The sequence below is a fragment of the Burkholderia catarinensis genome, from assembly GCF_001883705.2.
Taxonomy (GTDB): Bacteria; Pseudomonadota; Gammaproteobacteria; order Burkholderiales; family Burkholderiaceae; genus Burkholderia; species Burkholderia catarinensis.
The window spans coordinates 1-112,213 of the sequence record NZ_MDEQ02000011.1; the positions used below are offsets into that span (position 1 = coordinate 1).

Genomic DNA, 112,213 nt, shown 5'->3' on the forward strand with positions numbered 1-112,213 from the left:
GTTGAACCACTTGCCCGACATGTTCACGGGCGAGCCGTGCGTCAGGTGGCCGCCGTGCGCGAGGCTCATGCCCATGATCGTGTCGCCCGGCTTGAGCATCGCGAAGAACACGCCCTGGTTCGCCTGCGAACCCGAGTTCGGCTGCACGTTCGCGGCTTCCGCGCCGAACAGCTGCTTCACGCGGTCGATCGCCAGCTGCTCGACCACGTCCACATACTCGCAACCGCCGTAGTAGCGCTTGCCCGGATATCCTTCCGCGTACTTGTTCGTGAGCTGCGAACCCTGTGCGGCCATCACGGCCGGGCTCGTGTAGTTTTCCGACGCGATCAGCTCGATGTGATCTTCCTGGCGGCGGTTTTCCTGCTCGATCGCTGCAAAGATTTCGGGATCGACGTTCGCGATGGTGCTTTGGGCTCTGTCAAACATACGGTTTCCGTTAAGTGTGTACAGGTTGACCGGAGCGGCCGAGTACGGTGCGCTGCTGGCGGGACCAGCTCGACGTGGCGGAAGAATCCGTATGACGCGAGGCAGGACAGCCACCGGCGATGCACGCGACGGCGCACAACGGCTGCCCAGGCGAACGGCAAAAACGGCGCCCCGCGCTTCACGGTGGGATGCTCCACCTTGAACCCGAAGGGTTCTATCGCCAGTCACGCAGGGGTGATGAGCGCGTTAGTGTATTGGATGCGTCATGAATAGGCAACCGAACGGCCGTGTGCCGGAAGCAATTGGGGCCAGACTCTACGCGCCCGTGCGGAAACGCTTTGCCGCCTTGCCGCGGTGCGGCAATCTCAGTAGGCTTGCGGGATACCACCCGCTATTTTGTCATCGACCAGGAGCAGCAATGATCGTGTTCGTCACAGGCGCGTCCGCCGGCTTCGGCGCCGCCATCGCCCGAACCTTCGTCAACGGGGGCCACCGCGTCGTCGCGACCGCGCGCCGCAAGGATCGTCTCGACGCGCTCGCCGCCGAACTCGGCGACGCCCTTCTGCCGTTCGAGCTCGACGTACGCGACCGCGCGGCCGTCGAGGCCGTGCCGGCCGCCCTTCCCGCCGAGTTCGCTGCGCTCGACGTGCTCGTCAACAACGCCGGCCTCGCGCTCGGCGTCGAGCCGGCCCACAAGGCCAGCCTCGACGAATGGCGGACGATGATCGACACGAACTGCGCAGGCCTCGTCACGGTCACGCATGCGCTGCTGCCCGGCATGGTCGAGCGCGGTCGCGGCCATATCTTCAATCTCGGCTCGGTCGCGGGTTCGTACCCTTATGCAGGCGGAAACGTCTACGGCGCGACCAAGGCCTTTGTCAGACAATTCAGCCTGAACCTGCGTGCCGACCTGCTCGGTACGCCGCTACGCGTCACCGACATCGAGCCGGGCCTGTGCGGCGGCACCGAGTTCTCGAACGTCCGCTATCGCGGCGACGATGCGAAAGCGGCGAACGTCTACACCAATGTCCAGCCGCTGATGCCCGAAGATATCGCCGACACGATCTACTGGATCGCGACGCGCCCGGCGTATGTCAACGTCAACACGATCGAGCTGATGCCGATCGCGCAAGCGCCCGGCGGCCCGACCGTCCACCGCGGCTGAAGCCCCGCGGGCACGGCCCCCGGCCGGCCCGCGGTGTACTACGACGTACTACATTCCGTTACGAATCGGTTACGAATCCGGCCTCTGCCTTCCGGTAGAATGCGCGCCATGACCCAGCCTACCCGCTCCCCGGAAGCGCTGTCCGGCTTTACCTGGCCGGTGCGCGTGTACTACGAGGATACCGATGCAGGCGGCATCGTCTTCTATGCCAACTACCTGAAGTTCTTCGAACGCGCCCGCACCGAGTGGCTGCGCGCATGCGGCGTCGACCAGCGTCGGCTCGCCGACGATACGGGCGCGATCTTCATCGTCCGCAGCACGTCGCTCGACTACCGCGCGCCGGCGCGACTCGACGACACGCTGGCGATCACGAGTCGGCCCGGGCGCATCGGCCGCGCATCGGTGGAATTCACGCAGGAAGTCTGGTGCGGAGACACGCTGCTCGTGGCCGGACACATCCGCCTCGGCTGCGTCGACCGTACCGGCATCCGGCCCGCGGCCATCCCGCCAGCGGTGCTCGACGCGCTGCACCGCGGGCCCGTCATCGACGCCGGGCAGACTGTATTGTCAACGAAGCTCGCATGAGCGCCGTTTAGACAAAGCCTATGAACTTGCCGTTCTGATTCGATACTAAGCAAGGTTCGGCGTCGGGCATGGCCGGCGCGCCGCGCCACACGCACACCGGACGCCTTCGTCGGGCACCCCCGAAGGGACGTTACTCAAACCTCTATGAACACTTCTCAAGACCTGTCGATCATTTCCCTCGTCCTCAACGCGAGCGTGCTGGCCCAGGCCGTGATGGGACTGCTGCTGCTGCTGTCGCTGATGTCGTGGACCTTCATCTTCCGCAAGTGGTTCGCGATCCGCCGCGCGCGCGCGCAGACCGAACGCTTCGAGAAGGATTTCTGGTCGGGCGGCGACCTGCAGGCGCTGTACCAGAGCGCGGCCAACAACCGCCACACGATCGGCGCGCTCGAGCGGATCTTCGAATCGGGGATGCGCGAATTCCTGAAGGCGAAGGAAAAGCGCCTCAGCGATCCGGGCCTCGTGCTCGACGGTGCGCGCCGCGCGATGCGTGCGTCGTTCCAGCGTGAAATGGACGTGCTCGAAGCGAACCTCGCGTTCCTCGCATCGGTCGGCTCGGTCAGCCCGTACATCGGCCTGTTCGGCACGGTCTGGGGGATCATGAACTCGTTCCGCGGCCTCGCGAACGTGCAGCAGGCCACGCTCGCGAACGTCGCACCGGGCATCGCCGAGGCGCTCGTCGCCACCGCGATCGGCCTGTTCGCCGCGATTCCGGCGGTGGTCGCGTACAACCGCTACGCGCACGACATCGACCGCCTCGCGATCCGTTTCGAGACCTTCATCGAAGAGTTCTCGAACATCCTGCAGCGTCAGGCCCAGTAAGGAGCGCGCCATGGCAGGAAGCCCCATCCGATCCAGCATGCGCGGCGGCCGCTCGCGCCGTGCAATGGCCGACATCAACGTCGTGCCGTACATCGACGTGATGCTGGTGCTGCTCGTGATCTTCATGGTCACCGCACCGCTCGTCGCCCCGTCGATCATCAACCTGCCGACCGTCGGCAATGCCGCGCCGCAGGAGCAGACACCGCCCGTCGTCGTCAACATCAAGGCCGACCGCACGATGAGCGTCAAGTACAAGGGCGACTCGGGCGCGACCCGGGAAGACACGATGACGAAGGCCGAGCTCGACGGCTTCATCTCGGGCCGGCAGGCCGATCATCCGGATCAGCCGGTCGTGATCGCAGCCGACAAGACCGTGCAGTACGATGCTGTGATGACCGTGATGTCCGATCTGAAGGCGCGCGGCGTCAAGCGCGTCGGCCTCCTCGTCAAATCGCAATGACCCGGCAGCAATCCACGCGCAGCAACGCCTACCCGCCTCGGCCGCCCCGCGAGCGCGGCACCTGGCGCGCATTCGCGCTCGCCGCGCTGATGCACGTGCTGCTCGCGCTGTTCCTCTATCACGGCGTGCAGTGGCAGAACAGCACGCCGGCCGGCGCCGAAGCCGAGCTGTGGACCGAAGTGCCCGATGTCGCCGCGCCGCGGCCCGTCGTGACGCCGCCCGCGAAGGTCGCGCCGCCCCCTCCCCCGGTGCGCGACGAGCAGGCCGACATCGCGCTGCAGCAGAAGAAGCGGCAGCAGGAAGCGGCCGCCCGTGAAGCGCTGCTCGAGCAGCAGCGCCGCGCGCAGCAACTGAAGACCCAGCAGGAAGAGGACGCCCGGCGCGCGGCGCAGCAGTCTGCCGCGCTTGCCGCGCAGAAGGCCGCCGAACGCGACAGGCAGAAGCAGGCCGACAAGCTCAAGCAACAGCAGCTCGCCGAGCAGCAGAAGCTCGAACAGCAGAAACTCCAGCAACAGAAGCAGGCGCAGCTCGAAGCGCAGCAGGCGGCGAAGGCGAAGTCCGACGCGGCCGCGAAGGCAAAGGCGGAAGCCCAGGCAAAGGCGAAGGCCGAAGCCACGGCGCGCGCAAAGGCCGATGCGGCATCGAAGGCGAAGCTCGACCGCGAGCGCAGCGCGCGTCTTGCGCAGATGCAGGGCCTGTCCGGCGCCGGCGAAGGCGGCGGTGAAGGTCTCGCGAAAAGTGGCACGGGCACGGGCTCCGGCGGCAATGCCGCGTCGCCCGGCTATGCCGACAAGGTGCGCCGCCGCGTCAAACCGAACATCGTCTGGGGCGGCGAGCGAGCAGGCCTGACCACCGTCGTCAAGATTCGGTGCACGCCGTCCGGTGACGTATTGAGCGCATCGGTCTCCCGTTCCAGCGGGAATTCGGGGTGGGATCAAGCCGTGGTCAATGCGATCCACGCATCGGTCCCGTTGCCGCCCGATTCTAACGGTCGTACCCCGTCTGACATTACGATTACCTTCAAGGCGTCGGAGTGAAAGGAAATACGCTTACACTCCGGGCGTCGCTGTCAAACGGGAACGAATCGGGTATTTTTACTGTCTCTGCGGTTGCGCAGCGATCCAAGTCATACGGGAAGCAGAAGCATGAGTTTGATGACAAAACTAGGTTTCAGGGCACTCGTGGCCTCGTGTCTGATTACGGCGGGCAGCGCCGCTAACGCCCAGGTCAACGTGCTGATCACCGGTGTCGGGTCGACCCAGTTCCCCATCGCGACCGCGAATTTCGCGAATGAGGCAGGCCTGCCGCAGCAGGTCACGTCGATCGTCCGTGCCGACCTCGCCCGCAGCGGCAAATTCACCAACATCGACGCGGGCAGCACGCCCGTGCCCGAGACCGCATCGGTCGATCTCGGCGCATGGAAGGCCAAGGGCGCGAACGCGTTCGTCGCCGGCAGCGTGAACCGCGAGGCGAACGGCCAGTACAAGGTCAACTTCATCCTGTACGACACCGTGAAGCAGCAAAGCCTCGGCGGCCTGTCGCTGACGGCCACCGACACCACGCTGCGCACGGCCGGCCACAAGATCGCCGACTACATCTACCAGAAGCTGCTCGGCGTGCGCGGCGTGTTCGCCACGCGCCTGTCGTACGTGATCAAGACCGGTAACCGTTACCAGCTGCAGATCTCGGATTCGGACGGCCAGAACGCGCGCATCGCGCTGTCGAGCACCGAGCCGATCATCTCGCCGGCCTGGTCGCCGAGCGGCACGAAGGTCGCCTATGTGTCGTTCGAGCGCAAGAAGCCGATCGTCTACATCCACGACCTGCCGACCGGCCGCCGCTACATGGTCTCCGACCAGAAGGGCAACAACAGCGCACCGGCCTGGTCGCCGGACAGCAACACGCTCGCCGTCGCGCTGTCGCTGACGGGCAATACGCAAATCTATACGGTCAATGCGAACGGCGGCGGCCTGCGCCGGCTCACGCAAAGCAGCTCGATCGACACCGAGCCGTACTACTCGCCGGACGGTCGCTGGATCTACTTCACGAGCGATCGCGGCGGCGCGCCGCAAATCTACCGGATGCCCGCACAGGGTGAAAGCGCCGGTGCCGCGCAGCGCGTGACCTTCACCGGCAGCTACAACACGAGTCCGCGTGTGAGCCCGGACGGCAAGGTCCTCGCTTACATCTCCCGCACGGGTGGGGGCTTCAAGCTGTACGTTCAGGATCTGCAATCCGGCGCGGCGAACGCCATCACGAATACCAATCACGACGAATCGCCGAGCTTCGCGGCAAACGGCCAGTACCTTCTGTACGCTACCCAGTCGGGTGGTCGCAACGTTCTGGCTGCAGTGCCCACCGACGGCAGCGCGCCGCCACAGATCCTGTCCGTCCAGGGCGGCTCCGTTCGTGAGCCGTCGTGGGGGCCCTTCATGCAATGACCACAAGGAGAGTAACCATGATGTCGAATAAAGCTCGTCTGGCCCTGGCCGTGATGATGATCAGCGCGCTCGCAGCGTGCAAGTCGGGCGTCAAGCTCGACGACAAGGCGAACAACGCGGGCGCGGTCAGCACGCAACCGAGCGCCGACAACGTCGCGCAAGTGAACGTCGATCCGCTGAACGACCCGAACAGCCCGCTCGCGAAGCGCAGCATCTACTTCGACTTCGACAGCTATTCGGTGAAGGACGAGTACCAGCCGCTGATGCAGCAGCACGCTCAGTACATCAAGAGCCACCCGCAGCGCCACGTGCTGATCCAGGGCAACACCGACGAACGCGGCACGAGCGAGTACAACCTCGCGCTGGGCCAGAAGCGTGCGGAAGCCGTCCGCCGTGCGATGGCACTGCTCGGCGTGAACGACTCGCAAATGGAAGCCGTGAGCCTCGGCAAGGAAAAGCCGCAGGCCGCGGGTCACGACGAAGCTTCGTGGGCGCAGAACCGTCGCGCCGACCTCGTCTACCAACAGTAAGTAACGGAAGAATCGCCGTATGACGCACCGTGTATCCTGGCTGCGCATTGCCGCAGCATTCTGCGTCGCCGGCGCGGCGTGGTCGGCCGCGCCGGCGCACGCCGGCGTGTTCGACGACAACGAAGCGCGCCGCGCCGTGCTCGATCTGCGCAGCAAGACCGACAACCTGTCGAGCCAGCTGTCGGCCGCCCAGCGTACGATCCTCGATCAATCCGGCCGTCTCGACCAGCTGAACCAGCAGGTCGCGACGCTGCGCGGCGAGAACGAGGACCTGACGAACCGGCTGACGACGCTCGAGCGGCAGCAGAAGGAGTACTACCAGGATCTCGACACGCGGCTCAAGAAGTTCGAGCCGCAGCAGGCGACGATCGATGGTGTCGAAGGCACCGTGCAGCCGGGTGAAACGGATGCGCTCAGTGCGGCGCAGCAGCAGTTCCGCAACGGCAACTTCAAGGCGGCAGCGGCTTCGTTCCGCGCGTTCATCGCGAAGTATCCGCAGAGCCCGTACCAGCCGACCGCGCAGTACTGGCTCGGCAATGCGCAATATGCGCTGCGCGACTACCGCGGTTCGACTGCGACGTGGCAAGGGATCGTCAGCAAGTTCCCGCAGCACCCGCGCGCGGCCGACGCCCTCGTGGCGATCGGGACGAACCAGCTCGAACAAGGCCAGAAGGCGGCCGCGAAGAAGACGTTCGAGCAGGTGGTTTCGCAGTACGCCGGGTCGAACGCGGCGCAGACGGCGCAGGGCAAGCTCGAAACGATCAAATAATTATCGTGGCGGATTGTTGACAGGCTAACAATCCGTCGCTATAATTTTTTGCTCTTTGGGTCGCTAGCTCGGTTGATTGAGCAGCGGACTTTCTCCGCAAGGATGAAAGTTCACCAGGATACGCGTGGCTTTAAGCCGTCGCTTCCCGGTTCTCGAGCAGTTTTCAAGAACGTGGGGTGGTAACTCAGTTGGTTAGAGTATCTGACTTTTAATCAGAGAGTCGAGGGTTCGAGTCCCTCCCACCCTACCAACTATCTCTGATAGTGCAATCAAAGCCTCCCACGCGGAGGCTTTTTTGCGTCTGCCTCCTGCCGTGTCGAGCGCGAATTTCGACTTCCCGCATGCGGTTGAGCACGCAAGCATCCGGCTTCGTTCGCAAGCCGGGCAGTCGTATCTTGTCAGGAGCGGTCAGGACTGGCTGAACCTGCCAGCCTTGTCGGCCATCGTGTGTTCCGGTGTCGAATCGCTCGTGACGCTCGCGCCCGCCGGGGCAAACAGCGCCCTCCTCCGCTGGCACGCTATCCACCACGGCTCACGCGCGCTGAGCCTCCACGCGCGCGCCCTCGAACGTCGCCACCGCAATCGCACGATCCCCGCGCCCGCACGTCACCGCACACTCACGTCGCGCAGCACCGCGCCATATCCCGCGTACAGGTTGCCGTCAGGCAGCAACTTGCGCTGCGCGAGCTGCCGGTGCACGACCGGCAGGTTATGGAACGGCATCCGCGCGAACAGGTGATGTTCGATATGGAAATGAATCGCGTGCGGGCCGAACAGGAACGTCTGCCACGAACGCCGGACGATCGTGCGCGCGTTGCGGCTCTGGTCGACGCAAGCCGGCAGCCCCGCGTGCTCGAAGATCGCGCGCACCTGCCCGGCGAGCGGCAGCAGCGTGACGGACGGCACGATCCACAACCCGACGTACAGCAGCGGATGTCCGGCCAGCGCGAGCGCGCCGAACAGCACGCCGTTGGCGGCCAGCATCGACACGACTTCCCACGCGGCATACGCACGCGACTTCCCGACCTTCGGCAATGCATGCGCAAACTCGCCGCGTGCGAGCTTCACGACACTCATCACGTAACCGATCCCGCACGTGTACGCGAGCAGGCGGACGATCAACCGCCCGCGCGTCACCGGATAGTCGTGAACACCGAACAGCAGCGCGACGGGATCGTCCGGCTGCATCGGCGCGCGATGATGCTTCAGATGGCCCGCACGATACGTGCGAAGCGACAGCCACAGCGGGCCGGCCGCGAATAGCTGGCCCAGCACATCATTGACGCGCCGGTTCCGCGCCAGCAACCCGTGCGCGCCTTCGTGCATCATGACCGCGAGCGCAAGCTGACTGCGCGCGATCACGATCGCGGCGCACGCGTACGCGAGCGGATGCGCAAACGCGATCGCAACCGCGAACGCAGCTGCGATCATCAGCCAGTCGCCTGCCAGCGCCGCGCCGACACGCGACGCGTTCACGCGAAACAACTCGGGATCGGGCTCGAACCGCGCAAGCTCGGCGTTCGGCCCGGCACGGTGAACATCGGCATCGGTCACGCGAACCTCCTGCGCGGCGAACGCCGCTCGACCCACAGCGCACTGACCACCGCCAGCGCCACGCCGCCCAGCACGTCGGCGACCGTATGCTGCTTGAGCGTCAGCGTCGACGCACAGATCAGCAGGCCGATCGCCGCTGCCACGATCCGGCGCCGGTCCGCCAGCATCCGGCAGGCGAGACACGTCACCGCGACATGCAGGCTCGGAAAGCCGTTCGCCGCGAGATCGAGCTGCCACATGCGCGCGAGACGATGGCGCACGAAAGCATTGCCGATCTCCGCGACGTCGGGCCGCGGCACGGCTTCCGGAAACAGCAGGAAGCAGACGACACCGAACACGAACGCGATCAGCACGGCCTCCTTGAACGCGGCGAACGCGGGCGGCCGCGCATACGCGGCAAGTGCGATCACGAATGGAAAGAAACCGACATAGACGAACCACGACGCTGCGATGAACGGAACCCGCGCATCGATCGCCGTGGCCAACACGTAGCGCGGCGTGACACCGCGCTCCAGCAGAAAGAAAATCGCGAGGCCGGCTGCCATGCCGAACGTCGCGGCCAGCATCTGCCGGATATCGGGCCGGCGATCGTCACGAAGCGACAACGTGTTCATCGTGGCGCCGGCGCGTCGCATCGTGCATCCGCATCGATCGCCCGCGCATGCGGACGCAGCGCGAGGAGGCGCGACGCCCATGCATCCACACGCGCACGCGCATGCTCGCGGCCGGCGATCGTTCCTGCCGGCGTACCGGGATTACGCATCAGCTCGGTTGCGGCCTGCCCGACTTCCTGCCGGAACGCGGCCGCGTCGCCGCGCCACGTGACGACGCGGTGCACGAGTTGCAGCCGTGCCGCGCGCGCGGCGTTGCTCGCCTGCTCGGGCTGATCGGTCTGCACGAGCAGGATCGGGCGGCAATACACGCGTGCGATCGACAGCGCGGCCATACCGGGCGCCGATACGATCAGCGGCGCATGCGCGGCGCGCGTCGCCCAGTCGGCGTCGACGCCGGCCCAGCCGTCGTGCCCCGCGTAGCCCTCGCCCACGCGGTACGCGGCGAGCCCCGCGTCGCGCATGCCGGCCGACAACGCATCGGCGAGCGCGACATCGCGGAAGTGCGGATTCAGATAAACGGCCGCGGCAGCCGGTTCCGACGCCGGCAGCTCGGCGACGACCGGCACCGGCGTCGGCAGCCGGCAATGCCGGTGCGATCGCGGCGCATCGTCGGCGACGCCGTACGCAAAATCGTGCTCGATGCAGCACAGCGCCGAGTCGATCTGCCAACCGACGATCCGCGCGAAAGCACGGGCCAGCGTGCGCGGCAGCCGCGCATCGAAATTCGCGGTCAACGCGCGGCGAAGGCTGCCGCCATACACGTGAACGACGCGACGCCGCCAGCCCGGCACCGCGCCCATGAACAGCAGCGCCGGATGAAACGAGTCGTTGATCACGAGATCCGCATCGCGAACGATCGCACGCAGCCGCGCGATGTCGCGCAGCATGCGCGTCGGCCTGAACACATAATGAGCAACATTGCGATCGGTCGCATCGCGCAACATGTTCTGCCGTTCGTCGAACTGCACCGCGTAGTGCCGGGACAGCACGGGCGCGTCGATGCCGAACGCGGCCAGGAATGCCTGCCCCGCATCGGACGTCGTCAGCACGTCGACCTGCGCGCCGGCCGTGCGCAACGTATGCACGAGCAGTTGCGCGCGCATCAGGTGGCCACGCGCGTCGGCCGTCGCGAGATAGACGATCCGCGGCATCATGCGCGCGGACGAAGCGACTGGAACCAGCCGGCCGCAACCATCGCCAGCGCGCCCGTCACGCCGAATCCGGCTTCGATCGCACGGATCTCGTCCAGCAACGCGGCAAGATGCGCGACCTCGGACGGCGCAACGAGGCGGCGCAGCGTGTCCGAGCAGAGCCGGACGTGACGCGTCTCGTCGGCGAGCACGCGCGAAAGCAACGGATACAGCGGATGCGCGGCGCCGATCGTTTCGCAGTGGCGCGCGAGCACGCGCATCGCCATCTGTTCCGCGCACAGGCCTGTCGCATACGCCGGCACGAGCACGCCTTGCGCGAAATGCGCCGCATGGCGCTGCGCGAGCCGGCGCCATCGCATGATCTTTCGCCGGCTCAGCCAGTCGGGCTCGTGCGGCGCTGTCGATGGCGCGACACCGCGCATGCGCAGCGCATCGGCAAACGCGGCCGCGTGGCGGCGCTCGTCCGCGAGATGCTGCTCGATCCGCGGCGCGAGCCAGTCCGGCGGCTGTCCGGTCCAGTCCTCGTGCAACGCGCACTCGGTCGCTTCTTCACCGATCAGGTACATGCGCAGCATCCAGCGCTCGCCATGCGGGCTGCGATGAAGCTGCCGGATCGCCGCCCGCTTGATGCGGTCGACGAGATACGCGCGCACCCGCGCCATGCCGCGCGGCACAGGCGCATCGAGACAGCCGAAGCGCTCGCCGTGCGCCGCCTGCGGCGACGCGGGCAGCTCGCCTGCCGCAGTCATGCCGGCACGCCCCGTGCGGACGCGGCTTTCGTCGCGGCAGCCGCCGCGGCGGCCGGATCCCGACGCCAGCCGAGAATCAGGCCGATGAAGCTTTCCTGCATGAACGCATGCGCGGACGCGGCCGCGCCCGCGAATGCCTCCTCGCGGCCGTTCACGCGCAGATAGCCGTTGCCGTCGCGCGCGCCGAATTCGATCTGGTCGTTCTTCCTGAAGCCGCGCTCGCGCATGTCCTTCACGAGCGCGCTGCCGTCGAGGCCGAACAGGAACAGCTCGCGCTGCGCGACCCACACCGGAATGTGATTGCTCAGCGCATCGAAGCGGATCGACCACGTGCCGGACGCGAGCGCGCGCTCGACGTCGGCATCATGCGGCGCGCTCGACGTGAAGCTCGCGCGCGCGACCGGCTTCGTCAGGCCGCCGACGCCGAGCGCGATCGAGACGTCGTCCGCGGACGGCTGCTTCGGATCGGTCGCGCTCACCTTCACGAGATGTCGCGCGAGCCGCGATGCCAGCGACGGATGCGCGAACAGCGCAAGCGTTTCGTCCGGCGTGAGCACGTCGCGCTCACCGTCGCCCTCCTTCACGCGCACGCGATACGGATCGATCCGGACATCGGTGAACTTGCCGTGCACGGGCGCATGGACGTAGACGTCGCGGTCCCATTTCGCGCCGTCGCGACGCAGCAGCACGTGCACGCTCAACGGCACGCGCCGGCCGTCGCCGTCGACGCCCGTGCCCTGCAGCAGCACGTCGCCGAGCACATCCTTCGTGCGGCGCTCCGCATCGCTCGAAAAGACGATCGCGTGCGCATCGGTATCGACGCTCGCGTGAACGTCGGGCGCATCGAGCGCGACGCGATTGCAGTCCGTCGCGGCCGCGTTCGCGAACGGGCAGCCGCTTTGCGACGCGAAGTGGTAGATCCCGCGCCCCGCGTGATCGACCGGCGCGGCATGGACACCGACGCTGGCGGCAAGCAGGGCGAAGCAGGCAACACGGGTGGAGAGTGGGAGCATGGTCGTCGTCGCGATGAGGGTGTCGGAGTGTCGCGGCCGCGCTGCGATGCGCGGCGCCGGTTCAATGACGGTGATAGGACAGCGCTTCGAGATCGCACCGGGCCGATGCGCGCCCCGCGAGCCCGAAACCGCGCGCTAGCGCGCCGAGCGTATCGACGGCGGACGCGGCGATCGTGACGCCGCCGGCCGCGAGATAGCGTACGACGCCAAGCCGCGGCAACTGCTGGCGATCGAGCGCGCGCAGGCTGTAGCCGAGCCGCATCGCCATCACGCAGAACGGACCGAGCGGGCCGCTGCGGCCGAGCCACTGCCACCGGCGCGGCAGATATGCGTTCACGAGATACGGCGTCAGCCCGACGCTGTCCTCGCCGCGCATCCAGCGCAGTTTCAGCGATTCGCGATGCGTGTCGGGCAGCCGATGCTCGGTGTGCGCGTGCGGCGCGAACTCGACGGCCACGCCGGCCGCCTGCATCCGCAGCCCCATCACCTGGCAATGCGCGCGATAGACGCCATCGAGCGGCTCGTAGCGGAATTGCGCGAACACGTCGCGCCGGAACGCGACGTTGTTCGCGTAGAAATTGCGCGTCGCGCCGTCGCGCAGCGGGCTCGGGAAATACATGAAATCGATCGACGTCAGCGCGATGCCGAGCAGGTTCGGCGCATAGCTGGTCCGCCCCGCCACCGCGACGGGCGCATCGCCCGCGTCGCGCGCGAACGGCGCGAGCAGGTGCTCGAGCCAGTCGTCGGCCGGCCGGCAATCGGCATCGCCGAACACGACGATGTCGCAGCGAGCCGCGTCGACGCGATCGAATCCGTCGTTCTTCGCATCGTAGTAGCCGGTGCTCGCGCCGATCTCGACGAAGTCGATCGGGCGGCCGGCCAGCGCGGCGATCTGCGCGCACGCATCGGCAGGCAGGCCGTCGTGCGTGATGATCCATTGCGCGAGTGCCGCCGGCGGCACGGTCTGCGCCGACAGCGCCGACACGAGGCGCTTCAGGCTGTCGACGGCCTGCGCGAGGCCGGCACCGCCGCGCAGGTTGTTGGTCTCCAGCACGAGCGCGGCCTTCGCCGCCACGGAACGGGCAGCCGCACGCGTGCGCCGCGCGGTTTCATTGAGATCTGGCATCCGGAATATCTCCATCGTCATGCGCCACGGCATGGATGAAACGAATGGGCGAGGAGCCCGCGCCGCACCGGCGAATGCGGGTGGCCCACGACCGTCGTCGCGAAACGGGCAGCCCCGTGGGCGCCCGCTTCGCGTGCCGTTACTCCTGAACGGACGGCGCGGAATCGGTGTCGGTAAAGCGCGTCTTCGCGCCCTGCAGGTCGCGCGTGTTCTTCTGCACGGCTACCGCGCCGAACAGCGCGAGCACGAACGACATCGCGTAGAAGCCCTTCTCGCTCAGTTGCAGCGTCGCGTTGACGAGGCCGACGATCAGCAGTGCGATCGACAGCAGCAGCGCGATCCAGCTGAGGCCGTAGTAGATGCCGGTGACGGGAATGCCTTCCGCGCGGTCGCGGACGCTTTTCTGCAGCGAGATCGCCGCATAGAGGCCGAACACCAGCACGGTGAAGTAGTAGCCCTTCTCGTTGAGCTGCATGCCGGCGTTCCAGAGCCCGATTAGGAATGCCGCGAAACCGGCGAGCAGCGCGGCCCACGATGCGGCCACGAACGCGAACGACGGTTGCTGGATGGTGGTCTGGTTCATTGCTTTGCCCTCTCTTTCTTGTTGTTCGGAATCGTTTTCGTTGAACTGCGTTTTGCGCATGGTAGCAGCTTTGGCACGCGCCAAGACGGCCGCGCTTGCCGTCTTACATTTCGCGCTGCGCGCGCCGCCAGCGCCCCGGCGTCGTGCCGAGCACCGCGCGAAACGCCTTGCCGAAGGCCGCCTCGGACAGATAGCCGACCGCCTGCCCGATCTCCGCCTGCCCGCGCTGCGTGTCCTGCAGCAGCGCGCACGCATGCATCATCCGGATCTGCGCGACGAACGTGCCGACACTCATTCCGGCCTTCTCGCGGAAATGCCGCGCATAGGTCGCGCGCGACATCGCCGATACGTCGCCGAGCGATTCGACCGTCCACGGCTTCTCCGGCGCCTGCAGCACGGCCTGGACCGACGGGCCGAGCCGCGCGTCGGCCGCGAGCGAGAGCCAGCCGGACGGCACGCGCGCACCGCGGCCATAAGCACGCAGCGCGTACGCGAGCAGCGCCTGTCCGAGCGCGTTCACGATCGCGCCGGCGCCCGGCTGCACATTCGATGCCTCGGTGCGCAGCACGCTCGTCAGCAGTTGCAGCGGCGCGAACCCGGACGCCTCGCGCAACCCGACGTGCAGCACCGGAGGCAGCGTGCGCATCAGCAGTTCGCCCGCGCCGCGCGCATAGACGAACCGTCCGCACAGCAGGTCGACACTCGCGCCGCCCGGTTCGGCCGGATCGAGATTCGACTTGACCGGCAGTACCGCGCCGTCGCCGGCGCCCGCATCGCGCAGAGGCACGACCGGCTGCGACCGGCCGGCCCCCGCATCGAGCAGGTCGTGCGCGCCCCCCGCGGGCAGCAGCACGAAATCGCCGTCGGCAAGCTGCAGCGTGCGCCCGTCGGCGGTACGCAGCCGGCACGTTCCGGCCAGCACCAGGTGGAACGCCGCCTCACCGGGCGGCAGCGGATCGTGCGGCATCGCAAACGGCCCGTCCAGCAGGCAGCGCACGTCGAGCTCGACATGGCTGCGGCCCAGCGACAGCAGTTGACTCAGGGCATCCATGAGACGATTGCGCTAAAAATTGACACTCTAGCGTATCGAAACCCTCAGCGCGAGCGATCAGAATAGCCCTGCATCGCCCGAGATCGCGGCGCCCGCCGCCCTCCTCACCTCTTCTCGAAAAGGACGCATCATGCTGAACTGGAACGAATACCGGAAGGAACTCTCGACGCGCATCGGCGACATCGCCAAGCTGTCGCCCGATACGCTGGCCGGCTACAAGGCGCTGTCCGGCGCCGGCGCCAAGACGGGCCATCTGGACGCGAAGACGCGCGAGCTGATCGCGCTCGCGGTGGCCGTCACGACGCGCTGCGACGGCTGTATCGCCGTTCACACCGCCGAAGCGGCGAAGCACGGCGCGACCAAGGAGGAAGTGGCGGAAGCGCTCGGCGTCGCGATTGCGCTGAATGCGGGCGCGGCGCTCGTCTATTCGGCGCGCGTGATGGACGCGCTCGGCGACGTGGCGTAACGGCCGCGACGCCACGCAGCGGACCGCCCCGCTGCGTGGCGCCCGGCCGCATGGCGGGGCAGCTTCACGTGGCGCGTACGGACGCGTCAGGTAATACGATTGGGCGGCTCGCCCGCCCGAACGACCGGCCCGGAAGCCCCGGATACGGACGCGCCGCGAAGTCGGCTACCATGCGCGAACGATCTATCGTGAAGGAGCGCTCCATGTGCCGCTGGCTCGCCTATACGGGCAATCCGATCCATCTCGAGACCGTGCTGTTCCGCGCGAAGCATTCGCTGATCGACCAGAGCCTGCATTCGGAGCTGGGCGCGACGACCACCAACGGCGACGGCTTCGGTATCGGCTGGTACGGGCGCCCTGACGAACTCCCGTTCCGCTATCGCTCCGTGCATCCTGCGTGGAACGACCGCAACCTGCGCGAAGCCGCGCGCGCGATCCGCTCGCGGATGTTCATCGCGCATATCCGCGCAGCGACCGATACGCCCGTGCAGGAAACCAACTGTCACCCGTTCCGCCACGGCCGCTGGCTATTCGCGCACAACGGGCTGATCCGCGAGTTCCACAAGCTGCGCCGCGACCTGACGATGAAGGTCGATCCCGCGCTGTTCCCGACGCTCGAAGGCTCGACCGACTCCGAACTGATGTTCCGCCTCGCGCTGACGTACGGCCTCGAGCAGATGCCGCTGCCGGCGCTCGAGCGGATGGTCGGCGTGATCGAGGAGACCGCCGCGCGGCATCGCGTGGCCGACCCGCTCAACATGACGATCTGCGCGACCGACGGCGAACGGATCGTCGCGGTGCGCTACTCGAGCGAACGGCAGTCACGTTCGCTGTTCCACAGCACGTCGTTCAAGCACCTGCACGAGCTGTATCCGCATAACCCGCGCATCGCCGAAGCCGGCGACGATGCATTCATGGTCGTGTCCGAGCCGCTCGTCGACCTGCGCGGCGCGTGGGAGGAAGTACCGGAGGGGATGGCGATCGTCGCACATGGGGCCGATGTGCAGCAGCGGCCGTTCGGGCCGCGGCGGAAGTAGATACGCAGCGCGAGTTCCGTCGGATACTTGGCAAGGCCGGCAACTTACGTGACCAGTCCCTCAGCCACAAACCAACGGGTGCATGAGGTTGGCAGGTGCTTGCACCCCAGGCTCGCCGTTGCCGGTGCGCCTGCATATTTCATCGCTGCTGGCTACGACTCCTGGCACATCGCGTTGACTGATTCGGTGACCAGTCAACGCGATGTGCCACTTTCTACAGAGGCTCAATCCGAATCCTGATCGCGGAACAACTCCACCAGGTCAACATCACGCCGTCGTCGATCGTGCTCGAGCCGGTAGGCCGCAACACCGCGATCGCGATCGCCGCGCTGCTCGCCATGCACGAATCGCCCGACGCGCTGCTGGTGCTGCCTTCGGACCACGTCATCCTCAACGAGCCGGCATTCATCGCCGCGTCATCCGCCCGTGGGGTTCCTACGAAGGCATCGACCAGGGCGACCGCTTCCAGGTCAAGCGCATCATCGTGAACCCGTGCGCGCAGTTGAGCCTCCAGATGCACCACCATCGCGCCGAACACTGGATCGTCGTCAAGGGCACGGCACTGGTCACGAACGGCGACAAGGAAATCATGCTGACCGAAAACCAGTCGACCTACATTCCGCTCGGCGCGACACACCGGCTGACGAACCCCGGCAAGATTCCGCTCGAACTGATCGAAGTCCAGTCGGGCGCGTATCTCGGCGAGGACGACATCGTCCGCTTCGAAGACACCTACGGTCGCGCAGCATCGTAAGCAACGCAGTTTTCGGGCCGCACGCCACGACAGGCGCCGATCCGGCGCCCCCCTCGACGGGCAGCACGCATGAGCGTGCTGCCCGTTTTTCATTGCGTCATGCCATCCGAAGCAGGTTGCCCAGCCCTCACAGGTCAGGTTATAAAAGCGCCACCCGTCCCGGTGCATGCGCCGCCCTTTTTACCCTTGACTTCGGAGAACGCATGATCGATCTCGCCACCGCCCAGCAATTCCTGATGACCCGCGGCCTCGACTTCGGCCTCAACCTCCTCGCCGCGATCGCGTTGTGGTTCATCGGCCGCTGGGCGATCCACATCGCCACCCGCCTGCTCGGCAAGGTCGTCCGCCGCAGCGGCAAGGTCGACCCGACGCTCACCGACTACCTGACCTCCGTCGTCGGCGTGCTGCTGACGGTCCTGCTGATCCTCGCGATCCTGCAGATCTTCGGCGTGCAAACCACCTCGTTCGCCGCGCTGCTCGCCGGCCTCGGCCTCGCGATCGGCACGGCCTGGGGCGGCCTGCTCGCGCATTTCGCCGCCGGCGTGTTCATGCAGGTGCTGCGCCCGTTCAAGATCGGCGACGTGATCAGCGCGGGCGGCGTCACCGGCACGGTGAAGGAGCTCGGCCTGTTCGGCACGACGATCATCACGCCCGACAACATCGTGACGATCGTCGGCAACAACAAGATCTTCTCGGACAACATCGCGAACTACAGCGCGACGTCGCATCGTCGCGTCGATCTGACCGCGAAGATCGCGAACAGCGTCGACGCAGTCGACGCGATCAACCGCCTGAAGGCATCGATCCAGCAGGTCCCGAACGTACTGACGACCCCGGCACCGGACGTCGGCGTGCTGCAGTTCACGCCGGAAGGCCCGCTGCTGTTCGTGCGCCCGTCCACGCAGCCCGAGAACTACTGGCAGGTGTACTGCGACACCAACCGCGTGATCCTCGAGACGTTCCGCGACGCGCAATACCCGACGCCCGAAACGCCGCTCTTTCATCGCAACGCGTAACGGCGGCGCCGAACGAAAAAAAAGCGTGGCGGTTCACAACCGCCACGCTTTTTTATTGACTGTACCGAAGAGAAACGAAGCGCGCGCTCAGCGCCCGCCCGTCTTCTGCGTATGGTCCGACTGCCGCCCGCGCACGAGCTTCCATACCGCGCCGAGCAGGACCGGCACGACCGCCGCACCAATACCGGCCAGCACGATCACGTTCAGGTACTGGCGAACGAACGGGATGTTGCCGAAGAAATAGCCGAGCAGCACGAGCAGCAGCACCCAGAGCAGCGCACCGATCACGTTGAAGAGCTGGAAGCGCGTGGCGCTCATCGACGACGCGCCCGCGACGAACGGCGCGAACGTGCGCACCACCGGGATGAAGCGGGCGAGCACGATCGTCTTGCCGCCGTGCTTGTCGTAGAACGAGTGGGTCTTCTGCAGCGCGGCACGATCGAGGAAACGCTCGAGCACCGGGATATGGGTATTGAATACCTTCGGGCCGACCCAGCGGCCGATCAGGTAGTTCACGGTGTTGCCGGAGATCGCCGCGACGAGCAGCAGCGCGATCAGCACGCCGACATTCATCTCCCCCGTCGCCGCGAACGCGCCGCCGATGAACAGCAGCGAATCGCCGGGGAGGAACGGGAACACGACGAGCCCTGTCTCGCAGAACACGATCAGGAACAGCACGAGATAGACCCATGCGCCGTATTGCCGGATGAAATCGCCGAGGAAGGCGTCGATATGCAGGACAAGATTGACGAAATGAAGCAGCGTATCCAAATGCGATTCCTCGAAGGCGAAAGGGCCGGAACGGCCGGAAAGGCGGAAGCGCCCGCCGGCCAAGGCGGTGCGTGTAACGAACCCATGATACCGAAACTACCTTAAGGCTCCGTGAAAAAACGTAACCGGCCGCCGCCCCGGCACGTATTCGCCGCCTCGCTATAATTCGGCCATGTCCGATATCACCGAAACGGCCGCGGGCGCCGCCCCTGCCCCCGCTGCGCGCCTGCTGCGCGCGATCCAGCCCCTGCCCGACCAGCTGATCAGCCAGATCGCCGCCGGCGAGGTCGTCGAACGCCCGGCGTCGGTCGTCAAGGAGCTGCTCGAGAACGCGATGGACGCCGGCGCGACGACGCTGCGCATCGTGCTGGAAGAAGGCGGCGTCAAGCGCATCTCGATCACCGACGACGGTTGCGGGATCCCGCCCGACGAACTGGCGCTCGCGCTGATGCGCCATGCGACCAGCAAGATCCGCTCGCTCGAGGAGCTCGAAGCGGTTGCGACGCTCGGGTTCCGCGGCGAAGCGCTCGCGTCGATCGCGTCGGTCGCCGAGATGTCAATCACGAGCCGGACGGCCGACGCCGCGCATGCGATGAAGATCGATGCGCAGACGGGCGTGCTGTCGCCCGCCGCCGGCTCGACCGGCACGACGATCGAGGTGCGCGAGCTGTACTTCAACACGCCCGCGCGGCGCAAATTCCTGAAAAGCGAGCAGACCGAGTTCGGCCACTGTCTGGAAATGATCCGCCGCGCGGCGCTCGCGCGGCCGGACGTCGCGATCTCGGTGCTGCACAACGGCAAGGCCGTCGAGCACTGGAATGCGACCGAGCCGGCGCAGCGCGTCGCGAAGATCCTCGGCGACAGCTTCGCGACCGCGCACCTGCCGCTCGACGAACAGGCCGGCCCGCTCGCCGTGTACGGCTGCGCAGGCCTGCCGACCGCGAGCCGCGGGCGCGCCGACCAGCAGTATTTCTTCGTCAACGGCCGCTTCGTGCGCGACAAGCTGCTGACGCACGCCGTGCGCGCGGCCTACGAGGACGTGCTGCACGGCGACCGCTACCCGTCGTACGTGCTGTTCCTCGACCTGCCGCCCGAAGCCGTCGACGTGAACGTGCATCCGTCGAAGATCGAGGTGCGCTTCCGCGATTCGCGCTCGATCCACCAATACGTGTTCCACGCGGTCCAGCGCGCACTCGCGCGCCACGCGGGCGCGTCGCCGGAAACCACCGCGGGCGGCCATGCCGCGCATATCGAAGCCGCACCGCGCGGGCCCGCTTCGTTCCTGGATACGCCGCTCGGCCAGGGCCAGGGCAACGCCATCGGCGGCAGCGGCTTCTCGTCGCCGTCGTCATCGTCGACCGGCAACACCTGGATGCGCCAGGCACGGATGACGCAGGGCACGCTGCCCGTCGCGCAGCCGCTCGCGCTCTACGACGCATTGTTCGGCCGCAAGGACACAGGTGCGGGCACGCCGGACGGTACGACCACCCTCGCCCGCGACTCGGCCGACGCGCCGGTCGCGCCACTGCCGGGCTTCGCCGCATCGCCGATCGCCGCCAGCGCGCACGACGAGCAGCCGCTCGGCTTCGCGCTCGGCCAGATCCACGGCATCTACGTGCTCGCGCAGAATGCGTACGGCCTCGTGATCGTCGACATGCACGCGGCACACGAGCGGATCCTGTACGAACAGTTCAAGAACGCGCTCGCCGATCGCTCGGTTGCCGTGCAATCGCTGCTGCTGCCGGTGTCGATGACGGCCACGCCGGTCGAGATCGGCACAGTCGAGGAAGAACGCGACACGCTCGAGTCGCTCGGCTTCGACCTCGCGGTGCTGTCGCCGACGACGCTCGCGATCCGCGCGGTGCCGGCGCTGCTGAAGGATGCCGACCTGCAGTCGCTCGCTCGCGCGGTGCTCGCCGACCTGCATGCGTTCGGCGGCTCGCGCGTGCTCACCGAGCGTCAGCACGAACTGCTCGGCACGCTCGCGTGCCACCACGCGGTGCGCGCGAACCGGCGCCTGACGCTCGACGAGATGAACGCGCTGCTGCGCCAGATGGAAGCGACCGAGCGCGCGGATCAATGCAATCACGGTCGGCCGACCTGGTATCAGCTCACGCTGAACGATCTCGACCGCCTCTTCATGCGCGGCCAATGAGCGCTTCGCCGCAGTCCGTTCCGACGACGATCGCCTGCCTGCTCGGCCCCACCGCTTCGGGCAAGACGGCCGCGGCGCTGGCGCTCGCCGCGCGCCGCCCGATCGAGATCGTCAGCGTCGATTCCGCGCTGGTCTACCGCGACATGGATATCGGCACCGCGAAGCCGTCGCGCGACGAACGCGCGAGCGTGCCGCATCACCTGATCGACATCATCGATCCGGCCGACGCGTATTCGGCCGCGGAATTCCGCGCGGATGCGCTGCGCCTGATCGGCGAGATCGCCGCGCGCGGCCGCACGCCGCTGCTCGCGGGCGGCACGATGCTGTACTACAAGGCGCTGACGCAGGGGCTCAACGACCTGCCGGGCGCCGATCCTGCCGTGCGTGCCGAACTCGATGCCGACGCCGCGCGCGACGGCTGGCCCGCGCTGCACGCGCGGCTCGCGCAAATCGATCCCGACACGGCCGCGCGGCTCGCGCCGAACGATTCGCAGCGGATCCAGCGTGCGCTCGAAATCTTCATGCTGAGCGGGCAGCCGATGTCGGCGCTGCTTGCCGCGCCGCGGCGCGCGGACGATGCGGCCGTCGCCTACCGCTTCGTGCCGGTCGCGCTCGAACCGTCGGATCGCGCGGTGCTGCACGCACGGATCGCGCAGCGCTTCGACGCGATGCTCGACGCGGGCTTCATCGACGAAGTCGAGCGGCTGCGCCGTCGCGACGATCTCCATCCCGACCTGCCGTCGATGCGCTGCGTCGGCTACCGGCAGGCGTGGGAATTCCTCGACGGCGACACCGACTACCGGACGATGCGCGACAAGGGCATCTTCGCGACGCGCCAGCTCTGCAAGCGCCAGATCACCTGGCTGCGCGCGATGCCGGAGCGGATCGTCGTCGACTGCGTCGCGCCGGACTCGGCAGCCCGCGCGCTCGACGCGCTCGAACGCGTGCTCGACAGCAGCACGCCGGGCTGACCGCTCAGCCGCGCTGGCGTGCCGCGAGGCGCGCACGCGCACCGTCGACGATCAACGCGATGCCGCGCTCGAACGCTTCGTCGCCGCCGCGCTCGCGCAGCGCGGCCCAGCCCTTCGCGAGCAGCGGATACTCGGCCGCGTCCGGCAGCGGCGCATCGGCGTCGCCACCCGGTTCCGCCTGCTCCTCCAGCACCCATCCGACCACGAAGCGGCCGATCGCATACATCACGTCGACCGCTTCGTCCGGCGCGAAGCCCGCATCGCCGAGCAGCGCGACCTTGCGCTCGATCGAGCCGAAATGCAGCGCGCGCGGCCGCGTACCGGCATGCAGGCGCGCGCCGTCGCGATAGGCCAGCAGCGCGCGGCGGAACCTGCGCGCGTTGTCGGTGAGCCACGCATCCCATGCGTCGCCCGGCCGCGGCAGCGACGCGGCGTGGCGCTCGAGCATGATCGCTTCGGCCATCGCGTCGAGCAGTTCGGCCTTGTTCCGGAAATGCCAGTAAAGCGTCGGCGACTGCACGCCGAGCCGCTCGGCGAGCCGCCGCGTCGACAGCCCGTCGATGCCGACCTCGTCGAGCAGCTCGAGCGCCGCGCGCAATACCGTGTCGCGCGTCAGCCGCGCCCCTGTGTCCTTCATCTCTATCACCGATAGGGAAACCATGGAATAATCACGACTCTATCACCGATAGAGTCATACTCTTGAATCCGTCCCTGATTGCCATCCTGGCCACGGTCCTGCTCGACGCGATCGACGTCGGGATCGTGATGCCGATCCTGCCCGGGCTGCTGCGCTCGCTCGCCGGCGCGGGCAGCACCGACACCCACTACGGGATACTGCTCGCGCTGTACGCGTTCGCGCAGTTCCTGTGTGCGCCGCTGCTGGGTGCGCTGAGCGACCGTTTCGGCCGCCGCCCCGTGCTGCTCGCATCGCTCGCGGGCGCGGCGCTCGACTACCTGCTGATGGCGCTCGCGCCGACGCTCGCGTGGCTTTACATCGGGCGGCTGATCGCGGGCATCACCGGCGCGAACGTCGCGGTCGCGACCGCGTACGTGACCGACGTCACAGCCGAACCCGACCGCGCCCGGCGCTTCGGCCAGCTCGGCGCGATGATGGGCATCGGCTTCATCGCGGGCCCGCTGATCGGCGGGCTGTTCGGCGCGCTGCACCTGCGCGCGCCGTTCGTCGCGGCCGCACTGCTCAACGCGCTCAATCTCGTGCTCGTCTGGCGCGCATTGCCGGAATCGCGGCCGCCCGCGGCCCGCGAAGGCCGCACGGTCGCCGCGCTCAACCCGTTCGCGAGCCTGCGCCGGCTGAGCGGCGCGCCCGCGCTCGTGCCGCTGGTCGGCATCTATGTGATCGTGGCGCTGGTGTCGCAGGCGCCCGCGACGCTGTGGATCCTGTACGGCCAGGAGCATTTCGGCTGGTCGACGCCGATCGCGGGGCTGTCGCTCGCCGGCTACGGCGCGTGCCACGCGCTCGCGCAGGCGTTCGCGATCGGGCCGCTGATCGCCCGGCTCGGCGAGCGCCGTGCGCTCGCACTGGGCCTCGCGGGCGACGCGCTCGGGCTCGCGGCGATCGCGGTCGCGACCGCCGCGTGGGTGCCGTTCGCGCTGCTGCCGCTGTTCGCGGCCGGCGGCATGACGCTGCCGGCGCTGCAGGCGATGCTCGCGCGGCAGGTCGACGATGCGCGCCAGGGCGAACTTCAGGGCACGCTCGCGAGCGTGGCGAGCCTGATCGGCGTCGCGGGGCCGCTGGTCGTCACCGCGACCTATGCGGCAACACGCGCGACGTGGCCGGGGCTCGTCTGGGCCGCGGCCGCGCTGCTCTATCTGCTGGTACCGCCGTTGCTGGCCGGTGCGCGTCCGGCGAACGCGCCGCGGCCGTCCGCATGAGCATCGGCCGCCGCCGCCACGCACACCGCCGCGCTCAGTGCGCGAGCGTCACGAGATTCGCATCGCGCACGAGTTGCCAGCGGCCGTCGGCCTTGCGGAAGATCGTCAGCGTATGGCCCGAACGGCGGATCGTCTCGCCGCCCGGCGGCGTTGCCTCGATCTCGAGGAAATTGCGCATGTACGCCCAGTCGCCCATCACGCGCAGTTCGTCGATCCGGTAACGGCCGTCGACCTTCGGCGCGTGCTCGGCACCGGTGTTCGCTTCACGCGACACGGCCGCGAACGCCGCCTTGTCGAACGGCGGCTTGCCGGCCACCATGAAGATCGCGTCGTCGGCGATCAGGTCGAGCACGGTCGCCAAATCGCCGCGCCGGCTCGACACGAACCAGTTTTCCACGAGCTCGCGGATCGCGCGTTCGTCTTCGGTCATCGTCATCCCTCCTTCGTCGGCGCCGCGCGGCGCCCGAAAGTCCGAAAAAAAAGCCGCCCGGATCGACTCCGGGCGGCTTTCCTTGCTGCATCTGCTGCAGGCAGTGCGTCAGACCACGACCGTCTGCGCCTCGCCTTCGCGGGTCGCACGCACGGTGCCGATCTTCCACACCTGTTCGCCGGCGGCGGTCAGGTCGGCGATCGCTGCGTCGGCATCGGCCGCCGCGACGATCACGGCCATGCCGATCCCGCAGTTGAACACGCGGTGCATTTCCGCGTCGGCGACGCCGCCGTGCTCCTGCAGCCACTTGAACAGCGGCGGCAGCGGCCAGGCGCCCTGGTCGAGCTCGGCGGTGAGGCCTTCGCGCAGCACGCGCGGAATGTTCTCGACGAGGCCGCCACCGGTGATGTGGGCCATGCCCTTCACCGACAGCTTCTGCATCAGCGCGAGCAGCGGCTTCACGTAGATGCGGGTCGGCGCCATCAGCGCGTCGGCGAGCGAGCGGCCGTGGAAATCGGCCGACAGGTCGGGATTCGCGCGCTCGATGATCTTGCGCACGAGCGAGAAGCCGTTCGAGTGGATGCCGCTCGATGCGAGGCCGAGCACCACGTCGCCTTCGGCGATCGTGCTGCCGTCGATGATCTTGCTCTTCTCGACCGCGCCGACCGCGAAACCGGCCAGGTCGTATTCGCCGTCAGGGTACATGCCCGGCATCTCGGCCGTTTCGCCGCCGATCAGCGCGCAGCCCGACAGTTCGCAACCCTGCGCGATGCCCTTGACGACCGTTGCGGCCGTGTCGACGTCGAGCTTGCCGCACGCGAAGTAGTCGAGGAAGAACAGCGGCTCGGCGCCCTGCACGAGGATGTCGTTCACGCTCATCGCGACGAGATCCTGCCCGACGGTGTCGTGTTTGTTCAGATGAAACGCCAGCTTGAGCTTGGTGCCCACGCCGTCGGTGCCCGACACGAGCACGGGCTCGCGATACTTCTTCGGCACTTCGAACAGCGCGCCGAACCCGCCGATGCCGCCGAGCACGCCGTCGCGCAGGGTTTTCTTCGCAAAAGGCTTGATCTTGTCGATGAGCGCGTCGCCTGCGTCGATGTCGACGCCTGCGTCGCGATAGGACAGACCCTGGGCGTCAGGAGCGGATTTCGGAGGATTCATGGGGGAATGCGAGAAGGTCGGTAAAATGCGATTTTACCCGAAGCCGGCCCGTTGGCCGGAATTCCCAGCACCGAATCGTCAGGGATTGCATCTTGGTCAACACGTCCCCGTTTTCATCGCCCAGCGAACCGCGCCGAAACCGGCGCGGCGCCGTGCGTGCGGTCGCGCGTGCAGCCCACCGAGCCGCAGTCCCCGGCGCGTGCCCGGCGTACGGCACGCGTTTTTTCAACCGACCCGCATTGTGACTGCTGTGTCCCGTCAACTGACGCTCGATCTCGGCACGCCGCCGCCCGCCACGTTCGACAACTTCATCATGAGCGAGGAGAACGGCGAGCTCATCACACGGCTCCAGAAGCTCGACCTCGCGCTCGCGGCAGGCCCCGTGCCGGACCGGTCGTTCTATATCTGGGGCGAGCCCGGCAGCGGCCGCAGCCATCTGCTGCAGGCGCTCGTGAGCGACGCGTCGTACGGCTATGCGCGCTACCTGACGCCGCAGAGCCCGCTCGGCGCGTTCACGTTCGACCCGCGCATCGGCATCTACGCGATCGACGACTGCGACCGGATGACCGACACGCAGCAGGTCGCGCTGTTCAACCTGTTCAACGAAGTCCGCGCGCATCCGTCGAGCGCGTTCGTCGCGGCGGGCCCCGCGGCGCCGCTCGCGCTCGACGTGCGCGAGGATCTGCGCACGCGCCTCGGCTGGGGGCTCGTGTTCCATCTGTCGCCGCCGTCCGACGCCGGCAAGATCGCCGTGCTCAAGCTCGCGGCGAAGGAGCGCGGGATCGCGCTCACCGACGACATCGCCGCCTACCTGCTGACCCATTTCCGCCGCGACATGCCGAGCCTGATGGCGCTGCTCGACGCGCTCGACCGCTTCTCGCTCGAGCAGAAACGCGCCGTCACGCTGCCGCTGCTGCGCCGGATGCTGGCCCGTCCCGGCGACGACATCACACCACCGGGCACCGGCCCGAACCGCTTCGAGTAAAATGCGCTTCCATGACTAATCTGGCACTCTTTGACCTCGATCACACGCTGATCCCGACCGATAGCGACCACGAATGGGGTCGCTTCATGGTGAAGCTCGGCATCGTCGACGCGGAAAGCTTCTCGCGTCAGAACGATCAGTTCTTCGCCGACTACAAGGCCGGCAAGCTCGACATCCACGCGTACCTCACGGCGATGCTCACGCCGCTCGCGAAGTATTCGCGCGCGCAGCTCGCCGAATGGCACGAGCAGTACATGCACGAGGTGATTCGCCCCGCGATGACGCCCGCCGCGCTCGAACTCGTGCGCAAGCACCTCGATGCGGGCGACCTGTGCTGCGTCGTGACGGCGACCAACGAATTCATCACGCGCCCGATCGCAACCGCGTTCGGCGTCGACACGCTGATCGCGTGCGAGGTCGAAACGACCGACGGGCATCCCGATTCACCGTACACGGGCCGACCGACCGGCACGCCGAGCTATCGCGAAGGCAAGATCGTGCGTACCGAAGCGTGGCTCGCGTCGCTCGGCAAGCACTGGGACGACTTCGCGCACAGCTATTTCTACAGCGACTCGCACAACGACATCCCGCTGCTCGAGAAAGTCACCGACCCGATCGCGACCAACCCTGACGACACGCTGCGTGCGCATGCAAGCACCCGCGGCTGGCGTATCCTCGATCTTTTCTGAACGTCGTGATCAAAAAATTCATCCGCAAGCTGCTCGGTCAGGACGAAACCGAGCAAACCTCTCCCGCAGCGGCCCCGGCCGACGAAGCGGCCCCTGCTGCCCCGCGCGCCTCGAAGGGCGCCCGCGGCGGCGGCGCGAAGAAACCGCGCAGCAACCATGAGCCGACCGTCGTGCAGGCCAGCGTGCACGGCATCGATCCGTCGCTGATCTCGAGGAATGCCGTGCGCGTGACCGACACGCTGCAGCAGGCGGGCTTTCGCGCGTTCATCGTCGGCGGCGCGGTGCGCGACCTGCTGTTCGGCATCGCGCCGAAGGACTTCGACGTCGCGACCGACGCGACGCCGACCGAGGTGCAGCGCCTGTTCCGCCGTGCGCGCCTGATCGGCCGCCGGTTCCAGATCGTCCACGTGCAGTTCGGCCAGGAGCTGATCGAGGTGTCGACGTTCCGCGCGCTGGTCGACGCGCCGCCCGAAGCGGCTGCCGCGGCCGAGCCGCCCAGGCGCCTGAAGCGCGACGAACTCGATCGCCGCACGCACGCGGTCGACGCGAGCGGCCGCGTGCTGCGCGACAACGTGTGGGGCGAGCAGCACGAAGATGCCGCGCGCCGCGACTTCACGATCAACGCGATGTACTACGACCCGTCGACGCAGACGGTGCTCGACTACCACGACGGGATGGCCGACATGCGCGCCCGCCTGTTGCGGATGATCGGCGATCCGACCACGCGCTTCCGCGAGGATCCGGTGCGGATGCTGCGCGTCGTGCGCTTCGCGGCGAAGCTCGGTTTCGAGATCGAACCGCATACGCGCGAGCCGATCAACGCGCTCGCCGACCTGATCAACAACGTGCCGGCCGCGCGCCTGTTCGACGAAATGCTGAAGCTGCTGCTGTCGGGCCACGCGCTCGCGTGCCTGACGCGGCTGCGCAAGGAAGGCCTGCACCACGGGCTGCTGCCGCTCCTCGACGTCGTGCTCGAACAGCCGCAGGGCGAGAAGTTCATCACGCTCGCGCTGAACAACACCGACGCGCGCGTGCGCGCCGGCAAAACGGTGTCGCCGGGCTTCCTGTTCGCGACGCTGCTGTGGCACGACATGCGCCAGCGCTTCGAGCAGTACACGGCCGAAGGTGAAATCCCGGTGCCGGCGCTCCATCGCGCGATGGACGACGTGCTCGACATGCAGACCGAGAAACTCGCGATCCACAAGCGCTATTCGGCCGACATGCGCGAGATCTGGGGCCTGCAGCTGCGCCTCGAGAAACGCTCGGGCCGCAGCGCGATGCGGCTGCTGGAACACCAAAGGTTTAGAGCGGGGTATGATTTCCTCCTGTTACGCTGCGAATCCGGCGAGCTCGATGCGGATGTCGGACAGTGGTGGACGGATTTCATCGAAGGCGACGCGGCTGCTCGCGAGGCATTGCTCACGCAGGGCGGCTCGAAGGAAAAATCGCCCCGCAAGCGGCGCCGCCGCGGCGGCGCGCGAAACCGCAACCCGGGCGAAGGTGCCGCCGAGCAGGCGCCGGACACCGCGGGCGGTTCCGACGATTGACGCGCTCGCCGGCGAACGACGTAGGAAGTGATGCCATGACGGTTGCATATATCGGACTGGGGGCGAATCTCGGCGATGCGCGCCAGACCCTGAAGGACGCGGTGGTGTGCCTCGCTCAGCAGCGCACCATCTCGGTCCTCGGCAAATCGAGCCTGTATCGCACGGCGCCCTTCGAAGCGGGCGGCGACGACTACTACAACTGCGTCGTCAAGCTCGACACGACGCTCTCGGCCCGCGAGCTGCTCGCGCTCTGCCAGAAGATCGAACATCACTTCGGGCGCGAGCGCCCGTATCGCAATGCGCCCCGCACGCTCGATCTCGACATCCTGCTGTTCGGCGCCGACTCGATCGACGAACCCGACCTGATCGTCCCGCACCCGCGCCTCACCGACCGTGCGTTCGCGCTCGTGCCGCTCGTCGAGATCGACCCGGCACTCGACATCCCTGCGCGCGGCCGTGCCGATGCCTTCCTCGCCGCCGTCGCGGACCAGCGCGTCGAGAAGGTGCAGACCTGCCAGTGCCTGATGCAGAAGGCGCTCGCCGCCGGCGAAGACGCCGACAAGAACCGCTGCCGATGAACTCGACTCCCCTCACCGTCACCGCGCCCGACCTGCGCGCCCCGCACCGCTATCTCGTGATCGAAGGCCCGATCGGCGTCGGCAAGTCGACGCTCGCGCGCCTGCTCGCCGAGCGCTGGTCGATGCAGACGCTGCTCGAGCGCCCGCAGGACAACCCGTTCCTCGAACGCTTCTATCGCGATACCGCGCGCTACGCGCTGCCCGTGCAGCTGTCGTTCGCGCTGCAGCGCGCACAGCAGTCGCGCGACCTGATCGGCGCGCTCGAAACGGGCCGCCCGGTCATCGCAGATTTCATGCCGCAGAAGAACGACATCTTCGCGCGGCTGAACCTGCCGGAAGACGAGTGGCAGCTCTACCGCTCGATCGCGACGCACGTGGACGTGCCGCAGGCGCCGTCGCCCGACCTCGTCGTCTATCTGCAGGCCAGCCCCGAAGTGCTGTTCTCGCGCATCCAGAAGCGCGGGATGCCGATGGAGCTGCAGATCGGCGACGCGTACCTGCGCTCGCTCGTCGACGCGTACAACGAATTCTTCTACCACTACGACCGCACGCCGGTGCTGACGGTCGCCGCGGAACACCTGAACCCGCTGGATTCCCCCGAAGATCTTGCCCTGCTGGTCGAGCGCATCGAGACGATGCGCGGCCGCAAGGAATTCTTCGTCAAGGGCGAGACGACGCGCTGACGCGTCCCGCCTGACGCTCTTCACCCATCGACCCGGATTTTCCATGACCTATCTCCAGGAATCGAGCCGACCTGCCGTGACGGTACCCAAGCTGCAGGCAATGCGCGACGCCGGCGAGAAGATCGCGATGCTCACCTGCTACGACGCAAGCTTTTCCGCGCTGCTCGATCGTGCAGGCACCGACGTGCTGCTGATCGGCGATTCGCTCGGCAACGTGCTGCAGGGCCACACCACCACGCTGCCGGTGTCGCTCGACGACATCGCGTATCACACCGCCTGTGTCGCACGCGCGCAGCCGCGCGCGCTCGTCGTCGCCGATCTGCCGTTCGGCACGTACGGCACACCGGCCGACGCGTTCGCGAACTCGGTCCGACTGATGCGCGCGGGCGCGCAAATGGTCAAGCTCGAAGGCGGCGAATGGCTGGCCGAAACGATCCGTTTCCTCGTCGAACGCTCGGTGCCCGTGTGTGCGCACCTCGGCCTCACGCCGCAATCGGTGCATGCGTTCGGCGGCTTCAAGGTCCAGGGCAAGACCGAAGCCGGGGCCGCGCAGTTGCTGCGCGACGCACGCGCGATCGAGGACGCGGGTGCGCAACTCGTCGTGCTCGAAGCGGTACCGACGCTCGTCGCGTCCGAAGTCACGCACATGCTGAAGATTCCGACGATCGGCATCGGCGCGGGCGTCGACTGCTCGGGGCAGGTGCTCGTGCTGCACGACATGCTCGGCGTGTTCCCCGGCAAGCGCCCGCGTTTCGTGAAGGATTTCATGCAGGGGCAGCCGAACATTCAGACGGCCGTCGAGGCCTACGTGAGCGCGGTGAAGGACAGCACGTTCCCCGGTCCCGAGCACTCGTTCTGACACGTGGCCGGGGCCCGTTCGCCGGCACCCGGATGTTGAAAAGCGCGGCGCCCCTTGCAGGGCGCCGCGCTTTTTTTATGTGCCGCATCGATGAACGCGCGTGGCACCGGCATGCGAGCGGTGCCCGCCGCGTCACGGCATCATTCCAATACCGCGTCGAGTGCGCCGCGCAGCGCATTGGTCAGCAGCAGCCCCTGCGCTCGAGCAAGATCGTCGCGGGTCACGACGCGCTCCGTCGCACCGAACGCACGATCGTCGAGCAGCACGCCGCGCATCACGCCCGGCAGCACGCCGCACGCCAGCGGCGGCGTCACCCACTGGCCGTCGAGCTGCACGAACAGGTTCGAGCGCCCGCCTTCCGTCACCTCGCCGCGCTCGTTGACGAACAGCATGTCGAAACCGCCGAGCGCTTCCGCCGCCTGCCACGCGCGGTCGTATTCGGCACGGCGCGTCGTCTTGTGCAGCAACAGCGCATCGCTCGCGCGGGTCGGCGCGAAGCCGTGCGCGGACGCCAGCAGCACGCCGACCGGCCCCGCCGGCAGCGGCTTGAGCGGTGCCGCGACGATCTCGATCGTGCCGTCCTTCGCGAGCGCGAGCTTCATCCGGTAAGTGCCGCCGCCATCGAGCGCCGCGCAGCGCGCGTCGATCTCGCGACGCAACGTATCGGCGTCGAAGCGAAAGCCGAGCGCATCCGCGCTGTGCTGCAGCCGCGCGAGATGGCGGTCGAGATGCCGGATGCCGTCCGCACGCGTGGCGGCGGTCGTTTCGAACAACCGGAAGCCGGGATCGGCGTCCGTCAGGAATCGCGCTTTCAATTCGCACTCCGCATATTCGTCGGCCGCGACGCTGTCGAGCACGATGCCCGCGCCGACGCCCATCGTGCCGCGCCGCCGGTCGGCGGTGGCCGTTTCCGTTGCCGGACTGCGTGTTTCGATATCGGCGTCGGTCGCACCTTCGCCGGTCGCGCCTTCGCCGGTCGCATCGAGCGTCAGCGTACGGATCGCGACCGACAGGCAGAAATCGCCGCAACCGGCCGCGGCCGCACGATCGCGGCGCGCATCGGCATCGGCGCCCGCCTTCGGGGCCTCGAGCCAGCCGATCGCGCCCGTATAGAGCCCGCGCGGCGTCGACTCGATCGCGTCGATCAATTGCATCGTCCGATGCTTCGGCGCGCCCGTGATCGATCCGCACGGAAACAGCGCGCGCAGCATCTGCGCGAACGTCGTACCGTCGCGCCAGCCGGCCTCGACCGTCGACGTCATCTGCCACACCGACGCATACGGCTCGACGCAGAACAGCGCCGGCACGCGGACCGTACCGGTGCGCGCGATCCGCGACACGTCGTTGCGCAGCAGGTCGACGATCATCACGTTTTCCGCGCGGTTCTTCGGATCGTTCGCGAGGAACGCGGCAGCCGCCGCATCTTCGCGGGGATCGGCCGAACGCGGTGCGGTGCCCTTCATCGGCCGCGCGCGCAGCACGTCGCCGTGCTTCTCGACGAACAGCTCGGGCGAGCACGACAGGACCCACGCACCGCCGGGCAGCGCGATCAGCGCGCCGTAACGCACGGGCTGGCGCGCGCGCAGCCGCCGGTACAGCGCGAGCGGCGTGCCGAACACGTCGAAGTTCAGCCGGTACGTGTAGTTGACCTGATACGAATCGCCCGCGCGCAGCGCATCGTGCACCGCGGCGATCGCCGCGTCGAACGCATCGCGCGCCACGCTCTTCGCGACATGCGCGACGCCCGCGATCGACGGTGCGCCGCCGCCGTCCTGCTGCGCGAGCCACGCGTCGACTTCGTCGCGCGACAGGCGCTCGCAGCGCGCATACAGCAAAAAGCGCAGCGGGGCATGGCCCGGCTGCGCCCGTTGCAGGTTGCGTCCGAATTCGTAATCGCCGACGACCACCGCATGCAGCCCGTCGCGCAAGTCCTGCGCAACCGCCGCATCGACTTCGTCGAGCCGCGCCGGGTCCGTGCACACGCGTTCGTGCACAAAGCCCGAATACAAACGACTCGACCGCGCGGACGCGGTCGAGTCGCAATCGTCCAAGAGCGCGAACCGCGCGCTCTCGTTGCCTTCAGTCATGCTGTTACCCGAGTTACTCGAAGAAGCTCTTCACACGGTCGAACCAGCTCTTGCTCTGCGGGCTGTGACGCGCGCCGCCCTCGGCCAGCGACTGCTCGAACTGCTTGAGAAGGTCGCGCTGGTGGTCGGTCAGCTTCACGGGCGTCTCGACCTGCACGTGCACGTACAGATCGCCCGCGATACTCGAACGCAGCCCCTTGATGCCCTTGCCGCGCAGGCGGAACGTCTTGCCCGACTGCGTGCCTTCCGGCACCGGGAACGATGCACGGCCGGCCAGCGTCGGCACCTCGATCTCGCCGCCGAGCGCGGCGGTCGCGAACGGGATCGGCATCTGGCAGTGGAGATCGTCGCCGTCGCGCTCGAACACCGCGTGCGGCTTGATGTGGATCTCGACGTACAGGTCGCCCGGCGGCCCGCCGTTGATGCCCGGCTCGCCGTTGCCGGCCGAGCGGATCCGCATCCCGTCGTCGATCCCGGCCGGGATCTTCACTTCGAGCGTCTTGGTTTCCTTCACCTTGCCCGACCCGTGGCAGTGCACGCACGGCTCAGGGATGTAGGTGCCCGTGCCGTGGCACTTCGGGCAGGTCTGCTGGATGCTGAAGAAGCCCTGCGACATGCGCACCGTGCCCTGGCCATGACAGGTCGGGCAGGTTTCGGGCTTCGTGCCGGGCTTCGCGCCCGACCCGTGGCAGACCTCGCACGACACCCAGCTCGGCACGCGGATCTGCGTGTCGTAGCCGTGTGCGGCCTGCTCGAGCGTGATTTCCATGCTGTAGCGCAGGTCGGCGCCGCGATACACCTGCGGGCCGCCGCGGCCGCCGCGTGCGGCACCGCCAGCAGCCTGGCCGAAGATATCGCCGAAGATGTCGCCGAACGCGTCCGCGAAGCCGCCGAAACCCTGAGCACCCGCACCACCCATGTTCGGATCGACGCCCGCGTGGCCGTACTGGTCGTACGCGGCCCGCTTCTGACTGTCCGACAGCATTTCGTAGGCTTCCTTCACCTCCTTGAAATGCTCTTCCGCATCCTTGCTGTCCGGATTGCGGTCAGGGTGATACTTCATCGCAAGCTTGCGATATGCCTTCTTGATTTCGTCGTCGCCCGCATTCTTCGCGACGCCCAGAACCTCGTAGTAATCCCGTTTCGCCATGTCGATTCACTGTGCCGCCACGCATCGCGCACGCGGCGGCTCCTTTCGCCTGCAGTAAAGTCTCTCGACTCGTCTGGCGCTGCGCCGTCCAGGGACGGCTCGCGCAGCACCCGCCAAAAAACAAATGTGCCCGGAGGGCCGCGAAGCCCGCCAGGCGTGGAGTCGATCCGGCCATCCGGAAGGAAAGACAGACCGCTTTTCAGTCGCTGGCCCCGCGTGCCGCGCGTGTTTCGCGAGCGACGGGCGGGGCCATTGCAACCCGGCTTAGTCCTTCTTCACTTCCTTGAACTCGGCGTCGACGACGTCGTCGGCAGCCTGCTGCGCACCGCCCGCGTGGGCCGCGCCTTCCGCTGCACCCGCCGCGCCGGCCGCACCCGCCTGCTGGGCCTGCATGTCGGCGTACATCTTCTCGCCGAGCTTCTGCGAAACCTTGCCGAGCTCCTCGACCTTCGCGTCGATCGCAGCCTTGTCGGCCGACGTGTCCTTCAGCGCTTCCTCGAGCGACTTCAGCGACGCTTCGATCGCTTCCTTCTCGCCCGCGTCCAGCTTGTCGCCGTACTCGGTCAGCGCCTTCTTCGTGCTGTGGACCAGCGCGTCGCCCTGGTTACGCGAATCGGCCAGCTCGCGCAGCTTGTGGTCTTCCGCTGCGTTCGCTTCCGCGTCCTTGATCATCTGGTCGATTTCAGCCTCGGACAGGCCCGAGTTCGCCTTGATCGTGATCTTGTTTTCCTTGCCGGTCGCCTTGTCCTTCGCGCCGACGTGCAGGATGCCGTTCGCGTCGATGTCGAAGGTCACTTCGATCTGCGGCACGCCGCGCGGTGCCGGCGGGATGCCTTCGAGGTTGAACTCGCCGAGCAGCTTGTTGCCCGCTGCCATTTCGCGTTCGCCCTGGAACACCTTGATCGTCACGGCGCCCTGGTTGTCGTCGGCCGTCGAATACACCTGTGCGTGCTTCGTCGGGATCGTCGTGTTCTTGCTGATCATCTTCGTCATCACGCCGCCGAGCGTCTCGATGCCGAGCGACAGCGGGGTCACGTCGAGCAGCAGCACGTCCTTGCGGTCGCCCGACAGGACCTGGCCCTGAATCGCCGCGCCAACGGCGACGGCTTCGTCCGGGTTCACGTCACGGCGCGGATCCTTGCCGAAGAATTCCTTCACCTTCTCCAGCACCTTCGGCATGCGCGTCTGGCCGCCGACCAGGATCACGTCGTCGATGTCCGACACCTTGACGCCTGCGTCCTTGATCGCGATGCGGCACGGTTCGATCGTGCGCTCGACGAGGTCTTCCACCAGCGCTTCCAGCTTCGCGCGGGTGATCTTCAGGTTCAAGTGCTTCGGGCCCGACGCGTCCGCCGTGATGTACGGCAGGTTGATTTCGGTCTGCTGGCTCGACGACAGCTCGATCTTGGCCTTTTCAGCGGCTTCCTTCAGGCGCTGCAGCGCGAGCACGTCCTTCGACAGGTCGACGCCCTGCTCCTTCTTGAACTCGCCGATGATGTAATCGATGATGCGCTGGTCGAAGTCCTCGCCGCCGAGGAACGTGTCGCCGTTGGTCGACAGCACTTCGAACTGCATTTCGCCGTCGACGTCCGCGATCTCGATGATCGACACGTCGAACGTGCCGCCGCCGAGGTCATACACGGCGATCTTGCGGTCGCCCTTCTCGGCCTTGTCGAGGCCGAACGCGAGCGCGGCTGCCGTCGGCTCGTTGATGATCCGCTTGACTTCGAGGCCCGCGATGCGGCCGGCGTCCTTGGTCGCCTGGCGCTGGCTGTCGTTGAAGTACGCCGGCACCGTGATCACGGCTTCCGTGACCGGCTCGCCGAGGTAGTCTTCGGCCGTCTTCTTCATCTTGCGCAGCACTTCCGCCGAAACCTGCGGCGGCGCGAGCTTTTCGCCGTGCGCCTCGACCCATGCGTCGCCGTTGTCGGCCTTGACGATGGCGTACGGCATCAGGCCGATGTCCTTCTGGACTTCCTTCTCTTCGAAGCGGCGGCCGATCAGGCGCTTCACCGCGAACAGCGTGTTCTTCGGGTTGGTCACCGACTGACGCTTGGCCGGCGCGCCGACGAGCACTTCGTTGTCGTCCATGTAGGCGATGATCGACGGCGTGGTGCGCGTGCCTTCCGAGTTCTCGATGACCTTGACCTGGTTGCCTTCCATGATGGCGACGCACGAGTTCGTGGTGCCGAGGTCAATACCGATGATCTTTCCCATTTTTCCTAATCTCCAGAAATGCCTGTTTGCTGCGCGAAACCCCGCTTTTTTGGGCGGTTTCGCGCGCCAGAATTCAACTCTGTTCCCGAAATGCGTCCGTCCGGTCCGTTTTCAAGACCCGACGGGCGATGCGGATATTAAATTTTTTCAATCGCCGCCGGCCACCGGATCGCCGGCCACCGGATCGCCGGCCGCCGGATCGCCAGCCGCCGCGACTTTCGCACGCGCCGCCGAAACGGCCGCCTGGAACTGCGCGAGGCCGTGCCAGCCCGTCGCGCGGCCGAGACGCTTGCCGCGGTGGAAGAAGAACCACGTCGGCACGCCGTGCAGCCCGAAGCGGTGCCCCAGCTGATGGTGTTCGTACACGTTGCAATGGAACCACTTCAGGCCCAGCGCGCGGATCGCGTCGGACTGGGCGAGCATCGCCTTCTTCGCGATCTCGCAGTTGAAGCAGTCGACACCCCAGAAGAACACCACCGCGAGTGCATTGCCCGCGCCGTCGATCGCCGCGTCGAACGTGTCAGCGGCCAGCGCCTGCATGTCGAACGCGACGAACGCGGCCGGATCGGCGCCGGCGGGAACCATCGCGGCGGCCTTACTTCGGCTGTGCGACGGTGACGAGCGCCGGACGCAGCACGCGGTCGGCGATCATATAGCCCTTTTGCAGCACCGTGACGACGGTGTTCGGCTCCTGTTCGGCCGGCACCATCGAAATCGCCTGGTGCTGGTGCGGATCGAACTTCTCGCCGACCGGGTTGATCGCGACGACACGGCCCTTCTCGAGCGCGCTCGTCAGCTGGCGCAGCGTCAGTTCGACGCCTTCGCGCACCTTCGCGATATCGCCGGACGTATCGCCGACGGCCGCTTCCAGGCTGTCCAGCACAGGCAGCAGGTGTTCCGCGAAGCTCTCGATCGCGAACTTGTGCGCCTTCGAGACATCGTCCTGCGCGCGACGGCGAACGTTCTCGGTCTCGGCCTTCGCCCGCAGGTAGCTCTCCTGCAGCTCGGCGACCTTGGCTTGAGCCTCCGCGAGCGCCGCGTCGGCTGCTTCGGCGGCGGGAGCGGCGCCTTGCGCCGCCGGCTTCTCGCTGCCGATGTCTTCGGCCGATTGGGTAGTCGGGTTCTCTTGCGTGTTTTCCATGTCGCTGAAAGTCGATTAGAGGTTGAAGCCAAATCGGCAACCGCCGGACCGTATACCCGGCGGCACCGCACATTGCTGGTGCAAATAAGGGTGAAAACTGCGATTTCAAGAGCGTTATTCGCCGGCATTCTCCAATGCCGCGAAACAACCGCGCGTCCAGCCGGTGCATGGCCCGCATAGTCCGCCAGCTCGGGCGAAACGGGCTGTAACAACGCTTACCCGGCAAGTACTAGCTTGGCACAGGCCGGCTGCACTACACTCCACTCAAGCGTCGGAAAAGCGTGTTTACCCCTAGCTGACCGCCGCCTGACATCCACCTGGCGCCGTTTTCACCCGTCTTCTCGAGGCGAGGTACCGTGAAACTGACCTTTGCAATATCGGTGGTCGCGCTGGTACTCATCGCCGGCACCACCACCATCTGCCTGTCGGGAGCCGTTACCGACCGCACGACCGAATACGGAAGCGCGCGGGCGACGTTCGACCAGATGTTCAGCTCCCACCAGAAAATCTGTCGATGATGCGCCGGTCGCGCTTCGTCGGCCGGCCGTGCAGTTCGGCCGCCGGCTCGCGATACGTGCGGCGCCGCTCCAGCTCGGCGAGCCGCGCGGCCCGCCCCGCTTCAGTTTCCTCGTAAAGCGTCTGCGCGACGCTCGCGGGCCCGCGTACGTCGCATATGCCCAGCACGGCAATGTGCCAGACGATGCCGTCGATCGCAATCTCGACCTCGTCGCCGACGCGCACCTCCTTCGCCGGCTTGACCGCCGCGCCGCCGATCTTCACGTGCCCCTTGTCGACCGCATCGGTCGCGAGCGAGCGCGTCTTGAAGAACCGGGCTGCCCACAGCCATTTGTCGATGCGCAGCTTCGCGCCCGGTTCGGTCGAAATCTTGTAGTTCATGTCCGCCTCCGCCGGGCCGCCCCAAGGAGGCTGACCGCCCCCTCGGGGGGCAGCGAACGAAGTGAGCGTGGGGGTCGTTTCATGTCAGCCTCCGCCGGGCCGTCCCAAGGAGGCTGACCGCCCCCTCGGGGGAGCCGTGCATGGGACCGGAGTAAGCGCTGAAGCGTCAACTCCGGTCGACAGCGAACGAAGCGAGCGTCGGGGTCGTTTCATCTCAATTCACCGTTTCGGGCTGCACCGTCCTGACGGGCCAGCCCTGCAGATTCTCGGCGACGATCTCGCCGAGCGCGCCGATCCACGCGGGCGCGCCGTTCAGGCACGGAATCCGGTGGAACGCCTTGCCGCCGCCGGCAAGGAACTCGTCGCGCACTTCCATGCCGATCTCCTCGATCGTCTCGAGGCAATCGGCCGTGAAACCGGGACAGAACACGTCGGCCCGCCGCACGCCGGCCTCGCCGAACTCGCGCAGCGTCGGCGCGGTGTACGGCTGCAGCCATTCGGCCTTGCCGAAGCGCGACTGGAAGGTGACGCGGCATTCGGTCGTCGACAGCCCGAGCGCGGCCATCAGCAGCGCGCCCGTCTGCTGGCACTGGTCGTGATAGGGGTCGCCGAGGTCGAGCGTGCGCTTCGGCACGCCGTGAAAGCTCAGCACGAGCTTGTCGCCGGCCGCGAAGTCGGGCCGGCCGTGCTGCGCCCAGTACTGGCGCACCTGCTCGGCAAGCGCGTGGATATAGGCCGGATGGTCGGCGTAGTGCCGCACCGTGCGCACCTCCGGCTGGTTGCGCATGCGCGCGAGCGCATCGAAGGCGGCGTCGAACGCGGTGGCCGTGGTCGACGCCGAGTATTGCGGATACATCGGCATCAGCAGCACGCGCTCGACGCCCGCGCGCTTGAACTGCGCGAGCGCATGCGAAATGTTCGGACTGCCGTAGCGCATCGCGTAGTCGACGAGCACGTGATAGTCGTTCGACGCGAGCAGGTGGCGCACGCTGTCGGTCTGGCGCTCGGTGTGCACGCGCAGCGGCGAGCCCTCGGGCATCCACACGGCCGCGTATTTCTTCGCGGATGCACGGCCGCGCAGCGGCAGGATCAGTGTGCGCAGCAACACCTGCCAGACAACCTGCGGGATTTCGACGACCCGCGGATCCGACAGGAATTCGGCCAGATAGCGCCGCACCGCGCGCGGCGTGGGAGCGTCGGGCGTGCCGAGATTGATCAGCAGCACGCCGATGCGATGGGCGGCCGCGATGCTCGAAGGCGGCTCAAGATCGAAACGCATGGGCAAGAACGTGCTCGGGGCACGGGACCGGATGGGTCTCAATTATAGCGGGCCGCCCCGTGCCGTTCGGCCGACTGTCGGCGCAGGCGGCGCCGCGGCACGATGACGGGGCGGGATCGGGCTGGCGATGGCAGGCTACTGCTGGCTCAGCGTGAGCGACAGCAGGCGCGCGGTGATGTCGACGATCGGTATCACGCGGTTGTACGCCATGCGGGTCGGGCCGATCACGCCGAGCGTGCCGACGATCTGCCCGTTCACCTCGTAAGGCGCGGTGACCACGCTCATTTCCTCGATCGGCACGAGCGTCGATTCGCCGCCGATGAAGATCTGCACGCCCTGGGCGTGGCTCGACACGTCGAGCAGTTGCAGGAGGCCCGTCTTTTGGTCGAACACGTCGAACAGCTTGCGCAGCCGCGCCATGTCGGAGGAAAGATCCGCCACCTCGAGCAGGTTGCGCTCGCCGGAAATCAGCACGGTGTCCTCGGTGTCGGGCACCTCGGTGCTGGCCGTCACCGCCAGATGCATCAGCGCGGTCATGTCGCCGCGCAACTGGTCGATCTCGTCGCGCAGGCGGCGGCGCACCTCGTCGAACGACAGGCCGGCGAAATGCGCATTGATGTAATTGGACGCCTCGGTCAGTTGCGACGGCGAATAGTCGCGCGGCGTCGCAAGCATCCGGTTCTGCACGTCGCCCTCGGGCGTGACGATGATCAGCAGGATGCGCTTGTCCGACAGGCGCATGAACTCGATCTGCTTGAACACGTGGCTGCGGCGCGGCGTCAGCACGACGCCCGCGAACTGCGACAGGTTCGACAGCACGCTCGCGGCGGCCGCGACGACCCGCTGCTGCGGCTCGCCGGCCTGCAGCGTGTTCTGCACCTGCCGCGCGACGGCCTCGGCGTCGATCGGCACCTCGACCGTCAGCATCGTGTCGACGAACAGCCGGTAGCCGCGCGGGGTCGGCACGCGGCCGGCCGACGTGTGCGGGCTCGACACGAGGCCGAGCTCCTCCAGGTCGGACATCACGTTGCGGATCGTCGCCGGGCTCAGCTCGAGCCCGGAGTAACGGGACAACGTGCGCGATCCGACTGGCTGACCGTCGACGATATACCGTTCGATCAGGGTTTTCAGGAGGGTTCGTGCGCGAGGATCTAGCATGGTGGAAAATTTTAGCGCAACCGCGTGACCGCGGCGAGTGGCATCGGCCACCATTGTGCGGGCCGGTCCGATCCGGCCCCGCCAGCGCACAGCCGGTTCTTTTCGTCAACGAGCTATGGTGTAATGCCGGCATGAAAACCGGTAATCAGTTCAGTACTGTCGCACTCGTCGGCCGGAGCAACACGCCCGGCATCGCCGAACCGCTCGCCACGCTGGCCGCCTGCATCGCGAAGCGGGGGTTCGACGTCGTCTTCGAGGGCGACACGGCGCGCGAGATCGGCATCACCGGCTATCCGGCGCTCACCCCGGCCGAAATCGGGGCGCGCGCCGACGTGGCGGTCGTGCTCGGCGGCGACGGCACGATGCTCGGCATCGGCCGCCAGCTCGCGCCGTACCGCACGCCGCTGATCGGGATCAACCACGGGCGGCTCGGCTTCATCACCGACATCGCGGCGGCCGACATGCAGGCGCTCGTCCCCGTGATGCTGTCGGGCAAGTTCGAGCGCGAGGAGCGCTCGCTGCTCGAGGCCCGGATCATGCGCGACGGCGAACCGATCTACCACGCGCTCGCGTTCAACGACGTCGTCGTGACCCGCAGCGGCGTCTCCGGGATGGTCGAGCTGCGCGCGTCGGTCGACGGCCGGTACATGTACAACCAGCGTTCGGACGGCCTGATCGTCGCCACCCCGACGGGCTCGACCGCGTACGCGCTGTCGTCGGCCGGCCCGATCCTTCATCCGCAGTTGCAGGGCATCGTGCTCGTGCCGATCGCGCCGCACGCGCTGTCGAACCGGCCGATCGTGCTGCCCGACGATTCGAAGATCGCGATCCAGATCGTCGGCGGGCGCGACGTCAACGTGAACTTCGACATGCAGTCGTTCACCTCGCTCGAACTGAACGACACGATCGAGGTGCGCCGCTCGAAGCACACGGTGCCGTTCCTGCATCCGATCGGCTACAGCTACTACGCGACGCTGCGCAAGAAGCTGCACTGGAACGAACACGCATCGAACGAAGACGACAAGGCGTCCTGACGCCACTCCGCCCGATACCATGCTCCGCCACCTCTCGATCCGCGACTTCGTCATCGTCGCCGCGCTCGATCTCGAATTCGATCGCGGCTTTTCCGTCTTTTCAGGCGAAACCGGCGCCGGGAAATCGATTCTGATCGACGCGCTTGCCCTCGCCCTCGGCGAACGCTCCGATGCGAGCGTCGTGCGCACCGGCTGCGGCCGCGCCGACATCACGGCCGAATTCACGCCGCACGACCGCGTCGCGCGCTGGCTCGACGAACACGCGTTCGACGCCGAGGACACCGTGATGCTGCGCCGCGTGATCGACGCGAGCGGCCGTTCGCGCGCGTTCATCAACGGCACCAGCGCGACGCTCGCGCAGCTGCGCGAACTCGGCGAGATGCTCGTCGACATCCACGGCCAGCACGCGCACCAGTTGCTGATGCGGCCCGACGCGCAGCGCGAGCTGTTCGACACGCACGCGGGGCTCGTCGCCGATGCCGCGAACGTCGCGCGCGCGTGGCGCGTGTGGCGCGACGCGACGCAGGCGATCGACGCCGCGAAGGCGCACGAGCGCGAGCTGCAGCTCGAACGCGAAAAGCTCGCGTGGCAGCTCGCCGAGCTCGACAAGCTCGCGCCGCAAGCCGGCGAATGGGACGAAGTCAGCAACGAGCACAAGCGCCTGTCGCATTCGGCGAACCTGATCGAAGGGGTGCGCGGCGCACTCAACGCGCTGTCCGAGTCCGACGACGCGATGCTCGCGCAGCTCGGCGCGATCGTGTCGAAGCTGCGCAGCCTCGCCGACTACGACCCCGCGCTCAGCGATGCGCTCGCGTCGCTCGAGCCGGCCGAAATCCAGTTGCAGGAAGCCGTCTATTCGCTGTCGCACTACGCGCAGCGCGTCGATCTCGACCCCGAGCGGCTCGCGCAGGTCGAAACGCGTCTCGATGCGCTGCACTCGACCGCCCGCAAGTTCCGGCTGCCGCCCGACACGCTGCACGAAGAACATGCGGCGCGCCGCGCGCAGCTCGCCGCGCTCGACGCGGCCGCCGATCTCGGCGCGCTCGAGGCGACGCAGGCCAAGGCGCGGGAAGCCTATCTCGCCGACGCCAGGCACCTGTCCAAGGCACGCGCGCAGGCCGCCAAGGCGCTGGGCACGGCCGTCACGACCGGCATGCAGGAACTGTCGATGGCGGGCGGAAGTTTCGAAGTCGCGCTCGCGCCGCTCGCCGACGGCGGCCCGCACGGGCTCGAGCAGGTCGAGTTCCGCGTTGCCGGGCATGCCGGCGTGCCGCTGCGGCCGCTCGCGAAGGTTGCGTCGGGCGGCGAGCTCGCGCGGATCAGCCTCGCGCTCGCGGTCATCGCAAGCGCGGCGAGCCCGACGCCGACGCTGATCTTCGACGAAGTCGACACGGGGATCGGCGGCGGTGTCGCCGAAGTGGTCGGCCGCCTGCTGCACCAGCTCGGGCGCGACCGCCAGGTGCTGTGCGTGACGCACCTGCCGCAGGTCGCCGCGCGCGGCGACCACCATTTCCAGGTCGCGAAGGGCGCCGACGACCGCGGCGGCACGGTGTCGACGGTCGTCGCGCTCGACCGGGCCAACCGGATCGAGGAAGTCGCGCGCATGCTCGGCGGGCTCGAGATCACCGCCACGACGCGCAAGCACGCGAAGGAAATGCTGGCGGCCTGACGCGGCGGCCAGCCGACCCGATTCCCGCCGGACGGGCCCGCACGGTTTGGGCTTTCAGCGCGGCGCGCGGGTCGATGCGGCGCGCCGCTCCGCTTCCATTCAAACGTCCGTTTCAACCGCCCCAAACACGCGGGTCCACAGCGCCGTCACGGCCGCCCGCTCGTCGGCCACCACGGCCGGATCGACCCGCGCCTTCTCCATCCCGTCGAGCCGCAGCTTGTGCTGCAGCTTCCGGTACTTGCGGTACGCCGCGCCGACGCGCTCGGCCTCGTCCTCGCCCATCAGCCCGAAGCGCGCGACCTCGCGCAGCAGCGCGATGTTGCCCGTGTTGCGGATCAGCTCGGCGTCGCTCGACGCATGCAGCAGCACCCAGTACTGGACGATGAACTCGATGTCGACCATCCCGCCGCGATCGTGCTTCAGGTCGAACAGCTCGGTCTGGTTGGGATGACCGGAAAACACCTTGCCGCGCATGTCGACGATTTCCTTCGCGAGCACGCCGCCGTCGCGCGGCGTCGTCAGCACCTGCTGGCGGATCGCCTCGAAGTCCGCGCCGATCTGCGTGTCGCCCGCGCTGTAGCGGGCGCGCGTCAGCGCCTGGTGTTCCCATACCCACGCGGTATTCGCGGCGTCGCCCTCGCGCAACTGGTAGCGGCGGAACGCGTCGAGATCGGTGACGAGCAGCCCGGCCTCGCCATTCGGCCGAAGCCGCAGGTCGATGTCGAACAGCGCGCCCGCACCGGTCGCCGTCGTGAGCCACGTGATCAGGCGCCGCGTGAAGGTCGTGTAGACGTCCGCCGAACGCTCGTCGCGGTCGTCGTACAGGAAGATCAGGTCGAGATCCGATGCGTAGCCGAGCTCCTTGCCGCCCAGCTTGCCGTACGCGATCACCGCGAACTTCGGCACGTCGCGATGGCGCTTCGCAAGCTGCGACCAGACGACTTCGATCGTCACGTCGAGCACCGCGTCGGCCAGTTCGGACAGGCGGTCGCTCACGTGCTCGACCGACAGTTGCCCGGCGAGATCGATCAGCAGGATCCGGAACACCTCCGCGTGCTGCGCGTGCCGCAGCAGGTCCATCTGCTGCTCGGGGCCGTCGGCCGCCGCGAGGCGCGCGCGCAGCGCATCCTTGAACGCGGGCCAGTCGAACGGGCTCGCGATCACTTCGTCGTCGAGCAGCTCGTCGAGCAACTGCGGATGGCGGATCAGGTAGCCGCCGCCCCAGCGCGTCGCGCCGAGCACCGACAGCACGCGCTCGAGCGCGGCCGGATATTCGGTCAGCAACGCGAGATAGACGCCGCGCCGGCTGACCGTCTCGAGCAGGTCGAACAGGCGCACGATCGTGTCGTCACGGCGCGCGGCGTCGATCCGCGGCGCGGCCTCGAGCGCCCGCTGCGCGACGCTGTCGAAGCGCTGGCGGCTCTTTTCCGGCAGGCCCGTATAGCGCGACGACTGCCAGATCGCGCGCAGCCGCGCGAGCACGGTGGCCGGATCGGCGAAGCCGAGGCCGCCGAGGCGCGCGACCTGCGCGTCGTCCTCGCCGTCGTCGGCCAGCGCGCCGCTCCAGATCCACGCGGCCGCCGTGTCGTCGCCTGCCGCGCAGGCGCCGCCGTTCACCTTGTCCGCGAAGATCTCGTGGAACTGCGCCTCGACGAAAGTCCGGTGGCCATCCAGCACCGTCATCAGCGCCGCATAGTCGGCAAAGCCGAGCGACGCGGCCAGCGCCGCGCGTTCGTCGAGCTCGACCGGCATCGCGTGCGTCTGCGCGTCGTTGCGGTACTGCAGCCGGTGCTCGAGCGTGCGCAGGAAGTTGTAAGCGTCGGTCAGGCGCGCACGTACGTCCTCGCCGATCAGCCCGCGCGCCTGCGCATGGCGCAGCACCGCGAGCGTCGGCCGCACGCGGAATTCCGCATCCTGGCCGCCGCGGATCAACTGGAACACCTGCGCGCTGAACTCGATCTCGCGGATCCCGCCGCGCCCGAGCTTGATGTCGTCCGCCTTGTCGGGCCGCATCGACGCGCGGCGAGCGGCTTCCTGCCGGATCTGCTGGTGCAGCGAGCGGATCGCGCCGATCACGCCGAAATCGAGATAGCGGCGGTACACGAACGGCTTGACGATCGACTCGAGCTGCGACTCCAGCCGCCGCGCCGCGTCGCTGTCGCCCGCCGACACGAGCCGCCCCTTGATCCATGCATAGCGCTCCCACTCGCGCCCCTGCACGTAGAAATATTCCTCGAGCATGCCGAGGCTGCAGACGAGCGGCCCCGAATCGCCGTTCGGACGCAACCGCATGTCGACGCGAAACACGTAGCCGTCGGCCGTGACCTCGGACAGCACGCCGATCAGGCGCCGGCCGAGCCGCGTGAAGTATTCCTGGGTGGACAGCGGCGCGCGCGCGCCGCCGGTCGTCTCGCCATCGTCCTCGTAGACGAAGATCAGGTCGATGTCCGACGACACGTTCAGCTCGCGGCCGCCGAGCTTGCCCATCCCGACCACGCCGAGCACGACGCGCTGGCCGTCGGCGCCGCGCGGCTCGCCGTACAGCGCCTCGAGTTCGTCCGACAGCAGCGCGAGCGAGCGCTGCACGGCCACTTCGGCAAGATCGGTCATCGCGCCCGTCACCTCGGCGACGTCCGCCAGCCCGCGCAGGTCGCGCTCCGCGACCGCGCCGAATGCCTCGACACGCAGTTGCCGCAACGCGCGTTTCAGTTGCTCCTCGGTCGGCGCGGCCGCGCCGGCCTGCGCCGCGAGCAGCTCGGTGAGGCGCGCGTCGAGCTGCGCGCGGCCGAGCGGCGCGGCAGCCCACGCGGCGACCTGGTCGGCCAGCGCAGGCCGCGCGGCAACCGCGCGGGCAATGTAACGGGAATAGGACGTGCTGATCAGGGCGGAAGCGTCGGTCATCGAGAAGCGGGCCTGGCGGAACGGCCGGCCGGCACGGGAAAACGCATGCGCGCCCCGCTCCCGACAGGCTCCATGGACTCGGCGCGGTTTTGCGGGACGCGCGTGCGTCCGTCGCGAAACCGCGCGCCGGAAAGCCCGTGCCGCGCTGCCGCAACGGCCGCCGGCACGAACCCGTGTGATACATTTCAACGTCAATCTGCAAAATTACCATATTGCCGCCCGTCCGCCGCATGTCCGACCGTCAGGAATCCGCCGTAGCTGCGCCCGAAGCGGGACCTCCGAAGCACGATCATCCGGTCCTGCGCCGCGTGTTCAGGGTGACGCTGGCAGTCGGGATCGGCACGTACTTCGTCGCGTCCGGCGCATTCCTCGGGCTGCGCTATGTGCTGCTGCCCCGCATCGACGAATTCCGCCCGCGCATCGAGCGCCTCGTGTCCGACAAGCTCCATACGCAGCTTTCGATCGGCAAGCTTTCCCCGAACTGGTCCGGCATGCAGCCGGGCGTCGAAGTCACGAACCTGACGATCCGCGGCCATGACGGCAAGGTCGCGCTGTCGGTGCCGCATGCGACGGCCGCGCTGTCGTGGATGTCGCTGCTGCGGCTGTCGCCCGTGCTGTCGAGCCTGATCGTCGACCAGCCCGACCTCGTGGTCGCGCGGGCGGCCGACGGCTCGCTGAGCGTCGCGGGCGTCGGCGTGGCGACCACCCACGGCGGCAACGACACGTTCGGCACGTGGCTGCTGAAGCAGGAGGCGATCGTGCTGCGCGGCGGCACGCTGCGCTGGCGCGACGCGCAGCACGACGCGCCGGAACTCGCGCTGTCGGGCATCCGGCTCGCGGTGCTCAACGCCGGCCGCGTGCACAAGGTCGCGCTGCAGGCGCCCGCGAGCGGCACGCTGCTGCTCGGCCCGCTCGATTTCCGTGCGCGCTTCCGGCACAAGGCGCTCGCCCCGATCGGCAAGCCGTCGAACTGGACGGGCGACGCCTACCTGTCGACGGGTCCGGTCGACCTGCAGACCCTCACGCGCTACCTCGACGTGCCGCTCACGATCCACGCGGGCCGCATCGACAACGCGATCTGGGCAACCTTCAGCGACGGCCACCTGCGCTCGGCGGGCGGCGACCTGCAGGGCGCCGACGTCGTGCTGCGCGTGCGCCCGACGCAGCCGCGGCTCGACGTGCCGACGGTCGGCTTCGGCTGGGACATGGTGCTCGATGCGGGCCACGACTACACGCTGCACCTGACGGGCTTCAACGCGGAGCTCGGCCAGCCGCCGCTGCCGGACGGCACGCCGCTCGCCCGCTCGCTCGCGCTGTCGACTCTCACGGCCCGCTACCGCGTGCCGACCGCCAGCCAGGGGCAGTTGATCAGCGTCGTCGGCGACCGCGTCGATCTGGGCATCCTCAGCGAGTTCATCCGCGGGCTGCCGCTGCCGGCGCGCCTGCGCAACGAGCTGATCAAGATCGACCCGCGCGGCATGGTGTCGAACTATCACATCGAGGTCGAGCGCGCGAAACCCGCACGGGCCGAGCTCGCCGACGAGGAGCGGCGCACGGGCGCCGCGCCGATCGTCCGCTACCGCTTCCTCGGCGACCTGCAGGGCATCAGCTTCGCCGCGCAGGAGCCGCCGCCCGGCCTGTCGCCTCGCGGCCACCCGCGCGCCGGCTGGCCGGGCATCGAGAACCTGTGGGGTCGCGTCGATGCGACCGAGACGGGCGGCACCGCGCATTTCGACACGGTCAACGCGGCCGTCACGGTACCCGGCGAATTCGACGAGCCGCGCCTGACGTTCGACCGGCTGCGCGGCAACGCCAAATGGGCGATCACGCCCGTGCCCGGCGACAAGCACGCGCGCGTCGATGTGACGCTGCCCGACCTGCTCGTCTCGAACCCCGATGCCGAAATCGCGGTGTCGGGCTCGTACACGAACCCCGGCCACGGCCGCGGCTCGCTCGACCTGCGCGCCGATTTCGCACGCGCCTCGGTGGCGCGCATTCCGCGCTACCTGCCGACCGGGATGTCCGAGCACCTGCGCGACTATCTCGGCCACGCGCTGCAGGACGGCAAGGTGACCAAGGGCGCGTCGATCGTCGCCCGCGGCCCGCTCGAGAAATTCCCGTTCGAACACGAGCCGGACGCCGGTGTGTTCCATATCGTCGCGCCGTTCACCGGCGGCCGCTTCGAGCCGACGCCGTACCCGCCGCGCAAGCTCGCGAACGGCACACCGAGCGTCTGGCCGGCGCTCGACGGGATCGACGGCGTGCTCGAGCTCGCGCAGAACAAGCTGCGCTTCGACATCGAGCGCGCGCACTACAAGCGCGTCGCGCTGACGAAGGTCGTGGGCCGCATCGACGATCTCGGCAATCCGACCCACTCGCCGCTCATCATCGACGGCCATGCGCAGGGCCCGCTCGCCGACCTGATCGACTACGCGGACAACAGCTCGCTCGGCACGATGAGCGGGCATATCGGCCAGCGGATCGATGCGCAGGGGCCCGCGTCGCTCGCGCTCAAGATCACGATTCCGCAGCACGTCGCGCATCCGCATACGCACGTCGAAGGCGCGCTCGCGTTCGGCGGCAACACGCTGTCGACCAGCGGCGTGCCGCCGCTGTCCGCGCTGCGCGGCAGCGTCCGGTTCACCGAGGCCGGTGCGTCGCTGCACGACCTGTCGGGGCGTTTCCTCGGCGGCCCGGTACACGCGAACGGCAACTTCCAGTCGCACGGCCCGTACACGGTGGACGTCGACGGCCGGCTCGCGCTCGACGCCGCGCGCGGCCTGAACCTGCACGGCGCGGCCGCCGCGCTGCTCGAGCACGTGGTCGGCGACGCACCGTACAAGGTCGCCGTGCGCGGTGCGCCGGGCCGCCTGCCCGACATCAGCGCGCATTCCGACCTGACGGGCGTCGCGCTGAACTTCCCGGCGCCGTTCGCGAAGCCGGCCGGCACGCCGATGCCGTTCAGCTTCACGCTGCAGCCGGCGCCGCAGGCGGACGGCAAGCGCCTCGAGCACGCCGACCTGACGCTCGGCCCCGTGTCCGCGACCTACCTGCTCGACGCGACGCGCGGCCAGCCGCTGCGTGCGGTGCGCGGCGCGATGGGCATTCACCGGATGCCCGACATGCCGCAGGACGGCGTGAGCGCCGCCGTCGACGTCGACGAGCTGGACGCCGACGCGTGGCTCGCGCTCGCCCACACGCTGCAGCCCGACACGCCGCGCGCGCCGGAACCGCAGGCCGCGCCGCGCGTCGATTTCGCGAGCTTCGCGCCGAAGCGCTTCGCGTTCCATTTCGGCACGCTGAAGCTGCTCAAGCGCAATTGGGAGAACGTGATCGTCGGCGCGTCGCACGTCGACGAGCTCTGGCAGGCGAACATCGCTTCGAACCAGGTGTCGGGCTACCTGTCGTGGGCGCCGGGCGGCGGCCACAACGGCGCGGGCGTGCTGAACGCGCGGCTCGCGAAGCTCGTGATCCCGGACAGCGCGCAGCACGACCTCGTCGGCCGCGCGATGAACCTGCCGACGCCGACCGACCGCCCGATGCCGTCGGTCGACCTGATCGTCGACCAGGTCGTCGCGCGCGACCACGACATCGGCCGCCTCGTCGTCAATGCGCGCAACATCGACGAGGACGGCACGCCCGTGTGGCAGCTCGACAAGCTGGAACTGTCGAACCCGGCCGCGAAGCTGACGGCGACCGGCAACTGGCGCACGTCGCGCCGCGCGCTCGCCCGCGGCGCCGACGAAACCGATGCACCGCGCCGCACCGTGTTCGACTTCAAGCTCGACATCGACAACGCCGGTGCATTGCTCGACCGCGTCGGCCTGCCGCGCACGCTCGCGGGCGGTCACGGTTCGGTCACGGGCAAGGTCGGCTGGCGCGGCGGCCCGACCGCGCTCGACTTCCCGTCGCTCGGCGGCCAGGTCGCGCTCGACCTCGAGCACGGGCAGATCCTGAAGGTCGATCCCGGCGCGGCGAAACTCCTCGGCGTGCTGAGCCTGCAGAGCCTCGCGCGTTTCCTGACGCTGAATTTCCGCGACGTGGTCGGCAAGGGGCTGCCGTTCGACAAGATCACGGGTACCGGCCGGATCTCGAACGGGATCGCGCGCACCGACGACTTCTCGATGACGACGGCGCCCGCGAACGTGACGGTGCGCGGCGCGGTCGACCTCGGCGCCGAGACGCAGGACCTGCGCGCGCACGTCGCGCCGAAGATCGGCGCCGGCACGGCGGCGATCGCGGCGGCGATCATCAATCCGCTGCTCGGCGTCGGCGTGCTGGCCGCGAACTACGCGCTGTCGGAGACGCTGTCGCACGCGTTCGCGCTCGACTACGCGATCACCGGCTCGTGGGCGCACCCGCACATCGAGCGGGTGCGGGGCGATCAGGGTAAGATGAATCACGGTCCGGCCGATGCGGCGGACCATTGAACCGCGTGTCGAACGCGCACGGTGCCGGGCCGCACCCCATTTATGACGCAACCGATCCCGCGATGACCGACCACACCCGTTCCGCCACACCCTTTCGGGTCGCCGCGCTGCAGATGGTGAGCGCGCCGGATGTCGAGCACAACCTCGCCGAAGCCCGCCGCCTGATCGCGGAAGCGGCCGGCGAAGGCGCGCAGCTCGTGCTGCTGCCCGAGTATTTCTGCTTCATGGGCCACCGCGACACCGACAAGCTCGCGCTCGCCGAACCCTACCAGGACGGCCCGATCCAGCGCTTCCTCGCGGACGCCGCGCGCCGCCACGGCATCTGGGTGATCGGCGGCACGCTGCCGCTGAAGGCACCGGAGCCCGATCGCGTGCTGAACACGACGCTCGTGTTCGATCCGTCCGGCAACGAGGCCGCCCGCTACGACAAGATCCACCTGTTCAACTTCGAGAAAGGCGACGAGTCGTTCGACGAGGCACGCACGATCCGTCCCGGCGACGCGGTCGTCGCGTTCGACGCGCCGTTCGGGCGGGTCGGCCTGTCGGTCTGTTACGATCTCCGCTTTCCGGAGCTGTATCGCAGGATGGGCGACTGCGCGCTGATCGTCGTACCGTCGGCGTTTACGTATACGACGGGCCGCGCGCACTGGGAAACGCTGCTGCGCGCGCGGGCCGTCGAGAACCAGTGCTACGTGCTCGCGGCCGCCCAGGGCGGCAAGCACGGGAACGGCCGGCGCACCTGGGGCCACAGCATGCTGATCGACCCGTGGGGCGAGATCGTCGCGGTTCGCGATGAAGGTGCAAGCGTCGTGCTCGGCGCGATCGATCCGCAACGCATCGCCGACGTGCGCCAGAGCCTCCCCGCGTGGCGGCATCGCGTGCTGACCTGAATCCGCTTCACCGCTTGAAACGCCGCGCGGCCAACCCATCTGCCCAGAAGCACCCGACAACTTTTTGAGAAACCCCGATATCCGCATGAACATCATCGAACCCGGCATCCGCAACCTCGCGCTGGCGAAGGACATCCTGCTCACGCCGTACGGCCTCGACGAAAGCCTGCTCACGCGCACGATCGCCGACATCTTCACGCATCGCGTCGACTACGCGGACCTGTACTTCCAGGCGACCCGCAGCGAAGCGTGGAGCCTCGAGGAAGGCATCGTCAAGTCGGGCAGCTTCAGCATCGACCAGGGCGTCGGCGTGCGCGCGGTCGCGGGCGACCGCACCGCGTTCGCGTACTCGGACGACCTGTCGCCCGAGGCAATCGCGCAGGCGGCCGCGGCCACCAAGGCGATCGCGGCGGCCGGCGGCGGCCGGCAGAAGATCAAGGCGGCAACGTCGCTGAAAGGCATCTCGGGTCGCAACCTGTACCTGCCGTCCGATCCGCTCACGTCGCTCGACGCGACGGCCAAGGTCAAGCTGCTCGAGCGCATCGAGAAAATGGCGCGCGGGCGCGACCCGCGCGTCACGCAGGTGATGGCGGGCCTCGCCGGCGAATACGACGTCGTGCTCGTCGCGCGCAGCGACGGCGCCCTGGCGGCCGACATCCGCCCGCTCGTGCGCGTGTCGGTCACGGTGATCGCCGAGCAGAACGGCCGCCGCGAGATCGGCTCCGGCGGCGGCGGCGGCCGCTTCGACTACGGCTACTTCACCGATGAAATCCTGTCGAGCTACGTCGACGACGCCGTGCACGCGGCGCTCGTCAACCTCGACGCACGCCCCGCGCCGGCCGGCGCGATGACGGTCGTGCTCGGGCCGGGCTGGCCGGGCGTGCTGCTGCACGAGGCGATCGGCCACGGCCTCGAAGGCGACTTCAACCGCAAGGGCTCGTCGGCCTTCGCGGGCCGGATCGGCGAGCAGGTCGCGGCCAAGGGCGTGACCGTCGTCGACGACGGCACGCTGCCGAACCGCCGCGGGTCGCTGAACATCGACGACGAAGGCAACCCGACGCAGTGCACGACGCTGATCGAGGACGGCATCCTGAAGGGCTACATCCAGGACACGCTGAACGCGCGCCTGATGAAGATGCCGGTCACGGGCAACGCGCGGCGCGAGTCGTATGCGGCGCTGCCGATGCCGCGCATGACGAACACGTACATGCTGAACGGCGACAAGGATCCGCAAGAAATCATCGCGTCGGTGAAGAACGGCCTGTACGCGGTGAACTTCGGCGGCGGCCAGGTCGACATCACGAACGGCAAGTTCGTGTTCTCGGCGTCCGAGGCGTACATGATCGAGAACGGCAAGATCACCTACCCGGTGAAGGGCGCGACGCTGATCGGCAGCGGCCCCGAATCGCTGAAGTACGTGAGCATGATCGGCAACGACATGTCGCTCGACACCGGTGTCGGCGTATGCGGCAAGGAAGGCCAGAGCGTGCCGGTCGGCGTCGGCCAGCCGACCCTGCGGATCGACAAGATGACGGTCGGCGGTACGGCATAACCGCATCGCGGCGCAGGCAATCCGCGCATTTTGAAGAAAGCGCGCGGATTATCCGCATTTTCGACGTTTCCCGGTTGCCAGCCGCGCGGCGACGGGGTATAAATTCCGAATCAACTTTTTTGACGAACCGAATCCCCGTCATGTCCGCCAAGTTTTATTTTTACTTTTTTTGGTATCTCAGACCGCTGGCGGATCGAGAGGGTTGATGGCGCGTAAAGCGCAACCGAAATTCCCGAAAAAACCGCCGGCGAACCCGGCGGTTTTTTTTCGCCCTTCGCCACCCGGTCGCCGCCGAGCGGTCCCGCGGCCCCGACCGACATCACTGAATCGCTTGAATTGACGAATCTGCCGCACGCGAAGTAATTGGTCGGCGCCCACAACAGCTTTGCATGGGACCGGAGTAACTGCTGAAGCACTAACTCCGGTCGACAAAGGAGAAACAGCATGCCCCCGCACAACACCGACGACGTCCGCATTCGCGAACTCAAGGAACTGACGCCGCCCGCCCACCTGATCCGCGAATTCGCGTGCTCCGAAGCCGCGTCCGAGCTGATCTACAACTCGCGCCAGTCGATGCACCGCATCCTGCACGGGATGGACGACCGGCTGATCGTCGTGGTCGGGCCGTGCTCGATCCACGACACGAAGGCGGCGATCGAATACGCGGGCCGGCTGGTGAAGGAGCGCGAGCGCTTCAAGGGCGAACTGGAAATCGTGATGCGCGTGTACTTCGAGAAGCCGCGCACGACGGTCGGCTGGAAGGGGCTGATCAACGATCCGCACCTCGACAACAGCTTCAAGATCAACGAAGGGCTGCGCACCGCGCGCGAGCTGCTGCTGCAGATCAACGAGCTGGGGCTGCCGGCCGCGACCGAATACCTCGACATGATCAGCCCGCAGTACATCGCCGACCTGATCTCGTGGGGCGCGATCGGCGCGCGCACGACCGAATCGCAGGTGCACCGCGAGCTCGCGTCGGGGCTGTCGTGCCCGGTCGGCTTCAAGAACGGCACCGACGGCAACGTGAAGATCGCGGTCGACGCGATCAAGGCCGCGTCGCAGCCGCACCATTTCCTGTCGGTGACGAAGGGCGGCCATTCGGCGATCGTGTCGACGGCCGGCAACGAGGACTGCCACGTGATCCTGCGCGGCGGCAAGGCGCCGAACTACGACGCGGAAAGCGTGAACGCGGCCTGCGCGGACATCGGCAAGGCCGGCCTCGCCGCGCGCCTGATGATCGACGCGAGCCACGCGAACAGCTCGAAGAAGCACGAGAACCAGATTCCCGTGTGCGCGGACATCGGCCGCCAGATCGCGGCCGGCGACGAGCGCATCGTCGGCGTGATGATCGAGTCGCACCTCGTCGAGGGCCGCCAGGACCTGAAGGAAGGCTGCCCGCTGACCTACGGCCAGAGCATCACCGACGCGTGCATCGCGTGGGACGACAGCGTGAAGGTGCTCGAAGGCCTCGCGGAATCGGTCAAGGCGCGCCGCGTCGCGCGCGGCAGCGGGAACTGACGGACGCAAACGGGCTGAACCGCCATGGCCCGCCTGCCGGCGGGTTGGCCATGCGGTCAGCCTGCGGCCGTCATTTCACTCTGCTAGACTAGCTAACATCATCTAGCTAATCAGGGAGCGGCCATGCCGACCGTCAACATGCACGATGCCAAGTCGCGGCTCTCAAGCCTCGTCGAAGCGATTGAATTGGGGCGCGAGTCCGAAGTCGTGATCGCCCGCAATGGCCATCCCGTTGCCCGAATCGTTCCTTACGCGGCGCCGAAGCGGATCGGCGCCGCCCGTCAATTGCTTGCCGGGCTGAACATCCCGACAACCGTCGAGACATTCAATGCCGGCGACGAATCGATCGCTTCCGACTTTGATGCCAGCTCGGAACGGGGACTCGCACCATGAAGCTGCTGCTCGATACGCACATCGCACTATGGGCGGCCGAAGGCGCGCCGCAACTTTCGGCGACTGCGGTCGCGTTGATCGAGCACCCCGAGAACACGCTGTACGTCAGCGCCGCGTCCATCTGGGAAATCGCGATCAAATATCGCAAAGGCAATCTGCCCGTCCATCCGCGCGATGCACGTTCGGCGTTCCGGCTCGCAGGCTTTGCGGAGTTGCCGATCAGCAGCGATCACGTTGAGGGAGTCGCCGCGCTGCCGGATTTTCCGGATCATGCCGATCCGTTCGACCGCGTGATGGTCGCGCAGGCACTCCATGAAGGCATGCCGCTCGTCAGCGCCGATCCGAAAGTATGGCGCTATCACGCCACGCTGATGCTGCGTGCCTGACATCGTCATGCACGCGACAAAATCGAAGCCCGGCTCGCGCCGGGCTTTTTTACTGGCCGGAGACCGTCCGTTCGCGCATCACTCGAGCGCGCCCGAACCGAAGATCTCGGTATTGATGCGTTCCGGCGCGACACCCAGCGCGACCAGCGCGTCGCGCTGCGCCTTCATGAACGCGATCGGGCCGCAGATGTAGTAGTCCGCGTCCGGCACCAGCGCGTATTGCTGCACGCGCTCCGGCGTGAGACGCCCTTCGAGGTCGTGGTCGATGCCGACGCGATCGTTCGGGCCGACCCGTTCGTACAACACCGTGCGCTTGACGTTCGCGTGCTCGCGCACCGTATCGTTCAACCAGTCGCGGAACGCGTGCACCGTGCCCAGGCGGCATGCATGGACGAAGCGCACATGGCGCGCGCTGCCTTGCGCAACCAGCGTCGACGCCATCGACACCATCGGCGTCAGGCCGACGCCGCCCGAAATCAGCACGACCGGCGTATCGACGCCGCGCTTCAACGAGAATTCGCCCATCGGCGCGGTCACCTCGACGATCGCGCCCTCCTCCACGCCGTCATGCATCTGCGTCGACACCTTGCCGGCCGGGATCGCTTCCGGCTTGCCGGCCTCGCGCTTCACCGAGATGCGCAGCCACTTGCCGTGCGGCGCGTCGGACAGGCTGTACTGGCGCGGCTGGTCGACGCCGAGATCGCCCACGAAGCGCTTCACCGTGACGTACTGACCCGGCTCGAACGTCGGCGCCGTGCCGCCGTCGGCCGGGCTCAGGTAGAACGACGTGATCTCGTCGCTTTCGCGCACCTTGCGTACCACCTTGAACGGACGGAACCCGCTCCACGCGGCGCCGGCGTACAGGTCGGCCTCGGCGCCGATCAGGATCTGCGCGAGCTGGCCGTACGCGACGCGCCATGCCTCGAGCGTCTCCGCATCGACCGCGTCGCCGAGCACCTCGACGATCGACGCGAGCAGGTTCTCGCCGACGATCGGGTAATGCTCGGGGCGGATATTCAGGCTCGCGTGCTTGTGCGCGATGTGCGACACCGCACCGCCGAGCGCGCCGAGATTGTCGATGTTCGCCGCATACGCGTAGACCGCCTTCGCGAGCGTTTCCGGCTGGCTGCCGCTCTTCTGGTGCGTCTGGTTGAACAGGTTTTTCAGCTCCGGATGGCGCACGAACATGCGCTGGTAGAAATGCTTCGTGATCGTCGCGCCGTGCACGGCGAGGACGGGGGCCGTGGCCTTCACACGGGCCATCTGGTCAGCGGTGATGTGGGTCATGTTCGTTCTCCGTTAAACATGCACATACAATACATGTTTAACGGAGAACGCCCTCCCGGACAAATTGTCGCAGTGCGCATAGCCATGACGCGCCAGCTAGCGGACGCGGCCGCGCTCCCACAGCACGTCCGCCCCGCCGTCGGTGCGGTTCAGCACGCGCGCCAGCACGAACAGCAGGTCCGACAGCCGGTTCACGTACCGTCGCGGCGCATCATTGAGCGTCTCGTTGCGCCCGAGCGCGACGATCGAGCGCTCCGCGCGGCGGCACACGGTCCGGCACACGTGCGCGAGCGACGCGGCGCGCGAGCCGGCCGGCAGGATGAACTCCTTCAGCGGCGGCAGCGTCGCGTTGTAGTCGGCGAGCCACCGGTCAAGACGCGCGAGGTGCGTGTCGTCGAGCACCGTATGGCCGGGAATGCACAGCTCGCCACCGAGATCGAACAGGTCGTGCTGGATCGTGACGAGCGCCGTGCGGACATCGTCCGGCAACGTCTCGGCGAGCAGCACGCCGAGGGTCGAATTCAGTTCGTCGACGTCGCCGATCGCCGCGATTCGCGCGTCGTCCTTGCCGATGCGCCGTCCGTCGCCGAGGCCGGTGGTGCCGTCGTCGCCCGTGCGGGTGGCGATCTTGCTCAAGCGGTGGCCCATGCGAGTGTCCTCTCGTGCGTGGCCGCGACGCGGCCCGGTTGTGTTGGAACGCGATTATCGCAGCCCGCGGCGGCGGGCGCAGCGGGCGTTACGGCGTAGAATGGACCGAAAGTTTGACAAGCAGTCAGGAGACATTCGTGAATCACCCCGCCTCGCCGGCCGCCACGCGCCGCCCGCTGCCCCCCGCCATGCTCGATGCGCTGCGCGCCGCCTTCGGCGAGCGCGTATCGACCGCCGACGCGGTCCGCGCCCACCACGGCCGCGACGAATCACCGTTCGATCCGCAACTGCCCGACGCCGTCGTGTTCGCGCACAGCGCCGACGACGTGCGCGAAGCCGTGTCGCTGTGCTCGCTCTATAGCGTACCGCTGATCCCGTACGGCGCCGGCTCGTCGCTCGAAGGCCACCTGCTTGCGGTGCGCGGCGGCGTATCGCTCGACCTGTCGGAAATGAACCGCGTGCTGTCGATCAACGCCGAAGACCTGACCGTGACGGTCGAGCCGGGCATCACGCGCAAGGCACTCAACGAAGCGCTGCGCGACACCGGCCTGTTCTTCCCGATCGACCCGGGCGCCGACGCCAGCATCGGCGGGATGACCGCGACCCGCGCGTCGGGCACCAACGCCGTGCGCTACGGCACGATGCGCGAGAACGTGCTCGGCCTGACCGCCGTGCTCGCCGACGGCCGCGTGGTGAAAACAGGCTCGCGCGCCCGCAAGTCGTCGGCCGGCTACGACCTCACGCGCCTGTTCGTCGGCTCCGAAGGCACCCTCGGCGTGATCACCGAGATCACGCTGCGCCTGCATCCGCTGCCCGAAGCCGTGTCGGCCGCGATCTGCACGTTCCCGACGATGGGCGACGCCGTGCGCGCCGTGATCGAAACAATCCAGATCGGCGTGCCGATCGCGCGCGTCGAATTCGTCGATGCGCTCGCCGTACGCTCGATCAACCGCCACTCGAACCTGACGCTCACCGAAGCGCCGACGCTGTTCTTCGAATTCCACGGCACCGAGGCCGGCGTGAAGGAACAGGCCGAACTCGTGCAGGCGCTCGCCGGCCAGAACAACGGCCAGGGCTTCGAATGGGCGACCCGCCCCGAGGACCGCAGCCGGCTCTGGGCCGCGCGCCACAACGCGTACTTCGCGATGCTGCAGCTGAAACCCGGCTGCCGCGCGGTCACGACCGACGTGTGCGTACCGATCTCGCAGCTCGCCGCGTGCGTCGAGGAAACCGAGGTCGACCTGCGCGCGTCGTCGCTGCCCTGCCCGATCGTCGGCCACGTCGGCGACGGCAATTTCCACGTCGCGATCCTGATCGACCCCGACAAGCCCGAGGAACTCGCCGAAGCCGAGCACATCAACGACCGGATCGTCGAGCGCGCGCTGCGCCTCGGCGGCACCTGCACGGGCGAGCACGGCGTAGGGCTGCACAAGATGCGCTTCCTGCCGAAGGAGCACGGCGACAACGCGATCGATACGATGCGCGCGATCAAGCTCGCGCTCGATCCGCGCAACCTGATGAATCCGGGCAAGATTTTCACGTGTTGACACGGCGGCGCGACGCCGCGCCTCCCGCAGGAGACCCCATGAACGCTCCCGTCGAACTGTCGAGTGCGGCACGCGCGCAGCGCCAGCGCGAAGTCGTGCAGGCGCTGATGGCCGTGCTGCCGACGCACTGCCTGCTGTACCGCGACGAAGACACGGCGCCGTACGAATGCGACGGCTTGTCCGCGTACCGCCGCCTGCCGCTCGCGGTCGCGCTGCCCGAAACGGAATCGCAGGTGCAGCGGATCGTGCAGATCTGCCGCCGCATGGAAGTGCCGATCGTGCCGCGCGGCGCGGGCACGAGCCTGTCGGGCGGCGCGCTGCCGATCTCGCTCGGCGTCGTGCTGTCGCTTGCGCGCTTCACGCGCATCGTCGAAGTCGACCCGTACGCGCGCACCGCGACCGTGCAGCCCGGCGTACGCAACCTCTCGATTTCGGAAGCCGCCGCGCCGTACGGGCTGTATTACGCACCCGATCCGTCGTCGCAGATCGCCTGCACGATCGGCGGCAACGTCGCGGAAAATTCCGGCGGCGTCCACTGCCTGAAATACGGGCTGACCGTGCACAACGTGATGCGCGTGCGCGCGGTGACGATCGACGGCGAGATCGTCGAGTTCGGCTCGCTCGCGCTCGACATGCCGGGCCTCGACCTGCTCGCCGTGATGATCGGCAGCGAAGGGATGTTCGCGATCGTCACCGAGGTCACGGTGCGGCTGATCCCGAAGCCGCAGACCGCGCAACTCGTGATGGCGAGCTTCGACGATGTCGTCAAGGGCGGCGAGGCCGTCGCGGCGATCATCGCGTCGGGGATCATCCCGGCCGGGCTCGAGATGATGGACAAGCCGGCCACGCAGGCCGTCGAGGCGTTCACGCACGCGGGCTACGACCTCGACGCAAAGGCGATCCTGCTGTGCGAATCGGACGGCACGCCGGAAGAAGTCGCGGAAGAGATCGTGCGGATGACGGCCGTGCTGCGCGAACACGGCGCGACACGTATCCAGGTGTCGCGCAACGAACACGAGCGGCTGCGCCTCTGGTCGGGCCGCAAGAACGCATTTCCGGCCGCCGGCCGCATTTCCGCCGACTATTACTGCATGGACGGCACCGTGCCGCGCCGTGCGATCGGCCCGCTGCTCGCCCGCATCGAGCAGCTCGAAACCCGCTACGGGCTGCGTTGCATCAACGTGTTCCATGCGGGCGACGGCAACATGCATCCGCTGATCCTCTACAACGCGAACGATCCGGACGAGCTGCACCGCGCCGAGCAGTTCGGCGCGGAAATCCTCGAATGCTGCGTGGAATTCGGCGGCAGCGTGACGGGCGAGCACGGCGTCGGCATCGAAAAGCTCAATTCGATGTGCGTCCAGTTCTCGCCGCAGGAGCGCGATGCCTTCTTCGCGGTCAAGCGCGCGTTCGATCCGGCGGGGCTGCTGAACCCGGACAAGGGCATCCCGACCCGCGCGCGCTGCGCCGAGTACGGTCGCCAGCACGTGCGCGGCGGGCTGCTGCCGCACCCCGACCTGCCGCGCTTCTGAGCGGCGCGCACGGAGCGCGGGCCCGTTTGAGCGGCGGTACGGGCATGTGGTCTGCAATGCGGGGCTTAGGGATAGTCGCGATGTGGATTCGCGCCACCCCGGTACAATCGACCGAACAACAAGTCGAGGCAGCAACAGAACATGGAAGAGGACGACATCGTCGCCGGATGGGCCGAGCGTGTCCGCGCAGCCAGCGCCGACGGCCGGCCGCTGCGGATTCGCGGCGGCGGCACCAAGGACTGGTACGGCCAGGCGCTCGAGGGTGAAATCCTCGACACGCGCGCGTTTCAGGGCATCGTGTCGTACGACCCGGCCGAACTCGTCGTCACAGTCCGCGCGGGCACGCCGCTCGCGCAGCTTGAAACCGTCCTCACCGAGTGCGGCCAGATGCTGCCGTTCGAGCCGCCGCACTTCGGCCGCGCGGCCACCGTCGGCGGCTGCATCGCGACGGGCCTCGCGGGCCCGCGCCGCGCAACCTGCGGCGCGCCGCGGGATTTCATGCTCGGCGTCACGCTGATGAACGGCCGCGGCGAAATGCTGCGCTTCGGCGGGCAGGTCGTGAAAAACGTCGCGGGCTACGACGTGTCGCGGCTGATGGCCGGTGCGCTCGGCACGCTCGGGCTGATGCTCGACCTGTCGATCAAGGTGCTGCCGATGCCCGTCGCCGAAGTCACGCTGAAGTTCGAGATGACCGCGACCGACGCGGTGCGCAAGCTCAACGAATGGGGCGGCCATCCGCTGCCCGTCAGCGCGAGCGCATGGCGCAACGGCACGCTCGTGCTGCGCCTGTCGGGCGCCGAAGCGGCCGTGAAATCCGCGAAGGTGCTGCTCGGCGGCGAGGTCGTCGACGCGGTCGAGGCCGAGCGCTTCTGGGCCGGCCTGCGCGAGCATACCGACCCGTTCTTCAACGGCATCCCGCCCGGCTATGCCCTGTGGCGCCTCGCGCTGCCGTCGATCACCGAACCGATGCACCTGCCCGGCACCCAGCTGATGGAATGGGGCGGCGCGCAGCGCTGGTGGATCACCGACGCCGATGCGCAGACCGTGCGCATGAGCGCGAAGCAGGCCGGCGGCCACGCGACGCTGTTCCGCGCGGGCGACGCCTACGACCGCAGCGCGGGCGTCTTCACGCCGCTCCCCGCACCGATGATGAAAATTCACCGCGGGCTGAAGGCCGCGTTCGATCCCGCGCGCATCTTCAATCGCGGCCGGCTCTACCCCGATCTCTGACGATGCAAACGAACCTGGCCGATTTCATTCGCAACACGCCCGACGGCGACGAGGCCGACGCGATCCTGCGCAAGTGCGTGCACTGCGGGTTCTGCACCGCGACCTGCCCGACCTACCAGTTGCTCGGCGATGAACTCGACGGCCCGCGCGGGCGCATCTACCTGATCAAGCAGATGGTGGAAGGCGCAACCGTCACGCGCAGCACGCAGCAGCACCTAGACCGCTGCCTCACGTGCCGCAGTTGCGAGACGACCTGCCCGTCGGGCGTCCAGTACGGCCGGCTGGTCGAGATCGGCCGCAAGCACGTCGAAGCGCAGGTACAGCGCCCGTTGCAGCAGCGTCTCTTGCGCCGCCTGCTGGCAAGCCTCGTGCCGAACGCCGCGCTGTTCTCGCCGGTGATGCGGCTCGGCCAGCACGTGCGGCCGCTGCTGCCGAAGCGGCTGCGCGACAAGGTGCCGCCGCGCACGCGGCTGCTCGAATGGCCGCACCGCACGCATACGCGCAAGATGCTGATGCTCGGCGGCTGCGTGCAGCCGTCGATGCTGCCGAACATCAACATCGCGACCGCGCGCGTGCTCGACGCGCTCGGCATCGAGACGGTCGTCGCGCCCGATGCGGGCTGCTGCGGCGCGATCCGCCTGCACCTGAACTATCACGACGAAGCGCTCGACGACGCGCGCCGCAACATCGACGCGTGGTGGCCCCATGTGGAACAGGGCGTCGAGACGATCGTGATGAATGCGTCGGGCTGCGGCGCGACGGTGCTCGAATACGCGCACCTGCTGCGCGACGATCCGGCCTACGCGGAGAAGGCGCAGCGCATCGTCTCGCTGACGCGCGATATCTCCGACGTGCTGCTCGCGTTCGAGGCCGAACTCGCGACGCTCGCGCGGCGCCGCGCGATCCATACGGTCGCGTACCACCCGCCGTGCACGCTGCAGCACGGCCAGCAGTCGCGCGGCAAGGTCGAACGCCTGCTCGAGACGCTCGGCATCGACGTGCGGCTGCCGGCCGACAGCCATCTGTGCTGCGGCTCGGCCGGCACGTATTCGCTGACGCAGCCGTCGCTGTCGTACCGGTTGCGCAAGCAGAAACTACTGAAGCTGCAGGCGCTCGAGCCGCAGATGATCGTCTCCGGCAACATCGGCTGCATCGCGCACCTGCAGAGCGGCACGCAGATTCCGGTCACCCACTGGATCCAGCTCGTCGAGCATTTGCTGTACGGCTAGGGCCTGTTCACGCTAATAACGGGCTTGCGCTGGCCCTAGGCCTCGCGCGCGGCGTCCGTATAATGGGCGGATCGATGCGCCGCGTGCCGCGGCGCATTCGCTTCATGCCTGCTTCCGTGCCTGTCCTCGTGCCCGTCATGTCCGATCTCGCCGCCCGTCTCGAATCCGTTCATCGCCGCATCGCCGACGCCGCCCGCGCGGCCGGCCGCGATCCCGCCGCCGTGTCGCTGCTCGCCGTCTCGAAGACGTTTCCCGCCGCCGACGTACGCGCCGCGCATGCGGCCGGGCAGCGCGCATTCGGCGAAAACTACGTGCAGGAATCGATCGACAAGATCGACGCGCTCGCCGACCTGCGCGCGGGCCTCGAATGGCATTTCATCGGGCCGCTGCAATCGAACAAGACGCGCCCGGTTGCCGAGCGCTTCGACTGGGTTCATTCGGTCGACCGGCTGAAGATCGCGCAGCGCCTGTCGGAACAACGCCCCGCGCACCTGCCGCCGCTCAACGTGTGCGTGCAGGTGAACATCAGCGGCGAGGCGTCGAAGAGCGGCGTTGCGCCGGCCGACGTGGCCGAAGTCGCACGCGCGGTCGCCGCGCTGCCGTCGCTGCGGCTGCGCGGCCTGATGGCGATTCCCGAACCGGCCGGCGACACCGAAGCGCAACGCGTGCCGCATCGCGCGCTGCGCGCGCTGTTCGACGCATTGCGCGGCGGCGGCCTGCCGCTCGATACGTTGTCGATGGGCATGTCCGCCGATCTCGACGCGGCCGTGCTCGAAGGCGCGACGATCGTGCGCGTCGGCACCGCGATCTTCGGCGCGCGCGATTACTCGCACTGAACGCCGCGCCCTTTCCGCCTTTCCGTTCATTCAATCGCTCACTCGCTCAATCACACATCATGAAAATCGCATTCATCGGCGGCGGCAACATGGCCGCGGCCCTGATCGGCGGCCTGATCAAGCGCGGCGTCGCCGCTGACGGCCTGTATGCCATCGACGTCAACGAAGACGTCCGCGCGCGCGCCGCGCAGCAATTCGGCGTGCGCACCGGCGCGACGATCGACGCGACGCTCGCCGATTACGACGCGGTCGTGCTCGCGGTGAAGCCGCAAGTGCTGAAGGACGTCGCGCAGGCGCTCGCGCCGCACCTGAAGTCGCAGCTCGTGATCAGCATCGCGGCCGGCATCCGCGGCACGGACCTCGCGCGCTGGCTCGGCGACTACGCGCGCGTCGTGCGCACGATGCCGAACACGCCCGCGCTCGTCGGCATGGGCGTGACGGGCCTCGCCGCGCTGCCGGGCGTCGACGCGGCGGGCCGCGAACTCGCGTCGAACGTGCTCGGCGCGGTCGGCGAGATCGTGTGGTTCGACGACGAGTCGAAACTCGACGCCGTCACGGCCATCTCCGGCAGCGGCCCCGCGTACGTGTTCTACTTCATCGAAGCGTTGCAGGAAGCCGCGCGCCAACTCGGCATGAACGACGAACAGGGCCGCGCGCTCGCGGTCGCGACGTTCACGGGCGCCGCGCAACTCGCCGCGCAATCGGGCGAGCCGGCCAGCGTGCTGCGCGAACGCGTGACGTCGAAGGGCGGCACGACGGCCGCCGCGCTCGCGTCGTTCGACGCGCAGGGCGTGAAGGCAGCGATCGTGCGCGGCGCACTCGCCGCCGAAGCGCGCGCGAAGGAAATGGGCGACGAGCTGGGTCGCGCGTAAGCACGCCCGCGGTGCCGGCTTCCCAGGCACCGGACGAAAAAAAAGCGACCGCCAGGTCGCTTTTTCATTGGCACCGCGCGCCGGCGCGCGGCTTCGTTCAGTTGCCGGCCAGCAGGTAATGCGCGGCGATCCCGGCGAACAGCACGCCGCCGAGCCAGTTGTTGTGCCGGAACGCCGCGAAGCACGGCATCCGTTCGCGGTCCTTGATCAGCGTGTAGTGATACAGCGCGCAGCCGACCGCCGCCGCCCAGCCGGCCCAGTACGCGAGGCCGAAGCCGAGCGTCACGCCGATCCACACGTAGATGCCGAGCGTCGCCGCATAGCACGCCATCACGGCCGCGACGTCGAAGCGGCCGAACGTCAGCGCGGACGTGCGGATGCCGATCTTGATGTCGTCGTCGCGATCGACCATCGCGTATTCGGTGTCATACGCGACCGACCAGAAAATGTTCGCGGCCAGCATCACCCATGCGAGCGTCGGCACCGTGTCCTGCACGGCCGCGAACGCCATCGGGATGCCGAAGCCGAACGCGATGCCGAGATACGCCTGCGGAATCGCGAAGAAGCGCTTCATGAACGGGTACGAACCCGCGACGAACAGCGCGACGACGGACAGCTGCTTCGTCAGCGTGTTCAGCGGCAGGATCAGCAGGAACGAGATGAACGCGAGCCCGACCGCGATCGCGACGGCTTCCCATGCGCGGATCTTGCCTGACGTCAGCGGCCGGTCGGCGGTGCGCTTCACATGGCGGTCGAAATCCCGGTCGGCATAGTCGTTCATCGCGCAGCCGGCCGAGCGCATCAGCAGCGTGCCGAGCGAAAAGATCACGAGCAGCGGCCAGCGCGGATGGCCGTCCGACGCGATCCACAGCGCGTTGAGCGTCGGCCACAGCAGCAGCAGGCTGCCGATCGGCTTGTCCATCCGGACGAGCCGCAGGTACAGGGGAAAGCGGGCAAGCATGGCGAAGCACCGGGAAGATAATCCCTGCATTTTAGAGCCGAGCGGTGCTTCGCGTCATGTCGGTGCGGCCCCCGGCCGGCGGCCGCCGGATGCCGACGGGCCGCCGGGGCCCGCCGCACGTGGCCGCGCCGCGAATTGCGCCAATCAAGGGACAGATTCGACACCGCCCCTGCTCAGGCCCGCCGGCGCACCCTCCCCGGCCGCGCCGCGCTTACGCGAGCAGCGACCGCAGCATCCATGCGGTTTTTTCATGCGTCTGCAGGCGCTGCGTCAGCAGGTCGGCAGTCGGCTCGTCGCTCGCCGCATCGGCGATCGGGAAGATTTCGCGCGCGGTGCGCACGACTGTCTCGTGCCCTTCGACGAGCTGGCGGATCATTTCCTCGGCGGCCGGCACGCCGTCCGCTTCCGGCACCGACGACAGTTTCGCGAAATCCGCGAACGTGCCGGGCGCGACGACGCCGAGCGTGCGAATGCGCTCGGCGACCGAATCGACCGCGAGCCACAGTTCGTTGTACTGCGCCTCGAACATCAGGTGCAGCGTGTTGAACATCGGGCCCGTGACGTTCCAGTGGAAGTTGTGGGTCTTCAGGTACAGCGAGAACGTATCGGCGAGCAGGCGCGACAGGCCGTCCGCGATTTTCCTGCGGTCCTTGTCGCTGATGCCGATGTTGATCGGTGTGGCGTTGCCTTTCCTGGCCATCTTCGGGACTCCTCATTCAAAAGGTTGAACCGGCGAAGTGTGTCGAGCAATCCGCATGCCGCGTCGACGCGGCATCGGTTTGCGGCTCGCCCGTGGTGCGTGGCGCGCGAAGAACGGCGCGCTCAGCCGCCCGCCACCGGCGCGAACGCGTGCAGCGCCTGCGCGACCAGCACGGCCGCGCCGCCGCCGGCGATTGCAAAGCCGACGCAGCGCCGCGCCACCGCGGCCGGCGCCCGCGTCACCGGCGCCGCGAACGCGGCGCGCATGTCCAGCATCATTTGCGTCATGGTCGTCACTCCTTCGACAGGACATCGGTTCCAGAAGAAACGGCCGGTCGCTCGACCGGCCGTTTCACGTTACTGCGTCGCAGCATTACCGCACTGCTGCATTACGCCGCGGCGAGGTTCATGCGAGGTCGAAGCGGTCGAGGTTCATCACCTTGTTCCAGGCCGCGACGAAATCGCGTGCGAACTTCTCCTTCGCATCCGCGCTGCCGTAGACCTCGGCCAGCGCACGCAGCTGCGCATGTGAGCCGAAGATCAGGTCGACACGCGTGCCAGTCCACTTGACCTTGCCCGTCGCACGATCGCGCCCTTCGAACACGTCGTTCGCGGCCGACACCGGCTTCCACTCCGTGCCCATGTCGAGCAGGTTCACGAAGAAGTCGTTCGTCAGCGCTTCCGGACGGTCGGTGAACACACCGTGCTTCGCGTCGCCGACGTTCGTGCCGAGCACGCGCAGGCCACCGACGAGCACCGTCATCTCGGGCGCATTCAGCGTCAGCAGTTGCGCCTTGTCGACCAGCAGCGCCTCGGCCGGCGTCTTGTACACGCCCTTCAGGAAGTTGCGGAAACCATCGGCCAGCGGCTCGAGCACGGCGATCGCCTCGACGTCGGTCTCTTCCTGCGACGCATCCGCGCGGCCCGGTGCGAACGGCACCGTCACCGCGACGCCCGCGTTCTTCGCGGCCTGCTCGACGCCGGCCGCACCGGCCAGCACGATCAGGTCGGCGAGCGACACCTTCTTGCCGCCCGTCTGCGCGTCATTGAACGCCTTCTGCACGCCTTCGAGCGTCGCGAGCACCTTCGCGAGTTCAGCCGGACGGTTCACTTCCCAGTCCTTCTGCGGCGCAAGGCGGATGCGCGCACCGTTCGCGCCGCCGCGCTTGTCCGAACCGCGGAACGTCGCAGCCGACGCCCATGCGGTCGACACGAGCTGCGACACCGACAGGCCCGATGCGAGCACCTTCGCCTTCAGCGCCGCGACGTCGGCGTCGTCGATCAGCGGGTGATCGACTGCCGGGATCGGGTCCTGCCACAGCAGGTGCTCCGCCGGCACTTCCGGGCCGAGATAGCGGGCGCGCGGGCCCATGTCGCGGTGCGTGAGCTTGAACCACGCACGCGCGAACGCGTCGGCGAACTCGGCCGGGTTCTCGTAGAAACGGCGCGAGATCTTCTCGTAGGCCGGATCGAAACGCAGCGACAGATCGGTCGTCAGCATCGTCGGGCGATGCTTCTTCGACGCGTCGTACGCATCCGGAATCACTTCGCCGGCGTCCTTCGCGACCCACTGGTGCGCGCCGGCCGGGCTCTTCGTGAGTTCCCACTCGTAGCTGAACAGGTGCTTGAAGAAGTCGTTGCTCCACTTCGTCGGCGTCGACGTCCACGTGACTTCGAGGCCGCTCGTGATCGCGTCCGCGCCCTTGCCGGTGCCGAACGTGCTCTTCCAGCCGAGACCCTGCTGCTCGAGGCCCGCGGCTTCCGGCTCGGGGCCGACGTTCGTTGCCGGACCGGCACCGTGCGTCTTGCCGAACGTGTGGCCGCCGGCGATCAGCGCGACCGTCTCTTCGTCGTTCATCGCCATCCGCGCGAACGTCTCGCGGATGTCGTGCGCGGCGGCGACCGGGTCGGGATTGCCGTCCGGGCCTTCCGGGTTCACGTAGATGAGGCCCATCTGCACCGCGGCGAGCGGGCTTTCGAGATCGCGCTTGCCCGAGTAGCGGCTGTTCGGGCCGCCGCTCAGTTCCAGCCAGATCTTTTCCGAGCCCCAGTAGACGTCGTCCGGCTCCCACGTATCGACGCGGCCGCCCGCGTAACCGAAGGTCTTGAAGCCCATCGATTCGAGCGCGACGTTGCCGGTCAGGATCAGCAGGTCGGCCCACGAGATGTTGCGGCCGTACTTCTGCTTGATCGGCCACAGCAGCCGGCGCGCCTTGTCGAGGCTCACGTTGTCCGGCCAGCTGTTGAGCGGCGCGAAGCGCTGCTGCCCGCCGCCCGCGCCGCCGCGGCCGTCGGCCGTGCGGTACGTGCCGGCGCTATGCCAGGCCATGCGGATGAACAAGCCGCCGTAATGGCCGAAGTCGGCCGGCCACCAGTCCTGCGACGTCGTCATCAGCGCGTGCAGGTCCTGCTTCACCGCTGCGAGATCCAGCTTCTTGAACGCCTCGGCGTAGTCGAAATCCTTGTCCATCGGATCGGACAGCGCCGAATGCCGGTGCAGGATGTTCAGGTTCAGCTGATTCGGCCACCAGTCCTTGTTCGTCGCGCCGCCACCAGTGGTGTGGTTGAACGGGCACTTCGTTTCGTTCGACATGCGTTTTCTCCTTGGCTTGCTTCGTATAGCTCCGCCTGCTCGCTCCGGCGGCATGCCGGGTGCGGATCGTGGCGGGTCATTGCGGGGATGGGAAACGGAACAGGTTGGTCCTCCTGTCGTACTACGGGATGTCGTGCGCGGCCTTCGATGCGCGTTCCCCGTGCGTAGCGCCGCAGGCGTGGCGCTCCGGGAAGCGGCGGCCGGGGATGGCGCCGGCGATGCGGGCGGTTTTCCGGTTTTCGGACATGCAATGCGCCCTCATCGCTTGACGGCGGGTGAATCGGGGAAACACAGGACCGGCGTGCGGCGGCGCTCATCCGCCATACACACGGTCCGCCAGGTACGCGAACGCAATCGGACGCAGGCTGCGGACCGCAGCCCTGGCACGATTGACGACCTCGTTGCGCGACGCGATGTTCCGCTGCGCGTGCTGCCATACCGACTGCATCATGACATCCTCCTTTGACGCTTGCATTCCGCGTGCAGACCGGACGTCGACACGACACCGATCCATGTAGACGAGTCTATTTAAATCTATTGATTATTTGAATTTAATTAATTTTATCTATGCAATAGCGAAAAATAAACGGGGTCGCAAGACCCCGTTCATCGGGCTGTCACGCTCGCATGCGGCAGCCCGTTCAGTTCATCGTCGCCGGCATGTCGAGCTTCGCGACGCCCGGCAGGTTGCATGCGGAAATCGCGTCGCTGATCGCGTCGATCGCGGGCATCCGCGTGAAGCTCTTGCGCCACACGAGCACCACGCGGCGATCGGGTACCGGCTCGTTGAACGGCACGTACGACAGCAGCTCGGCATCGGGGCCGTTCGCGCGCGGGCCGATCTCGGCGACCGACATCCGCGGCAGCACGGTGATGCCGACGCCGCTCGCGACCATGTGGCGGATCGTCTCGAGCGACGAACCCTCGAAGGTCTTCTGGATGCCGTCGGCCGTCTGCGAGAAGCGCATCAGCTCCGGGCACACGCCGAGCACGTGATCGCGGAAGCAGTGGCCGTTGCCCAGCAGCAGCATGGTTTCCTGCTTCAGGTCCGCGGCGTCGATTTCCTCGCGCTTCTCCCACGGATGGCCGGCCGGCAGCGCGACGACGAACGGTTCATCGTACAGCGGGCGCACCATCAGGCCGGTTTCCGGGAACGGCAGCGCCATGATCGCGGCGTCGATCTCGCCCTGCTTCAGCAGTTCGAGCAGCTTCAGCGTGTAGTTCTCCTGCAGCATCAGCGGCATCTGCGGAACACGCTGGATCATCTGCTTGACGAGCGTCGGCAGCAGGTACGGCCCGATCGTGTAGATCACGCCGAGGCGGAACGGGCCGACCAGCGGGTCCTTGCCCTGCTTCGCGATCTCCTTGATCGCGAAGGTCTGCTCGAGCACGCGCTGCGCCTGTGTGACGATCTGGTCGCCGATCGGCGTCACGCTCACTTCGCTCGCGCCGCGCTCGAAAATCTGCACGTTGAGCTCGTCTTCAAGCTTCTTGATCGCCACCGACAGCGTCGGCTGGCTCACGAAGCATGCTTCGGCCGCGCGGCCGAAATGCCGTTCGCGCGCAACCGCGACGATGTATTTCAATTCAGTCAGCGTCATTGTGGGTCAATCAGAGTTATACAGGCGATAGGTTTAATTTATACACCCTCCGGCACCGGTTCGCCAAGTTTCTCTGTATCAGAATGCGTCGAACGGTGGTTTTAAATCCGGCCCCAAACCACGGATCAGGCCTTCAGATACTGCTCCCGCGCACCGAGCCAGCGCGCGAGATGCTGCGTGACGACGTCGGGGTACGCGGCGATCAGCCGCGTCGCGGCCTCGCGGGCCGGGTCGATCAGCCAGCCGTCGGTCTCGAGGTTCGCAAAGCGCAGCATCGCCGCGCCCGACTGGCGCGCGCCGAGGAACTCGCCGGGGCCACGGATTTCGAGGTCGCGCCGCGCGATCTCGAAGCCGTCGGTCGTCTCGCGCATCGTCTTCAGCCGCTCGCGGCCGGTAATCGACAGCGGCCCCGTGTACAGCAGCACGCACACCGACGCCGCGGTGCCGCGCCCGACACGGCCGCGCAACTGGTGCAGCTGCGCGAGGCCGAAACGCTCCGCGTGCTCGATCACCATCAGCGACGCGTTCGGCACGTCGACCCCGACCTCGATCACGGTCGTCGCGACGAGCAGTTGCACGTCGTTGCGCGTGAACGCCTCCATCACGGCCGCCTTGTCGGCCGGCGGCAGCCGGCCGTGCACGAGCCCGACCTTCAGCTCGGGGAGCGCGGTGGCCAGCGTCTCGTAAGTCTCGACGGCCGTCTGAAGCTGCAGCGTCTCGCTCTCCTCGATCAGCGGGCACACCCAGTACACCTGGCGCCCGGTCAGCGCGGCCTCGCGCACGCGGGCGATCACCTCCTCGCGCCGCGCGTCGCCGACGAGGCGCGTCAGCACGGGCGTGCGGCCCGGCGGCAGCTCGTCGATCGTCGAGACCTCGAGATCCGCGTAGTACGTCATCGCGAGCGTGCGCGGAATCGGCGTGGCCGACATCATCAACTGGTGCGGCTGGAAATCGCGCGCGCCGTTGGCCGCGTTCGCGGCCTTCGCACGCAGCGCGAGACGCTGCTCGACGCCGAAACGGTGCTGCTCGTCGACGATCACGAGGCCGAGCCGCGCGAATTCGACCGTATCCTGGATGATCGCGTGCGTGCCGATCACGAGCTGCGCGGTGCCGAGCGCGGCCGCCTCGATCGCCGCGCGCTTCTCCTTCGCCTTCAGGCTGCCGGCGAGCCACGCCACCGTGACGCCGAGCGGCTCGAGCCATGCGCGCAGCTTGCGCGCGTGCTGTTCAGCAAGGATTTCGGTGGGCGCCATCAGCGCGGCCTGGTAGCCGGCGTCGATCGCCTGCGTGGCAGCCAGTGCCGCGACGACCGTCTTGCCGCTGCCGACGTCACCCTGCAGCAGGCGCTGCATCGGGTGCGCGAGCGTCAAGTCGTGCGCGATCTCGTCGACGACGCGCGCCTGCGCACCCGTCAGCGTAAACGGCAGCGCCGCGTAGAGCCGGGTCGTCAGCGCATCGGCATCGCTCGCGGTGCGGCGCGGCATCGCGGGCGCGGCACGCGTGCGGCGCTCCTCGTGCGCACGCTTGAGCGACAGCTGCTGCGCGAGCAGCTCCTCGAACTTGATGCGCGTCCACGCCGGATGCGAGCCGTCCATCAGCGCGGCTTCGTCGGAATCCACGCGCGGGTGGTGCAGGATGCGCACGGCCTGCTCGAGCGACGGCACGTCGAGCGGCCTCAGGTAATCGCGCTCGATCTCGGGCGGCAGCAGCTCGGGCAGCGGCGTGCGCTCGACCGCGTTCTCGATCGCCTTGCGCAGATAGGCCTGCGATACGCCGGCCGTGCTCGGATAGACGGGCGTGAGCACCTGCGGCAGCGGCGCATCGGCTTCGACGACGCGCACGGCCGGATGCACCATCTCCATCCCGAAGAAGCCGCCGCGCACGTCGCCGCGCACGCGCAGCCGCTGGCCGACGGCCATCTGCTTGACCTGTGACCCGTAAAAATTCAGGAAGCGCAGCACGAGGTGCTCGCCGTCGTCGTCCTGGATCTTCACGACGAACTGGCGGCGCGGCCGGTACGCGACCTCGTTGTCGAACACGACGCCTTCGGCCTGCGCGACGCCGCCCGGCAGCAGCTCGCCGATCGGCGTGAGCGTGGTTTCGTCCTCGTAACGCATCGGCAGATGCAGCACGAGATCGATCGAACGCGTGAGGCCGAGCTTCGCGAGCTTGTCGACGGTCTTCACGGGTTTGTCGGCGGCCGCCTTCTTCTTGCGCTTCGTGCCGGCCGCGCCCGCTTCGTCGCCCGCTTCGTCACTTGCAGCGGCGCCTTCGGCATCGGGCGCGGCGGCCGCCGGCTGCGCGAGCCGCCCGTCGGCGCCGCGCTTCGGGCCGGCGCGGCGCGGTGCGGTACGCTCCAGGGAGCCGGGCTCCCCCGCGCTTCGCGCGGGTAACGGGGCATCGTCCGCGTCGAACGGATCGGCGGAATCGGCAACGGCGGCGGTGGAACGACGTGGTGACACAGGCATCGGATCGTCTGGGTGCTTCGCAAGGCAAGTACAATAGCGGCTTTCACGTCGTCCGAACGAACGACGCCGGCCAGGCCGCGCATCCCGTCATCATAGCGGCTCGCGCGCCCCATTTACGCGTTTCCGCCCTGCCGGCGACGCCCGCCGGCCGCTTCGAACCAGCCCGCATGTTCACGCTTTCCGATTTCGATTTCAATCTGCCGCCCGAGCTGATTGCACAAACCGCGCTGCCCGATCGCACCGCGAGCCGCCTGCTCGAGGTCGACCGCACCGTCGAGCCCGCGCGCTTCGTCGACCGCCGTTTCGCCGAGCTGCCGTCGTGCATCGCGCCCGGCGACCTGCTCGTCTTCAACGATACCAAGGTGCTGAAGGCGCGTTTCTTCGGCCAGAAGGCCAGCGGCGGCAAGATCGAGGTGCTGATCGAACGCGTGACGGGCACGCACACGGCACTCGCGCAGATCCGCGCGAGCAAGTCGCCGGGCGCCGGCACGACGCTGCGTCTCGCCGATGCGTTCGACGTGACGGTCGGCGAGCGGGTCGAGCCGTTCTTCACGCTGCACTTCCCCGAGCCGTGCCTCGTGCTGATCGAGCAGTACGGCCGCCTGCCGCTGCCGCCGTATATCGAGCACGATCCGGACGCGACCGACGAGACGCGCTACCAGACCGTCTACGCGAGCAACCCGGGCGCGGTCGCCGCGCCGACGGCCGGGTTGCACTTCGACAAGCCGCTGCTCGACAAGCTCGACGCGATGGGCGTCGAACGCGCGACGCTGACGCTGCACGTCGGCGCCGGCACGTTCCAGCCGGTGCGCGTCGACAACATCGCCGAGCACAAGATGCACAGCGAGTGGTACGACCTGCCGCAGTCGCTCGTCGACCGGATCGCCGCGACCCGCGCGCGCGGCGGCAACGTGATCGCGGTCGGTACGACGTCGATGCGCGCGCTCGAAGCCGCCGCGCGCGCGGCCGACGAAGCGGGCCGCCCGCTCGCGGCAACGCAGGCCGAGACCGACATCTTCATCACGCCCGGCTATCGTTTCCGCGTGGTCGACCGGCTCGTCACGAACTTCCACCTGCCGAAGTCGACGCTGCTGATGCTCGTATCCGCGTTCGCGGGCGTCGAGACGATCCGCGCCGCGTACCGGCATGCGATCGACGAACGCTACCGCTTCTTCAGCTATGGCGACGCGATGCTGCTCACGCGGCGCGATACGCCGGAGGCGCCGCGCGCGTAAGCGCAGCAGCCGTGCCCCGTTTTTCCGCTGCGCGCGCTCTACGATGGCGCGCACCCGCTTTTCACCGCCGCCGGGTTCCCGGCGGCGTTTCAAACATGCGCCGGACTGTTCTCCGGTAGCGAGGAGAATGACGCGATGACCGAAGGTTCATCCCACGATACGAACGCCCCCGTGCAGGACCGCCCCGCCAACGGGCTCGAATTCGAACTGCTGGCGACCGACGGCCATGCGCGCCGCGGCCGTGTGAAGCTCAACCACGGGGTGGTCGAGACGCCGATCTTCATGCCGGTCGGCACCTACGGCACCGTGAAGGCGATCCAGCCGCGCGAGCTGCACGAAATCAAGGCCCAGATCATCCTCGGCAACACGTTCCACCTGTGGCTGCGCCCGGGCCTCGACACGATCGACGCGCACGGCGGCCTGCACGGCTTCATGGGCTGGAACAAGCCGATCCTGACCGACTCGGGCGGCTTCCAGGTGTTCTCGCTCGGCGATCTGCGCAAGATCACCGAGGACGGCGTCACGTTCGCGTCGCCGATCAACGGCGACAAGCTGTTCCTGTCCCCGGAAGTGTCGATGCAGATCCAGAAGGTGCTGAACTCCGACGTCGTGATGCAGTTCGACGAGTGCACGCCGTACGCGACCAACGGCGTGCCGACCACGCACAAGGAAGCGGCCGACTCGATGCGCATGTCGCTGCGCTGGGCGAAGCGCTCGCTCGACGAGTTCGACCGGCTCGGCAACCCGAATGCCCTGTTCGGGATCGTCCAGGGCGGGATGTTCGAGGACCTGCGCGACGAATCGCTCGCGGGCCTGTCGGAACTCGGCTTCCACGGCCTCGCGATCGGCGGGCTGTCGGTCGGCGAGCCGAAGGAAGACATGATGCGCGTGCTGCGGCACGTGGGCCCGAAGCTGCCGGCCAACAAGCCGCACTACCTGATGGGCGTCGGCACGCCGGAGGATCTGGTCGAGGGCGTCGCGAACGGCATCGACATGTTCGACTGCGTGATGCCGACCCGCAACGCGCGCAACGGCTGGCTGTTCACGCGCTTCGGCGACGTGAAGATCCGCAACGCGACGCACAAGAATTCGCTGAAGCCGCTCGACGCGAGCTGCACGTGCTATACGTGCCAGAACTTCTCGCGCGGCTACCTGCATCACCTGCACCGCGTCGGCGAAATCCTCGGCGCGCAGCTCAACACGATCCACAACCTGCACTACTACCTGCAGTTGATGAGCGAGATCCGCGACGCGATCGAGACCCACACATTCGACGCGTTCCGCCAGCGCTTCGCGGAGGATCGCGCGAGAGGCGTCGACTGACCGGCAGGCGGCCCGCGCGGCTGCCCGCGCGGCGACACGTCACATAGGACGTGTACTAAATAACACGCTCCATACGCCAACTGCGGCCGCCGAATATTACAATTGCCTTTCCAGACAAGTCGTAACGGTGTCGGTTCGCGCTTTAACAGCTTGATCCGAAAGCGCATTTGCCGAGCCGTTTGCGCATGGGGCCGGTGGTAGAATAACCGGCTTATTTTTCGATCTTCCCCTACGGAGAGACCAACGTGCCGTTCATTTCCAATGCCTTCGCGCAAGGCGCCGGTGGCGCCGAATCGAGCCTGATGAGCTTCCTGCCGCTCATCCTGATGTTCGCCGTGCTCTACTTCATCATGATCCGTCCGCAGATGAAGCGGCAGAAGGAGCACCGCAACATGCTCTCGGCCATGGCGAAGGGCGACGAAGTCGTCACGAGCGGCGGCCTCGTCGGCAAGGTGACGAAGGTCACCGAAGGCTACATCGGCGTCGAAATCGCCGAAGGCACTGAAATCACCGTGCAGAAGGCTGCAGTCACGACCATTCTGCCGAAGGGCACGATCAAGTCGCTGTAAGCCCTTCACCGAGCGTCCGGCTCCCCGCGCCGTGCCCGCCTGAGAGAGCGGGCCGCCGCGGCGCCGGACGCGACGCTTTCACGCCAACCACCCGTTCGGCTCCCTCATGAATCGTTATCCACTCTGGAAATATGTCGTGATGGTCGTGGCGCTCGCCATCGGCCTTCTGTACACATTGCCCAACTTCTTCGGCGAAGCGCCGGCGGTGCAGGTGTCGAGCGGCAAGGCCACGGTCAAGCTCGACTCGACCACGCTGACCCAGGTCGAATCGGCGCTCGCATCCGCGCAGATCGCGCCGGACGACGTCACCTTCGAGAACACGGCGGCCAACGCGAACATCCGCGTGCGCCTGAAGGACACCGATACGCAGCTGCGCGTCAAGGACCTGCTGCAGAAGTCGCTGAACGCCGATCCGAACGATCCGCAGTACGTCGTCGCACTGAACCTGCAGAGCGCGTCGCCGCGCTGGCTGACCGCACTGCACGCACTGCCGATGTACCTCGGCCTCGACCTGCGCGGCGGCGTCCACTTCCTGCTCCAGGTCGACATGACGGGCGCGCTCACGAAGAAGCTCGACTCCGACGCTTCCGATGCGCGCACGCTGCTGCGCGACAAGAACATCCGCGACGGCGGCGTGAGCCGCGTCGACCAGTCCGTGGTCGTCAACTTCAGCGATGCGCAGACGGCGGAAGACGCCCGCAAGGTGCTCGCGCTGTCGATCACCGAACTGCAATGGGCGACCCAGCCCGGCGGCGGCGGCACGCAAGTCGTCGGCACGTTCACGCCGGCCGTGCAGAAGTCCGTCGAGGACGCCGCGCTCAAGCAGAACCTGACGACGCTCCACAACCGCGTGAACGAACTCGGCGTGTCGGAGCCGATCCTGCAGCAGCAGGGCAGCGACCGCATCGTCGTCGAACTGCCGGGCGTGCAGGACACCGCGAAGGCGAAGGACATCATCGGCCGCACCGCGACGCTCGAGGCGCGCCTCGCCGACCCGATCAACACGCACCCGAACCCGAACGACCCCGTGCCGCCGGGCGAGGAGCTGTTCACGCAGGGCAACCAGGCGCCCGTGCTGCTGAAGAAGGACGTGATCTTCACGGGCGACCGCATCATCGATGCGTCGGCCGGCTTCGACGAACACCAGCGTCCGTCGGTCAACATCCGCCTCGACTCGGCGGGCGGGCGCTCGGTGCGCACGGTGTCGCGCGACAACATCGGCAAGCCGATGGCGATGGTGCTGTTCGAGAAGGGCAAGGGCGAAGTGCTGACGGTCGCGACGATCCAGTCCGAACTCGGCGACCGCTTCCAGATCACGGGCCAGCCGACGCCGCAGGCCGCGGCCGACCTCGCGCTGCTGCTGCGCGCCGGTTCGCTCGCCGCTCCGATGGACATCATCGAGGAACGCACGATCGGCCCGAGCCTCGGCGCCGACAACATCAAGATGGGCGTCCACTCGGTGATCTGGGGCTTCTGCGCGATCGCCGTGTTCATGATCGCGTATTACATGCTGTTCGGCGTGGTCTCGGTGATCGGCCTGTCGGTGAACCTGCTGCTGCTCGTCGCCGTGCTGTCGCTGATGCAGGCGACGCTGACGCTGCCCGGCATCGCCGCCATCGCGCTCGCGCTCGGCATGGCGATCGACTCGAACGTGCTGATCAACGAGCGTGTGCGTGAAGAACTGCGCGCCGGCCAGCCGCCGCAGCTCGCGATCCAGGCCGGCTACGCGCACGCGTGGGCGACGATTCTCGACTCGAACGTCACGACGCTGATCGCCGGCCTCGCGCTGCTCGCGTTCGGCTCGGGCCCGGTTCGCGCGTTCGCGATCGTGCACTGCCTCGGTATCCTGACGTCGATGTTCTCCGCGGTGTTCTTCTCGCGCGGGATCGTCAACCTCTGGTACGGCGGCCGCAAGAAGCTGAAGTCGCTCGCGATCGGCCAGGTGTGGAAGCCGGAAGGCGCCGCTGCCGCCGCAACGTTCACCGATGCGGACGAATCGACCGACACCGCGCGCGCCGCGAAGCTCGCCGCGCCCGCGAAGGACAACGCGCCGCGCACCGGCAAGCCGCAACTGCGCAACCGCGCGCAGCAAGGCGTGTCGCAGAAGAAACCGGGCTCGACCCAATAAGGCCCCGGAGACCAGACCATGGAATTTTTCCGCATCCGTAAAGACATTCCGTTCATGCGGCACGCGCTGGTGTTCAACGTGATCTCGCTGGTCACGTTCCTCGCCGCCGTGTTCTTCCTGTTCCACCGCGGGCTGCACCTGTCCGTCGAATTCACCGGCGGTACGGTGATCGAGGTGCAGTACCAGCAGGCCGCGCAGCTCGAACCGGTGCGCGCGACGCTCGGCAAGCTCGGCTACGCCGACGCGCAGGTGCAGAACTTCGGCACGTCGCGCAACGTGCTGATCCGCCTGCAGCTGAAGGAAGGCCTCACGTCCGCGCAGCAGAGCGACCAGGTGATGGGCGCGCTGAAGGCGCAGAGCCCGGACGTCACGCTGCAGCGCGTCGAGTTCGTCGGCCCGCAGGTCGGCCGGGAGCTCGCGACCGACGGCCTGCTCGCGCTCGCGTGCGTCGTGATCGGCATCGTGATCTACCTGTCGTTCCGCTTCGAATGGAAGTATGCCGTCGCCGGCATCATCGCCAACCTGCACGACGTCGTGATCATTCTCGGCTTCTTCGCGTTCTTCCAGTGGGAGTTCTCGCTGGCGGTGCTCGCGGCGATCCTCGCGGTGCTCGGCTACTCGGTCAACGAGTCGGTCGTCATCTTCGACCGGATCCGCGAAACGTTCCGCCGCGAACGCAAGATGAGCGTGCAGGAAGTGATCAACCACGCGATCACGACCACGATGTCGCGAACGATCATCACGCACACGTCGACGGAAATGATGGTGCTGTCGATGTTCTTCTTCGGCGGCCCGACGCTGCACTACTTCGCGCTCGCGCTGACGGTCGGCATCATGTTCGGCATCTACTCGTCGGTGTTCGTCGCGGGCTCGCTCGCGATGTGGCTCGGCATCAAGCGCGAAGACCTGATCAAGGACAAGAAGACCGCGCACGATCCGGACGATCCGAACGCGGGCGCGCAGGTTTAAGCGCCGCGCCGTTTCGGCAAACGCAAAAAGGCTGGTCCTGTCGGACCGGCCTTTTTTTCATCCGCGGGCCGCTGCCGCGCGGCGCGCGGCCGGCCCGACATGCACCGTCACGGGCGTCGGCTACAATCGTCACCGCCCTGCCCCGTTGCATGCCGGCCGCGCGCTGGCCGGCAAGCATCCTCGCCACCCGTCCGAACGTGCAGTCCCGATGATGCCTTCCATGCGTGTCGTTCGTCGCCTCGCCGTCTGCGCAACCGTCGCGGCCGTGCTCCTGCCGCGCGCGTCATCCGCCGGCGCCCAGCCGGCATCCGCTCCACCCGCCGCTTCGCCTTCCGCCGCCCAACCGCCGTCGCCCTGCCCGTCCGACTGGGAACCGCAACTCTGCGAACTGAAGGCGGCCGTCGAAGTACTGAAGCAGCAGCACCTGACCGACGTCGACATCGGCGCGCTGCTCGATGCCACCGTGCACGAAGGCATGAAGACGCTGCCGCACGCGCGCTTCTTCAACGCGAAGGAGCGGCAAGAGCAGCTCGACGACGAGCGGCGTGCCCGCGACGGCACGCCGGGCATCGGGATCGTGTTCGAGACGCGGCCCGACGGGCTGCACATCATCGACGTGATTCCCGATGCGCCCGCCGAGAAGGCCGGCGTGCGTCCGGACGATCTCGTCGTCGCGATGAACGACAAAAGCGTCGTCGGCATCGACAGCGGCGAGCTCGTGAAACTCGCGAAAGGCGACGCGGGCGTCCCGCTAAAGCTCACGGTGCAGCGCGGCCCGAACCATGCGGTGCTGAGCTTCGCGCCCGTGCGCGCGATCGTCAAGCCGCATCCGGCGATCGCGAAGCGGCTCGACGGCGACATCCTGTACACGCGGCTGTCGAACTTTCCGGAACCGGCGGTCGGCGACTACATCGACGCGGTGCAGGCCGCGCGCCGCGCGGGCCCGCCGGCGAAAGGCATGATTCTCGACCTGCGCATCAACGGCGGCGGCGCGCTCAATGCGGCGATCGGCATCACCGCGCTGTTCGCGGGACGCGACCGCACCGCGATGGTGACGGTCGAGCGCGGCGACGCCAACCGCCGCCGCTACACGACCAACTGGCCCGACTACGCGCTGCCGGTCATGCACGGTCAGGATCCGCTCGCACCGCTGCAGGCCGACGACTGGTGGCGCACCGTGCCGCTCGTCGTGCTCGTCGACGGACAGAGCGCGTCGGCCGCCGAAGCGACCGCGGCGGCGCTGAAGGATCTCGGCCGCGCGAAACTGCTCGGCATGCCGACCTACGGGAAGGGGCTCGCGCAGACCGGCGTCGACCTGATCGACGGCACGCGCCTGAATTTCACGTTCGCGCGCAACCTGCGGCCGAACGGCTGCCCGATGGATGGCTACGGCGTCGTGCCGGACTGGCTCGTGCCGCCGCGCGGCGACTCCGACGTCGACGGCGTGCTGCTGTGGTACCGGGAAGCCGATCTCCCCCGCGCACCGTATGCGGACCAACTGGCACCCGACCCGTTCGCGCAGGTGCGCAAGGAACGGCAGGCACTGCGCGAGCAGCGCGTGCGCGAGAAGGTCGATACGTCGAAGAGCGCGGCGCTGCCGCAGCGCGCATTCGGCACGGCCGCCGACTGGCAGCTTCAGCAGGCGCTCGCCGCGCTCGCGGGGCGCCCGGTCCGGACCATCGATGCACCGGCGCAACTGATGCCCGCGCAGCCCGTGTGCGAGCGCGGCGGCAACTGACGCGCCGCCCGCCCTTTCAGCGGAACCCGAACCGCTTGCGCAGCACGATCAGCGCCGCGAGGCTCAGCACGGCCGCGAACATCAGGTAGAAGCTCGGCGCGGTCTTCATCCCGGTCGCGCGGATCAGCCACGCGATGATGAACGGCCCGAAGCCGCCGAAGATCGTCACCGCGACGTTATAGGCAAGCGACATCCCGGTCGTGCGCGTCTGCACCGGAAACACCTCGGACAAGAGGCCCGGCAGCGCCGCGAAGTAGCCCGTCATCAGGAACGCGAGCAGCACCTGCAGCGCGATCAGCGTGCCGAAGCCCGGATGCGCGACCAGATACGCGAACGCCGGATAGATCAGCACGAGAATGCCGACGGCCGGCGCGACCATCACGCGCACGCGGCCGTAGCGATCCGACCAGTGGCCGACGAGCGGCGCGAACGCCATCTGGATCACGCCGACGACGAGGATCGCCGCGAACGCGGCGGACGGCGCCAGGCCGAGCTGCTTCACGCCGTAAGTCGGCATGAACAGCACGAGATAGGTCGCGACGGTGCCGAGCACGACCGCACCCATCGCGGCGACCAGGCGCGCCTTGTGCGTCGCGAACGTGTCGCGCAGCGGGTTCGCGGTGCCTTCGGCCGCGAGGAATTCGGGCGTCTCGTCGACCTTCGTGCGGATGTAGTACGCGACGGGCCCGAGCAGCAGCCCGAAGAAGAACGGCACGCGCCAGCCCCACGAAGCCATCTGCGCGGCCGTGAGCTGCGCGTTCAGCACGGTGCCGAAGCCGGCGGCGAGCAGCGTCGTGAGCCCCTGGCTCGCGACCTGCCAGCTCGCGAAGAAGCCGCGCCGGCCCGGCACGTGTTCGGCGAGGAACGCGGTCGCGCTGCCGAACTCGCCGCCGGCCGAGAAGCCCTGCATCAGCCGCGCGGCGACGAGGATCACCGGCGCGGCGACGCCGATCGTCCCGTAGGTCGGCAGCACCGCGATGATCAGCGTGCCGGCCATCATCAGCAGGATCGACAGCGTGAGCGCGGCCTTGCGGCCCGCACGGTCGGCATACGCGCCGAGCACGATCGCGCCGAGCGGCCGCATGAAGAACGACACGCCGAACGTGCCGAGCGTGAGCAGCAGCGACACGGTGTCGTTGCCGGCCGGAAAGAACAGCTTTGCGATCGTCACCGCGAAGAAGCCGTAGACGACGAGATCGAACCACTCGAGCGCATTGCCGATCGACGCGGCGACCACCGCGCGCCACACGCGCGGCGACGAGGCTATGGAACGGGGCTGCGTGGCGGCATGCATCGGCGATCTCCTTGGTCGTTGTACGTTCTGTGTTCCAGGCGGCCGCGCGCGCGGCGCTCGGGCGATTATAGGCGCGCAAAAAAAACCGCCGCGCCCCCGGTGACGGGAGCGCGGCGGTTGGCACACGCGACGAGCCGGCGCAACGCGCCGACCCGGCCGGGCGCGTTACTGCTGCTTGACCGCTTCGGCCGTGATCAGCAGCTTCGTCTTCATCTTGAAGCCGTACTGCTTGCCGTAGTCGAGGCCGAAATCGTCGCGGCTGAATTCGCCGACCGCGTCGACGCCGCACACTTCACGCTTGAGCATCGGGTGCGGCATGCACTTGAACGAATCGATCTTCAGCGTGACCGGCTTCGTGACGCCATGCAGCGTCAGGTTGCCGACCACCGACACCGGCTTGTCGCCGTCGAACTTGATCGCGCCCTTGTAGATCGCCTGCGGGAACTTCGTCGCGTCGAAGAATTCGCCCGTCTGCAGGTGCTCGTCGAGCTTCGCGCTGCCCGTATGGATCGACGCGATGTCGGTCGTCACGTCGACCGTACCCGTCTTCGCCGCGCGGTCGAGCGTCACGGTGCCGCTCGACTTGTCGAACTTGCCGCGCCAGACCGACAGGCCGCCGAAGTGGTCGGCCTCGAAGCTCGGGTACGTGTGGCTCGGGTCGAACTGGTACGTTGCGCTGTCGGCGAACGCCGAGAACGACAGGGAAGCGGCCAGTGCGCCCGCGGCGATCATCAGATGCTTTTTCAACTCTTTCTCCTTGGAACGGCGCCGCGCCCTCGCGCGGCATTCAGGTGAGGCGACAGCCCGCCGCTTACTTCGTGGCGACGAGATGGAACTTGATCTGCACTTCGTCCGCGACGATCGACGTGTCCTTCCATTCGCCGGTGCCGACGTTGAAGGCCGAACGCTTGATCGGCAGCACGCCGTCGAACGTCTGCGACGCGCCGCTTTGCGCAACCGTGACGGGCACCGTAACGGTCTCGGACTTGCCCTTGATCGTCAGCTTGCCGGTCACGTTGTACTTGTTGCCGCCCGCCGGCGCGATCGCCGACGACACGAACGTCGCCTGCGGATACGTCTTCGCATCGAACCAGTCCTTGCCGGCGACCTGGTCGTTGTACATCTTGTCGCCGAGGTCGAAGCTCGCGATGTCGATCGTCATCTGGGCGCTGCCCTGCGCGGCTTTCGCCGGGTCGAACTTCACCTGCGCGGAAAACTTCTTGAACGCGCCTTCGGTCGGCACGTTCATCTGCTTCGACACGGCGGACACCTTGCTCTTCGCGAGATCGACATCGGCGAGCGCCGCGCCCGACGCGACAAGTGACACCGCGGCGAACGCGGTCAGCATGGAGCGGGAGAAAGACACTTTCATGGGATCCTTCATTTGGCAAAGGGAAGCATCCGCGACAGCAGGCCGTCGCGGTCCAACAACTGGTGCTTGAGCGCCGCGAGCACGTGCAGCGAGACGAGCGCAAGCAGAATGTAATTCAAAGACACGTGCAGCGTCTTGAAGGTTTCCTTGAGCACCGGATCGGGGTCGATCAGCCGCGGCAGCGGCACGATGCCGAGATAGACGACCGGGATGTTCGCCGCCGAGCTGTACAGGTAGCCCGTGACCGGAATCACCAGCATCAGCGCGTACAGCAGGATGTGCACGCCGTGCGACGCCGCACGCTGCCACGCCGGCGTACCGCCGGGCAGCGCCGGTGCCGCGTGGGTCGCACGCCACAGCACACGGATGGCCGCCAGCGCGAACACCGTCACGCCGATCCACTTGTGCCACGAGAAGTACTTCAGCTTCGTCGGCGTGAAGCCGGGAATGTCCGTCATCACCCAGCCCAGCGCGAAGCCGCAGACGATCAGCAGCGCGATCAGCCAGTGCAGCGCGATCGCGGTCTGCGTATAACGTACCGGCTTGGCCGGCAGCGAATTCGATGCCATCTTGGATCCCTCAGTTCAGCGAACGGCCGCGCCGGCGAATGGCCCGACGCTTGTCAAGGGCGCCATGCTACCGCAACCTTTTGATGCGCGCGGACTCTGAGGACAGGCGCGCCAGCCGGCTGACCGCTTCCTGTCATGTTACCGCCCGGTCACTGAACATACGATCGTTGACACGCCGAAAAAGGCCTTTTGGTAAGATTGGCGCGGGTTCCGGCCCCGTCGACGCACGCATCCGCCGTCACGCAACTGCTTCCTCCATGCAACGATACGACCTGATTGCCTGCCACGAATGCGACGCACTGTTGCATAAACCGCGCCTGAGCGGCCGCGAAATCGCGCGCTGCCCGCGCTGCGACGCGCTGCTCTACCGCAACAGCACCACGCAGATCGAGCGAATCACCGCGCTCGCGGTCGCGGCGCTGGTGACGTTCGTCATCGCGCAGACGTTCCCGATTCTCGAAATGGACCTGAACGGCACCCGCGTGCAGACGACGCTGATCGGCGCGATCGATTCGCTCTGGCACCAGGGCATGGAAGTCGTCGGCGTGATGGTGTTCTGCTCGACCGTGCTGTTCCCGCTCGTCGAGATGGCCGCGCTGCTTTACGTGCTGCTGCCGATACGCCGCGGCGTCGTGCCGCCGGGCCTGAACCTGGTGCTGCGCACGATCCAGCTCGTGCGGCCGTGGGGAATGATCGAGGTGTTCATGCTCGGCATCGTCGTGACGATCGTGAAGATGGTGAGCCTCGCGCGCGTCGTGCCCGACGCCGCGCTGTTCGCGTTCGGCGCGCTCACGCTGATGACGGCCGTCGTACTGATGTTCGATCCGCGCACGCTGTGGGACATCGCCGACGACCTGCGCGCCGGCCGCACGCCCGCGCAGCCCGACGACGCCGCGCCGCTGCCGCAGCCCCCCCGCCGATGACGACGCCGACCGCGGCCCGCGAGGGCTACGCCTGCTGCCATGCGTGCGGGCTCGTGCAGACGATCGATCATCCGCATGCGCATTGCGCGCGCTGCGGCAGCACGCTCCATTTCCGTACGCCGAACAGCATCATGCGCACCTGGGCGCTGCTGATCGCGGCCGCGATACTCTATATCCCGGCGAACCTGCTGCCGATCATGCGCACATCGTCGATCGTCGGCGCGCAGGAAGACACGATCATGAGCGGCGTCATCTATTTCTGGACCTCGGGCGACTGGCCGCTCGCGGTCGTCGTGTTCGTCGCCAGCATCCTCGTGCCGATGCTCAAGCTCGGCGCGCTGCTGATCCTCGTGATCAGTTCGCAGCGCCGCACCACGTGGCGGCCGCTGCAGCGCACGCGCCTGTTCCGGATCGTCGAGCGCATCGGCCGCTGGTCGATGCTCGACATCTTCGTCGTGACGCTGACCGTCGCGCTCGTCCATTTCCGTTCGCTCGCCATCATCACGGCCGGCCCCGGCGCACTCGCGTTCGGCTCGGTCGTGCTCCTGACGATGCTCGCGTCGATGCAGTTCGATCCCCGCCTGATCTGGGATCCAGTCGAAACCTCAGGGAAACACCATGAATAGTCCACAAGGGCCGCAGCACGACGCGCCCCGGCCGCCCGATCCGACGATCTCGACGAAAAGCGGCTGGCTGCCGTCGCTCGTCTGGCTCGTGCCGCTGATCGCCGCGCTGATCGGCATCGGCCTCGTGATCAAGTCCGTGCGCGAGCGCGGCCCGGAAATCACGCTCAGCTTCCACAGCGCCGAAGGGCTCGAGCCCGGCAAGACCCAGGTCAAGTACAAGGACGTCGAGATCGGCACGGTCAAGACGATCAAGCTGTCGAAAGACCTGTCGCGCGTGCTCGTCCAGGTGCAGCTCAAGAAGGAAGCCGAGGACTTCGCGGTCCAGGGCTCGCGCTTCTGGATCGTGCGGCCGCGGATCGGCGCGACCGGCGTGTCGGGGCTCGGCACACTGTTGTCCGGCGCGTATATCGGCGTCGACGCCGGCCACGGGCAGGATACGCTCACCGACTTCACGGGCCTCGAGACGCCGCCCGCCGTCACGGGCGACCAGAAGGGCACGCAATACGTGCTGCGCGGCGATTCGCTCGGCTCGGTCGACATCGGCTCGCCGGTCTACTACCGCCGCGTGCAGGTCGGCCAGGTGGTCGGCTTCTCGCTCGACAAGGACGGCACGGGCGTCACGTTCAACGTGTTCGTCAATGCGCCGTACAACCAGTATGTCGGCGTGAACTCGCGCTGGTGGCAGGCGAGCGGCGTCGACCTGCGGCTCGATTCGAGCGGCCTGAAGCTGAACACGCAGTCGCTCGCGACGGTGATCCTCGGCGGCATCGCGTTCCAGACCCCGCCGAACCAGGGCAGCGGCGCGACGGCGCCGAACAACACGACGTTCCGCCTGGCCTCCGACGAGGGCGACGCGATGCGCGACCCGGACGGCCAGCCGCTGCAGGTCGTGATGAACTTCAACCAGTCGCTGCGCGGGCTGGCCGTCGGCGCGACGGTCGACTTCCGCGGCATCGTGCTCGGCGAAGTGACGAACATCGGCATCGACTTCGATCCGAAGACGAAGACCTTCCTGATGCCGGTGACGATGAACGTGTATCCGGAACGCCTCGGCCGCCGCTTCCGCGAGACGATCGAGAGCAAGGGCGAACCGGCCCGCCGCGAGATCGTCGAGCGGCTCGTCCAGCACGGGCTGCGCGGCCAGTTGCGTACCGGCAACCTGCTGACGAGCCAGTTGTACGTCGCGCTCGACTTCTTCCCGAAGGCGCCGGTCGTGAAGATCGACACGTTGCGCCAGCCGCTCGAGCTGCCGACCGTGCCGAACACGCTCGACGAGCTGCAGCTGCAGGTCGCCGACATCGCGAAGAAGCTCGACAAGGTGCCGTTCGACCAGATCGGCGCGAACCTGAACAGCGCGCTGTCGAACGCCGACAAGCTGTTCAAGCAGCTCGACACGCAGGTCGCGCCGGAAGCGCGCGACACGCTGTCGGCCGCGAAGCAGACCTTCTCGACCGCCGAAGCGACGCTGCAGCAGGATTCGCCGCTGCAGTCCGACGTGCGCGGCGCGCTGAAGGAACTCACGCGCACGCTGCAGTCGCTGAACGCGCTCGCCGACTATCTGGAGCGTCACCCCGAATCGCTGCTCAAGGGCAAGCCAGGAGATAAGCAATGACGACACGCGTGAACGGTTTCGCGAGCGGCGCGGCGGCGGCCTTCGCCGCACTCGCGCTCGCCGCGTGCAGCTCGCCGCCCGCGCGGTTCTACACGCTCAGCCCGGCCGACGCCGCGGCGCCGGTGCGCACCGCGCCGGCCAACCCGGCGTTCCTGATCGAGGTGCCGTCGGTCGGCGTGCCCGAGCAGGTCGCGAAGAACCAGCTGGTCGTGCAGAAGAACGCCGCGCAGGTCGACGTGCTCGAGCAGGAACGCTGGGCCGCGCCGCCCGCCGACGAGATCCGCCGCGCGCTGTCGGAAGATCTCGCCGCGCAGCTCGGCACGATCGACGTCGCGAATTCCGCGTACCCGCCCGGCGTGCCCGTGTATCGCATCAGTGTGAACGTGCAACGCTTCGAGTCGTGGCCGGCCAAGCGTGCGGCAATCGATGCGGTGTGGAGCGTGCGCTCGCTCGGCACGCAGGCCGTGATGACCTGCCGCACGAGCGTCGCGGAACCGATCGGCGACGGCTACGACGCGCTCGTCGCCGGCCACCGGCGCGCGCTCGACGTGATTGCGACGCAAGCCGCGGCCGGCGTGCGCGCGATGGCCGCACGCCGCGGCGCGGCGGCACCGTCGGCCGGCGGCAAGACGGCCGCTGCGCCGGTCCTGCCATGCCCGGCCAACCCGGCGTCGGGCGGCGACGCCGGCGCAACGGGCAAGTCAGGCGCATAAGCGGGCGGCGCACAGGCGAACGCCCGATGCGTTCGCCTGCAAGGCTTCGTCCGGGCCGGCGCATCCGCCGGCGATCTCCGGCAGCCGTCGGCATGACCCGGCCGCAACCGGGCCTCGCACCGCGTTCATCGGCCGCTCGGCCATTTACATTGTTTGTCAAAGTCGGCCGGAACCGGCGTCATCCGACGCGGTCGGCTTGCGTTTTCCGGCCCGATTGACGATCCTACGCACTTTCAGGCTCGCGCCGCGCGTCGTGCGCGCCTGCCGGCGACGCCGGGCCGCGTTCCGCCCGACCGCCGTGCCTCCCGGTGCCTGCACGCGATCGGCGTGCCCCGCCGCGGCGCAGCCTCATCGCGGGTCGCCGCGCATCGTCCGGCAACCGGCTCCGTCTCACCCGTTCTCCCCGGCGCCGCGCCGTTTCCCCGGCCGGCATCCCGAACCCGCCCGTCCAGGGCTTTCGCCATTCCATTTATGTTTCGTTCCCTGACGACCCTGATCAAGAAGTGGCGCGCGTCGCGCAATGCCGGTCACCAGCTCGATGCGCTGCTCGCGCACGCCGATGCCGACGCGTCGTACGCCGAGCGCAGCGAATGGCTGATCGAGCTCGCGCACTGGCTGCGCCGCAACGGCACGATGCAGGCCGCGCAGGATGCGCCGGCCGATCGCGACGCCGATGCGCGCGCGTATCCGGCCCATGCGCGGCTGCGCTACCTGCTCCACATGCTCGATCGCAACCCTGCATGGAAAGCGCACGCCGCGCGCATCCTGCGCGGCGTCCTGCGCGAGTGCGACGGCATCTCGCTGCTGTGCGACGCCGGCATGCCGGTCCATTCGGGCTTCTTCGGCGCGCTGTTCGAGCGGATCGATTCGTCGCTGATCCCGCCCGCGCCGAACCGCCGCGAGCTGTCGGCGCTCTTCACGCTGATGTTCCCGGCGCCCGAGGACGCGAAGTGGATCGACGCGCTGCCCGACGACCTCCTCACACGCCTCGCCGACCTGGTCTCGTTCGACGTCACCGACGAAGAGCGCCACGAGCCGGGCTCGTTCTCGCGCGACCTGCTGGCCGCGCTGCACAACCTCACCTGCCAGATCAGCTCGACCGGCCTGTCGCAGACGGTGCGCAGCCGGCTGTCCGACGACGACGCGCGCAAGCCGCTCGAAACCCAGCCGTTCTACCGCCTCACGCGCGCGATGCTCGCGGTCGAGACCGCGCACGCGGCCGTCGAGGACGGCGGCGACCCGAGCAAGCTGCTGCACGAAGTGAACTACCTGCGCGTGCTGCTCGACGAATGCCGGATCGCCGTCGACGAAGTGTTCTCGCACCTGTACCGCAACGGCGTGTCGGTCGACATCGTGTTCCAGGTCGAGCGGATGCGCATGCGCATCCTGCGCGCCGAAATGCTGCTGAACGCGTGGATGACGCGCGACGACCTGCACGGCATGGCGCGCCTGACGGCCGAGCTCGTCGACGCGAACCAGAACAGCCAGAGCGTGACGCACCTCGTGCGCAGCAACTTCTCGCTGTTCGCGCGCAAGCTCGTCGAGACCAATGCGGACACCGGCGAGCACTACATCTCGCGCGGCCGCGCCGAGTACCTGAAGATGCTGCGGATGGCCGCGGGCGGCGGCCTCGTCACCGTCGCGACCGTGTGCGTGAAGTTCGCGATCACGGGCGCGCACCTGCAATCGATGCTCGAAGGGCTGCTCGCGGGTATCAACTACGCGGCCAGCTTCATGCTGATGCACTTCCTGCACTTCACGCTCGCGACCAAGCAGCCCGCGATGACCGCGCCGACGCTCGCGCGCGAGCTCGACGACACCGGTCACGAGGAAGGCGTGAAGACGTTCGTCTCGTCGGTGATCGCGCTGATCCGCACGCAGGCGGCCGCGATTTCCGGCAACGTGCTCGTCGTGCTGCCCGTGTGCCTGCTCGTGCAGTTGTTCGCGGGCAACGTGCTGCACGCGAACCTGATCTCGCCGGAGAAGGCGCACGCGACGCTGCACTCGTTCTCGCTGCTCGGCCCGACGCCGCTCTATGCGGCGCTGACGGGCGTGCTGCTGTGGGCGTCGAGCCTGCTCGCGGGCTGGGCCGACAACTGGTTCGTGCTGCACCGGGTCGGCGACGCGCTCACGTACAACCGCCGGCTGCGCATCACGCTCGGCGCGGCCGGCGCCGCGAAGCTCGCGCACTTCTGCCGGTCGAACGTCGCCGGCGTGGTCGCGAACGTCGGCCTCGGCCTGATGCTCGGCCTCGTTCCGGCGATCGTCTCCGTGTTCATGTTCCCGTTCGAGGTGCGGCACGTGACGCTGTCGGCCGGTTCGATCGGGATTGCGCTCGGCGTGCTGGGCAAGGATGCGCTGAGTACGCCGGAACTGTGGTGGGCCGGCGCCGGCGTGCTCAGCATGGCGATCCTCAATGTGCTCGTGAGCTTCGCGCTCGCGTTCACGATGGCCGTGCGCTCGCGCAGCCTGCGTCCGACCAAGGTGCGTGCGCTCGTCGCCGCGATCGTCCGCACCGTGCTGTCGAATCCGTTGGCGCTGTTCTGGCCGGCCAGCGGCCAGGCCGCGCGAGCCGGCCAGTCCGGCCCGCACTGAGCCTGCGGCGGCGCGGCGGAGCCCGGCCGGGCGCCGCTGCGCCGGCCTCCCGGCACGCATGCGCGGCGATCGGGCTCGCGCCGCCGTGCCGAAACGCCGGCCCCGGTCGCCCGCGCCGCGTACAATGGTGGACTTTTGCACGTCCTCACCCGCCTTATGTCCTCGCCCACCCTGTACGAATTCTTCGCCCCCTGCCCGCGCGGCCTCGAAGCGGTGCTTGCCGCCGAGCTGGCCGAAATCGCCGGCCGCCACCTGAACGGCGCGCCGTTCACCGCGGGCGCGCAGGTGCCGGGCGGCGTCCATTTCAGCGGCGGCTGGGCCGCCGGCATGGCCGCGAACCTCCATTCGCGGATCGCGAGCCGGGTCCTGCTGAAGATCGCGCACCGCGCGTACCGCACCGAGCAGGATGTCTATGCGCTCGCGCTCGAGCAGCCGTGGGAGCGCTGGTTCGCGGCGACGCAGACGCTGCGCGTCGACATCACCGCGATCAAGTCGCCGCTGAAGAGCCTCGAATTCGCGACGTTGCGCGTGAAGGACGCGATCTGCGACCGGATGCGCGAGAAGACCGGCGCGCGCCCGAGCATCGACACCGGTGCGCCGGACGTGCGCGTGTTCGCGTTCCTGACGGCCAACGAGTGCACGCTGTACCTCGACACGTCGGGCGAGCCGCTGTTCAAGCGCGGCTGGCGTCTCGACAAGGGCGCGGCGCCGCTGCGCGAGAACCTCGCGGCCGGCATCCTGCGCCTGACGGGCTGGACGCCCGGCACGGCGCTGTACGATCCGATGTGCGGCAGCGGCACGTTCCTCGCGGAAGCCGCGCAGATCGCACTCGGCGTGGCGCCCGGCGTCGAACGCCGGTTCGGCTTCGAAAAGCTCAAGCAGTACGACATCACCGCGTGGCAGGGCCTGAAGGTCCCGGCGCTCGACGCGAAGCGCGCGGCGCGCGGCAAGCGCGGCGAAGCGCTCGGCGTGTACGGCAGCGACATCTCCGGCGACATGCTCGAGAAGGCGCGCGCGAACCTCGAGCGCGCAGGCGTGCCGTCGGTGTGGCTCAAGCAGGTCGACGCGCGCGGGATGACGCCGCCGTGCGACGGGCCGGGCATCATCCTCGCGAACCCGCCGTACGGCGAGCGGATCGAGGTGCGCGGCCGCAGTGCGCGCGGCGAGGTACGCGAGACGGGCCGCAACCGCGACAACGACGACGCATTCCGCCGCACGCACACCGACGCGCCGGACAGCGAGTTCTTCAACGCGCTCGGCGATGCGCTCAAGCAACGCTTCACGGGCTGGCAGGCGTTCCTGCTCACGTCCGACCGTTCGCTGCCGGGCCAGTTGCGGCTGCGCGAATCGGCGAAGACGCCGCTGTTCAACGGCGCGCTCGAATGCCGGCTGTTCCGCTTCGACCTGATCGCCGGCAGCGTGAAGGCACGCCCGGCCACGCCGGAAGGCGACGCGTAAGCGACGCAATCGCGCGGGCCGCCGTCGCGGCGCCCGCGCACGCCTCCCTCCGGCGCGCGTCAGTGCTTCGACTTCGACCAGCGCCTCATCGTGAACGGCAGTGCCTGCCCCGTCTCGAGCAGCGTCTTCAGGCTCGACAGCACGACCGGCCAGCCGCCGCGAATCCCGCGATCCATCTCCGAACCGGCCACGAGCCCGTCGTGCGTGACGGTCAGCTTCACGACACCCTCGTGCGGCTCGACGAGGTAGGTCACGCGCGATTCCTCGCCCTCCCCTGACGGCGTGCGCCACGTGACGACCAGCCGGTGCGGCGGATCGTTCTCGACCACTTCGCCGACGATGTCGACCCGCGACGGATCGTCGTAGTCCTGATGCTCCCACCGCGAGCCCGGCCGCCAGTCGGGCGACGCATTGCGATGCCGCACCCAGTAGTCCTTCGTCAGTTCGGCGTTGGTCAACGCGTCGAACACGCGCTCGGGCGTCGCTGCGATGAACGTCACGTACACAAAGGCGGGATTACCCATCGTCGTCTCCTGTGTCGCGGGCCGCTTCCAGCCCGCGCTTGAGATCCGCCAGCGCCTGCAGGCGCTGACGCTCGAACTTGCCGATCCAGCGTTCCGCGATGTCGTGGATCGGCACCGGATTCAGGTAATGCAGCTTCTCCCTGCCGCGCCACGTCGTCGCGACGAGATTCGCGGCCTCGAGCAGCGCGAGATGCTTGCTCACGGCCTGCCGGCTCATCGCGAGCCCGTCGCACAGCTCGGCCAGGGTCTGGCCGTTTTTCGCGTGCAGCAGGTCGAGCAACTGACGGCGCGTGGCATCGGCCAGCGCCTTGAAAACGAGATCCATGCCGCTCCCGGGTCAATGACCTTATTATGCAACCAAATGGTTGCATATCAAGGGTGACAACTCTACTGACAATACGGTGTCAGCAGCCCGCGATCACACTGCAATCCCGGCGCAATGCAGGCTGGTTTCCACACCGAACCCGAATAACAACGCAACAAGGAGCTCGTCATGACGTCCGCAACTGCCACCGCAACCCTGGAGCGCGCGATCGCGTGGTTCGACATTCCGTCCCTCGATTTCGATCGCGCGATCCGCTTTTACGAAACCGTGCTGCAAACGACGCTGCAGCGCGAAGTCATCGGCGGCGTGCCGATGGCCACGTTCGATCACGAGGCGTCGAGCACGGGCGGCAGCATCGTGTTCGACCCGCAGCAGATGAAGCCGAGCGCGAACGGCGTGCTCGTCTACCTGAACGCCGGCGAATCGGTCGTCGCGGCACTCGAACGCGCGAAGCGCGCGGGCGGCGTCGTGCAGGGCTCGGTCGTCGAGCTGCCGAACAACTACGGCTACGTCGGCTACCTGATCGACACCGAAGGCAACCGCGTCGGCCTGCACGCGCCGAAATGCCACTGAGCGCATCGATCATCGGGCCGGCGCGGCGCTATCATCGCGAAGTCCCCGTAGCCGTTGGAGTCGAGGTGCCGTCATGACGCGCCGTGCAGACCGCCTGTTCCAGATCGCCGAGCTGTTGCGCGGGCGGCGTCTCACGACCGCGCAGCAGCTGGCCGACTGGCTGTCGGTGTCGCCGCGCACGGTCTATCGCGACGTGCGCGACCTGCAACTGTCAGGGGTGCCGATCGAAGGCGAAGCCGGCATCGGCTACCGGCTGAACCGCAACGCGAGCCTGCCGCCGCTCACGTTCACGGCGGAGGAGCTCGCCGCGCTCGCCACCGGCGCGCGCATGCTGGAAACCTGGGGCGGTGCGCGCTTCGCGAGCGGCGCGCGCTCGGCGCTCGCGAAGATCGCGTCGGCGATGCCCGCCGACAAGCGCACGGCGCTCGACCGCCTGCCCGTGTTCGCGCCGTCGTTTCACATCGACGAGACGTTTTGCGCGAAGGTCGACGCGATCCACCAGGCCATCGACACGCGCCACGTCGTCAGCTTCGGTTACCGCGACCGGCTCGGCGCGCATTCGCAACGCCGCGTGTGGCCGCTCGGGCTGGTCTACTGGGGCGGGCGCTGGACGATCGGCGCGTGGTGCGAGCTGCGCGACGATTTCCGCACCTTCGACATCGCGCGGATGGGCGACATCACCGTGCACGAGCAGTTTCCGGACATGGAAGGACGGCGGATCGCCGACTACATGCGGATCGCGGAAGCGCCGATGCGCTGACGCGGCACGACGGCGGGCGCGCCGCGCGCCGCCGCCGTTCATTCTTGGGGCCGCCTCACGATGCCCGGCCCGTCTTCCCTACACGCTGAACACCACCGGCCGCTTCGGCCGCTCGTCGACGTGCAGCGAAAACACGTCGGCACGCGCATAGTGGCCGACGACGTCGAAGTCGTAGCGTGCGCGCACGAGTTCGTCGAGATCGATGCGCGCGGTCACGAGCCCGGCCTCGCCGATCAGCGGCTCCGTCAGCAGGTCGCCGAGCGGCCCGACGATCACGCTGCCGCCGCGGATCAGCGGCCGCTCGGGATCCCAGCCCGGCACGTCGATGCCGAGCGCGCGCGGCGACGGCTGCACCTGGCACGCGCTCACGACGAAGCAGCGCCCCTCGTGCGCGATGTGCCGCATCGAGCTCTGCCACAGGTCGCGCTCGTCGACGGTCGGCGCACACCAGATCTGCACGCCTTTCGCGTACATCGCGCAGCGCAGCAGCGGCATCTGGTTCTCCCAGCAGATCGCGGCACCCGCGCGGCCTGCCGCGGTATCGACGACGGGCAGCGTCGAGCCGTCGCCCTGTCCCCAGATCAGCCGCTCGGTGCCGGTCGGCATCAGCTTGCGGTGCTTCGCGACCAGCCCGTCGCGCGGATCGAAGAACAGCGCCGTGCAGTACAGCGTGCTGCCGCCGCGCTCGATCACACCGACCACGAGGCTCGCGCCCGTGCGCTGCGACAGCGCGGCCAGCTCGTCGGTTTCGGGCCCCGGCACGTCGATCGCCTGCGCGGCGTAGCGCGCATACGCGTCGCGGCCTTCGGGCAGCCGGTAGCCGAGCCGCGTGCCGAAAATCTCGCCTTTCGGATAGCCGCCGAGCACGGCCTCGGGCAGCACGACGAGCGACGCGCCGCTGTCGCGGATCGCGGTTTCGTAGCCGAGGATCGTGTCGAGCGTGGCGCGCGTGCCGGCGGGCGATGCGCCGATCTGCAATGCGGCGATGACGGATATGGACATGAAGGCGTCTCCGGTGAATGGGGTGACGCCATCTTTATCGATATGATGTCATCGATCAAATCGATAGAACGATAAGTGTCATGAACGTGGATGATATCGCCAGCCTCGACCTGAACCTGCTGAAGGTGTTCGAGGCGCTGTACGAGGAAGGCGGCGCGAGCCGCGCGGCGCTGCGGCTCGGTCTCACGCAGTCGGCTGTCAGCGCGGCGCTTGCGCGGCTGCGCGTGATCTACGCCGATCCGCTGTTCGTGCGCACCGGCCGCGGGCTCGCGCCGACGCCGCGCGCGGACGAACTGAAGCCGATCCTGTCCGACGCACTCGACCGCTGCCGCGAAAGCCTCGCGATCGCGGCCGACAGCGGCGACCGCGTCGGCCGCACGATCTCGATCGGGCTGTCGGACGACTTCGAGATCGCGCTCGGCCGCGCACTGATCGATGCGGTCGCGCGGGAGGCTGCCGGCATCCGGCTGATCTTCCGGCAGACGCACAGCGGCATCGCCGGCGACGCGCTGCTGCGGCACGGCGTCGACCTCGCGATCGCATCGGGCGGCTTCTCCGCGAACGGCCTCAGCCGGCGCGCGGTCGCGACGGGCGGCTATGCGTGCCTGATCGATCCGGCCGCCCGCGCGCGGCCGCCGCGCACGCTCACGCTCGCCGATTTCCTGCGGCGCGACCACCTGCTCGTGTCGTCGGGCGGCGTGATCGGGATCGTCGACGAGGCGCTGGCCGCGCTTGGTCACAAGCGGCGCGTCACCGCATCGACCACGCATTTCGCCGCGTTGCCGTACCTGCTCGCCGGCTCCGACGCGGTGGCGACGATTCCCGCGCACGCGGCGCGCGCGATCGCGCAATCGGCACCGCTGCGCGCGCTCGCGTGCCCGGTCGACCTGCCGCGCTATCCGGTGGAAATCGGCTGGCGCACGAGCACGCAGCGCGACCCGGCGATCGTGCGCGTGCGGGACACGATCGCCGCGTGCATCGCAAACCTCGTCGCGCCATGAAAAATGCCCGGCCGGCTTGCGCCGGTCGGGCCTGTCCGGTCGGGCTGCCTGCGAATCGAAGCAGGCAGCCGCGTTGCCGGCGCGCGCGTTACTCGACCGACTTCACCATGTCCTCGATGACCTTCTTCGCATCGCCGAACACCATCATCGTCTTGTCCATGTAGAACAGGTCGTTGTCGAGGCCCGCGTAGCCGGACGCCATCGAGCGCTTGTTGACGATCACCGTGCGCGCCTTGTACGCCTCGATGATCGGCATCCCCGCGATCGGCGATTTCGGATCGGTCTTCGCGGCCGGATTCACCACGTCGTTCGCGCCGAGCACGAGCACCACGTCGGCCTGACCCAGCTCGCCGTTAATGTCCTCCATCTCGAACACGATGTCGTACGGCACCTCCGCTTCCGCGAGCAGCACGTTCATGTGCCCCGGCATCCGCCCGGCAACCGGATGGATCGCATAGCGCACGTCGACGCCCTTCTCGATCAGCTTGTCGGTCAGCTCCTTCAGCGCGTGCTGCGCACGGGCAACCGCGAGCCCGTAGCCCGGCACGATCACGATCGACTCCGCGTTGCCGAGCATGAACGCCGCGTCGTCGGCCGAACCCGACTTCACCGGGCGCTGCTCCTGCGAGCCCGCCGCGCCGCCGGCCGCCGCCTCGCCGCCGAAGCCGCCGAGGATCACGTTGAAGAACGAGCGGTTCATCGCGTGGCACATGATGTACGACAGGATCGCGCCCGACGAGCCGACCAGCGACCCGGCGATGATCAGCATCGCGTTGTTCAGCGAGAAGCCGATGCCGGCCGCCGCCCACCCCGAGTACGAGTTCAGCATCGACACGACCACCGGCATGTCCGCGCCGCCGATCGGGATGATGATCAGCACGCCGAGCACGAACGCGATCGCCGTCATGATGATGAACGGCAGCCATGCCTGCGTGATGACGAACAGCACGCCGAAGCCGAGCATCGCGATCGCGAGCATCAGGTTGATCAGGTGCTGGCCCGCATACACGACCGGCGCGCCCTGGAACAGCCTGAACTTGTACTTGCCCGACAGCTTGCCGAACGCGATCACCGAACCGGAGAACGTGATCGCGCCGACGAACGTGCCGATGAACAGCTCGACGCGGTTGCCGTACGGGATGAAGCTCGACGACACCGCGTCCTGCGGCACGAGCCCGAACGCTTCCGGCTCCGACACCACCGCATACGCGATGCACACGGCCGCGAGACCGATCAGCGAGTGCATCGCCGCGACGAGTTCCGGCATCTTCGTCATCTCGACGCGCGCGGCGACGAATGCACCGACGCCGCCGCCGACGATCAGCGCGCCGAGCACCAGCGCGATGCCGAGCGGCAGGTTCGCGCCGAGCCAGGCGGCCTGCTTGACGATCAGTCCGATCGTCGTGAGGATCGCGATGGCCATCCCGACCATCCCGAACAGGTTGCCGCGCCGCGCGCTCTTCGGGTTCGACAGGCCCTTCAGCGCCTGGATGAAGCACACCGATGCGACGAGGTACAGCAGCGTGACGATGTTCATGCTCATCGCGCACCCTCCTTGCCGCCCTCGACACGCTTGGGCTCCTTCTTGCGGAACATCTCGAGCATTCGCCTCGTCACGAGAAAGCCGCCGAACACGTTGACGGCCGCGAGCGCGACCGCGAGCGTGCCGAAGAACTTGCCGGTCACGCCGACGGTGAGCGCCGCCGCGAGCATCGCGCCGACGATCACGATCGCCGAGATCGCGTTGGTCACGGCCATCAGCGGCGTATGCAGCGCCGGCGTGACGTTCCACACGACGTGGTAGCCGACGTACACCGCCAGCACGAAGATGATCACGTTGATCACCGTGTGATTGATGACTTCCATGGTCTCCTCCGTTATTTGCGCGTGACTTCGCCGTCGCGACACAGCAGCGTCGCGGCGACGATGTCGTCGGCCAGGTCGATGTTCAGCGCGCCTTCCTTCGTGACGATCAGCTTCATGAAGTCGAGCAGGTTGCGCGCATACAGCGCCGACGCGTCCGACGCGACCATCGATGCGAGGTTGGTATAGCCGGCGATCGTCACGCCGTTGTGCACGATCACCTGGTCGGCGACCGTCAGCGGGCAGTTGCCGCTCTTGCGACCGTCGAACTCCGGGCCGCGGCCGGCCGCGAGATCGACGAGCACCGAGCCCGGCTTCATCGACTGCGCGGTTTCGACCGAGATCAGCGTCGGCGCCGGGCGCCCGGGAATCAGCGCGGTGGTGATCACGATGTCGGCCTGCTTCGCCCGCTCGTGCACGAGCGCGGCCTGACGGCCGAGCCACGACGGCGGCATCGGGCGCGCATAGCCGCCGACACCCTGCGCGGCCTCGCGCTCTTCGTCGGTTTCGAACGGGACGTCGAGGAATTTCGCGCCGAGCGACTCGATCTGCTCCTTCACGGCCGGCCGCACGTCGGACGCCTCGATCACGGCGCCCAGCCGCTTCGCGGTCGCGATCGCCTGCAGGCCCGCGACGCCCGCGCCGAGAATCAGCACGCGCGCGGCTTTCACCGTGCCCGCCGCCGTCATCAGCATCGGAAAGAAGCGCGGATACAGCGCCGCGGCAACCAGCACGGCCTTGTAGCCCGCGATGTTCGCCTGCGACGACAGCACGTCGAGACTCTGCGCGCGCGTCGTGCGCGGCGCGGCTTCGAGCGCGAAGCCCGTCACGCCGGCTGCCGCGAGCTTCGCCGCCTGCTCGCCGTTGAACGGCTCGAGCATGCCGACCAGCACGGAGCCGCGCTTGAGCGAAGGCAGTTCGGTGTCGGTGGGTGCCTGGACCTTCAGCACGACGTCGGCATCAAAAGCAGCCGACTGGTCGGTCAATTCGGCACCGGCGGCCGCATAGGCTTCGTCGGGATAACTGGCTGCGCTGCCGGCCCCTTTCGCGATACTGATGCGATGGCCGGCCGCCGCGTACTTCTTCACGGTTTCCGGCGTCGCAGCCACACGCGCCTCGTTCGCCCGCGTTTCAGCAGGCACTCCAATATGCATCGTCAGTTCCTCCAGTCATTGTCAGTATTTCTTTTCTTGCGATTTTTACTGCACAACGAGCCGGACAGGCTGACTTACCGGCTCACGGGCAACGGCGTTCACGCTGCACTTTAACCGAAAGCGATGGCCGCGCCAGCACTTTCCGCACGATCGTGCGCGATGCGACATTACCCCGGCCCGCGTCGCTGCGCATCGGCGGGACAGACGATTTGCGGGGGTCGGATTCGTCTAACGAGACGCCGGGCACCGTTCGGGCGCAACCGGTAAAATGCCGAACCATGAAACCCGAAATCTGGACCCCGCATGTGACGGTCGCGGCGCTCGTCGAGCACGCCGGCCGCTTCCTCGTGATCGAGGAAGAAACCTCGACGGGCCTGCGCATCAACCAGCCGGCAGGCCATCTCGAAGCCGGCGAAACGCTGGCCGACGCCGTGATCCGCGAGACGCTCGAGGAAACCGCACACCCGTTCACGCCCGACGCGCTCGTCGGCGTCTATCTCGCGCACTACGACCGCCCCGGCACCGCCGGCGCGACCTACCTGCGCTTCACGTTCTGCGGCACGGCCGGCGAGCCGATCGCGGGCCACGTGCTCGACGACGGCATCGTCCGCACGCTATGGATGACGGCCGACGAGCTGCGCGCATGCAGCGAGCGCCACCGCTCGCCCGCGGTGATGCGCTGCGTCGACGACTATCTCGCCGGGCGGCGCATTCCGCTCGATTTCGTGCACACGCATTCGGTCGCGCCGCGCCCCGAAGCATTCGAACGTCAGGCGGTCAACAAATGAGCAAGCGCCGTGTAGTGGTGGGCATGTCGGGCGGCGTCGATTCGTCGGTGACCGCCTGGCTGCTGAAGGAACAGGGCTACGACGTGGTCGGCCTGTTCATGAAGAACTGGGAAGACGACGACGATGGCGAATACTGCTCGACGCGCCAGGACTGGATCGACGTCGTGTCGGTGGCCGACCTGATCGGCATCGACGTGGAAGCCGTCAACTTCGCAGCGGAATACAAGGACCGCGTGTTCGCCGAGTTCCTGCGCGAATACTCGGCCGGCCGCACGCCGAACCCCGACGTGCTGTGCAACGCCGAGATCAAGTTCAAGGCGTTCCTCGATCACGCGATGTCGCTCGACGCGCAAATGATCGCGACCGGCCACTATGCACGCGTGCGCGAGCGCGACGGGCATTTCGAACTGCTGAAAGCCTTCGATCATACGAAAGACCAGTCGTACTTCCTGCACCGGCTGAACCAGGCGCAACTGTCGAAGACGATGTTCCCGCTCGGCGAGATCCCGAAGACGAAGGTGCGCGAGATCGCTGCGCAGATCGGGCTGCCGAACGCGAAGAAGAAGGATTCGACGGGCATCTGCTTCATCGGCGAACGGCCGTTCCGCGATTTCCTGAACCGCTACCTGCCGACGCAACCCGGCCCGATGAAGACGCCCGACGGCAAGGTCGTCGGCGAGCACATCGGCCTCGCGTTCTACACGTTCGGCCAGCGCAAGGGCATCGGCCTCGGCGGCAGCAAGAGCGGCAGCGGCGAACCGTGGTTCGTCGCCGCGAAGGACATCGCGTCCAACACGCTGTACGTCGTCCAGGGCCACGATCATCCGTGGCTGCTGTCGCGGCAGCTCGTTGCCGGCAACGTGAGCTGGGTCGCCGGCGAGCCGCCGGCCGAGGGCTTCGCGTGCGGCGCGAAGACGCGCTACCGGCAGGCCGATGCCGCCTGCACGTTCGCACGCGCCGGCGGCGAGCGCTTCTCGCTCGCGTTCGACAACGCGCAGTGGGCCGTCACGCCCGGCCAGTCGGCCGTGCTGTACGACGGCGAGATCTGTCTCGGCGGCGGCATCATTGAGTTCGCGGCAACCGGCCAGCCCGGTCAGGCCGCACCGGCGGAAGGCCACGCGCCGGCGCTCGCTGACGCACGCTGACCCATATTCGGTTTAGACTTGCGGCACGCCGCGCCCGGCGGAACACGATTCCGCCGCGGTCGGCGCGCCGCCGCGCAGCGTACGCATGGCGGCATTTCAAGATTCTTACGGAGTCCCCATGCTTTCTAGACGCTACCTCGCGATGTGGTGCGCCGTCCTGCTGCTCGTCGCGGCGGCCGCGCTCGCGTCGGTCCACGTGCTTTCCTGGCTGTGGATCATCATTCCCATCGCCCTCGTCGCGCTCGGCCTGTACGACCTGAAGCAGGACCGCCACGCGATCCTGCGCAACTATCCGCTCTGGGGCCACTTCCGCTTCCTGTTCGAATTCATCCGACCTGAAATCCGCCAGTACTTCGTCGAGGACGACACCGACGAGAAGCCGTTCTCGCGCGCCCAGCGCAGCCTCGTCTACCAGCGCGCGAAGAACGTCGCCGACAATCGCCCGTACGGCACCGAGCTGAACGTGAAGGCCGTCGCGCATGAATGGATCAGCCACTCGCTCGCGCCGACGAAGCTGCCGAACCACGATTTCCGCATCCGTGTCGGGGCGAATCGCGCGCAACCGTACGACATCTCGATCTTCAACATCTCGGCGATGAGCTTCGGCTCGCTGTCCGCGAATGCGATCCGCTCGCTGAACCTCGGCGCGAAGAAAGGCGGTTTCGCGCACGACACGGGCGAAGGCTCGCTGTCGAAGTACCACCGCGAGAACGGCGGCGACATCATCTGGGAAATCGCATCCGGCTACTTCGGCTGCCGCAACGACGACGGCACGTTCAACCCCGACAAGTTCGCGAAACAGGCCGCCGATCCGCAGGTCAAGATGATCGAGGTCAAGCTGTCGCAGGGCGCGAAGCCCGGCCACGGCGGCGTACTGCCGGCCGCGAAGATCACGCCGGAGATCGCCGAGACGCGCGGCGTGCCGATGGGCAAGGACTGCATCTCGCCCGCGACGCACTCGGAGTTCTCGACGCCGCGCGGGCTGCTCGAATTCGTCGAACGGCTGCGCACGCTGTCGGGCGGCAAGCCGACCGGCTTCAAGCTGTGCATCGGCCATCCGTGGGAATTCTTCGGGATCGCGAAGGCGATGGTCGAGACGGGCATCGTGCCGGACTTCATCGTCGTCGACGGCGCGGAAGGCGGCACGGGCGCGGCGCCGCTCGAATTCACCGACCACGTCGGCGTGCCGCTGCAGGAAGGGCTGCTGCTCGTGCACAACACGCTCGTCGGGATCGGCGTGCGCGATCGCGTGAAGATCGGCGCGAGCGGCAAGATCATCACCGCGTTCGACATCGCACGCACGCTCGCGATCGGCGCGGACTGGGTGAACTCGGCGCGCGGCTTCATGTTCGCGGTCGGCTGCATCCAGGCGCAGCACTGCCACACCGACCGCTGCCCGACCGGCGTCGCGACGCAAGACCCGGTGCGCCAGCGCGCACTCGTCGTGCCCGACAAGGCCGAGCGCGTTTTCAACTTCCACCGCAATACGCTGCATGCGCTACAGGAACTCGTGCAGGCGGCCGGCCTCGGGCATCCGTCCGAGCTGCGCGCGCATCACATCGTGCAGCGGGTCGCGCCGCACGAGGTCCGGTTGATGTCGCAGTTGCTGAAGTACCTGAAGCCTGGCGCGCTGCTTGACGGCCAGACCTGCGGCTTCACGCTGTACGACAAGTGGTGGCCCATTGCGCGCAGCGATGCGTTCACGCTCGGTGAGACCGTGTACGCGTCGATCGAATGAAGCGGGCGACCGCCCTGCTCCGGCGGCCGCCTGCCCGGCAAAAAGAAAAGCGCCCCGCGGGGCGCTTTTCTTTCGTCTGCCGAATGCGTGACGCGTAGCCGGCAGCTCAGTTCTGCGGCAGCGTGTCGGCGAACGACGGCCGCTGCAGCAGCTTCACGAAGTACTTGTCGAGGTTCGGGTGGCGATCGCGCCAGTTGAGCTCGGACATCCGGAAGTCGAGATAGCCGAGCGCGCAGCCGAGTGCGATGTCGGCGAGCGTGTAATGATTACCGACGCACCACGTCTTGCCGCCGAGACCCTGCGACATCGCGACGAGACCGTCGTCGATCTTGCGTTGCTGGCGCGCGATCCAGCTCGCGCTGCGCTGCGCCTCGTCGCGCATCGTGTGCTCGACGCGAATCGCGACCGCCGCATCGATCACGCCGTCGCCCAGCGCTTCCCAGCAACGCACCTCGACACGCTCGCGGCCCGACGGCGGAATCAGCTTGCCGACCGGCGACAGCGTATCGACGTATTCGCAGATCACGCGGGAATCGAACACCGCGGCACCATCCTCCATCACGAGGCACGGGACCTTGCCGAGCGGATTCGATGCATGAATATCCGTCTCCGGCGCCCACACGTTCTCGAGCTCCAGCTTGTAGTCGATCTTCTTTTCAGCAAGCACGATCCGCGCCTTTCGGACGTACGGGCTGCTGAGCGAACCGATTAATTTCATCATCTGCCTTTTTAAGGGAACCGCCGAGAGTATACGTTGTCGTCGATCATAACCGGCCAGCGTCGCACGGTAGAAAATCGCCCGGCCGGCCTGTGGATGGTTTGCAACAACCGCCGCGCGGGCCTTCCGGCGCGGCTTCCCGCCCCGCTCTCACACACGGCGTCGCGCGGCGCTACAATCGCACGAATGAATGCGCCCCTCGATACCGCCATCGCCGTCGACGTCTACCGCCAGCGCCGTGAACGCGTGCTTGCCGCACTGCGTGCCGCGGGCGGCGGCGTCGCCATCGTCCCCACCGCGCCGGAACTGCTGCGCAACCGCGATACGGCCTACCCGTACCGGCACGACAGCTACTTCCATTACCTGACGGGCTTCACCGAGCCGGATGCCGTGCTCGTGCTGAACGCGGCCGCGCCGCACGGCGCGCCGGAGTCGATCCTGTTCTGCCGCGGCAAGAATGCCGACCGCGAGATCTGGGAAGGCTTCCACTACGGGCCCGAAGCCGCGCGCGACGCGTTCGGTTTCGACGCGGCGTTCGCGGTCGACGTGATCGACACCGAGATGCCGCGCCTGCTCGCCGACGCGGGTACCGTCCACTACCGGTTCGGCGCATCGGCCGACTTCGACCGCCAGCTCGCGGGCTGGCTCGACGCGGTGCGCGCGCTGGCGCGCACGGGCGTCGCCGCGCCGGACGCGCTGCTCGACCTCACGCCGCTCCTCGATGACATGCGGCTCGTGAAGGACGAGCACGAACTCGCGATCATGATGCGCGCCGCGCACATCTCCGCGCTCGCGCACCGCCGCGCGATGCAGGTGTGCCGCCCCGGCATCCGCGAATACGAGCTCGAGGCCGAGCTGCTGTATCTGTTCCGCAAGCACGGCGCGCAGGCGCCCGCGTACGGTTCGATCGTCGCGGCCGGCGCGAACGCGTGCGTGCTGCACTACCCGGCCGGCAACGCGGCCGCGCAGGACGGCGACCTGATCCTGATCGACGCCGCGTGCGAACTCGACGGCTACGCGTCGGACATCACGCGCACGTTCCCGGCCAACGGGCGCTTCTCACCCGCGCAGCGCACGCTGTACGACATCGTGCTCGCCGCGCAGCAGGCCGCGATCGACGCGACGCGCGCGGGCGTGCCGTTCGAGGCGCCGCACGATGCGGCCGTGCGCGTGCTCGCGCAGGGGCTGCTCGATACCGGCATCATCCCGAAGACGCGCTTCTCGAACGTCGACGACGTGATCGCCGAGCGCGCGTACACGCGCTTCTACATGCATCGCACCGGCCACTGGATCGGGATGGACGTGCACGACTGCGGCGACTACCGCGAGCGGCTCGCCGAGCGCGACGACAACGGCGCGCTGCCGTGGCGCACGCTGAAGCCCGGCATGACGCTGACGGTCGAACCCGGCCTGTATGTGCGCGCGGCCGACGACGTACCGCCCGAGTACTGGAACATCGGCATCCGCATCGAGGACGACGCGATCGTGCGCGAGCAGGGCTGCGAGCTGATCACGCGCGGCGTGCCCGTCGCGGCCGACGAGATCGAGGCGCTGATGCGCGCGGGCGCATGACCGGCTACCGACCGTTACCTCCGTTTCACGAATCAAGATGACGACCGCTTCCTCCCCGGCCACGCCGGACTACGACCTCGCCATCGTCGGCGCGGGCCCCGTGGGGCTCGCACTCGCCGGCTGGCTCGCGCGCCGCAGCGCCACGCAGCACGCATCGATCGCGCTGGTCGATGCACGCGAACCGGCCGCGAGCGCGAACGATCCGCGCGCGATCGCCGTCTCGCACGGCAGCCGCGTGCTGCTCGACACGCTCGCGTGGCCCGCCGACGCGACGCCGATCGAACATATCCACGTCTCGCAGCGCGGCCATTTCGGCCGCACGCTGATCGACCGCGACGAGCACGACCTCGCCGCGCTCGGCTATGTCGTGCGCTACGGCTCGCTCGTGCAGGCGCTCGCGGGCGCCGTGCGCGGCACGCGCGTCGACTGGCTCACGTCGACCACCGCGCGCGCGCCGCAGCAGGACGCCGACGGCGTCACGCTGACGCTCGACGGCCCGCAGGGCGAGCGCACGCTGCGCGCGCGCATCGTCATCAATGCCGAAGGCGGGCTGTTCCACGAACAGCAGGCCGACACCGGCAAGCATCGCCGCGACTACGGGCAGACCGCGCTCGTCGGCACGGTCACGGTATCGGCGCCGCGCCCGAACGTCGCATGGGAACGCTTCACGCACGAAGGCCCGCTCGCGCTGCTGCCGCTCGGCGGGCCGCGCCAGGCCGACTACTCGCTCGTCTGGTGCTGCACCCCCGACGAAGCGGCGCGCCGCGCCGCGCTGCCCGACGACGCGTTCCTGCGCGAGCTCGCCCACGCGTTCGGCGAGCGCATGGGCGACTTCGTCGCGATCGCGGGCCGCGCATCGTTCCCGCTCGGCCTGAACGCCGCACAAACGCTCGTCAGCGGCCGCGTCGCGATCGTCGGCAATGCCGCGCAAACCCTGCATCCCGTCGCGGGCCAGGGGCTCAACCTCGGGCTGCGCGATGCGCATACGCTCGTCGACACGCTGTCCGCGCAAGGCTTCGAAGCGATCGCGCTCGCCACCTTCAACGCGCGCCGCGCGCTCGACCGACGCTTCACGATCGGCGCGACCGACACGCTGGCGCGCCTGTTTACGATCGACGCGGGCCCGCTTCCGCTGCTGCGCGGCGCCGCGCTCGCCGCGCTCGAATTCGTGCCGCCGCTCAAGAAAGTGATCGCGCGCCAGATGATGTTCGGCCAGCGCAACTGACGCGCGGGCGCACCGCGCGGTGCGCGCGCGCCGGACCCGGCAAACCGGGTCAAATCGGCGAGGCATGGGAATACGGTAAAATGCGCGTTTCCGCCTGCCCTTTCCCTGCCCGCGCCCGGCCGCGGGTGGTGCCATTGCGATGCCCGTTATCGGCCCTCACGTATTGCGTAACAACCTGTTCGTCGCCCCGATGGCCGGGGTGACGGATCGTCCGTTCCGCCAGCTCTGCAAACGGCTGGGGGCCGGTTACGCCGTGTCCGAGATGGTCGCGTCCAACGCGCAGCTGTGGAAAAGCGCGAAGACGATGCGGCGCGCGAACCACGAAGGCGAGGTGGAGCCGATCGCGGTCCAGATCGCGGGCGCCGATCCGGCGATGATGGCCGAAGCGGCCCGCTACAACGTCGACAACGGCGCGCAGATCATCGACATCAACATGGGCTGCCCGGCGAAGAAGGTCTGCAACGTCGCGGCCGGCTCCGCGCTGCTGCAGAACGAGCCGCTCGTGCAGCGCATCGTCGAGGCCGTCGTCGCGGCGGTCGGCACGGGGCCCGATGCGGTACCCGTCACGCTGAAGATCCGCACCGGCTGGGACCGCGAGCACAAGAACGCGATCGCGGTCGCGCGCCTGGCCGAAGCCGCCGGCATCTCGATGCTCACCGTGCACGGCCGCACGCGCGCCGACCTGTACCGCGGCGACGCCGAATACGACACCATCGCGGCCGTGAAGGCGGCCGTGCGGATTCCGGTCGTCGCGAACGGCGACATCACGTCGCCCGCGAAGGCCAAGGCCGTGCTCGATGCAACGGGCGCCGACGCACTGATGATCGGTCGCGCCGCGCAAGGCCGGCCGTGGCTGTTCCGTGAAATCGATCATTTCCTGCAAACTGGCGAGCTGCTGCCCCCGCCGCGGATCGACGAGATCCAGCACGTGATGAACGAACACCTGGAAGACCACTACGATTTCTATGGTGAATTCACGGGAGTCCGTACTGCGCGCAAGCACATCGGCTGGTACACTCGCGGCCTTTCCGGTGCCAACGGGTTCCGGCACCGAATGAACACGCTCGATTCCTCCCGCGAGCAACTCGCCGCCGTCAATGCATTCTTCGAGGCGCAAAAGGCGCTGTCGGACCATCTCGTCTACGTCGATGACGAAGAGGAAAACGGCCAGCGCGAGTCGGACGACCATAACCAGTTAGCAGCATGAGCAAGCACAACATCGAACAATGTGTCCGCGAGAGCCTGGACGTGTATTTCCGGGATCTAGACGGCTCCAATCCGCACGACGTCTATGAAATGGTGATGTCCTGCGTCGAAAAGCCGATGCTCGAGGTCGTGCTCGTACAGGCAGGCGGCAACCAGTCGCTCGCCGCGGAGTACCTCGGCATCAATCGCAATACGCTGCGCAAAAAGCTGCAGCAGCACGGCCTGCTGTAGCCGGCCGTCCCGTCCCCGTTTCCCTGGCTATTGGTGGTTCCATCATGATCAAGCAAGCGCTCATTTCCGTTTCCGACAAGACCGGCATCGTCGACTTCGCGAAGTCGCTGTCCGACCTCGGCGTCAAGCTGCTGTCGACGGGCGGCACCGCGAAACTGCTCGCCGACGCGGGCCTGCCCGTTACCGAAGTGGCCGACTACACGGGCTTTCCGGAGATGCTCGATGGGCGCGTGAAGACGCTCCACCCGAAGGTGCACGGCGGCATCCTCGCCCGCCGCGACCTGCCCGAGCACATGCAGGCACTCGAACAGCACGGCATCCCGACGATCGACCTGCTCGTCGTGAACCTGTATCCGTTCGTCGCGACGATCGCGAAGGACGACTGCACGCTCGCCGACGCGATCGAGAACATCGACATCGGCGGCCCGACGATGCTGCGCTCGGCCGCGAAGAATCACCGCGACGTGACGGTCGTCGTCGATCCGGCCGACTACGCGGTCGTGCTCGACGAGATGAAGGCGAACGGCAATGCGGTCGGCTACGCGACCAACTTCCGCCTCGCGACGAAGGTGTTCGCGCACACCGCGCAATACGACGGCGCGATCACGAACTACCTGACGAGCCTGACCGACGAGCTGAAGCACGCATCGCGCAGCGCGTACCCGGCAACGCTGAACATCGCGTTCGACAAGGTGCAGGACCTGCGCTACGGCGAGAACCCGCACCAGAGCGCGGCGTTCTACCGCGACCTCGCGACGCCGGCCGGCGCGCTGGCGAACTACCGCCAGCTGCAGGGCAAGGAACTGTCGTACAACAACATCGCGGATTCGGACGCGGCGTGGGAATGCGTGAAGACGTTCGACGCGCCGGCCTGCGTGATCATCAAGCATGCGAACCCGTGCGGCGTCGCGGTCGGCAACGACTCGGCCGACGCTTACGCGAAGGCGTTCCAGACCGACCCGACGTCGGCGTTCGGCGGCATCATCGCGTTCAACCGCGAAGTCGACGAAGCAGCCGCGCAAGCCGTCGCGAAGCAGTTCGTCGAAGTGCTGATCGCGCCGTCGTTCTCCGACGCCGCGAAGCAGGTGTTCACCGCGAAGCAGAACGTGCGCCTGCTCGAGATCGCGCTGGGCGACGGCCATAACGCATTCGACCTGAAGCGCGTGGGCGGCGGCCTGCTCGTGCAGTCGCTCGATTCGAAGAACGTGCAGCCGCACGAACTGCGCGTCGTCACGAAGCGCCACCCGACGCCGAAGGAAATGGACGACCTGCTGTTCGCCTGGCGCGTCGCGAAATACGTGAAGTCGAACGCGATCGTGTTCTGCGGCAACGGCATGACGCTCGGCGTCGGCGCGGGCCAGATGAGCCGCGTCGATTCCGCGCGCATCGCCAGCATCAAGGCGCAGAACGCGGGCCTGACGCTGGCCGGCTCGGCCGTCGCGTCGGATGCGTTCTTCCCGTTCCGCGACGGCCTCGACGTCGTCGTGGCGGCCGGCGCGACCTGCGTGATCCAGCCGGGCGGCTCCATGCGCGACGACGAAGTGATCGCGGCCGCCGACGAGCACAACATCGCAATGATCCTGACGGGCGTGCGCCATTTCCGTCACTGATCGGTTGCGGCCCGCGCTGCCCGCGCGGCCGCAGCACGAAAGCCCGGCGGCGTTACACCCGCCGGGTTTTTTATTGCGCGGCGCCCTCGCGCTCGACCGTGCGGCCGGCTCGCCGCACCATTCGTTGTAGTATCGCTGCATCACGCATTTCTCCTCACTCATGCGAATTCTCGGCATCGACCCCGGCCTGCGCGTCACCGGCTTCGGCGTCATCGACGTCAGCGGCCACCGGCTCGCCTATGTCACGAGCGGCGTGATCCGCACGCCGACGGCCGACCTGGCTACCCGGCTCGGCACGATCTTCCAGGGCGTCGCGACCATCGTGCGCGAACATGCGCCCGACCAGGCCGCGATCGAAAAGGTGTTCGTCAACGTGAACCCGCAGTCGACGCTGCTGCTCGGCCAGGCGCGCGGCGCCGCGATCTGCGGCCTCGTCACGGGCGGCCTGCCGGTCGCCGAATACACGGCGCTGCAGCTCAAGCAGGCCGTCGTCGGCTACGGCCGCGCGACCAAGACGCAGATGCAGGAAATGGTCACGCGGCTGCTCAACCTCTCCGGGCAACCGGGCTCCGACGCGGCCGACGCGCTCGGCATGGCGATCTGCCACGCGCACGGCGGCAATACGCTCAGCACGCTCGGCGGCCTCGCGCCGGCGCTCGCGAAGAAAGGGCTGCGCGTGCGACGCGGGCGGCTGGTCGGCTGAACCGGCGCGTGCCGTCGCCCGGCACACCGGATCGCCCGTTTCGACCGCGCGCGGCGCACACACGGCAAGCGTCGCTTCGGCCTGACGGCCGATGCCATCGGCATTGCGCCGCGCGTGCGCTACACTCGCGCTTTCCACCTCGCATCCCGCCATCCATGATCGGTCGCATCGCCGGCATCCTGCTCGAAAAGAACCCGCCTCACCTGCTCGTCGACTGCAACGGCGTCGGCTACGAAATCGACGTGCCGATGAGCACCTTCTACAACCTGCCGCAAGCAGGCGAGCACGTCGTGCTGCTCACGCAGCAGATCGTTCGCGAGGACGCGCACCTGCTGTACGGCTTCCTGACGCCGCAGGAGCGCACGACCTTCCGCGAACTGCTGAAGATCAGCGGCATCGGCGCGCGCATGGCGCTCGCCGTGCTGTCCGGCCTGAGCGTGCAGGAGCTCGCGCAGGCCGTGACGATGCAGGACGCCGCGCGCCTCACGCGCCTGCCCGGCATCGGCAAGAAGACGGCCGAGCGCCTGCTGCTCGAGCTGAAGGGCAAGCTCGGCGCCGACCTCGGCGCGCTCGCCGGCGCCGCGTCGCCGTCCGACCATGCAACCGACATCCTCAACGCGCTGCTCGCGCTCGGCTACTCCGAAAAGGAAGGCCTCGCCGCGATCAAGAACGTGCCGGCCGGCACCGGCGTGTCCGAAGGCATCAAGCTCGCGCTGAAGGCGCTGTCGAAGGCGTAACGCGCGGCCAAACCGGCCGTTGAAGCCAGTGTCGCGCGGCCGCGCGGCGCCGCAATACGGCCGGCAACACTCGTTCCCCTGTCTGGAAAATTCATTCGTGGCGCCGGCCGCCGGAAGGGCCAACCGCTGCGTCATGCTCGTTGCGCCCGGCCCTTCCGGTGGCCGGCGCAAGCCCGTGATCAGCGGGAGCACGCCCCAGGCCGGACCGCGGCGCGCGGTACAATGGCCGCATGATTGAAACCGACAAACTCGCCACCGAGCAGCGGATCATCGCCGCCACGCCCGCCTCGTCGCACGAGGAGGTGTTCGAACGTGCACTGCGGCCGCGCCAGCTGGACGACTACGTCGGCCAGGAAAAGGTGCGCGGCCAGCTCGAGATCTTCATCGAGGCCGCCAAGCGCCGCTCCGAGCCGCTCGACCACGTGCTGCTGTTCGGGCCGCCGGGTCTCGGCAAGACGACGCTCGCGCACATCATTGCGCGCGAGATGGGCGTGAACCTGCGCCAGACGTCGGGCCCCGTGCTCGAGCGCGCGGGCGATCTCGCCGCGCTGCTGACGAACCTCGAGGCGAACGACGTGCTGTTCATCGACGAGATCCACCGGCTGTCGCCGGTCGTCGAGGAAATCCTGTATCCGGCACTCGAGGATTACCAGATCGACATCATGATCGGCGAAGGGCCGGCCGCGCGCAGCGTGAAGCTCGACCTGCAGCCGTTCACGCTGGTCGGCGCGACCACCCGCGCCGGGATGCTGACCAACCCGCTGCGCGATCGTTTCGGGATCGTCGCACGCCTCGAGTTCTACGACGCCGAACAACTGTCGCGCATCGTGCGGCGCTCGGCGTCGCTGCTGAACGCGCAGATCGATCCGAACGGCGCGCTGGAAATCGCGAAGCGCTCGCGCGGCACGCCGCGGATCGCGAACCGGCTGCTGCGCCGCGTGCGCGACTTCGCGGAAGTGAAGGCCGACGGCC

General features: G+C 68.0%; 104 protein-coding genes, 1 tRNA gene, 2 pseudogenes and 1 riboswitch (1 of these 108 cut by a window edge). Of the genes and pseudogenes, 63 read left to right on the forward strand and 44 right to left on the reverse strand.

Going from position 1 to position 112,213, the window contains the following annotated elements:
- Positions 1 to 426 (reverse strand): annotated as a pseudogene (gene glyA, locus BFF94_RS18710) (serine hydroxymethyltransferase); the annotation flags it as partial.
- A gap of 137 nt (positions 427 to 563) precedes the next feature.
- Positions 564 to 664, reverse strand: a riboswitch (ZMP/ZTP riboswitch).
- A gap of 180 nt (positions 665 to 844) precedes the next feature.
- Here glyA and BFF94_RS18715 point away from each other — a divergent pair.
- The 9 genes from BFF94_RS18715 to BFF94_RS18755 all read left to right on the forward strand — a co-directional run bounded on the left by BFF94_RS18715 (position 845) and on the right by BFF94_RS18755 (position 7,448).
- Complete coding sequence (locus BFF94_RS18715) at positions 845 to 1,591, forward strand: SDR family NAD(P)-dependent oxidoreductase (RefSeq protein ID WP_128850536.1); 747 nt, start codon at positions 845 to 847, stop codon at positions 1,589 to 1,591.
- Positions 1,592 to 1,690: 99 nt separating this feature from the next.
- Positions 1,691 to 2,176: a tol-pal system-associated acyl-CoA thioesterase gene (gene ybgC / locus BFF94_RS18720; RefSeq protein WP_128850533.1), complete on the forward strand. Its 486-nt coding sequence runs from the start codon at positions 1,691 to 1,693 to the stop codon at positions 2,174 to 2,176.
- A gap of 144 nt (positions 2,177 to 2,320) precedes the next feature.
- Positions 2,321 to 2,998: a protein TolQ gene (gene tolQ, locus BFF94_RS18725; protein ID WP_006484959.1), complete on the forward strand. Its 678-nt coding sequence runs from the start codon at positions 2,321 to 2,323 to the stop codon at positions 2,996 to 2,998.
- A gap of 10 nt (positions 2,999 to 3,008) precedes the next feature.
- Entirely contained in the window at positions 3,009 to 3,458 is a 450-nt protein-coding gene (gene tolR, locus BFF94_RS18730) for a protein TolR (protein ID WP_128850531.1), read from the forward strand.
- A complete protein-coding gene (tolA, locus tag BFF94_RS18735) occupies positions 3,455 to 4,495 on the forward strand; it encodes a cell envelope integrity protein TolA (protein ID WP_219139652.1) in 1,041 nt (346 codons plus the stop codon). The genes tolR and tolA overlap by 4 nt, the downstream gene beginning before the upstream one ends.
- Positions 4,496 to 4,603: 108 nt before the next feature.
- Complete coding sequence (tolB, locus tag BFF94_RS18740) at positions 4,604 to 5,899, forward strand: Tol-Pal system beta propeller repeat protein TolB (protein WP_128850529.1); 1,296 nt, start codon at positions 4,604 to 4,606, stop codon at positions 5,897 to 5,899.
- 17 nt (positions 5,900 to 5,916) lie between these two features.
- On the forward strand, positions 5,917 to 6,429 hold the full coding sequence (pal, locus tag BFF94_RS18745) for a peptidoglycan-associated lipoprotein Pal (RefSeq protein ID WP_128850526.1): 513 nt from the start codon (positions 5,917 to 5,919) through the stop codon (positions 6,427 to 6,429).
- Between the two features lie 19 nt (positions 6,430 to 6,448).
- A complete protein-coding gene (gene ybgF, locus BFF94_RS18750) occupies positions 6,449 to 7,198 on the forward strand; it encodes a tol-pal system protein YbgF (protein WP_128850523.1) in 750 nt (249 codons plus the stop codon).
- A 173-nt stretch (positions 7,199 to 7,371) separates the two neighbouring features.
- Positions 7,372 to 7,448, forward strand: a tRNA-Lys gene (locus tag BFF94_RS18755).
- Positions 7,449 to 7,804: 356 nt separating this feature from the next.
- Here the strand turns inward: BFF94_RS18755 and BFF94_RS18760 are convergent.
- From BFF94_RS18760 to BFF94_RS18795, 8 genes are all read right to left on the reverse strand, one after another.
- Positions 7,805 to 8,752 carry a fatty acid desaturase family protein gene (locus BFF94_RS18760; protein WP_128850521.1) on the reverse strand — a complete coding sequence of 316 codons (948 nt, stop codon included), beginning with the start codon at positions 8,750 to 8,752 and terminating at the stop codon, positions 7,805 to 7,807.
- Complete coding sequence (locus BFF94_RS18765) at positions 8,749 to 9,366, reverse strand: phosphatase PAP2 family protein (protein ID WP_128850519.1); 618 nt, start codon at positions 9,364 to 9,366, stop codon at positions 8,749 to 8,751. Before BFF94_RS18765 ends, BFF94_RS18760 begins: the two co-directional genes overlap by 4 nt.
- The gene (locus BFF94_RS18770; RefSeq protein WP_128850516.1) at positions 9,363 to 10,520 is read right to left on the reverse strand and encodes a glycosyltransferase family protein; all 1,158 of its coding nucleotides are present in this window, start codon (positions 10,518 to 10,520) and stop codon (positions 9,363 to 9,365) included. The genes BFF94_RS18765 and BFF94_RS18770 overlap by 4 nt, the downstream gene beginning before the upstream one ends.
- Positions 10,517 to 11,266 (reverse strand): hypothetical protein, encoded by a 750-nt coding sequence (locus BFF94_RS18775; RefSeq protein ID WP_128850514.1) that lies wholly within the window; start codon positions 11,264 to 11,266, stop codon positions 10,517 to 10,519. Before BFF94_RS18775 ends, BFF94_RS18770 begins: the two co-directional genes overlap by 4 nt.
- A complete protein-coding gene (locus BFF94_RS18780; protein ID WP_128850511.1) occupies positions 11,263 to 12,279 on the reverse strand; it encodes a hypothetical protein in 1,017 nt (338 codons plus the stop codon). Before BFF94_RS18780 ends, BFF94_RS18775 begins: the two co-directional genes overlap by 4 nt.
- 61 nt (positions 12,280 to 12,340) lie before the next feature.
- Positions 12,341 to 13,405 carry a glycosyltransferase family 2 protein gene (locus BFF94_RS18785; protein WP_128850509.1) on the reverse strand — a complete coding sequence of 355 codons (1,065 nt, stop codon included), beginning with the start codon at positions 13,403 to 13,405 and terminating at the stop codon, positions 12,341 to 12,343.
- 139 nt (positions 13,406 to 13,544) lie between these two features.
- A complete protein-coding gene (yiaA, locus tag BFF94_RS18790; RefSeq protein WP_128850506.1) occupies positions 13,545 to 13,988 on the reverse strand; it encodes an inner membrane protein YiaA in 444 nt (147 codons plus the stop codon).
- Positions 13,989 to 14,091: 103 nt separating this feature from the next.
- On the reverse strand, positions 14,092 to 15,039 hold the full coding sequence (locus BFF94_RS18795) for a cupin domain-containing protein (RefSeq protein ID WP_128850504.1): 948 nt from the start codon (positions 15,037 to 15,039) through the stop codon (positions 14,092 to 14,094).
- A gap of 130 nt (positions 15,040 to 15,169) precedes the next feature.
- On the opposite strand from BFF94_RS18795, the gene BFF94_RS18800 reads away from it, so the two are divergent.
- Together BFF94_RS18800 and BFF94_RS18805 are read left to right on the forward strand one after the other, a co-directional pair.
- The gene (locus BFF94_RS18800; RefSeq protein WP_128850502.1) at positions 15,170 to 15,505 is read left to right on the forward strand and encodes a carboxymuconolactone decarboxylase family protein; all 336 of its coding nucleotides are present in this window, start codon (positions 15,170 to 15,172) and stop codon (positions 15,503 to 15,505) included.
- Between the two features lie 203 nt (positions 15,506 to 15,708).
- A complete protein-coding gene (locus BFF94_RS18805; RefSeq protein WP_128850500.1) occupies positions 15,709 to 16,542 on the forward strand; it encodes a class II glutamine amidotransferase in 834 nt (277 codons plus the stop codon).
- Between the two features lie 214 nt (positions 16,543 to 16,756).
- Here BFF94_RS18805 and BFF94_RS37945 read toward each other — a convergent pair whose 3' ends face one another.
- The gene (locus BFF94_RS37945; RefSeq protein ID WP_246637366.1) at positions 16,757 to 17,068 is read right to left on the reverse strand and encodes a hypothetical protein; all 312 of its coding nucleotides are present in this window, start codon (positions 17,066 to 17,068) and stop codon (positions 16,757 to 16,759) included.
- Between BFF94_RS37945 and BFF94_RS18815 the strand changes: the two are divergent.
- Together BFF94_RS18815 and BFF94_RS18820 are read left to right on the forward strand one after the other, a co-directional pair.
- Positions 16,949 to 17,296 (forward strand): annotated as a pseudogene (locus tag BFF94_RS18815) (cupin domain-containing protein); the annotation flags it as partial. The gene BFF94_RS37945 and the pseudogene BFF94_RS18815 sit on opposite strands and share 120 nt — an antisense overlap.
- A gap of 203 nt (positions 17,297 to 17,499) precedes the next feature.
- Complete coding sequence (locus BFF94_RS18820) at positions 17,500 to 18,312, forward strand: mechanosensitive ion channel family protein (protein ID WP_128850498.1); 813 nt, start codon at positions 17,500 to 17,502, stop codon at positions 18,310 to 18,312.
- An 87-nt stretch (positions 18,313 to 18,399) separates the two neighbouring features.
- Here BFF94_RS18820 and BFF94_RS18825 read toward each other — a convergent pair whose 3' ends face one another.
- Positions 18,400 to 19,083 carry a DedA family protein gene (locus BFF94_RS18825; RefSeq protein WP_128850495.1) on the reverse strand — a complete coding sequence of 228 codons (684 nt, stop codon included), beginning with the start codon at positions 19,081 to 19,083 and terminating at the stop codon, positions 18,400 to 18,402.
- A 172-nt stretch (positions 19,084 to 19,255) separates the two neighbouring features.
- Between BFF94_RS18825 and mutL the strand changes: the two genes are divergently transcribed.
- Complete coding sequence (mutL, locus tag BFF94_RS18830) at positions 19,256 to 21,238, forward strand: DNA mismatch repair endonuclease MutL (protein ID WP_128850493.1); 1,983 nt, start codon at positions 19,256 to 19,258, stop codon at positions 21,236 to 21,238.
- On the forward strand, positions 21,235 to 22,209 hold the full coding sequence (gene miaA / locus BFF94_RS18835) for a tRNA (adenosine(37)-N6)-dimethylallyltransferase MiaA (RefSeq protein WP_219139653.1): 975 nt from the start codon (positions 21,235 to 21,237) through the stop codon (positions 22,207 to 22,209). Before mutL ends, miaA begins: the two co-directional genes overlap by 4 nt.
- A 4-nt stretch (positions 22,210 to 22,213) precedes the next feature.
- Here the strand turns inward: miaA and tetR are convergent, their stop codons facing one another.
- Positions 22,214 to 22,846: a tetracycline resistance transcriptional repressor TetR gene (gene tetR / locus BFF94_RS18840; protein ID WP_219139654.1), complete on the reverse strand. Its 633-nt coding sequence runs from the start codon at positions 22,844 to 22,846 to the stop codon at positions 22,214 to 22,216.
- Between the two features lie 56 nt (positions 22,847 to 22,902).
- Here tetR and tet point away from each other — a divergent pair, with 56 nt between their 5' ends.
- Complete coding sequence (gene tet, locus BFF94_RS18845; RefSeq protein WP_219139710.1) at positions 22,903 to 24,102, forward strand: Tet(A)/Tet(B)/Tet(C) family tetracycline efflux MFS transporter; 1,200 nt, start codon at positions 22,903 to 22,905, stop codon at positions 24,100 to 24,102.
- A 34-nt stretch (positions 24,103 to 24,136) separates the two neighbouring features.
- On the opposite strand, the gene BFF94_RS18850 is transcribed toward tet, so the two are convergent.
- Together BFF94_RS18850 and purM are read right to left on the reverse strand one after the other, a co-directional pair.
- Positions 24,137 to 24,532 carry a YybH family protein gene (locus tag BFF94_RS18850; protein ID WP_128850851.1) on the reverse strand — a complete coding sequence of 132 codons (396 nt, stop codon included), beginning with the start codon at positions 24,530 to 24,532 and terminating at the stop codon, positions 24,137 to 24,139.
- Positions 24,533 to 24,640: 108 nt separating this feature from the next.
- Positions 24,641 to 25,696: a phosphoribosylformylglycinamidine cyclo-ligase gene (purM, locus tag BFF94_RS18855; RefSeq protein WP_128850849.1), complete on the reverse strand. Its 1,056-nt coding sequence runs from the start codon at positions 25,694 to 25,696 to the stop codon at positions 24,641 to 24,643.
- A 250-nt stretch (positions 25,697 to 25,946) separates the two neighbouring features.
- Here purM and hda point away from each other — a divergent pair, with 250 nt between their 5' ends.
- Genes hda through panB form a run of 6 tightly spaced genes read left to right on the forward strand, consistent with a single transcriptional unit; the run spans position 25,947 to position 31,037 of the window.
- Complete coding sequence (gene hda, locus BFF94_RS18860; RefSeq protein ID WP_219139655.1) at positions 25,947 to 26,681, forward strand: DnaA regulatory inactivator Hda; 735 nt, start codon at positions 25,947 to 25,949, stop codon at positions 26,679 to 26,681.
- Between the two features lie 11 nt (positions 26,682 to 26,692).
- Positions 26,693 to 27,370 (forward strand): histidinol-phosphatase, encoded by a 678-nt coding sequence (locus BFF94_RS18865; RefSeq protein ID WP_034182802.1) that lies wholly within the window; start codon positions 26,693 to 26,695, stop codon positions 27,368 to 27,370.
- A 5-nt stretch (positions 27,371 to 27,375) separates the two neighbouring features.
- On the forward strand, positions 27,376 to 28,917 hold the full coding sequence (gene pcnB / locus BFF94_RS18870) for a polynucleotide adenylyltransferase PcnB (protein ID WP_219139656.1): 1,542 nt from the start codon (positions 27,376 to 27,378) through the stop codon (positions 28,915 to 28,917).
- A gap of 35 nt (positions 28,918 to 28,952) precedes the next feature.
- Positions 28,953 to 29,495: a 2-amino-4-hydroxy-6-hydroxymethyldihydropteridine diphosphokinase gene (gene folK, locus BFF94_RS18875; RefSeq protein WP_128850843.1), complete on the forward strand. Its 543-nt coding sequence runs from the start codon at positions 28,953 to 28,955 to the stop codon at positions 29,493 to 29,495.
- Positions 29,492 to 30,178 carry a deoxynucleoside kinase gene (locus BFF94_RS18880; protein WP_128850841.1) on the forward strand — a complete coding sequence of 229 codons (687 nt, stop codon included), beginning with the start codon at positions 29,492 to 29,494 and terminating at the stop codon, positions 30,176 to 30,178. The genes folK and BFF94_RS18880 overlap by 4 nt, the downstream gene beginning before the upstream one ends.
- Positions 30,179 to 30,221: 43 nt before the next feature.
- Complete coding sequence (gene panB, locus BFF94_RS18885; RefSeq protein WP_128850838.1) at positions 30,222 to 31,037, forward strand: 3-methyl-2-oxobutanoate hydroxymethyltransferase; 816 nt, start codon at positions 30,222 to 30,224, stop codon at positions 31,035 to 31,037.
- Between the two features lie 140 nt (positions 31,038 to 31,177).
- Here the strand turns inward: panB and BFF94_RS18890 are convergent, their stop codons facing one another.
- From BFF94_RS18890 to grpE, 5 genes are all read right to left on the reverse strand, one after another.
- Entirely contained in the window at positions 31,178 to 33,124 is a 1,947-nt protein-coding gene (locus BFF94_RS18890) for a chorismate-binding protein (protein WP_128850836.1), read from the reverse strand.
- Positions 33,125 to 33,137: 13 nt separating this feature from the next.
- Positions 33,138 to 34,274, reverse strand: a complete 1,137-nt coding sequence (gene dnaJ, locus BFF94_RS18895; RefSeq protein WP_128850833.1) for a molecular chaperone DnaJ — start codon at positions 34,272 to 34,274, stop codon at positions 33,138 to 33,140.
- A 264-nt stretch (positions 34,275 to 34,538) separates the two neighbouring features.
- Positions 34,539 to 36,491: a molecular chaperone DnaK gene (gene dnaK, locus BFF94_RS18900; RefSeq protein WP_128850831.1), complete on the reverse strand. Its 1,953-nt coding sequence runs from the start codon at positions 36,489 to 36,491 to the stop codon at positions 34,539 to 34,541.
- 147 nt (positions 36,492 to 36,638) lie between these two features.
- Positions 36,639 to 37,076, reverse strand: coding sequence for a thioredoxin family protein (locus tag BFF94_RS18905; RefSeq protein ID WP_128850828.1), 438 nt, complete (start codon positions 37,074 to 37,076; stop codon positions 36,639 to 36,641).
- A 10-nt stretch (positions 37,077 to 37,086) separates the two neighbouring features.
- The gene (gene grpE / locus BFF94_RS18910; RefSeq protein WP_128850826.1) at positions 37,087 to 37,632 is read right to left on the reverse strand and encodes a nucleotide exchange factor GrpE; all 546 of its coding nucleotides are present in this window, start codon (positions 37,630 to 37,632) and stop codon (positions 37,087 to 37,089) included.
- Positions 37,633 to 37,988: 356 nt separating this feature from the next.
- Here grpE and BFF94_RS18915 point away from each other — a divergent pair, with 356 nt between their 5' ends.
- Positions 37,989 to 38,150, forward strand: coding sequence for a hypothetical protein (locus tag BFF94_RS18915; protein ID WP_006476841.1), 162 nt, complete (start codon positions 37,989 to 37,991; stop codon positions 38,148 to 38,150).
- Here the strand turns inward: BFF94_RS18915 and BFF94_RS18920 are convergent.
- The 3 genes from BFF94_RS18920 to hrcA all read right to left on the reverse strand — a co-directional run bounded on the left by BFF94_RS18920 (position 38,122) and on the right by hrcA (position 40,966).
- On the reverse strand, positions 38,122 to 38,529 hold the full coding sequence (locus BFF94_RS18920) for an RNA-binding S4 domain-containing protein (protein ID WP_128850822.1): 408 nt from the start codon (positions 38,527 to 38,529) through the stop codon (positions 38,122 to 38,124). The genes BFF94_RS18915 and BFF94_RS18920 overlap by 29 nt on opposite strands.
- A gap of 214 nt (positions 38,530 to 38,743) precedes the next feature.
- A complete protein-coding gene (gene hemH / locus BFF94_RS18925; RefSeq protein WP_128850820.1) occupies positions 38,744 to 39,808 on the reverse strand; it encodes a ferrochelatase in 1,065 nt (354 codons plus the stop codon).
- A 135-nt stretch (positions 39,809 to 39,943) separates the two neighbouring features.
- Positions 39,944 to 40,966: a heat-inducible transcriptional repressor HrcA gene (gene hrcA, locus BFF94_RS18930; RefSeq protein WP_085041782.1), complete on the reverse strand. Its 1,023-nt coding sequence runs from the start codon at positions 40,964 to 40,966 to the stop codon at positions 39,944 to 39,946.
- A 131-nt stretch (positions 40,967 to 41,097) separates the two neighbouring features.
- Here hrcA and BFF94_RS18935 point away from each other — a divergent pair, with 131 nt between their 5' ends.
- Together BFF94_RS18935 and recN are read left to right on the forward strand one after the other, a co-directional pair.
- Entirely contained in the window at positions 41,098 to 42,000 is a 903-nt protein-coding gene (locus BFF94_RS18935; RefSeq protein ID WP_219139657.1) for an NAD kinase, read from the forward strand.
- Between the two features lie 19 nt (positions 42,001 to 42,019).
- Entirely contained in the window at positions 42,020 to 43,669 is a 1,650-nt protein-coding gene (gene recN, locus BFF94_RS18940) for a DNA repair protein RecN (protein ID WP_128850815.1), read from the forward strand.
- Positions 43,670 to 43,768: 99 nt separating this feature from the next.
- Here recN and glnE read toward each other — a convergent pair whose 3' ends face one another.
- A complete protein-coding gene (gene glnE, locus BFF94_RS18945; RefSeq protein WP_219139658.1) occupies positions 43,769 to 46,570 on the reverse strand; it encodes a bifunctional [glutamate--ammonia ligase]-adenylyl-L-tyrosine phosphorylase/[glutamate--ammonia-ligase] adenylyltransferase in 2,802 nt (933 codons plus the stop codon).
- A gap of 230 nt (positions 46,571 to 46,800) precedes the next feature.
- Here glnE and BFF94_RS18950 point away from each other — a divergent pair, with 230 nt between their 5' ends.
- From BFF94_RS18950 to tldD, 3 genes are all read left to right on the forward strand, one after another.
- Positions 46,801 to 51,000 (forward strand): YhdP family phospholipid transporter, encoded by a 4,200-nt coding sequence (locus BFF94_RS18950; protein WP_219139659.1) that lies wholly within the window; start codon positions 46,801 to 46,803, stop codon positions 50,998 to 51,000.
- Between the two features lie 62 nt (positions 51,001 to 51,062).
- Complete coding sequence (locus tag BFF94_RS18955; protein ID WP_128842326.1) at positions 51,063 to 51,890, forward strand: carbon-nitrogen hydrolase family protein; 828 nt, start codon at positions 51,063 to 51,065, stop codon at positions 51,888 to 51,890.
- A gap of 85 nt (positions 51,891 to 51,975) precedes the next feature.
- On the forward strand, positions 51,976 to 53,442 hold the full coding sequence (tldD, locus tag BFF94_RS18960) for a metalloprotease TldD (protein WP_219139660.1): 1,467 nt from the start codon (positions 51,976 to 51,978) through the stop codon (positions 53,440 to 53,442).
- 110 nt (positions 53,443 to 53,552) lie between these two features.
- Here tldD and BFF94_RS18965 read toward each other — a convergent pair whose 3' ends face one another.
- Positions 53,553 to 53,888, reverse strand: a complete 336-nt coding sequence (locus tag BFF94_RS18965) for a hypothetical protein (RefSeq protein WP_219139661.1) — start codon at positions 53,886 to 53,888, stop codon at positions 53,553 to 53,555.
- On the opposite strand from BFF94_RS18965, the gene aroG reads away from it, so the two are divergent.
- From aroG to BFF94_RS18980, 3 genes are all read left to right on the forward strand, one after another.
- Positions 53,887 to 54,960 (forward strand): 3-deoxy-7-phosphoheptulonate synthase AroG, encoded by a 1,074-nt coding sequence (aroG, locus tag BFF94_RS18970; protein ID WP_128842322.1) that lies wholly within the window; start codon positions 53,887 to 53,889, stop codon positions 54,958 to 54,960. The genes BFF94_RS18965 and aroG overlap by 2 nt on opposite strands.
- Positions 54,961 to 55,083: 123 nt before the next feature.
- Positions 55,084 to 55,353 carry a type II toxin-antitoxin system Phd/YefM family antitoxin gene (locus tag BFF94_RS18975; RefSeq protein WP_128842320.1) on the forward strand — a complete coding sequence of 90 codons (270 nt, stop codon included), beginning with the start codon at positions 55,084 to 55,086 and terminating at the stop codon, positions 55,351 to 55,353.
- A complete protein-coding gene (locus tag BFF94_RS18980) occupies positions 55,350 to 55,739 on the forward strand; it encodes a type II toxin-antitoxin system VapC family toxin (protein ID WP_128842319.1) in 390 nt (129 codons plus the stop codon). Before BFF94_RS18975 ends, BFF94_RS18980 begins: the two co-directional genes overlap by 4 nt.
- Positions 55,740 to 55,817: 78 nt before the next feature.
- On the opposite strand, the gene hmpA is transcribed toward BFF94_RS18980, so the two are convergent.
- Positions 55,818 to 57,026, reverse strand: coding sequence for an NO-inducible flavohemoprotein (gene hmpA, locus BFF94_RS18985; protein WP_128842317.1), 1,209 nt, complete (start codon positions 57,024 to 57,026; stop codon positions 55,818 to 55,820).
- Between the two features lie 96 nt (positions 57,027 to 57,122).
- On the reverse strand, positions 57,123 to 57,674 hold the full coding sequence (locus BFF94_RS18990) for a cob(I)yrinic acid a,c-diamide adenosyltransferase (RefSeq protein WP_128842315.1): 552 nt from the start codon (positions 57,672 to 57,674) through the stop codon (positions 57,123 to 57,125).
- 137 nt (positions 57,675 to 57,811) lie between these two features.
- Here BFF94_RS18990 and BFF94_RS18995 point away from each other — a divergent pair, with 137 nt between their 5' ends.
- From BFF94_RS18995 to proC, 6 genes are all read left to right on the forward strand, one after another.
- Positions 57,812 to 59,221, forward strand: coding sequence for an FAD-binding oxidoreductase (locus tag BFF94_RS18995; RefSeq protein ID WP_219139662.1), 1,410 nt, complete (start codon positions 57,812 to 57,814; stop codon positions 59,219 to 59,221).
- 38 nt (positions 59,222 to 59,259) lie between these two features.
- Positions 59,260 to 60,753 carry an FAD-linked oxidase C-terminal domain-containing protein gene (locus BFF94_RS19000; RefSeq protein ID WP_219139663.1) on the forward strand — a complete coding sequence of 498 codons (1,494 nt, stop codon included), beginning with the start codon at positions 59,260 to 59,262 and terminating at the stop codon, positions 60,751 to 60,753.
- 141 nt (positions 60,754 to 60,894) lie between these two features.
- Positions 60,895 to 61,983, forward strand: coding sequence for a glycolate oxidase subunit GlcE (gene glcE, locus BFF94_RS19005; protein WP_128841279.1), 1,089 nt, complete (start codon positions 60,895 to 60,897; stop codon positions 61,981 to 61,983).
- 2 nt (positions 61,984 to 61,985) lie between these two features.
- Positions 61,986 to 63,212 (forward strand): glycolate oxidase subunit GlcF, encoded by a 1,227-nt coding sequence (gene glcF, locus BFF94_RS19010; protein WP_128841278.1) that lies wholly within the window; start codon positions 61,986 to 61,988, stop codon positions 63,210 to 63,212.
- Between the two features lie 137 nt (positions 63,213 to 63,349).
- Positions 63,350 to 64,048, forward strand: a complete 699-nt coding sequence (locus tag BFF94_RS19015) for a YggS family pyridoxal phosphate-dependent enzyme (protein ID WP_219139711.1) — start codon at positions 63,350 to 63,352, stop codon at positions 64,046 to 64,048.
- 59 nt (positions 64,049 to 64,107) lie between these two features.
- Positions 64,108 to 64,920, forward strand: a complete 813-nt coding sequence (gene proC, locus BFF94_RS19020) for a pyrroline-5-carboxylate reductase (RefSeq protein WP_219139664.1) — start codon at positions 64,108 to 64,110, stop codon at positions 64,918 to 64,920.
- A 97-nt stretch (positions 64,921 to 65,017) separates the two neighbouring features.
- Here the strand turns inward: proC and ubiA are convergent, their stop codons facing one another.
- From ubiA to recG, 7 genes are all read right to left on the reverse strand, one after another.
- Positions 65,018 to 65,881, reverse strand: a complete 864-nt coding sequence (gene ubiA / locus BFF94_RS19025) for a 4-hydroxybenzoate octaprenyltransferase (protein ID WP_128841276.1) — start codon at positions 65,879 to 65,881, stop codon at positions 65,018 to 65,020.
- Between the two features lie 211 nt (positions 65,882 to 66,092).
- The gene (dpsA, locus tag BFF94_RS19030) at positions 66,093 to 66,581 is read right to left on the reverse strand and encodes a non-specific DNA-binding protein DpsA (protein ID WP_128841275.1); all 489 of its coding nucleotides are present in this window, start codon (positions 66,579 to 66,581) and stop codon (positions 66,093 to 66,095) included.
- Positions 66,582 to 66,703: 122 nt separating this feature from the next.
- Positions 66,704 to 66,868 carry a hypothetical protein gene (locus BFF94_RS19035; protein ID WP_219139665.1) on the reverse strand — a complete coding sequence of 55 codons (165 nt, stop codon included), beginning with the start codon at positions 66,866 to 66,868 and terminating at the stop codon, positions 66,704 to 66,706.
- Between the two features lie 118 nt (positions 66,869 to 66,986).
- Positions 66,987 to 69,173: a catalase/peroxidase HPI gene (gene katG, locus BFF94_RS19040; RefSeq protein ID WP_128845689.1), complete on the reverse strand. Its 2,187-nt coding sequence runs from the start codon at positions 69,171 to 69,173 to the stop codon at positions 66,987 to 66,989.
- 313 nt (positions 69,174 to 69,486) lie between these two features.
- Positions 69,487 to 69,624: a hypothetical protein gene (locus tag BFF94_RS19045; protein WP_164497753.1), complete on the reverse strand. Its 138-nt coding sequence runs from the start codon at positions 69,622 to 69,624 to the stop codon at positions 69,487 to 69,489.
- A 190-nt stretch (positions 69,625 to 69,814) separates the two neighbouring features.
- Positions 69,815 to 70,774 (reverse strand): LysR substrate-binding domain-containing protein, encoded by a 960-nt coding sequence (locus BFF94_RS19050; protein WP_219139666.1) that lies wholly within the window; start codon positions 70,772 to 70,774, stop codon positions 69,815 to 69,817.
- 125 nt (positions 70,775 to 70,899) lie between these two features.
- On the reverse strand, positions 70,900 to 73,242 hold the full coding sequence (recG, locus tag BFF94_RS19055) for an ATP-dependent DNA helicase RecG (protein ID WP_219139667.1): 2,343 nt from the start codon (positions 73,240 to 73,242) through the stop codon (positions 70,900 to 70,902).
- A 167-nt stretch (positions 73,243 to 73,409) separates the two neighbouring features.
- On the opposite strand from recG, the gene queA reads away from it, so the two are divergent.
- The 6 genes from queA (at position 73,410) to BFF94_RS19085 (ending at position 81,204) form a co-directional block, all read left to right on the forward strand.
- Positions 73,410 to 74,477 (forward strand): tRNA preQ1(34) S-adenosylmethionine ribosyltransferase-isomerase QueA, encoded by a 1,068-nt coding sequence (gene queA, locus BFF94_RS19060; RefSeq protein ID WP_128843125.1) that lies wholly within the window; start codon positions 73,410 to 73,412, stop codon positions 74,475 to 74,477.
- A 135-nt stretch (positions 74,478 to 74,612) separates the two neighbouring features.
- Positions 74,613 to 75,800 carry a tRNA guanosine(34) transglycosylase Tgt gene (gene tgt, locus BFF94_RS19065; protein ID WP_128843126.1) on the forward strand — a complete coding sequence of 396 codons (1,188 nt, stop codon included), beginning with the start codon at positions 74,613 to 74,615 and terminating at the stop codon, positions 75,798 to 75,800.
- 245 nt (positions 75,801 to 76,045) lie between these two features.
- Entirely contained in the window at positions 76,046 to 76,369 is a 324-nt protein-coding gene (gene yajC / locus BFF94_RS19070) for a preprotein translocase subunit YajC (RefSeq protein ID WP_048250795.1), read from the forward strand.
- A gap of 106 nt (positions 76,370 to 76,475) precedes the next feature.
- Positions 76,476 to 78,497, forward strand: coding sequence for a protein translocase subunit SecD (gene secD / locus BFF94_RS19075; protein WP_128843127.1), 2,022 nt, complete (start codon positions 76,476 to 76,478; stop codon positions 78,495 to 78,497).
- A gap of 18 nt (positions 78,498 to 78,515) precedes the next feature.
- Positions 78,516 to 79,466: a protein translocase subunit SecF gene (gene secF / locus BFF94_RS19080; RefSeq protein WP_128843128.1), complete on the forward strand. Its 951-nt coding sequence runs from the start codon at positions 78,516 to 78,518 to the stop codon at positions 79,464 to 79,466.
- 220 nt (positions 79,467 to 79,686) lie between these two features.
- The gene (locus BFF94_RS19085) at positions 79,687 to 81,204 is read left to right on the forward strand and encodes a S41 family peptidase (protein WP_201260388.1); all 1,518 of its coding nucleotides are present in this window, start codon (positions 79,687 to 79,689) and stop codon (positions 81,202 to 81,204) included.
- A 16-nt stretch (positions 81,205 to 81,220) separates the two neighbouring features.
- Here the strand turns inward: BFF94_RS19085 and BFF94_RS19090 are convergent, their stop codons facing one another.
- The 4 genes from BFF94_RS19090 to BFF94_RS19105 form a co-directional block, all read right to left on the reverse strand.
- Positions 81,221 to 82,498: an MFS transporter gene (locus BFF94_RS19090; protein WP_219139668.1), complete on the reverse strand. Its 1,278-nt coding sequence runs from the start codon at positions 82,496 to 82,498 to the stop codon at positions 81,221 to 81,223.
- 165 nt (positions 82,499 to 82,663) lie between these two features.
- Complete coding sequence (locus BFF94_RS19095) at positions 82,664 to 83,245, reverse strand: YceI family protein (protein ID WP_128843129.1); 582 nt, start codon at positions 83,243 to 83,245, stop codon at positions 82,664 to 82,666.
- Positions 83,246 to 83,309: 64 nt separating this feature from the next.
- The gene (locus BFF94_RS19100; protein ID WP_128843130.1) at positions 83,310 to 83,870 is read right to left on the reverse strand and encodes a YceI family protein; all 561 of its coding nucleotides are present in this window, start codon (positions 83,868 to 83,870) and stop codon (positions 83,310 to 83,312) included.
- 8 nt (positions 83,871 to 83,878) lie between these two features.
- On the reverse strand, positions 83,879 to 84,439 hold the full coding sequence (locus tag BFF94_RS19105; protein WP_128843131.1) for a cytochrome b: 561 nt from the start codon (positions 84,437 to 84,439) through the stop codon (positions 83,879 to 83,881).
- Between the two features lie 257 nt (positions 84,440 to 84,696).
- Here BFF94_RS19105 and BFF94_RS19110 point away from each other — a divergent pair, with 257 nt between their 5' ends.
- From BFF94_RS19110 to BFF94_RS19135, 6 genes are all read left to right on the forward strand, one after another.
- Positions 84,697 to 85,362, forward strand: coding sequence for a paraquat-inducible protein A (locus tag BFF94_RS19110; protein ID WP_219139669.1), 666 nt, complete (start codon positions 84,697 to 84,699; stop codon positions 85,360 to 85,362).
- Positions 85,359 to 85,988 (forward strand): paraquat-inducible protein A, encoded by a 630-nt coding sequence (locus BFF94_RS19115; RefSeq protein ID WP_128848725.1) that lies wholly within the window; start codon positions 85,359 to 85,361, stop codon positions 85,986 to 85,988. The genes BFF94_RS19110 and BFF94_RS19115 overlap by 4 nt, the downstream gene beginning before the upstream one ends.
- The gene (locus BFF94_RS19120) at positions 85,981 to 87,600 is read left to right on the forward strand and encodes a PqiB family protein (protein WP_128848728.1); all 1,620 of its coding nucleotides are present in this window, start codon (positions 85,981 to 85,983) and stop codon (positions 87,598 to 87,600) included. Before BFF94_RS19115 ends, BFF94_RS19120 begins: the two co-directional genes overlap by 8 nt.
- Positions 87,597 to 88,313, forward strand: a complete 717-nt coding sequence (locus tag BFF94_RS19125; protein WP_219139670.1) for a PqiC family protein — start codon at positions 87,597 to 87,599, stop codon at positions 88,311 to 88,313. Before BFF94_RS19120 ends, BFF94_RS19125 begins: the two co-directional genes overlap by 4 nt.
- 471 nt (positions 88,314 to 88,784) lie before the next feature.
- Complete coding sequence (locus tag BFF94_RS19130) at positions 88,785 to 90,908, forward strand: site-specific recombinase (RefSeq protein ID WP_128848940.1); 2,124 nt, start codon at positions 88,785 to 88,787, stop codon at positions 90,906 to 90,908.
- Between the two features lie 156 nt (positions 90,909 to 91,064).
- On the forward strand, positions 91,065 to 92,366 hold the full coding sequence (locus BFF94_RS19135) for a THUMP domain-containing class I SAM-dependent RNA methyltransferase (RefSeq protein ID WP_128847113.1): 1,302 nt from the start codon (positions 91,065 to 91,067) through the stop codon (positions 92,364 to 92,366).
- 59 nt (positions 92,367 to 92,425) lie between these two features.
- Here the strand turns inward: BFF94_RS19135 and BFF94_RS19140 are convergent, their stop codons facing one another.
- Both BFF94_RS19140 and BFF94_RS19145 read right to left on the reverse strand, forming a co-directional pair.
- Entirely contained in the window at positions 92,426 to 92,890 is a 465-nt protein-coding gene (locus BFF94_RS19140; RefSeq protein WP_128847116.1) for an SRPBCC family protein, read from the reverse strand.
- Entirely contained in the window at positions 92,883 to 93,215 is a 333-nt protein-coding gene (locus BFF94_RS19145; protein WP_128847118.1) for an ArsR/SmtB family transcription factor, read from the reverse strand. The genes BFF94_RS19140 and BFF94_RS19145 overlap by 8 nt, the downstream gene beginning before the upstream one ends.
- A gap of 168 nt (positions 93,216 to 93,383) precedes the next feature.
- Here BFF94_RS19145 and BFF94_RS19150 point away from each other — a divergent pair, with 168 nt between their 5' ends.
- Together BFF94_RS19150 and BFF94_RS19155 are read left to right on the forward strand one after the other, a co-directional pair.
- Entirely contained in the window at positions 93,384 to 93,788 is a 405-nt protein-coding gene (locus BFF94_RS19150) for a VOC family protein (protein ID WP_043191164.1), read from the forward strand.
- A 73-nt stretch (positions 93,789 to 93,861) separates the two neighbouring features.
- Complete coding sequence (locus BFF94_RS19155; RefSeq protein ID WP_069746174.1) at positions 93,862 to 94,548, forward strand: helix-turn-helix transcriptional regulator; 687 nt, start codon at positions 93,862 to 93,864, stop codon at positions 94,546 to 94,548.
- Positions 94,549 to 94,626: 78 nt separating this feature from the next.
- On the opposite strand, the gene BFF94_RS19160 is transcribed toward BFF94_RS19155, so the two are convergent.
- Positions 94,627 to 95,550: a carbon-nitrogen hydrolase family protein gene (locus BFF94_RS19160; RefSeq protein WP_219139671.1), complete on the reverse strand. Its 924-nt coding sequence runs from the start codon at positions 95,548 to 95,550 to the stop codon at positions 94,627 to 94,629.
- Between the two features lie 80 nt (positions 95,551 to 95,630).
- On the opposite strand from BFF94_RS19160, the gene BFF94_RS19165 reads away from it, so the two are divergent.
- Positions 95,631 to 96,551 (forward strand): LysR family transcriptional regulator, encoded by a 921-nt coding sequence (locus tag BFF94_RS19165; protein WP_219139672.1) that lies wholly within the window; start codon positions 95,631 to 95,633, stop codon positions 96,549 to 96,551.
- Between the two features lie 88 nt (positions 96,552 to 96,639).
- Here the strand turns inward: BFF94_RS19165 and BFF94_RS19170 are convergent, their stop codons facing one another.
- The 3 genes from BFF94_RS19170 to BFF94_RS19180 are packed head-to-tail and all read right to left on the reverse strand — an operon-like array spanning position 96,640 to position 99,568.
- Positions 96,640 to 98,094, reverse strand: a complete 1,455-nt coding sequence (locus tag BFF94_RS19170; RefSeq protein WP_128847121.1) for an NAD(P)(+) transhydrogenase (Re/Si-specific) subunit beta — start codon at positions 98,092 to 98,094, stop codon at positions 96,640 to 96,642.
- Positions 98,091 to 98,417, reverse strand: a complete 327-nt coding sequence (locus BFF94_RS19175) for an NAD(P) transhydrogenase subunit alpha part 2 (protein ID WP_034182754.1) — start codon at positions 98,415 to 98,417, stop codon at positions 98,091 to 98,093. The genes BFF94_RS19170 and BFF94_RS19175 overlap by 4 nt, the downstream gene beginning before the upstream one ends.
- A gap of 11 nt (positions 98,418 to 98,428) precedes the next feature.
- A complete protein-coding gene (locus BFF94_RS19180; RefSeq protein WP_128847123.1) occupies positions 98,429 to 99,568 on the reverse strand; it encodes a Re/Si-specific NAD(P)(+) transhydrogenase subunit alpha in 1,140 nt (379 codons plus the stop codon).
- A 278-nt stretch (positions 99,569 to 99,846) separates the two neighbouring features.
- On the opposite strand from BFF94_RS19180, the gene BFF94_RS19185 reads away from it, so the two are divergent.
- The 3 genes from BFF94_RS19185 to BFF94_RS19195 all read left to right on the forward strand — a co-directional run bounded on the left by BFF94_RS19185 (position 99,847) and on the right by BFF94_RS19195 (position 103,239).
- On the forward strand, positions 99,847 to 100,356 hold the full coding sequence (locus BFF94_RS19185) for an NUDIX hydrolase (RefSeq protein ID WP_128847126.1): 510 nt from the start codon (positions 99,847 to 99,849) through the stop codon (positions 100,354 to 100,356).
- A complete protein-coding gene (mnmA, locus tag BFF94_RS19190) occupies positions 100,353 to 101,501 on the forward strand; it encodes a tRNA 2-thiouridine(34) synthase MnmA (RefSeq protein WP_128847129.1) in 1,149 nt (382 codons plus the stop codon). The genes BFF94_RS19185 and mnmA overlap by 4 nt, the downstream gene beginning before the upstream one ends.
- Positions 101,502 to 101,619: 118 nt before the next feature.
- Entirely contained in the window at positions 101,620 to 103,239 is a 1,620-nt protein-coding gene (locus BFF94_RS19195; RefSeq protein ID WP_128847131.1) for an FMN-binding glutamate synthase family protein, read from the forward strand.
- 106 nt (positions 103,240 to 103,345) lie between these two features.
- Here BFF94_RS19195 and BFF94_RS19200 read toward each other — a convergent pair whose 3' ends face one another.
- Positions 103,346 to 103,960 (reverse strand): glutathione S-transferase family protein, encoded by a 615-nt coding sequence (locus BFF94_RS19200; protein ID WP_219139673.1) that lies wholly within the window; start codon positions 103,958 to 103,960, stop codon positions 103,346 to 103,348.
- 183 nt (positions 103,961 to 104,143) lie between these two features.
- On the opposite strand from BFF94_RS19200, the gene BFF94_RS19205 reads away from it, so the two are divergent.
- The 8 genes from BFF94_RS19205 to ruvB form a co-directional block, all read left to right on the forward strand.
- Positions 104,144 to 105,529: an aminopeptidase P N-terminal domain-containing protein gene (locus tag BFF94_RS19205; protein ID WP_128847134.1), complete on the forward strand. Its 1,386-nt coding sequence runs from the start codon at positions 104,144 to 104,146 to the stop codon at positions 105,527 to 105,529.
- A gap of 37 nt (positions 105,530 to 105,566) precedes the next feature.
- Positions 105,567 to 106,754, forward strand: a complete 1,188-nt coding sequence (locus BFF94_RS19210; protein WP_128847137.1) for a UbiH/UbiF/VisC/COQ6 family ubiquinone biosynthesis hydroxylase — start codon at positions 105,567 to 105,569, stop codon at positions 106,752 to 106,754.
- 139 nt (positions 106,755 to 106,893) lie between these two features.
- The gene (gene dusB / locus BFF94_RS19215) at positions 106,894 to 107,961 is read left to right on the forward strand and encodes a tRNA dihydrouridine synthase DusB (protein WP_128847140.1); all 1,068 of its coding nucleotides are present in this window, start codon (positions 106,894 to 106,896) and stop codon (positions 107,959 to 107,961) included.
- Positions 107,958 to 108,191 carry a Fis family transcriptional regulator gene (locus BFF94_RS19220; RefSeq protein WP_006476892.1) on the forward strand — a complete coding sequence of 78 codons (234 nt, stop codon included), beginning with the start codon at positions 107,958 to 107,960 and terminating at the stop codon, positions 108,189 to 108,191. Before dusB ends, BFF94_RS19220 begins: the two co-directional genes overlap by 4 nt.
- 44 nt (positions 108,192 to 108,235) lie before the next feature.
- Positions 108,236 to 109,801, forward strand: a complete 1,566-nt coding sequence (gene purH, locus BFF94_RS19225) for a bifunctional phosphoribosylaminoimidazolecarboxamide formyltransferase/IMP cyclohydrolase (protein ID WP_128847143.1) — start codon at positions 108,236 to 108,238, stop codon at positions 109,799 to 109,801.
- A gap of 160 nt (positions 109,802 to 109,961) precedes the next feature.
- Positions 109,962 to 110,504 carry a crossover junction endodeoxyribonuclease RuvC gene (ruvC, locus tag BFF94_RS19230; RefSeq protein ID WP_128847145.1) on the forward strand — a complete coding sequence of 181 codons (543 nt, stop codon included), beginning with the start codon at positions 109,962 to 109,964 and terminating at the stop codon, positions 110,502 to 110,504.
- A gap of 155 nt (positions 110,505 to 110,659) precedes the next feature.
- On the forward strand, positions 110,660 to 111,241 hold the full coding sequence (ruvA, locus tag BFF94_RS19235; protein WP_128847148.1) for a Holliday junction branch migration protein RuvA: 582 nt from the start codon (positions 110,660 to 110,662) through the stop codon (positions 111,239 to 111,241).
- A 230-nt stretch (positions 111,242 to 111,471) separates the two neighbouring features.
- Positions 111,472 to 112,213 carry the 5' portion of a Holliday junction branch migration DNA helicase RuvB gene (gene ruvB, locus BFF94_RS19240; protein ID WP_128847150.1) on the forward strand. Its footprint extends 329 nt past the window's final position, so 742 of the gene's 1,071 nt are visible here — the first part of the coding sequence; its start codon is at positions 111,472 to 111,474; its stop codon lies beyond the right edge, outside the window.

Excerpts from the sequence above, each read along its gene's own strand:
- BFF94_RS19185 (WP_128847126.1), top strand. The coding sequence starts at position 99,847 with ATGAAACCCGAAATCTGGACCCCGCATGTGACGGTCGCGGCGCTCGTC.
- BFF94_RS19115 (WP_128848725.1), top strand. The coding sequence starts at position 85,359 with ATGACGACGCCGACCGCGGCCCGCGAGGGCTACGCCTGCTGCCATGCG.
- BFF94_RS18820 (WP_128850498.1), top strand. The coding sequence starts at position 17,500 with ATGATCGATCTCGCCACCGCCCAGCAATTCCTGATGACCCGCGGCCTC.
- BFF94_RS19110 (WP_219139669.1), top strand. The coding sequence starts at position 84,697 with ATGCAACGATACGACCTGATTGCCTGCCACGAATGCGACGCACTGTTG.
- BFF94_RS18800 (WP_128850502.1), top strand. The coding sequence starts at position 15,170 with ATGCTGAACTGGAACGAATACCGGAAGGAACTCTCGACGCGCATCGGC.
- BFF94_RS18805 (WP_128850500.1), top strand. The coding sequence starts at position 15,709 with ATGTGCCGCTGGCTCGCCTATACGGGCAATCCGATCCATCTCGAGACC.
- panB (WP_128850838.1), top strand. The coding sequence starts at position 30,222 with ATGACCTATCTCCAGGAATCGAGCCGACCTGCCGTGACGGTACCCAAG.
- BFF94_RS19035 (WP_219139665.1), bottom strand. The coding sequence starts at position 66,868 with ATGACGCAAATGATGCTGGACATGCGCGCCGCGTTCGCGGCGCCGGTG.
- BFF94_RS19100 (WP_128843130.1), bottom strand. The coding sequence starts at position 83,870 with ATGAAAGTGTCTTTCTCCCGCTCCATGCTGACCGCGTTCGCCGCGGTG.
- grpE (WP_128850826.1), bottom strand. The coding sequence starts at position 37,632 with ATGGAAAACACGCAAGAGAACCCGACTACCCAATCGGCCGAAGACATC.
- purM (WP_128850849.1), bottom strand. The coding sequence starts at position 25,696 with ATGAATCCTCCGAAATCCGCTCCTGACGCCCAGGGTCTGTCCTATCGC.
- BFF94_RS19155 (WP_069746174.1), top strand. The coding sequence starts at position 93,862 with ATGACGCGCCGTGCAGACCGCCTGTTCCAGATCGCCGAGCTGTTGCGC.
- BFF94_RS18795 (WP_128850504.1), bottom strand. The coding sequence starts at position 15,039 with ATGGATGCCCTGAGTCAACTGCTGTCGCTGGGCCGCAGCCATGTCGAG.
- hrcA (WP_085041782.1), bottom strand. The coding sequence starts at position 40,966 with ATGCTAGATCCTCGCGCACGAACCCTCCTGAAAACCCTGATCGAACGG.
- miaA (WP_219139653.1), top strand. The coding sequence starts at position 21,235 with ATGAGCGCTTCGCCGCAGTCCGTTCCGACGACGATCGCCTGCCTGCTC.
- ybgF (WP_128850523.1), top strand. The coding sequence starts at position 6,449 with ATGACGCACCGTGTATCCTGGCTGCGCATTGCCGCAGCATTCTGCGTC.
- purH (WP_128847143.1), top strand. The coding sequence starts at position 108,236 with ATGATCAAGCAAGCGCTCATTTCCGTTTCCGACAAGACCGGCATCGTC.
- BFF94_RS18880 (WP_128850841.1), top strand. The coding sequence starts at position 29,492 with ATGAACTCGACTCCCCTCACCGTCACCGCGCCCGACCTGCGCGCCCCG.
- BFF94_RS18975 (WP_128842320.1), top strand. The coding sequence starts at position 55,084 with ATGCCGACCGTCAACATGCACGATGCCAAGTCGCGGCTCTCAAGCCTC.
- BFF94_RS19135 (WP_128847113.1), top strand. The coding sequence starts at position 91,065 with ATGTCCTCGCCCACCCTGTACGAATTCTTCGCCCCCTGCCCGCGCGGC.
- BFF94_RS19000 (WP_219139663.1), top strand. The coding sequence starts at position 59,260 with ATGAACGCTCCCGTCGAACTGTCGAGTGCGGCACGCGCGCAGCGCCAG.
- BFF94_RS18980 (WP_128842319.1), top strand. The coding sequence starts at position 55,350 with ATGAAGCTGCTGCTCGATACGCACATCGCACTATGGGCGGCCGAAGGC.
- BFF94_RS18850 (WP_128850851.1), bottom strand. The coding sequence starts at position 24,532 with ATGACCGAAGACGAACGCGCGATCCGCGAGCTCGTGGAAAACTGGTTC.
- BFF94_RS18715 (WP_128850536.1), top strand. The coding sequence starts at position 845 with ATGATCGTGTTCGTCACAGGCGCGTCCGCCGGCTTCGGCGCCGCCATC.
- katG (WP_128845689.1), bottom strand. The coding sequence starts at position 69,173 with ATGTCGAACGAAACGAAGTGCCCGTTCAACCACACCACTGGTGGCGGC.
- BFF94_RS19090 (WP_219139668.1), bottom strand. The coding sequence starts at position 82,498 with ATGCATGCCGCCACGCAGCCCCGTTCCATAGCCTCGTCGCCGCGCGTG.
- BFF94_RS19205 (WP_128847134.1), top strand. The coding sequence starts at position 104,144 with ATGAATGCGCCCCTCGATACCGCCATCGCCGTCGACGTCTACCGCCAG.
- BFF94_RS19180 (WP_128847123.1), bottom strand. The coding sequence starts at position 99,568 with ATGCATATTGGAGTGCCTGCTGAAACGCGGGCGAACGAGGCGCGTGTG.
- BFF94_RS18780 (WP_128850511.1), bottom strand. The coding sequence starts at position 12,279 with ATGCTCCCACTCTCCACCCGTGTTGCCTGCTTCGCCCTGCTTGCCGCC.
- tolB (WP_128850529.1), top strand. The coding sequence starts at position 4,604 with ATGAGTTTGATGACAAAACTAGGTTTCAGGGCACTCGTGGCCTCGTGT.
- glcF (WP_128841278.1), top strand. The coding sequence starts at position 61,986 with ATGCAAACGAACCTGGCCGATTTCATTCGCAACACGCCCGACGGCGAC.
- BFF94_RS18775 (WP_128850514.1), bottom strand. The coding sequence starts at position 11,266 with ATGACTGCGGCAGGCGAGCTGCCCGCGTCGCCGCAGGCGGCGCACGGC.
- BFF94_RS18950 (WP_219139659.1), top strand. The coding sequence starts at position 46,801 with ATGTCCGACCGTCAGGAATCCGCCGTAGCTGCGCCCGAAGCGGGACCT.
- BFF94_RS19160 (WP_219139671.1), bottom strand. The coding sequence starts at position 95,550 with ATGTCCATATCCGTCATCGCCGCATTGCAGATCGGCGCATCGCCCGCC.
- ubiA (WP_128841276.1), bottom strand. The coding sequence starts at position 65,881 with ATGCTTGCCCGCTTTCCCCTGTACCTGCGGCTCGTCCGGATGGACAAG.
- aroG (WP_128842322.1), top strand. The coding sequence starts at position 53,887 with ATGCCCCCGCACAACACCGACGACGTCCGCATTCGCGAACTCAAGGAA.
- folK (WP_128850843.1), top strand. The coding sequence starts at position 28,953 with ATGACGGTTGCATATATCGGACTGGGGGCGAATCTCGGCGATGCGCGC.
- tgt (WP_128843126.1), top strand. The coding sequence starts at position 74,613 with ATGACCGAAGGTTCATCCCACGATACGAACGCCCCCGTGCAGGACCGC.
- BFF94_RS19125 (WP_219139670.1), top strand. The coding sequence starts at position 87,597 with ATGACGACACGCGTGAACGGTTTCGCGAGCGGCGCGGCGGCGGCCTTC.
- BFF94_RS19165 (WP_219139672.1), top strand. The coding sequence starts at position 95,631 with ATGAACGTGGATGATATCGCCAGCCTCGACCTGAACCTGCTGAAGGTG.
- BFF94_RS19210 (WP_128847137.1), top strand. The coding sequence starts at position 105,567 with ATGACGACCGCTTCCTCCCCGGCCACGCCGGACTACGACCTCGCCATC.
- BFF94_RS19015 (WP_219139711.1), top strand. The coding sequence starts at position 63,350 with ATGTCCGATCTCGCCGCCCGTCTCGAATCCGTTCATCGCCGCATCGCC.
- glnE (WP_219139658.1), bottom strand. The coding sequence starts at position 46,570 with ATGACCGACGCTTCCGCCCTGATCAGCACGTCCTATTCCCGTTACATT.
- secF (WP_128843128.1), top strand. The coding sequence starts at position 78,516 with ATGGAATTTTTCCGCATCCGTAAAGACATTCCGTTCATGCGGCACGCG.
- BFF94_RS19130 (WP_128848940.1), top strand. The coding sequence starts at position 88,785 with ATGTTTCGTTCCCTGACGACCCTGATCAAGAAGTGGCGCGCGTCGCGC.
- BFF94_RS19145 (WP_128847118.1), bottom strand. The coding sequence starts at position 93,215 with ATGGATCTCGTTTTCAAGGCGCTGGCCGATGCCACGCGCCGTCAGTTG.
- ruvC (WP_128847145.1), top strand. The coding sequence starts at position 109,962 with ATGCGAATTCTCGGCATCGACCCCGGCCTGCGCGTCACCGGCTTCGGC.
- dpsA (WP_128841275.1), bottom strand. The coding sequence starts at position 66,581 with ATGGCCAGGAAAGGCAACGCCACACCGATCAACATCGGCATCAGCGAC.
- pal (WP_128850526.1), top strand. The coding sequence starts at position 5,917 with ATGATGTCGAATAAAGCTCGTCTGGCCCTGGCCGTGATGATGATCAGC.
- recG (WP_219139667.1), bottom strand. The coding sequence starts at position 73,242 with ATGCCTGTGTCACCACGTCGTTCCACCGCCGCCGTTGCCGATTCCGCC.
- glcE (WP_128841279.1), top strand. The coding sequence starts at position 60,895 with ATGGAAGAGGACGACATCGTCGCCGGATGGGCCGAGCGTGTCCGCGCA.
- BFF94_RS19175 (WP_034182754.1), bottom strand. The coding sequence starts at position 98,417 with ATGGAAGTCATCAATCACACGGTGATCAACGTGATCATCTTCGTGCTG.
- BFF94_RS18770 (WP_128850516.1), bottom strand. The coding sequence starts at position 10,520 with ATGATGCCGCGGATCGTCTATCTCGCGACGGCCGACGCGCGTGGCCAC.
- mutL (WP_128850493.1), top strand. The coding sequence starts at position 19,256 with ATGTCCGATATCACCGAAACGGCCGCGGGCGCCGCCCCTGCCCCCGCT.
- BFF94_RS19200 (WP_219139673.1), bottom strand. The coding sequence starts at position 103,960 with ATGATGAAATTAATCGGTTCGCTCAGCAGCCCGTACGTCCGAAAGGCG.
- yiaA (WP_128850506.1), bottom strand. The coding sequence starts at position 13,988 with ATGAACCAGACCACCATCCAGCAACCGTCGTTCGCGTTCGTGGCCGCA.
- BFF94_RS19150 (WP_043191164.1), top strand. The coding sequence starts at position 93,384 with ATGACGTCCGCAACTGCCACCGCAACCCTGGAGCGCGCGATCGCGTGG.
- tetR (WP_219139654.1), bottom strand. The coding sequence starts at position 22,846 with ATGAAGGACACAGGGGCGCGGCTGACGCGCGACACGGTATTGCGCGCG.
- tolR (WP_128850531.1), top strand. The coding sequence starts at position 3,009 with ATGGCAGGAAGCCCCATCCGATCCAGCATGCGCGGCGGCCGCTCGCGC.
- tolA (WP_219139652.1), top strand. The coding sequence starts at position 3,455 with ATGACCCGGCAGCAATCCACGCGCAGCAACGCCTACCCGCCTCGGCCG.
- secD (WP_128843127.1), top strand. The coding sequence starts at position 76,476 with ATGAATCGTTATCCACTCTGGAAATATGTCGTGATGGTCGTGGCGCTC.
- BFF94_RS19105 (WP_128843131.1), bottom strand. The coding sequence starts at position 84,439 with ATGGCATCGAATTCGCTGCCGGCCAAGCCGGTACGTTATACGCAGACC.
- BFF94_RS19140 (WP_128847116.1), bottom strand. The coding sequence starts at position 92,890 with ATGGGTAATCCCGCCTTTGTGTACGTGACGTTCATCGCAGCGACGCCC.
- dusB (WP_128847140.1), top strand. The coding sequence starts at position 106,894 with ATGCCCGTTATCGGCCCTCACGTATTGCGTAACAACCTGTTCGTCGCC.
- BFF94_RS18990 (WP_128842315.1), bottom strand. The coding sequence starts at position 57,674 with ATGGGCCACCGCTTGAGCAAGATCGCCACCCGCACGGGCGACGACGGC.
- hemH (WP_128850820.1), bottom strand. The coding sequence starts at position 39,808 with ATGCGTTTCGATCTTGAGCCGCCTTCGAGCATCGCGGCCGCCCATCGC.
- BFF94_RS18890 (WP_128850836.1), bottom strand. The coding sequence starts at position 33,124 with ATGACTGAAGGCAACGAGAGCGCGCGGTTCGCGCTCTTGGACGATTGC.
- ruvA (WP_128847148.1), top strand. The coding sequence starts at position 110,660 with ATGATCGGTCGCATCGCCGGCATCCTGCTCGAAAAGAACCCGCCTCAC.
- BFF94_RS18865 (WP_034182802.1), top strand. The coding sequence starts at position 26,693 with ATGACTAATCTGGCACTCTTTGACCTCGATCACACGCTGATCCCGACC.
- BFF94_RS18905 (WP_128850828.1), bottom strand. The coding sequence starts at position 37,076 with ATGGTTCCCGCCGGCGCCGATCCGGCCGCGTTCGTCGCGTTCGACATG.
- BFF94_RS18920 (WP_128850822.1), bottom strand. The coding sequence starts at position 38,529 with ATGAACTACAAGATTTCGACCGAACCGGGCGCGAAGCTGCGCATCGAC.
- ybgC (WP_128850533.1), top strand. The coding sequence starts at position 1,691 with ATGCGCGCCATGACCCAGCCTACCCGCTCCCCGGAAGCGCTGTCCGGC.
- BFF94_RS18965 (WP_219139661.1), bottom strand. The coding sequence starts at position 53,888 with ATGCTGTTTCTCCTTTGTCGACCGGAGTTAGTGCTTCAGCAGTTACTC.
- queA (WP_128843125.1), top strand. The coding sequence starts at position 73,410 with ATGTTCACGCTTTCCGATTTCGATTTCAATCTGCCGCCCGAGCTGATT.
- tldD (WP_219139660.1), top strand. The coding sequence starts at position 51,976 with ATGAACATCATCGAACCCGGCATCCGCAACCTCGCGCTGGCGAAGGAC.
- BFF94_RS37945 (WP_246637366.1), bottom strand. The coding sequence starts at position 17,068 with ATGGTGGTGCATCTGGAGGCTCAACTGCGCGCACGGGTTCACGATGAT.
- BFF94_RS19045 (WP_164497753.1), bottom strand. The coding sequence starts at position 69,624 with ATGATGCAGTCGGTATGGCAGCACGCGCAGCGGAACATCGCGTCGCGC.
- BFF94_RS19120 (WP_128848728.1), top strand. The coding sequence starts at position 85,981 with ATGAATAGTCCACAAGGGCCGCAGCACGACGCGCCCCGGCCGCCCGAT.
- proC (WP_219139664.1), top strand. The coding sequence starts at position 64,108 with ATGAAAATCGCATTCATCGGCGGCGGCAACATGGCCGCGGCCCTGATC.
- BFF94_RS19195 (WP_128847131.1), top strand. The coding sequence starts at position 101,620 with ATGCTTTCTAGACGCTACCTCGCGATGTGGTGCGCCGTCCTGCTGCTC.
- BFF94_RS19050 (WP_219139666.1), bottom strand. The coding sequence starts at position 70,774 with ATGACGCTGACTGAATTGAAATACATCGTCGCGGTTGCGCGCGAACGG.
- BFF94_RS19085 (WP_201260388.1), top strand. The coding sequence starts at position 79,687 with ATGCGTGTCGTTCGTCGCCTCGCCGTCTGCGCAACCGTCGCGGCCGTG.
- BFF94_RS19220 (WP_006476892.1), top strand. The coding sequence starts at position 107,958 with ATGAGCAAGCACAACATCGAACAATGTGTCCGCGAGAGCCTGGACGTG.
- dnaK (WP_128850831.1), bottom strand. The coding sequence starts at position 36,491 with ATGGGAAAGATCATCGGTATTGACCTCGGCACCACGAACTCGTGCGTC.
- BFF94_RS19170 (WP_128847121.1), bottom strand. The coding sequence starts at position 98,094 with ATGAGCATGAACATCGTCACGCTGCTGTACCTCGTCGCATCGGTGTGC.
- hmpA (WP_128842317.1), bottom strand. The coding sequence starts at position 57,026 with ATGACCCACATCACCGCTGACCAGATGGCCCGTGTGAAGGCCACGGCC.
- recN (WP_128850815.1), top strand. The coding sequence starts at position 42,020 with ATGCTCCGCCACCTCTCGATCCGCGACTTCGTCATCGTCGCCGCGCTC.
- mnmA (WP_128847129.1), top strand. The coding sequence starts at position 100,353 with ATGAGCAAGCGCCGTGTAGTGGTGGGCATGTCGGGCGGCGTCGATTCG.
- tolQ (WP_006484959.1), top strand. The coding sequence starts at position 2,321 with ATGAACACTTCTCAAGACCTGTCGATCATTTCCCTCGTCCTCAACGCG.
- BFF94_RS18955 (WP_128842326.1), top strand. The coding sequence starts at position 51,063 with ATGACCGACCACACCCGTTCCGCCACACCCTTTCGGGTCGCCGCGCTG.
- dnaJ (WP_128850833.1), bottom strand. The coding sequence starts at position 34,274 with ATGGCGAAACGGGATTACTACGAGGTTCTGGGCGTCGCGAAGAATGCG.
- BFF94_RS18935 (WP_219139657.1), top strand. The coding sequence starts at position 41,098 with ATGAAAACCGGTAATCAGTTCAGTACTGTCGCACTCGTCGGCCGGAGC.
- BFF94_RS18785 (WP_128850509.1), bottom strand. The coding sequence starts at position 13,405 with ATGCCAGATCTCAATGAAACCGCGCGGCGCACGCGTGCGGCTGCCCGT.
- BFF94_RS18765 (WP_128850519.1), bottom strand. The coding sequence starts at position 9,366 with ATGAACACGTTGTCGCTTCGTGACGATCGCCGGCCCGATATCCGGCAG.